Here is a 115343-nt window from a genome sequence, read left to right as displayed (position 1 = left end):
TGATACGATACCGATAACAGCAGTAATGAAAAGCGCCCATATAGTAAGTGGAAGCCTTGTCATAGACATACCTTTTGTCCTTAGGTTGATAACGGTTACCACGTAGTTAAGTGAACCCATTAGCGATGAAGCAATGAAGATAGCCATAGAAACCAACCAAAGCGTCATACCCATACCAGAACCAGGGATGGCCTGTGGAAGGGCAGAAAGCGGTGGATAGATTGTCCAACCGGCTGAAGCAGGGCCAGACTCTACGAATAGTGAAACAACCATGATAACAGCAGAAACAAAGAACAACCAGTACGACACCATGTTCATGAATCCAGATGCCATATCGCGGGCACCAATCTGCAACGGAATAAGCAGGTTACTAAAAGTACCGCTAAGACCGGCTGTTAGTACAAAGAATACCATGATGGTACCGTGGATGGTAACCAAAGCCAGGTAAATATCGTTTCGCATTACGCCATTTGGAGCAAATTTGTCTCCAAGAAGAACTTTAAATATTGTAAAAGACTCTTCAGGCCATGCTATCTGCATACGGAATAGTAGGGACATTATGATACCGATGATACCCATAAACACACCTGTAATAAGGTATTGTTTAGCGATCATCTTGTGGTCAAGGCTAAAGATGTACTTTGTTATAAAAGTCTCCTTGTGGTGATGACCGTGATCATGTCCGTGCTCGTCGTGAGCGTGGTTATCGTGTCCTGCTGCTGACATATTTCTTTATTTTGATATGTTTTGAAACAAAATTAATAATTATTTACCGTGGGCTACTTTGGCAGTATCAGCTTTAGGGGCTGCACTGTCGGTTTTTATTGTAGCAGAATCTGCAGGGGCAGCTGCGGCTTCAGTAGCGGCAGGGGCTGCAGCACCTTCTTTTTCTTTCTTAACAGCATGGCCGATAGTTTCTTTTTCGCCAAGCCATTTTTTGAAATCAGCTTCCTCTTCTACAACAATTTTCATTTGCATGTTAAAGTGAGAAGCACCACAGATTTTATTACAAAGTAACAGGTAATCGAATGTGTAAGGCTCAAGACCCGGTTTACCTTCCGAGGCAAGTTGCTGGCTCTTTTTAGTACGTATCTCGTTAATGTGATCTACCTTTTTCATGATCAGCGGATCCTGACGCATTTCTTCGGTAGTGATAGTTGGTACAAAACCAAACTGTGTAACCATACCCGGAACTACGTTCATCTGCGCCCTGAAGTGAGGCATATAAGCAGAGTGAAGTACGTCTTGAGAACGGAACTTGAAGATGATTTGCTTACCTTTCGGAAGGTGAAGCTCGCTTGCCTGGATATCGTCCTGTGCATTGGCGTCGCTCATGTCTACACCCATACTGTTTACACCGGCTATATACCTTACGTTAGCTTTACCAAGCTTGCCGTCTTTACCGGCATAACGCACTTCCCAGTTAAACTGCTTGGCATATACTTCTACGTAAACAGCATCTTCTTTAGCCTCTTCGTCTATAAACATAATGTTTGTCCAGGCATAAAGTCCATAAAGGATAAGGCCTGCAAGAACGATTACCGGGATAATAGTCCAGATAAACTCAAGCTTATCGTTATCGGCAAAGTAAAAAGCCACCTGGCCTTTTTTGCCTTTGTATTTAAATGCAAAGTAGTGAAGCAGGAACTGTGTAATAACCTGTACAACAAAGATAAGCCACATAGAAATGTTCATCAGGTTGTCGTACTGCGGCCCGTGCTCAGATGCCGGAGTACCCAGCACCACATGGCCCCATTTCCACATTGAAAAAATAGTAAACAGATAGATAAACCCTACAAAGGCAAACATCAGGTAACCGTGTATTTTGTTATCTGTGTCGGTAGCCACAGCAGAATCCTCATCCGGCCTGCCTGCACCCACCTGAGTAAGATGGAATATCTTGGTAAGTTGCCAGATGGCAACACCCAATAAAACTACTACAATTAGAATCAATAAACTTGTCATCTGTTTATTTCTTTAAATATTAATAATGGAAATGCTTACTCTCTTCAATAAGCGGGTTACGCTTAGCCAGTAGCGGCACTTTAGTAAGGGCAGTAAATACTACAAGGATAAACAATCCAAGGAAGAACAATACTGAACCTACTTCACCGGCACCGATAAACCACTGATCTCCCACCGTAGCAGGCATAATCATGTTGAAGAAGTCGATATAGTGACCGCAAAGGATTACAATACCGGCCATAACAATTATCCATGAAAGGCGCTTGAAGTCGGTATTAACAAGGATAAGTACCGGGAAGATAAAGTTCATAACCAGCATACCGAAGAACGGCAGGGTATAGTTGTCTATCCTCATTTTAAAGTACACAACCTCTTCAGGTATATCGGCATACCACATTAGCATGAACTGAGAGAACCAAAGGTACGTCCAGAATACACTGATACCGAACATGAATTTGGCAAGGTCATGGATGTGGCTTGTGTTTACATACTCAAGGTAACCTTTAGATTTAAGATAAAGTGTTATAAGGGCAATAGTAGTAATACCGCTTACAAAGAAGCTGGCGAATACATACCAACCGAATAGTGTGCTGTACCAGTGTGGGTCTACAGACATGATCCAGTCCCAAGAAGAGATAGATTCACTTACGATAAAGAACCCAAGGAAAGCGGCAGCAGCCTTAAATGATTTTTTGTACGGGATGTTATCAGTAGCTTCATCCTGGGCAAGCGATTGCTTGCGAGAGTACTGACGGTAGAAAATCCAGCCACCAAGGAAAATTGCAGCCCTGATAAGGAAGAACGGCCCATTTAGGTAACCGGCCTTACCTTGCATAATGTGGTCGTGTTTAACAACTTCTTCGTCCATCCATATAAACAGGTGGTGAATGTCTGCAACACCAAGTGCAAGGAATGCAAGAAGGATAACAGCGCCAGGGATAAGGTAAGAAGTAATACCTTCCATAACCCTGAACAGTACAGGCGACCAACCGGCCTGTGCGGCATTTTGTATTGCGTAGAAAGCAAGTACACCTACAGAAATAAGCAGGAAGAACAGTAATCCTATATATACTGCAGCCCAAGGCTTATTTTGAAGTTGATGAAAAACGTGCTCAACGTGCTCTTTATGCTCAGCGTGTGCATCGGCATGGGCTTCGTGGCCTTCATGCTCGGCAACAGCGTGTGCTTCATGGGCGTCGTGTGCAGGAGCCTCAGCAGTAACGGCTTCGGCAGTATCATGAACAGACGGTGCAGCAACAGCAGCGGCAGTAGTATCTGCCGATACAGAATCGTGCTCTGCAACAGCCGAATCATGGGCAGCTTCGGCAACAGCCGGTGCAGCTTCCTCATGGTGTGCAGGTGCAGTAGCAGCCTCTTCATGGTGCTCAGCCCCGTGGCCACCGTGAGCATGCTCAGCAGCGATGATTTTCTCAACCTCCTCTACTGATTTTGGTGCAGTAAAAAAACTGTAACCTATACCAAGGGCGCCTAACACCATCAGTACAAAGGCCAACGTTTTTAATTTACTAGAAAATGTATACATATTTTATGCTTTCAGTGTTCTACAAATTATTATTCACTCTTAAGTTTCATAACGTAACGTGCTATTTGCCAACGCTCAGTTTGGTTCAGCTGGTTAGCGTGGCTACCCATCATGTTACGTCCGTATGTTACTACGTGGAAAATACTTCCCTCGGTAATTTCCCTGGTTTTATAATCAGGCACACCCGAAAACTTTTCCCTTTTGGCAAGGTTACCTTTACCATCGCCCTTATCACCGTGGCATATAGCACAATAAACGGTGAAAAGTTCTTTGGCTTTAGCCTCGTCATAATCAGCAGCAGCCAAAGGCGATACGTTTGTTTTCGATGCGTTATAACCTTCCTCAGTGTTAGGCAATTCGTAAGGAGTGAATCCCCTTGGTATAGAACCTGTGGCAGGAAGCTGTCCTTCTTTGCCGTTGTTAAAAGCTTTAGATTCTGAATACGTTTCATAACCTACAGACTCGTACATGTTTGGCATGTACTGGTAGTTAGGTTCTGTTTTATTAAAGCATGAGGTAAGCGCGACAGAGGCAGAAACCACAAATGCTATTTTATATAATGCTTTCATACTTCTTTTCTTAGTGCTTATCAATTACTTTAATTTCAACAGCGCCTGTACCTTCAAAGAAAGAAACCAGCGAAGCCTCATCACCGTGAACCGGCACTTCCATAAGGAAATGGTCGTCTGTAGTGCGCACATCAGGGTTTTCAGCCTCTTTAAAAGGCCAAAGCTTACTCCTCATGTAAAACGTGATTACCATTAAGTGGGCCGCAAAGAATACGGTCATCTCAAACATTACCGGCACAAAAGCAGGCATGTTCTGGTAGTAGGTAAAGCTTGGCTTACCACCGATGTCCTGAGGCCAGTCTACAATCATTATATAGTACATCATAGATGTAGCTACAGATAATCCCACTAAACCATATAAGAATGCGCATATAGCCAACCTTGTTGGTGCAAGGCCAAGTGCTTTGTCAAGTCCGTGCACAGGGAATGGCGTAAAAACTTCTTCAATGTGATGATGTGCAGCGCGGGTTTTCTTTACCGCGTCCATTAGGATATCATCGTCATTGTACAATACGTGTAATACTTTATTGCTCATGATTCTTAGTGATGATTATGTTCTGAATGTGAATGATCGTCGTGTGCGTGTTGTTCTGCGTGCAGCCTCTTGTACTTATCGCTTGAGGTTTTCATGATAGATTTAACCTCTGCCTGTGCAATTACAGGGAAACTCCTTGAGTAAAGAAGGAACAGTACGAAGAAGAAACCGATAGTACCAATGTAGAAACCAGCATCTACAAACGTAGGGCTGAACATGGTCCATGATGACGGAAGGTAATCCCTGTGAAGTGAGGTAACGATAATTACGAAACGCTCAAACCACATACCTATGTTTACTATAATAGAGATAACAAACGAAGCGAAGATACCTGTACGAACTTTTTTGAACCACATTACCTGCGGAGATATTACGTTACAGAACATCATCAGCCAGTATGACCACCAGTAAGGACCTGTAGCCCTGTTAAGGAATGCATACTGCTCATATTCCACACCCGAATACCAGGCAATGAAAAGCTCAGTGATATAAGCACAACCTACGATAGAACCTGTAATCATTACAATGATGTTCATTAGCTCTATGTGCTGTATGGTAATGTAAGCCTCAAGGTTAGACACTTTCCTCATGATGATAAGGAGTGTGTTTACCATCGCAAATCCTGAGAAGATAGCACCCGCAACGAAGTACGGAGGAAGGATGGTGGTGTGCCAGCCCGGGATAACCGAGGTAGCAAAGTCAAATGATACAATGGTGTGTACCGAAAGTACAAGAGGGGTAGCAAGGCCTGCAAGTACAAGCGAAACCTCCTCAAAACGCTGCCAGTCTTTGGCACGTCCGCTCCATCCGAAGCTTAGTATAGAATATACTTGTTTAGTAAACGGCGTTACAGCCCTGTCACGAAGCATCGCAAAGTCAGGCAGAAGGCCTGTCCACCAGAAAACAAGTGACACAGAAAGGTACGTTGAAATCGCGAATACGTCCCAAAGTAGCGGTGAGTTAAAGTTAACCCAAAGCGAACCGAACTGGTTTGGTATTGGCATTACAAAGTAAGCTAACCAAGGACGTCCCATGTGGAATACAGGGAACATAGCCGCCTGTACTACCGAGAATATGGTCATCGCTTCGGCCGACCTGTTGATGGCCATCCTCCACTTTTGACGGAACAAAAGAAGTACCGCCGAGATAAGCGTTCCGGCGTGACCGATACCTACCCACCATACAAAGTTGGTAATATCCCATGCCCAGCCTACTGTTTTATTTGATCCCCATGTACCGATACCGTTACCTACTGTATAGGCAACACACGCTACGCCCCAAAGGAAGGCTGCAAGTGAAATGGAGAAAACAATCCACCATTGCTTATTTGCCCTGCCCTCTACCGGCTTAGCAACTTCCACAGTTACATCGTGATAATTTTTGTCACCTATGATTAAGGGTTTTCTAATGGGTGCTTCGTAATGAGACGACATAATATATTTTTATGTTTGTTTCTATTAATATGCTTTTAACTACTATGTATTCCTTACTTTAACGTGATAGAATACATTTGGCTTAGTACCGATGTGGTCAAGGAGATAGTAAGCCCTTTCGCTTTCTTTAAGCCTTACCACAGGGTCTTCAGTGTTGTTAACATCACCAAATACCATAGCACCGCTTGAACAAGCTGAAGAACATGCACACGCATCGTTAAATTCATCCTTACCTACTACCCTGCCATCGCGCTTAGCCTGAAGGATAACCGCCTGTGTAGCCTGTATACAGAATGAACATTTCTCCATAACACCACGGCTACGCACTACAACATCAGGGTTAAGTACCATACGGCCAAGGTCGTCATTCATGTTGTAATCAAAGTCACTGTTCTTGTTATAAAGGAACCAGTTGAAACGGCGCACTTTGTACGGACAGTTGTTAGCACAGTAACGGGTACCCACACAACGGTTGTAAGCCATGTGGTTTTGTCCCTGGCGGCCGTGAGATGTAGCAGCTACCGGACACACAGTCTCACAAGGAGCATGGTTACAGTGCTGGCACATTACCGGCTGGAATACTACCTGAGGGTTATCTGCAGGGTCTTCCATAGAGTTAAAGGTTTCTATTGAGTTCATTAGGCCGTGAGCAGCCTCTTTCTTCTCAACATCACCTGCAAAAGTATCCTGAGATGAGTAGTACCTGTCTATACGCAGCCAGTGCATATCACGGCTCCTGCGGATTTCAGATTTACCTACTACCGGTACGTTATTTTCGGCATGACAAGCGATAACACAAGCACCACATCCTGTACATGCATTAAGGTCTATTGAAAGGTTAAAGTGGTGGCCTGTAGTCCTGTCAAACGACTCCCATAGATCAATCGAAGCAGCAGGAACCTCTTTATGGTCATAAGATACCTGTGGTTGTTCGTTCCAAACCTCGGCACCTTTATCATTAAATTCAGCAAGGGTAGTTTCCTTAACAATATCTCCCCTACCCATAAGTGTGCGCTGAAGCTGTACGCAGGCAAACTCATGTTCACCATTAGACTTAGCAAGCGTAGCACCTTGTACTGAGTTAAGGTTGTTATATACTGCATAAGCATTAACACCCACAGCCATTTCCTCTTTAAGGCCGGCTTTGCGACCGTAACCAAGAGCAAGGCCGAAAGTACCTTTTGCCTGGCCCGGCTGTATAAGCACCGGAACCTCAATTTTCTTATCACCTACTGTAAGAGTGGCTACGCTACCGTTAAGGCCGCCGTTTGCCACGTTCCAGTTTTCAAGTTTAAGAGCCTCAGCATCTGCTTTAGAAACAGTAAGGTAGTTATCCCATGAAGCCCTTGAAATCGGGTCAGGGAATTCCTGTAGCCATGGGTTGTTTGCCATTTGGCCGTCACCCATACCTGTTTTAGTATAAAGAACCAGTTCAAAAGTACCGGCAGGCTTAGCAGCAGCAAGTGTGCTTGCGGCACCGGCAAAGTTAGCAGCACCCGGAGCTACCGTACCCACTACAGGAGTTTCGGCAACACCATCATGCACCAGCTGGTTCCATGTTTTACCTGCCGCATAAGTTGGAGCAACAGCTTTGATATAATCGTAGTAAGAAGCAGGGTTACCTGTCCAGGCAAGAAGCGCATCCTGGAACTGGCGTGTATTAAACAGCGGACGGATAGTCGGCTGCGTAATAGCGTAACTGCCTTTAGATATCACAACGTCTCCCCAAGCCTCAAGGTAGTGAGGTGCAGGAGCAGCAACCGTAGTTACAGCAGCAGTCTCATCTTCCCTAAGCGTGAAAGAAACTGAAAGTTTAGTCTTTTTAAGACCCTCTGCAAAGTCAGCACCGTTAGGCAGTGAGTACACAGGGTTTACATTATTAAGGATAAGCACGTCAACCGCACCCGCCTTAAGGTCATTTACAAGTTGCGCAACTGCCTTGGCATCACCTTTACGGATGTAGCGCGGAGCAGCCGGATTGAATGCAAGTGACTGAAGTGCGTTGTTAATAGCAATTACAAGAAGCTGTGCATTAACATCGTCAAGGCCGGTAAGCACCACACCTTTAGCACCCGCAGCTTTAAGCTGTTGGGCAGCTTTTGCTACTGCATCAGCTTCAGCTTTATCAAGGCTTACAGAAACACCGCCACCAACAATGGCGTTATAAAGAGCCACAAGGGCATATTTTTGCTTGGTTACAGTAAGCGGCACACGCTTGTCAGCGTTAGCACCACTAAGGCTCATGTTAGCCTCAAACTGTATGTGTTTAGACATTTTGCCGTTTTTCGGGATACGGTTCAGCGTGTAGCCACCTTCGTATCCTCCACCCTGCCAGTCGCCAAGGAAATCAGCACCTACAGATACAATTACATCTGCTTTGGCAAGGTCATATTCAGCAAGCGCCCTTTCGCCATAAACCGCCTGGAAAGCGTCAAGGGCTTCAGAAGAAGAAACAGCATCGTATACAACATGCTTAAATCCGGCATACTTAGCACCGAATTCAGCAATCAGTTTGTCAGTTGAAGGACTGGCAGTAGTACCGCTAAGCACCACAACCTTACCACTGTTAGCCGCAGCCTGAGAAAGGGCAGCTTTAACTTTGGTGTCCACTTCAGCCCAAGAAGCAGGTTTGCCCGCTATTTGCGGCTGTTTAAGCCTTAGGCTGTCATATAATGAAAGCACAGAAGCATACACCCTGGCATTAGGGCTTATCCTTGAACCTGCAAGAGTATTTTTAACCACCCCGATAGGACGACCTTCGCGGGTTTTTATAAGCACGTTAGCAAAATCAAAACCGTCAGCTATAGTAGTAGCGTAGTAATCTGCAACACCCGGAATGATTTCCTCCGGCTGCACTACGTAAGGTATTGATTTAACAACCGGACCCTCACAGGCAGCAAGCGTAGCAGCTGCGGTAGTGAAGCCCACATATTTCAAAAAGTCACGACGGCTTGTAGATGAATTTGACAAAGTCTCCTTGTCGCCAAGAAACTCATCCGTAGGAATTTCTTCAACAAACTCGTTGTTTCTTAGCGCCTCAACAATAGAGCTATCGTTCAGCTCCTCAACACTTTGCCAGTATTTTTTGTTTGATGCCATGTTGTATATAGATATTTGCTTCTTAGTAAAATTGATTAATAGTGACATTTACCACACTCAGTACCGCCCATGTTGGCAGCAGTAAGCTTCTGAACGCCGTATTTCTTAGCAAGTTCATCGTGGATTTTTTCATAGTATTCATTACCGGCTACCTTAACCTCTGTTTCGCGGTGGCAGTTAACACACCAGCCCATGGTTAGCGGAGAATGCTGTTTCATCACTTCAAATGTTTCAACAGGACCGTGACACTTCTGACACTCAACCCCGGCAACAGAAACGTGCTGAGAGTGGTTGAAGTACACAAAGTCAGGAAGGTTATGAATCCTCACCCATTTCACCGGCTTTTGTTTACCAGTGTATTTCTGGGCAGATTTATCCCAACCTACAGCGTCGTATATTTTTTGGATTTCAGCAGTGTAGAATTCTTTAGAACGGTCGTAGATAGAATCTTTATCACCTGTGAATTCTGAAATGTTTTTGTGACAGTTCATACACACGTTAAGCGATGGTATACCCGAAGTCTTACTTACCCTTGCAGAAGAGTGACAGTACTTACAGTCGATACCGTTATCACCGGCGTGTATTTTGTGCGAGAAGTGGATAGGCTGCACCGGCTGGTAACCCTGATCTACACCTACCTGCATCAACCAGCCGTAAAGCATGTAAGACGATGCAAGCACAAGAAGGATTACAGTAACCAATACAAGGAACTGGTTTTTAACATAAGCCTGCCATACTGATATTGAAGGCTCTTTTTCAACCACTACACCATTGGCAGCAGCCACTTTCTTAAGCGTTTTGTTTACCAGCACAAGCATGATGATAAGCACTGCAAGCACAAGGATAAGCGCACCCAGGATAATCACCTGAGAAGCACCACCTTCAGAACCACCGTTACCGCCAGGAGTAACGCCCGGCGCAGGAGCAGGCTTTTCCATCGGCTGAGAGGTAAACGCCATTATGTTATCAATGTCTGCCTCGCTAAGTTGCGGAAACGCAGTCATCACTTTTTTATCATTGTCAGCGAAAAGCTTAACCGCCTCAGCATCACCTGATTTGATTAGATCGCTACTGTTGTGAACCCATTTATAGATCCACGCCCTGTCGTGCTTATCAGCTACACCCCTTAAGGCCGGACCCGTAGAGGCAGCATCAAGCTTGTGACAGGCAGCACAATTCGCGTTAAACAGCTCTTTACCTTTTGCAGGGTCACCCGCACCTGCAGCAGGTGCCGCAGCCGCTTCAGCCGGGGCAGCAGCAGGAGCCGCAGCCGCATCTTGGGCAAATGTAGAAAGGGAAAAAGTTAGCGACAGCGCCAGGAAGAACATTAAAATTCTTGAAATCGGAGAATGGTTACCCACTTTTTTCATATTAGTAATGATTATCGACAAGTTTGGTACGATTTTTACAATGTATAATTGTTATAAACTATACTTTTTTCAAAAACTTCCACAAAAATACGACTTATGTCATATTCTCAAACCCTAAACAAGCCTTATTGGGCAATTTATAATAGTTCTAAATAACCTTTAAGAAAGCCTTTAGAAATAATAATTGTACATTTGTTGCAAAGATAGTTCATTATGAGATTTTTAACATTTAAATATGTTTTCCCCGCGTTGGTTTTATCGGCTTTTTGCCACACAAAAGTTAACGCACAAAACAGCGTATCTGTACAGCAGGATAGCCGCTTTGAGGAGCTACTGGCCGAAAAACGCAAAATCAATGCTTCAATTACGGTAAATGACCGTTATAAGATACAGATTTTCTACGGCACCAACGATAAAGCACGCAAAGCCCTGCAGGATTTTAAACGTGATTTTAAAAACACTGACGGCACTATAATTTTTGAAAGCCCTACCTACAAGGTATGGGTAGGAAGCTATAAATCTAAAATTGAAGCCGAAAAAACCTTGGTTGACATCCGTAAAAAGTACCCCACAGCACTGATAATAAAACCCAACAAATAATACATTTTCCGGTTTTTACAGAGAAAACAAAAAAGGCTGCCCGAGGGCAGCCTTTACTGTATTATAACCGTAATTGATTACTGGAAATCAGCAGGTGTAACACCTTCGTTTATCTTAGCTTCACCTACAGTAAGCTCAAGATCCATACCTATGTTCATTACAACTTTAAACGGTACTTTTACACCTTTTACATCCTTGTAATCAGAATAGTAAGTAGTTTGAACCACTTTCTGACCACCTTCATTTGACTCGTGCATTTCAGCTACTTTGTAGCCTGTTTTCACGTCGTAAAGGTAGCTGGCATCACCTTTCTTAATCACATAAGCATCGGCACCATTAACCTGCTCTACAGAAGTTAGTTTAATTTCTTTATCAGTAAGGAAACCAAGCTCTTCAAACGGCACAGCACTGGCCTGCATTTCTTTAAGCTCATCGCCTGTGATTTGCTCTTTCTGGCCCTGTTGCATTTTGTAAGCAGCCTTGTCGTTTACAACCTGCTTAAACAGGCTCATACCCATAGCTTTCATTTCCACAAACTGCTTGTGGTCTGCCACCTTAGAAGTAAGTTCCAATGTAGTACCTTGTATGCTACCTGTAGCCTTAGTATAAACAGTTTTAACAGCCTTAACAGCCTTTTCACCACCTACAGCCTTAATGTAGCCATCAAGCACTGTTTTAGCAGTTACACCGGCAGGAACAGGCCTGCTTAGCACCGGCTTTTCAGCTTTTTTACCCCACTTATCAAAGTACTGTATAGCAATACCGCGTTTTTCAAGACCCGGAAGCACATCAGCAGCTTTACCCACAATAACGATACGCGACCTGTCGGCAGAGAAATATTTCTTTGCAGCGTTACGGATATCTTCAGCTGTAACAGCGTTTACGTTCTCTATATATTTCTGGTAGAAATCTGCAGGAAGGCCCTGAGTTTGTGTAAGTAGCGCATAACGTGCTACTGTAGCCGGTTTCTCAACCTGCATTACAAAGTTACCTATATATTTGGCTTTAGCCACTTTAAGCTCTTCATCAGTAACAAGGTCAGTCCTTATTTTTTTGATTTCATTCATCAACTCTACAACAGCACTATCCGTAACTACGTTACGCACTGAAGTAGAAGCATCAAAGTTACTCACGTATTTGTTACCACCTACTGATGAGTACGCACCATACGTCCAGCCATGGGCCTCACGAAGGTTAAGGAACAGCCTGCCTTCGCCACCACCACCAAGGATTTGGTTAGCAAGTAGTGTAGCAAAGTACTCCTTGTCAGTCATTTTAAGATTAGTAACGTTTGCCACAGCAATTTCGCTCTGTACTGCATTCGGCATATCTACAAAGTTGATTTGCGTGAACTGTACATCTGTAGGGTCGCTGTAGCTTACATTTGGAGCCTTATCACCTACCCATGAACCAAACAGTTTTGTTACTTGTTTTTTAACGTCTTTAAACTTCACGTCACCTACTACAACAAGGTAAGCGTTACCCGGCACAAAGTAAGTAGCATAGTTTTGCTTAACATCTTCAAGCGTTACGTTGTTTAGGGTAGCCTCAGTTACGTACTCACCACTTGGGTGTGTAATACCATAAATAAGCGCACCCTGCACACGGCCGGCAACAGCCTGTACGTTTTTCTCTTCGCTCTTAAGGCCTTCTATAGCCTTAGCTTTTTGCTTATCAAACTCTTCCTGGGTAAACAGCGGGTTTAGTGCGCCGTCTGCCATAAGCTCCAGGATACGGTTGTTATACTTAGAAAGACCGCTCGCAGAAGCACCGCTATCCCAGAAGTTGATGCTTGCGCCCAGGTAGTCTATTTCTTCGTTAAACTTGTCTTTGCTGATGGTTTTAGTACCTTCACCTATTACTGCACTTAGCATGTCGCTAACACCTTTTTTATCGCCTTCGGCGTAAGGAGCGTTATCAAGCGTAAGTGAATATGAAACCCTTGGCAGCTTGTGGTTTTCCACGACAAGCACCTTAAGGCCGTTTTTAAGTTCGAATGTTTGCGGCTTACCTACATTAGTTGTAGGCGACGGACCTGGTTTAGGCATAGGCACCTGTTGTGCCTGAAGCGCCGAAACCGAAAAAACCAGTCCGGCTAACAGGTATATAACTTTTTTCATGATGTCTTATATATAATATAGGTATGCTTAGTTTTGGGCTTTATCTTTAGCAGGAACGTAGTTAAGGATAAGGCGCTGGTTAGGGTTAAGGTATTTCTTAGCCACTTCCCTTATTTCCTCGCGTGTAATTTTGCGGTAGATGTCTATCTCAGTATTAATAAGGTTAACATCGCCGTACAGCAGGTAGTAAGTAGCAAGGTTATTAGCCACACCTTCAGCACTTGTATTGCTGTTTACATACTGGTTTTCAAACTCGTTTTGAAGCTTTTGGTATTCTTTTTCAGAAATAAGCTCAGTTTGAACCCTTTTTATTTCAGCATCAACATCAGCAATGATTTCCTCGCTGGTGTGAGGCGCCTGCGGTATACCATATATAATGTATGAACCGTAGTCTTCCTGGCTGTAGTTAAACGCAGCTACCTGAAGGGCTTTTTTGTCCTGGTCTACAATTTTCTTGTACATCCTTGAACTTTTACCGCCGCTAAGTACAGACGAAAGCATATCAAGTGCACGGGCTTCGCGGGTTGTCATATCCGGTGTACGGTATGCAGCCACTACCATTGGCAACTGGATGTTCGGGTCTTCAAACGTAGCGTTTATGGTTTGCGTGATAGGAGCCTCCTGCGCTTTAGTACGTGTAATAGGAGTACCTTTTGGTATGTGGGCAAAGTATTTGTTTATCCACTCTTTTACCTGGCCTTTGTCAAAGTCACCGGCTACCACAAGCACCGCATTGTTCGGGATGTAGAATTTTTTAAAGAAATCCTGGAACTCAGTAAGCTTTGCAGCATCAAGGTGATCCATAGAGCCAATAGTTGTCCAGCGGTACGGGTGCACTTTAAACAGGTTCTGTTTTACCTGCGGAATAAGCTGTCCGTAAGGGCTGTTATCATAACGAAGGCGTTTTTCTTCTTTCACTACTTCGTTTTGTGTATCAACACCAATCTGGTTGATAACCGGGTGCCACATACGCTCTGATTCCATCCAAAGGCCAAGCTCGGTGTTGTTTGAAGGGAATACTTCGTAGTAGTACGTACGGTCTTCTGTAGTGTTAGCATTGTTGTTACCGCCGTTAGCAGTTACAATCTTAAACCACTCCCCCCTTTTAATGTTCTCTGTACCTTCAAAAAGAAGGTGCTCAAAAAAGTGGGCAAAACCGGTCCTTTCCGGGTTCTCGTCTTTTGCTCCCACGTGGTACATTACCGAAGTAACCACCACCGGCGCACTCTTGTCCTGCTGCAGGATTACATGCAGCCCGTTGTCCAGGTTATACTCTTCAAACTCCACTTTCTGTGCATAGGCAGAAGCGCCAAGCAACAAAAGTGAACCCAAAGCCATTACGGATTTTTTCATAAAAAACGTTGATTATTAATTCAGGTTTATAGGTATGCAAGTTCGGCAAAATGTTACATAAAACTAATTTTTTTTATCCTTTTACGTTAAGCAACAGAAGAATTACGATAAAACCGTATTTTTTTCAGCCTGTGGTTGACTGATAAATAATAAGTTGTATATTTGCACCCTTGAAAATTATTATTTAAACCATATTGTTATGTATGCAATCGTAGAGATAGCAGGGCAGCAGTTTAAAGTTAGCAAAGACCAGAAGGTATTTGTTCACCGTCTTGAAGGCAATGAAGGCGACGCGGTTAAATTCGCGAAAGTACTTCTTGTTGCAGATGGCAGCAACATTACCATTGGCGCCCCGGCTATAGAAGGTGCTTCAGTAGAAGCCAAAGTGCTTCAGCACGTTAAAGGAGACAAAGTTATTGTTTTCAAAAAGAAAAGAAGGAAAGGTTACAAAGTAAAGAATGGCCACCGCCAGTCTCTTACACAGATAGAAATCACTTCTATCGTTAAGTAATCTTAAATTCAGAAAAAACAAAATTGCTGAAAGTACAGCATTAATTACTAACAATTTTAAACCCAAAACATCATGGCTCACAAGAAAGGTGTAGGTAGTTCTAAGAACGGTAGGGAATCAGAATCGAAACGTCTTGGCGTTAAGATTTTTGGCGGCCAGGCTGCCATTGCCGGTAATATCATTATCAGGCAGAGAGGTTCTAAGCACAACCCTGGTGAAAACGTATACATGGGCAAAGACCACACGCTTCACGCGAAAGTGGACGGTGTTGTTAAATTCCAAAAGAAGAAAGACAACAAATCTTATGTATCGATACTTCCATTTGAAGCTTAAGACACAGTTTAGCTGTACCGGTTAGGTATAGCCCCTATATAAAAAAGGCGGTAAGAATTTCTTACCGCCTTTTTTATATGCCTAAAATTTATATTTTAGGCACCGAAACTAATCACTACAATAATAATATGGGGAATTTTTTAGACTCATTAAAACGACAAGTTGGAAGAGATACAGGGAAAGCAATCTCAAACCTTGTTTATGGTGATAAACACTCAACGCCATATCGAAACACGAATACTCAAAACAAAAAAAAGTTCGAATGAATTAAATCAAAAGAAAATAGACTTCATACAAGAGGATTTAGAACAAAAAGATTTGTATTTATTGGACAAAGCCGTAATCAATGCAATCGACCAAATTATCTTGATTGATATTCCAGACAAGGAAAAAGAGATTATCAAAATTCTTCAACAATTAGAAATTCAACTAAAAGTAAATAGATGGAACTCTATAACGAAAGGTGAGGTTGCAAAAATCAGAAATAAGCTCCCTGATGCAGTTTTAATCAAATATGAACAATGCGTTTCTGAATTAAAATATCCGAACTGCAACAAGGATAGAATAAAACACACAACCAAAACCCTAAACAAATACAAAAGACTTCGAATTATATACAAATATCAGCTATTCCTATTAGCATCGCTTTTTATATTTCTATTCTTAATTATAGGATTGAATGCAGGGTAAACAGATTACTCCACTCATAGACAAGCACAAGCAAAACCACCCCTTTCGGAGAGAGGGCCGGGGTGAGGTCAAATAAAAAAGCCCGATACTTTCGTATCGGGCTTTGCTCTTGGAGCGGAAGACGAGGCTCGAACTCGCGACAACCAGCTTGGAAGGCTGGAGCTCTACCAACTGAGCTACTTCCGCATTTGTGAGTGCAAATATATGCAATATTTTCGCGCATGTGCAAGTGTTTGTGTAAAAAAATTACACAAAACAAAACCATCCAATTTAACCAATTTATTTTGAAACTGTTACCAAACATATTTGTCAAAAAATAAATTTCCCGAGGTAAAATATCATGCTGTTTTTCCTGTAATCACCCGTATTCAGGCGGTTTAGGCGATATCGAATTATGAGATGCTCAAAAACAAGTCTCTCATTTAAGAATTTAACAAAAAATAAACACTGATTTTTAAGAGTTTACAATTCCCTTTCGCTACCTTTATTAAGAAATTAGTGTGGCACCGCCACGGAAACCCGGCCAACGATAAGCCTGCTCGCGGAGCACCCTGAAACCTAAAACCGGGACCTGAGGCATAGCCATAGTATTTCGATGTATAACCAATCATTTCGAAACTATGAAAAAAGCTGCCTGTATATCAGGTATAGTGTTGCTGCTGGCAACTCTTACCTCATGCCACAACATGGGGAGGAAAGACATGCTCCCGCCCGATAAACCCGAAAATACCGCCTACCTTAAAAATACCCCACTACCCCTACCGGAAAATATTTTTAAATCTGCAGGCGAAGAAGTGCGTACGTTTTATGCTTCTCACGATAATACCACCATTTGGGTGAATGCCAAAGACCGCCTTGCCCTGCAAACCGAAATTGCCAACCTTGCAGCAGACGGCCTTAATCCGCAGGATTACCACCTGGATTACCTGAAAGATTTCGAGAAACTACAATCCATATCGGAAGACGAGGCCAAGCGTTATGATATAATGCTTACCGAAGCCTTTATAAGAGCATCGACCCACTTGTTTAAAGGCAAACTGCGCCCTGCCGATGTGTACGGCAACTGGGCATTGCCCGACAAGCCTTTTGATGCGGTAAAATTGCTTACCGAAGCGATAGAAAACAACGACATTAAAGACGCCATAAGCCGTTGCCGTCCACGCCACGCCATATATCACAGCCTACGCAGCAGCCTTGCCAGCCTTAACAAGCTTCCCGACGATAAAGACCTGCCAAAAGTAGAATGGAGCCACACCATAAAAAAGAACGATTCATCGGCAATGGTGGGTATTGTTAAACAACGGCTGCACTACTGGGGCGACCTTGAAGCCGACACCATTACCAACACTTACGATAAAGCTACTGCCAAAGCCGTAAGGCGTTTCCAAAAAAGACACGGGCTATCAGTAACCGGCACGGTAAATGAACGCACCGCAACCGCGCTGAACATAAGCCGAGACAAGCGCCGCGAACAGGTTACTGCCAACCTGGAGCGCTGGAGGTGGTTTGCGTATGATTTTGGCAATAAGGCATTACTCATTAACATCCCCGATTATAAAATGGCGGTGGTAGAAAACGGCAAGGACACCGTACAAACCTACAATGTAGTGGTAGGTAAACCCGAGCGTAAAACCCCGGTACTGCAATCGGCTATAAATGCTGTGGTGCTAAACCCTACCTGGACAGTGCCGCCAACTATTATTAAAGAAGACCTTACCCCGGCTGCCACCAAAAACAGGGGGTACTTCGCCAGCCATAACATGACCATTTATAAGGATACCAACGTTATTTCACCGGAAGACTGGAACCCTGCCAAATACAACAACTACCGTTACGTACAGGCACCGGGCTATGATAATTCGCTTGGGTTGGTTAAGTTTAACTTTAATAGTAAGTATAGTGTATACCTGCACGACACCAACCACCGCGACCTTTTTGCGTACCACTACCGCGCACTGAGCAGCGGCTGCGTACGTGTGGAAGACCCACTGAAGCTGGCCGAGTACGTTTTGGGCAACCAGAATAAAAAATGGACACGTGAAGAAATAGACCAGGTTACCGCAGAAGGCGAAACCAAAAATGTATACATAAAAAAATCCATCCAGGTACACCAGTTATACTGGACGGCCTGGATGGATAAAGACGGGCTGCAGTTTCGTGATGATATATACAGCCTCGATAAAACGCTATATAAAAAACTAAGACAAGATCTTTGATACTTTATTGTAGCTCGGGTGATAGATAAACAGGCATGATTTGCCTTTGATAAGGTTTATCACCTGCGTCGTGATTTCCTGCGGTATGGCAGGGCATCCCTGGCTGCGGCCTAACCTGTGGTGCGCCCTGATAAAGGCATCGCTCACATAATCGGCAGCGTGCATTACCACTCCCCTGCCGCGGGCATTGTTGTTAAGGCCGTTTTCAAGGCCGTCAAGCTTAAGCGACTGGCCGTGCTTGCCGTTGTAAATTTCGCCGGTAACATAAAAACCAAGGCTGCTTTTGTATGAGCTATCAGAATTGCTAAAGTCAGTAGCAAACTCATCGCCACTGTTACGGCCGTGAGCCACAAGGCTGTTATACAGCACCGTGCAGGTAGCCATATCTATAATCCAAAGCCTTTTGGTGTTAGATGACTGGGTGAAATCGATAACCGTAAGCAGGTCTTTTTTAATTTTGCCTTTACCTTTAAGTAGGTTGTACCCTGCTACTGCTTTCTGGAAACAGTCGTAGGCAGGCATAGACTCAGAATGTGCGTTGATAGTGTTATACAACAATTCCGTTTCGGTTAGGCTGGTTACCTCGGGTGTAACCGGTGTTTCTGTTTTTGGCGCAGGGGCATTAAAAGAACTTAATAAAAACAGTACAGACGTAAAAAAATTGTAAACCATTAGAACTCTCCTCTCATTTTATTTAACCTCGCCGCTAAATACGTTAAGAAAAATTTAAAATCCAAACGCAACGATGTTAAAATCAATAATTTAACATTTTCATTTGGCAGGGATACCTATCCTGTGCCGTTCCATCTTCATCGGACTAACCTAACGCAAGGATGGTGCCACTTATTGTTAAGGGGTTAACATTTTTTTATGACAAGTATTAAAGTTTAATCTTCCGTAAACAGATTTTAGTTTAAAAACAGTAACTTTAGCGCGCATTATTCTGCATATAATGCACAACATTCCTAAAGACACATAATTAACTGAAGATGAATAAAAAAGTTATCTTAATGATACTGGATGGCTGGGGATTATCGCCAGATCCGAAGGTATCGGCACCGGACAATGCCAATATTCCGTTTATAAACAGTTTGCCACAAAAATATCCGCATGCCACCCTTCGTACCGACGGGCTTAATGTAGGCCTTCCTGAAGGACAGATGGGCAACAGCGAGGTGGGCCACATGAACCTGGGTGCAGGCCGCATTGTGTACCAAGACCTTGTAAGGATAAACCTGGCTGTAGAAGATAAAAGCATAGAAAAGGAACCTGCACTTGCCGAAGCCTTTGCTTATGCCAAAGAAAACAACAAGAAAGTACACCTGCTGGGCCTTGTTTCAGACGGTGGCGTACACTCGCACATAAACCATATTAAAGGGCTAGCCTCTGCCGCTAAAGATGCCGGAGTAGACAACGTGTTTATCCATGCCTTTACCGACGGACGCGATGTAGACCCTAAATCGGGCGCCGCGTTTATAGCCGACCTTGAAGACTATATTAAGGACACGCCGGTAAAACTGGCCAGCCTTGTAGGCCGCTACTACGCTATGGACCGCGATAAGCGTTGGGAACGCGTAAAACTTGCCTATGACCTTCTGGTTAACGGCCTGGGCATACCGAGTACTAACGCAGTGGAAAGCATCAAGAAAAGTTATGCTGAAGGTGTAACCGACGAGTTTATCCTGCCGATAGTAATGACCGAAGACGGGCAGACCCCTCTTGCTACCATAGCCCCGGATGATGTGGTTATTTTCTTTAACTTCCGTACCGACAGGGGCCGCCAGCTTACTGAGGCGCTAAGCCAGTTTGACATACACGAGCAAAACATGCACAAACTGCCGCTGTACTTTGTTACCATGACAAACTACGACGACAGCTTTAAAGGCATACACGTTATATATGACAAGGACAACCTTACCGAAACGCTGGGCGAAGTGGTGAGCAAGGCCGGTAAAAAACAAATCCGTATAGCTGAAACTGAAAAATACCCACACGTTACGTTCTTCTTCTCAGGAGGTCGTGAGGAGCCTTTTGAAGGTGAAACCCGTATACTGCGCAATTCGCCTAAAGTAGCCACGTACGACCTTCAGCCTGAAATGAGCGCTTACGAACTTAAGGATGCGCTGGTTCCTGAACTGCAAAAAGGTGAGGTGGATTTTGTGTGCCTTAACTTTGCCAATGGTGACATGGTAGGCCACACCGGTGTATTTGAAGCTGCAATAAAAGCCTGCGAAGCGGTAGACGAATGTGCCAAAGGCGTTATTGAGGCTGCCCTGGCTAACGGCTACACTACCCTTGTAATAGCTGACCACGGTAACTGCGAAACCATGATAAACCCTGACGGTAGCCCTAACACAGCACATACAACCAACCCGGTTCCGTTTGTTGTGGTAGATAATGATATTAAGGAAGTACACGACGGTGTACTGGGCGACATAGCCCCTACCATCCTTAAGCTGATGAGCATAGCGCAACCTGCTGCTATGACAAGGCATCCGTTGGTTTAAAAAGCTACTGAGTTGCTAAGCTTCTTAGCCGCTGAGTCAAAATACAGCCGCTGCACGAAAGTGTGGCGGTTTTTTTATGGCATAAATGTATGAGTGAAGCTGCCCCCTCCCCTTCAGGAGTTCCGATAGCTATCGGGAGAGGCAGGGCTTAAAACAAGGTAAACCCGCCAGGTTTCACCCATAATCCGGCGGGTCAACTATAAAACTGAATAAATTCTAATGCAATTCTAATGGTATTCTAATTTAAAAACGGCTTCGGTGGAATAATCTTTGTTTATCTATGCAAAAGTAAATTGAACGTTCATGATAAAACATGATAAGCATCATGCAACGTTTTTTAACAGGAGTTTTTGTTTGCAAAAATTGATAGTAATACTATTGAGTTTGCGAAAATTTATTTCAAGATGGGATTTATACTTTCAAACCTAAAGCTACAGATAAACAACAGTATCTACATTAAAGATCCTGAAACATCAGACCTTGGTAAAAAGATACTGAAGGAAAGCATCGTACTTATACACGAAATAGGTTTTGAGGCATTTACCTTTAAAAAACTTGGCGAACGTATAGAAAGTAATGAAAGCTCTGTATACCGGTATTTTGAAAGTAAGCACATGCTGCTGGTATATTTATCATCATGGTACTGGAGCTGGATAGAGTACCGCCTGGTGTTTGGCGTAGCAAACCTCGGCATACCAAAAGAGCGATTACAAAGGGCAATAATTATTGTTACCGAGGAAACCGCCGACGATGAAAGCACCGAGCATATTAACGAAGCTTTGCTGAAAAAGATAATCATAAACAATTTCAACAAAACCTTCCTTACTAAGGAAGTGGATGAAGAAAACAGGAAGGGCTTTTATGAGATATACAAACGCGTTATACACCGGCTGGCCGACATTATTAAAGAAAACGCACCGGAATACAAGTACGCAGAAAGCCTGGCCAGCACAATAATACAGGGCGCGCTGCACCAGCATTTCCTGAAAGACCATTTTGAAACGCTTACCAATTGCAACAACAGGGTAAGCCCCACAGAATTTTACCTGAACCTTACTAATAACATAATAAAACAAAAGATATGACCCCATTAAAAAGATACTACAACCTGCTGAAACTGGATAAGAAGGATGTGTACCAGATTATCTTTTATGCCGCTTTTGCCGGCCTTATAAGCCTGTCGCTGCCACTGGGCATACAGGCTATTATAAACTTTATACAGGGTGGGCAGATAAGCATATCGTGGATAGTGCTGGTAATACTGGTTACGGTAGGCGTGGCCTTTGTAGGCATACTATCGCTTATGCAGCTGCGTATTACAGAGAACCTGCAACAGAAAATATTCGTGCGCTCGTCCTTTGAGTTTGCCTACCGCATGCCGAAAATAAGCTTTAAGGGCATGCACAACCACTACGCGCCGGAGTTGGCAAACCGCTTTTTTGATACCCTTACCATACAAAAGGGTACATCAAAGTTGCTATTGGATTTCTCAACAGCATTGCTTCAAATCATACTGGGTATCATACTGCTGTCATTATACCACACAGTGTTCATCATTTTCGGTATACTCTTGCTTGGATTGCTTTACGCTATATTAAAGTTTTCGTATGATGAAGGTGTAGACACCAGTATGAAGGAGTCTAAATACAAGTACAAGCAGGCATATTGGCTTCAGGAAATAGCCCGTAACCGCAACAGCTTTAAGCGTAAAGATGGTATGGACTATGCCCTTGACAAAAACGACCACCTGGTAGGCGACTATGTAGGCTTCAGGGAAAAACACTTTGGGGTTATAAAAAGGCAGTTCACCCAGCTTATTGTTTTTAAAGTGCTTATTACCGCCGGTTTGCTATCTGTAGGTGGTTTCCTGGTACTGACCCAACAGATGAACATCGGGCAGTTTGTGGCCGCAGAAATCATTATACTATTGGTATTAAATTCAATAGAAAAAACCATAACCGGCCTTGAAACATTATACGATGTACTTACGGCAGTGGAAAAAATAGGCCAGGTAAGCGACCTTGAAGTAGACCAGCCTACAACATCGCAACCAATAGACAGTACAAACGGGCTGACACTGGATACCGACGAAGTTACCTTCCGCTACCCTGACGGCGAAAAAGACGCCTTGAAAAAAGTAAGCGTAAAAATCAAACCGCGCGAAAAGGTATTTGTAAGTGGCAGGAACGGCTCGGGTAAAACCACGCTGCTGCGCATCCTTAGTGGGTACATGCACCCTACGTCGGGTATTTTCCATGTAAACGACAGTAATTACAACAAAATAGATACCGACCAGTACCGTTCGCTTACAGGCATAGTGCTTCAGGGTGAAACGCCTTTCCACGGCACACTGCTGGAAAACCTGAAGTTTAACGACCCGTCCATCACCGATACCGATATAAAATGGGCTGTAGAAAAAATGGGGCTGACACGCTTTATAAAAGATTTACCAAAAGGCCTTGACACAGAAATAAACCCCGACGGCAGGCAACTTACCGCTTCGGTATGCCGCAAGATAATGTTGGCACGCGCCATAGCCGGCAAACCGAAAGTGCTGTTCCTGGAAGACCCTACCGAAAGCATGGACAGCCAGAGCGCCCACGATGTTATCGACTTTTTATTTGACCCTGCACACGACTGGACTGTAATAGTTTCGTCTGTTAACGACTACTGGAAGCAACGCTGCGACAGATTTATTGAAATGGAAAAAGGAGCTATTGTAACCGACACAAAACTATAAGCCATGCTGAACATAACCGAAAAAAGCGCCATACCGTTTGACGGCTCACGTTTTAAAACCGTAACCGAGCTGAACAACAGGCCCCACTATAAAACACTTAAAAGGATTATTATCGCCTTTTGTATTACACTGGTAGTAATCGTATTCCTGCCGTGGACGCAGAACATTAAAGGCGCGGGTAACGTTACCACCCTGAAGCCCGACCAGCGCCCGCAAACCATACACAGTGTTATAGGCGGACGTATAGAAAAATGGTACGTAAAAGAGGGTGACTTTGTAAACAAAGGCGACACCATACTATTTATATCGGAGATTAAAGAGGATTACTTGGACCCTAACCTTGTAAAAAATACCGGCGACCAGGTAAATGCCAAACGTATGGCACTGGAATCGTACGGCGGCAAGGTAGAGGCACTGGAGACCCAGATAGGCTCGCTGCAACAAGAACAGAAACTAAAGCGTGAGCAGGCCGAAAACAAGCTAAGGCAGGCATTGCTTAAGGTAAAAAGCGACAGTATGGATCTTGAGGCTGTGCGTACCCAACTCCGCATTGCACAGACGCAGTTTAACCGTGCCGTAAACCTGAACAAGGAAGGCCTGAAACCCCTTACCGATGTAGAGGAAAAACGCCTGAAGCTACAGGAATCTGAAGCAAAGATTATTACGCAGGAAAACAAATTGCTTAGCGCAAAGAACGACTACATAAACGCAAGGGTGGAAATCAACAGGCTTTCTGCTGAGTATGCCGAGAAAATATCTAAGGCAAACAGCGATAAGTACACCGCACTTAGCAGCCAGTACGATACCGAAGCACAGGTAAACAAGCTGCAAAACCAGTACGTAAACTACAGCATACGGAACGGTCTTTACTACATAAAAGCCCCGCAAAGCGGCTACGTGAACAAAGCTATACAGGCGGGCCTCGGCGAGACCATTAAAGAGGGCACGCCTATAGTAAGCATTATGCCTGCGGGATACGAGATTGCCGTAGAAACTTACGTAGACCCGGTAGACCTGCCACTAATACACCGTGGCGAAAAAATCAGGGTATGGTTTGACGGATGGCCTACCATAGTGTTCAGCGGGTGGCCAGGCATCAGCTACGGTACCTTTGGCGGGCGCGTGGTGGCTATAGAAAACTTTATCAGCCCTAACGGCAAATACCGCATACTGGTAGCGCCGGATAAAGAGGAGCAAGAGTGGCCAAAGGAACTGAGCATAGGCGCAGGCGCACAAACCGTGGCCCTGCTGAATACCGTACCGGTATGGTACGAGGTATGGCGGACGCTAAACGGCTTCCCGCCGAATTACTACCAGCCGAAAGATGCTTCGGGAGGAAAGGATAAAGCAAAAGATAAAAAGTAAGCTACAACGTATGCAAAGATTAAAGAATATAACTACCCTTTTGGCACTGCTGCTGTTCGGCGTACTGGCGCACGCACAGAAGCTGGATAAGGACGTCCTTACCTTTGACGAGTACCTGGGGTATGTAAAAAAATACCACCCGGTGCTGAAGCGTGCCAACCTGGAGCTGAGCAAGGCGCAGGCAGCACTGCTACAGGCACGCGGGGGCTTCGACCCGAAGATTGAGGTAGACTATGACACCAAGCGCTTTAAGGATTACGAATACTACTCCCTGCTAAGCAGCAGCTTTAAGATACCTACCTGGTACGGCATTGAGATAAAAGCTGCTTTTGACAACAGTGAAGGAGTATACCTGAACCCCCAGAATACATTGCCAAATGCAGGGCTAACCTCACTGGGCGTTACGGTGCCTATCGGGCAGGGGCTTTTTATTAACCAGCGTATGGCCGATGTGCGTTCGGCTAAATTACAGCAACGCCTTAGTGTAGCAGAAAGGAAACTACAGGCCGTTGCTGTGTTATACGATGCTTCGGCAGCATATTTCAACTGGCTGAAAGCCTATAAGGAAGCAAAGATGTATAATGATTACCTTGGCTATTCGCAAACCCGTTATAAGGGTATACTGAAACTGATAGAACAGGGCGATAAGCCTGCCATAGACAGTGTAGAATCGGGTATTACCATAAAAAGCCGCCGCCTGAGCCTGGTAGATGCTAACCTGAAGTTGACCAAAGCCCGTTTGGAGCTTTCCAACTACCTGTGGATAGAGGATGTTCCGGTAGAAGTATCGGAAACTTTGGCACCACAGGATAACCTTACGGGTACTATAGATGAGTCGCTTAACGCGACCGCCTTTACACAAACGGACAGCATTTTGGCAAACCATCCGAAGATACAGGCTATGGAAACGAAAATTTCGATGCTGGATGTGGAACGTAAACTGAAGGCAAATATGCTGTTGCCCAAACTGAATGTGGGTTACCATTATATTTCGGAACCGTCGTATGTAGACCAGTTCCGTTTTGAAGACTATAAGTTTGCAGTAAACTTCTACTTCCCTATTTTCCTGCGTAAGGAACGTGGCGCGCTGAAGCTTGCCAAGATTAAAATACAGGATGCATCGCTGCAACTGAGCCAGGAGCGCCTGCAACTGAAAAACAAAATCGATTCGCAACAGGCCGAGATTACCGCCGTAGCCGAACAGCGCGAGGTAATAAGCGGGCTGGTAAACGACTACAGCACCATGCTGAAATCGGAAGAGCGCTTGTTTTCGTTTGGCGAAAGTTCATTCTTCCTTATAAACACGCGCGAAAACAACCTTATCAGTGCACGCCTGCAGCAAATTGCGTTGGAAAACCGTTATTTCTTCAGCAAGGCCGACTTGTTTAAAATACTGGCTAATCCTGATTAAAGTAGTAGAAATTAGTTACTTTTGCAGCCTGATTTATACGAAACATGATTATACCTAAAACCCGCGAGGAAATAGAGATAATGCGCGAAAGCGCGCTGCTGGTAAGTAAAACCCTGGGCATGCTGGCTACAGAAATAAAACCCGGCGTTACTACCCTGCAACTGGACACCCTGGCCGAAGAATTTATACGCGACCACGGTGCACTGCCGGGCTTTAAGGGCCTTTACGGTTGCCCCAGTACCCTGCTAACCAGCGTAAATGAGCAGGTTGTACACGGCCTGCCTACTAACCGCCCTATTGAAGAAGGCGATATAGTATCGGTAGACTGTGGCACATTTATGAACGGTTACTACGGCGACCATGCCTATACTTTTGAAATAGGCGAAATAGACCCTGAAACCAAAAAACTCCTTGATATTACCAAACAAAGCTTGTATGTTGGCATTCGTGAATTTAAGATTGGCAACCGCGTAGAAGACGTGGGCAGCGCCATACAGAAATTCACCGAAGCTCAGGGTTATGGCGTAGTACGCGAACTGGTAGGCCACGGCCTGGGCAAAAAAATGCACGAGGAACCTAACATGCCGAACTACGGTAAACGCGGACGCGGTAAGCTGTTCGTGGAAGGTATGGTAGTGGCCATTGAGCCGATGATTAACCTTGGCACTAAAAACGTACGCACCCTTAAAGACGGCTGGACGATTGTTACCCGCGACGGTAAGCCAAGTGCACACTTTGAACACGATGTTGCTCTTGTAGATGGTAAGCCTGAGTTGCTGAGCACCTTTAAATATGTGTACAAGGCACTGGGTATTGAAAGTGATGAGGAAGAGGAATTCAGGAAAGTGCCACTGGTAGTGTAATGAAATATTTAAGACTATCTTTTTTGACTTAAAAAGTAACACAGAGATGCACAGAGTGAGCTCAGAGATACTCAAAGATTTCCTGAGTTGACCCTCGGTTAGAGACAACAGAGCTGTACGGAATGTAGCGATAGAGCAACTACCTACTAATTAGACGGTCACAAAAAATTGAGAAAACATTATGGAAATAAATCAGTTGACCCATAAAATAATCGGTGCTGCTATTGAAGTCCATCGTAATCTCGGGCCGGGTCTGTTAGAATCTGCGTACAGAGATTGTCTTGCCTATGAGCTTTCTCTTTTAAATCTAAAGATCGAAAAAGAAAAGTTGCTACCAGTTCATTACAAAGGAATCGTACTAAGTCAGGGTTATCGACTGGATTTGTTAGTTGAAGGTAAAGTAGTAGTTGAATTGAAATCTGTCGAAGAACTTACTGATGTACATCAAGCACAACTATTAACCTATCTTAAACTTGGTAATTACCCATTGGGGCTATTAATAAATTTTCACACTAAGATATTGAAGAACGGTATTAAGCGTGTTATCCACCACCCTTCAGAGAACTCCCATCCGCAGGATGGTAATCTATATCTTTAAAAACTCTGTGTATCTCTGAGCTCACTCTGTGCATCTCTGTGTTACTATACAAACAAATGAAAAAGATTTTTAAACTCATACTAAATACCATACCGAGGCCACTGCTTATACGCCTTAGCTATGTAGCGCGCCCCATGCTGGCATTTGCCCTTAAGGGAAGCACCTATACCGATCCTATAGACGGGCGTAGTTTCCGCAACTTTTTACCATATGGGTACGGGCACCAGCGGAACAATGTACTATCTCCCAGCACACTGTCGCTGGAGCGTCACAGGCTGCTTTGGCTGTACCTGAAAAACGAAACCGACTTTTTCACCTCACCGCACAAAGTACTGCACTTTGCGCCGGAGCAGGCTTTTTACAAGCTATTCCGTGGGATGAAGAACCTGGATTACACCACTACCGACCTCTACTCTCCCCTGGCGGATGTGAAGGCCGATATTTGTAACCTGCCCTTCCAGGACAATGCGTATGACATTATACTGTGCAACCACGTTTTGGAACACATCCCCGATGATACCAAGGCGATGCAGGAACTATACCGCGTACTGAAACCGGGCGGTATGGCAATACTGCAAATCCCGCAAGACCTGAAACGTGACGTAACTTTTGAAGACAACAGCATCACCGACCCAAAGGAACGCGCACGCATCTTCGGGCAGTACGACCACGTAAGGGTGTATGGCCGTGATTATTTCGATAAGTTGCGCAGTATAGGTTTCCGTGTGGCAGAAGAAGATTATACCAAAAAACTAGACCCACAGGATGTGGAGCGTTATTGCCTTGCGAAAGGTGAAATCATCCCGGTGTGTTTTAAGGATTGATATTCTAATAAATACTATAGTACATCCCGCTACGGCGGGATTTTTTTTTGCCGACCCTGAAGGGGTCGCGCGTATTAGCCCCGAGATGAAACCCCAGGGAATCATAAATGGTTTTAATTTCGTTTGCCAAGGGCGTTGCCCCTGGATAATCCACGCGACCCCTTCAGGGTCGGCATCTAAAACGGGTATACACATTCTTCAAACAACAAATCTATAAGCATAGCAAAGCCGCCTGAAAACATTCTCAGGCGGCTTCTTTAATAAATAGTGCTATGTATTATTTGGCTTCTTCGGGCATCAGTATGGCTACGATTTTATCTTTGCCTATATACTTTTTAGCCACAGTCTGTATATCTTTTGCTGTAATAGCATTTACTTTTTCTTCCCTTTTCAGCAGGCCTTCAGCGTTTTCGCCCTGGGTATATGCATTACTGAAACCATTCAGCCAGAAGTCGTTTTCCTTAAGGTTCTTTTTGTATTCCAAAAGTTCGGCTTCCTTGTATTTGGCAAGGTCTTTTGCGTCAGGACCGTTATCTACAATTTTTTGCAGTTCACGCAGTGCGCTTTGTGTAAGCTTCTCGGCATTTTCAGGCCCGCACGGGAATGAAATGTTGAAGCTGTACTGCCCGTAAGGTACTTTGCCTATGTAGCCGTAAGCGCCTATACCGTACACACCGCTTTCGCTTTCCCTAAGCTGCTCTACCAGTTTTATGGTAAGGATTTCGCCCAGGGCTTCCATAGCCAGTGCTTCTTTGGCGTCATACGTCGTTTCACCGTAGTAGTTGATGCGTACCGAACTCTTCGGCTCTGTACCTTTGTTGAATACCTTTTTAGTATCACCCTTAGCAGTACGGAAACCGGTATCTATTACTTTCTCCCTCTTGTCAGATGAAGGCAGTGAAGCAAGGTACTTGCTTGCAAGCGCTTCAAATTTCGGTTCGTCTATATTCCCTACAAAGAAGAATTCAAAATCAGCAGCGTTGTTAAAACGCTCTTTCATTTTTTCGTAGGCAAATTTATAATCGGTATCGGCCCATGACTTTTGGTCAGGCACTACGCCAAGGAAACGTGGGTTGTCTTTGTTCATAAACGCAGAAACCTCCTGCATAAAGTAGTAGCTCGGTTCGCGCATCATGTTATCAAAGTATGCCGACTGTTTTTGCTTATACGTTTCAAAAGCCTCGTTGTCGTAGTTGATATCGGTAAAGTAACCGTATATCATCTGGAACATATATTCCAGGTCTTTAGGGGTAGCGCTGCCGCTCATGCCCTCACCATAGCTGTATATGTACGGATATACCGAAGCTATTTTACCCGACATGAATTTGGTGATGTCGTTTTTCTTCAATCCGCCAAACCCCGTCTCGTCTATAGCGCCGTTTGCCCAGCGTATTTTGCGGTAATCACTGGCTGTATACAGATTGGTACCGCCAAAGCTGGCAGCTTCCATCATTATTTCGTCATTCTTAAAGTCGGTTTTCTTGTAGGTAACCTTGGCGCCGTTACTCAGCGTAAGGGTTACGGTACCCAGCTTTTCGTTCTTTTCCCTTTTGGCAATGCTTCCTGCTTTTGGTTCACTTTTCAGCAGGGCTTTTGCCACTTCGGTATCTACATAGGCTGTAACATCGTTACCTGCCGAGTTGATTATTTGCAGCACTTCGGCTTCGGTAGGTTTTTTCAGGCCGTCTTTTTCGGGGCCGGTCATTACTATAACGCGATTGTCATCATGCAGGAAGCCGTTGATAAGCACGTTAACTTCCTCAAGTTTGATTTCAGGCAACAACTTCTTTTGCATTTCATATGTCCATGCTATAGATGGAGAAGCATTTTTACGCAGGAAGTTGCTCTGGAAATCCCACACGAAGTTAGACGATTCGGTCTTCTCCCTGTCGTTATAAGACGATTCGGCATACGAAAGCAGTTCCTGTTTCGCCCTTTCGAATTCACCCTGGCCAAAACCAAATTTCTTTACCCTGTTATTTTCATTTACCAGGGCACGTAGCGCATCAAGCTGCTTAGTATCCTGGGTCATGGCAAACGACTGGTAACCTTCTTTGTCGCGTGTCCATCCGCCGCCGTGGTAGCTGTAACCGTAGATAAACGGAGGGTTGGCATTGTTGCTTTGCTCCTGTAGCCTGTTGTTTATCATGGTGCTGTACAGGCCTTCCACAAGGTCTTTGCGGTAGTCGGCTACGGTAACGGTAGGCTTAGCAGTTACCTTGTCTTTGTAGAAAATGTTTACATCGGAGTTAGAAGCTTCTTTGTCGCTTTCTATACATACAAAGGTTTCGGCATGGTTTGGCAGTTCGTAGGTAACGCGTGGGCGCTCTTTTTTAGGGTTTTTGTAGCTTTCAAAATGTTCTTTGATTTTCTTTTCCATTTTGTCTACATCAATATCGCCCACAACAATCACCGCCATCAGGTCAGGCCTGTACCAGTCTTTATAAAAACGGGTAAGGGTTTCGTATTTAAACTTTTCAAGGATGTCTTTTTTACCTATCGGAAGTCGGTCTGCATAGTGCGATTTGTACAGTACCTTCGGCAGGAAGCGTTTTTCCATACGGTCGCTGGCGCCAAGGCCCAGGCGGTATTCTTCCAGTACCACTCCGCGTTCCTTATCTATTTCTTCGGGGGTAAGCACGGCGTTAAATGCCCAGTCTTCCAGTATCTGGAAACCTTTCTCCAGCTTTTCGGCATCGTCTGAAGGGATGGGTAAAAAGTACACCGTTTCGTCAAAGCTGGTGTAGGCATTAAGGTGCTGGCCAAATTTCACCCCTATGCTTTGCAGGTAGTCTACCAGCTTGTTTTTAGGGAAACGTTTGGTTCCGTTAAAGTTCATGTGCTCCATAAAGTGGGCAAGTCCCTGCTGGTCGTCGTCTTCCATAAGGGAGCCGGCATTTACCACCAGGCGCAGGTCTACTTTGTTTTCGGGCTTTGCATTCTTTTTAATGTAATACGTAAGGCCATTTTTTAAGGTGCCGGTACGCACACTTGGGTCAAGCGGAATGGGTTGGTTTAAGTCTTGCGCAAAAGATAACACAGGGGCTGCCAGGAGCAGCCAGAATGAAATTTTTTTCATAAGTTGTAAATTGAATTGGTTTGCTGTTAAAACTACAAAAAAAGTTTTAAATACGCGTTAAAGTATTTCCAACGTTAAGCCAATACAATTATTGTTTAAACACCTGTATTGTTTTCATTTTCACATAAAAGATAAAAACAATACAGATGCCCTGTTTTACAACTTAATTAGAAAGGATTGCTTTTTTTGATTGCTCTTTAGTAACAACAATAAAGCCTATATTGTTTGCTTCATCTGTCATTTCTTTCCTAACCTTATATACAAAATTATCTTTTTCAAAGCTATTGATTCTTTTCCGTACTTTTTCTGCATGTGAATCTATAGCTGTAATCTTTCCTGTTTTTGTTTGTGGATCCAGCAGCACTGTAGCTTTACCCGCAAATTCTAAGTTACCTGTTTCCGGGATAAGCTTATTAATATTGGTTGTAAAAGTATCACTACCTATAAAATCGGGGGTTGCATAAATCCATGTACTCATAGGGTAAATCGAGTTCTCGTATTTAAACAAATCCGCAAAATAAATTTTATCGTACATATCTACCTCCATAAGATGTTTTAAATCTTCATCTCGCCTGATTTCCTTTTGTGCAATAAAAGAATTGGTTAATAGCGAGTACGAATTGTTTGCTGCTATGTTTTTATACAACCTACTTATTGAAAACGTACAATAAACCATGTTGTTGTAGCTCGTAATTGTGTGTATTTTACAAAAACTTATATTGTTCTCTCTTGCGGCTTTACTAAATTCGTTAAATGTTAATAATTTTAAATTTTCCGGTTCTGGGTTACGCTCTTGCAAATTATAAATCCTAAGTGAATCTTTTAATGACTTACTAAGGTAAGTAATCTCATAGGCCTCCGCGCCTTTTAATTTCAAATCCCTTTGAAAAAGTAAAGCCACATCCATTTTGGGATTAACCGTTAAAAAGCTATTCAATGGCATAATCCTCGTTTCAATGTCGCTTGGGATTACGATGGAATCTGTAAACTTAGCCACCAATTTAGTGCCATCGTCGTTGTTTAGATTAATATAATTTTGGATGGCAGTAACATCATCAATAAATATCTTGCCTTTTCTTAGATATAATTGGGTTCTCCCATTTACATTAAACATCGAAAAAACACTTTTGTCGAAATAATAATTATAGTCAAGCTTAAACTTCTTCAGGTTTTTTTTTGCATACGCCATGTTGTCTGTAACAACATTAACCTGTAACTTACTATTATTTTTTTCAAGCTCAGGCAATATTGATTGCAAGAAAAAGATGCATTTTTCACAATCGATAGAAGAATAAAGTATGGTAATACTATTTGATAGTTCGTCATGAGTATGGTTTGCTACAACGTACTCGTCAATTTTTTTGTAATCTGCTTTAGCCGCAGGGTTAATCTGGGCTTGGGCAAATCCAAAGAATAACAGGGATAAAAACGGAATTACTTTTATAAGCTTTTTCATAAAAAAATTATGGGGAGATAACTCTCCCCATTACATATTTAGTTAATCTGAAATCAATTCTATAGCCAGGTAATTAGACCCCCTGTCTACCTGCTCTATTGTACCCTCATAAATCCTCGGAACTGAAGGATTTTCGTAGGTTGTCAATTGAGCCTGAAAGCCCTTAACTATAACCGGACCATTAACAACAATTTTATAACACTCTTCATTATACCACTGGTCACAGGTAATAGTAAGTTTAGTTTTATCACCCTCAGTTTCAACTGTAGTGGTGTTTTTACCTTTAACCGTGATTGTGGTGTTTTGCGCAAAAGCCCCCCCCCATACAGGCAAAAGCTCCTAAAAGAAAAAGTTTCTTCATAAACATAATTTTAAATGATTTTAAGTAAAATTAACAGAACTTATAATTGAAAAATCACAATAAAATGTTAAACTGCCGGAGCCCATACTTAAAGTTTTTAGTAATAATATAATCACTATCTTTACGTTGATTATTTAAATAAAATACCAACATGATACAGCCTTTAAGCAAAATTGCGGCTATTATCTTACTTTTCATTTCTATTAGTGCTTTTGCGCAGTCTCCGCAGGAAGTAGCACCACCCTACAACATAAAAACAATTTCGTTCAGGCAAAACAATGAAAATGTATTCCCGTACTTTAGGCTGGGCGACACCTTTACTGTGACCTTTGACGATTTGTTTGGCAACGAGGCCAACTACTATTACACGCTGCAGCATTGTAATTATGACTGGACACCCAGCACCCAGCTTACAACTAACGACTACATACAGGGTTTTGACAACCAGCGTATACAAACCTATAACAACTCGTTTAATACCCTGCAGATATACAGCAGGTACGAACTGAGTTTCCCGAATAAGTTTACGCGGATATTAATCACCGGAAATTATATACTGAGCATACTGAATGATGACCGCGAAGTGGTATTTACCCGCAGGTTTATAGTATACGAAGAGCGTGTAAGCGTACCGGTACAGGTAAAACGCGGCCGCGATATGCAAAACATACAACAGACACAGAACCTGGATTTTGCTGTAAAAAGCGAATCGGTATTGTTCCAAAGCCCGCTTACCAATGTTAAAGTGGCACTGTTCCAGAACGGGCGTTTTGATAATGCCATTTACAACGTAAAACCGCAGTACACCATAGGCAACGACCTTATATACAAGTATAATAAGGAAACCCAGTTTTGGGGCGGCAATGAGTACTGGTATTTCGAAAACAAGAGCATAAGGAACCCTGTGGGCAATGTGCTTAAAGTAACCTCGGGCGAAATTTACAATACCATACTCTACCCTACCGAAGCACGCGGCACCAAGCCGTACACCAACTACCCCGATGTAAACGGTAATTTTGTGATACTGAACAACAACCTTAGTGTTACCGACAGTAACCTGGAAAGCGACTACAGCTGGGTATACTTTAAGCTGAATGCTCCGCTGCTGTTTGACAAAAAATCGGTGTACGTAGGTGGTTTGTTTAATAACTATGCCAAGACTGATGAGTATAAACTGGACTATAACGAAAAGGAAAATGTATACGAAAAAGCCATAATGATAAAACAGGGCTTTACAAACTACATGTACATCTTAACCAATAAAGACGGTTCTATAGACGGTGAAGACGCACCGGACGGCAATTATTACCAGACCGAAAACCAGTACGACATTTTTGTGTACTACCGCCAGAACAATGAACGTTATGACCGCGTTGTAGGCCACGGCACAGCAAATTCGGAAAACATTATCAACTAAAACACAAAGAGTTAAAATTCTGTTGGCAGTAATTTAATAAGCAGCGGTTAGCCTGCGTATATATAAATTGCTATCTTTGCATCAACCATTCAGTATCAGGGCAAAAAGATATGGTAACACAAATAACACGAGGCATAAAGATTTCTGTTTCTACCAGTTTTGAAGGTACTTACTTCAAAAACTACAGGATACAGTTTGCTTTCAGCTACCAGGTTACCATAGAAAACCAAAGCAAAGACTCCGTTCAGCTGAATACCCGTCACTGGGAAATCTACGACTCCCTTAACGACCTTGAAATTGTAGACGGCGAAGGCGTTATCGGCAAAAAGCCCGTATTAAAGCCCGGCGAAAAACACACCTACAGCAGTGGCTGCCTGCTTTCTTCTCCTTTCGGGGCTATGAGGGGTTACTTCAGCATGGTGAACTTTACCACTACACGTACTTTTAAGGTAATAGTACCTACCTTCAGGCTTAGCGCCCCGTTTGCATTAAACTAACACATCGGTAACATTTAATACTTTGTTTGCTTCGGCAAAGGCATTTCCTTTGTACCTTTAAAATCAAAACCGGGTATTTATAATGTCTCACAGCCACTCGCACCATCACCATGGGCACGACCATTCACATCACACCTCTGCCAAAAACATAAAGGCAGCCTTTTTCCTTAACCTGGGATTTACCATCCTGGAGTCTGTGGGTGGCTTTTACGTAAACAGCGTTTCCATACTGTCTGATGCGCTGCACGACCTTGGCGACAGCCTTTCACTCGGTATATCATGGTACCTGCACAACAAGTCTGCACAAAAGGCCGATGCCAAGTTTACCTTTGGCTATAGCCGTTTCAGCCTGCTGGGTGCGCTTATAAACAGCGTGATACTTATCCTTGGTTCCGGTTTTGTGTTGTATGAAGCTGTAAACCGCCTTATACACCCTGAACAGGCCGATGCTACGGGCATGCTGTACTTTGCCGTACTGGGCATAGCGGTAAACGGCTATGCTGCCTACAGGCTTATGGGCGGCACTTCTATGAACGAACGCGTGGTAAGCTGGCACCTTATAGAAGACGTGCTGGGCTGGGTGGCGGTGCTTATAGTATCTATAGTAATGATGTTTACCGATGCCCCATGGCTAGATCCGGTGCTATCGTTGTGTATAACATTGTTTATACTGTACAATGTTATCGGCAGGCTTAAGGAAACCATGATAATACTACTACAGGGTGCGCCTGCCGATATAGATGCCGATGCCATACGCAACGAAATACTGCAACTGCCTTATGTAACCGGCATGCACCATGTAAACATCTGGTCGCTGGAAGGCGAACACCATGTATACACTGCCCATATAAAAACACAGGGCATAACTACTTTTCCCGAAATTGTAGCAGTAAAACGCGGCGTGAAGGACATCCTGAAAAAACACCCCTTTACTTACTATACCATAGAAGTAGAAATTGAAGGCGAAGAGTGCGAACACGCAGCCGGAAAAGAGGAAGTAACCGAATAAAAGAATCCCGCTATGAAATAACTCATAGCGGGATTCTTGTTTGTATCGATAGCTTCAATTGAATTTTACTCAATCTGAAATCTACATTCTAAAATCTAAAATTTTATCCTTGTGCTGTTTCCACATCCTTGTCTATTTTCTTAACAAGGCCTTGCAGTACATTACCCGGGCCAACTTCAGTAAATAAAGCAGCGCCATCGGCTATCATGTTTTGTACGCTTTGCGTCCACTTAACCGGAGCTGTAAGCTGTATAATAAGGTTTTTCTTGATTTCTTCAGCATCGGTAACTGCGGTAGCAGGCACATTTTGGTACACCGGGCACACCGGGTTAGCAAACGTAGTAGCCTCTATGGCGGCAGCAAGCTCCTCGCGGGCAGGCTCCATCATCGGGCTGTGGAACGCACCGCCTACAGGCAGTATCAGGGCGCGCTTGGCACCGGCAGCTTTCAGGGCTTCGCAGGCAGCTTCCACGGCTTTGGTTTCGCCGCTTATTACCAGCTGGCCGGGGCAGTTATAGTTGGCAGCAACCACCACACCGTCTATAGAAGCACATACATCTTCTACAATTTTATCTTCAAGGCCCAGTACAGCAGCCATGGTGCTTGGGGTAATTTCACAAGCTTTTTGCATGGCAAGGGCACGCTGGCTTACCAGTTTCAGGCCGTCTTCAAACGTAAGGGCACCGGCAGCAACCAGCGCACTGAATTCGCCCAGCGAATGTCCGGCAACCATATCAGGTGTAAAGCTGTCGCCAAGGGTTTTTGCCTTAATAACCGAATGTAAAAATACGGCAGGCTGGGTCACACGGGTTTCTTTCAGTTCTTCGGCAGTGCCTTCAAACATTATGTCTGTAATACGGAAACCAAGGATGTCGTTTGCTTTTTCAAAAAGTTCCTTTGCTTCAGCCGAACCTTCGTACAGGTCTTTACCCATACCGGTAAACTGGGCACCCTGGCCCGGAAAAACGTATGCTTTCATTTTGTTTAGTTTCTGTTTTAAAGAGGCTTATGCAGCCCCTGCTTGTTTTTTGTACGGGCAAAAATACGCTTTTTTTACTTTATGGGTATACGGCCGATATTTTGTAACTTCATGCTAAACATAAAACCATGAAAATAGCCACTTATAACGTAAATGGTGTAAACGGACACCTGCCGGTACTGCTACGCTGGCTGGAAGAAACCAAACCCGATGTAGTGTGCCTACAGGAACTGAAAGCACCCGACGAAAAATTCCCGCTGGAAGCCATAAATGCTGCCGGGTACAACGCTATTTGGCACGGGCAAAAAAGTTGGAACGGTGTGGCTATACTGTCCCGTGGTTATGAAATACAGGAAATAGGACGCGGCCTTCCCGGCGACCCTGAAGACGAGCAAAGTCGCTACATAGAGGCGATGGTAAATAACGTTCTTATTGTTTGCCTGTACCTGCCTAATGGCAACCCTGCACCCGGGCCTAAATTCGACTATAAGCTGAAATGGTTCGGCAGGCTGGCGGCGAGGGCACAGCAGTTGCTCGACTTGAAAATCCCTGTGGTTATAGCGGGCGATTATAATGTAATACCAACCGAAAAAGACGCTTACAAACCCGAACGCTGGGTAGAGGATGCGTTGTTCCGCCCGGAAACGCGTGAGGCATTCCATAACCTGATAGCACAGGGATGGACAGATGCGTTGCGAAAGCTATACCCTGATGAGACTATTTATACCTATTGGGATTATTTCCGAAATGCCTACGGGCGCAATGCCGGCCTGCGTATAGACCATTTCCTGCTCAGTAATGAAGCCCTGCCCATGCTAAAGGATGTGGGGGTAGATAAACAGGTGCGCGGCTGGGAAAAAACCAGCGACCACGCCCCGGTTTGGATAGAATTGAAGGAAAAATAAAAGTAGTCATAATTTCGAGTGAAGCTGCTCCCTCTCTTTTGGAGAGGGCTGAGGTGAGGCTAATAAAAAAATCCCGCCGAAGCGGGATTCACCAAAAAAACATAATAACCGGAACTCTCATTTACGAGCAGAGAGTAATAGCACCCGGTCGGCACTATTCCATTTGAGTTGTTAATCGCCCGGAATTCGGGTATTGTTATAAAACAAAGTAGCCGTTTTTGGCGGGCTGTAATTGCTTTAGTATCGTTTCAAGGTCAGCATCGGTACAGTTGGCCTGCACCATTTGCATCAGGTTCTTTTCTATCGTACTGCTAATGGTAATCATCGGCGTGTCTGTAGGGCGGTTTTCAAACGGATCCTGCAGGTGCAATGCCATTTTTTCAATCAGGAAACACGCAGCCCCTATCATGGCTACTACCGGTATTTGCAGGTAGCCAAGGTAATCCTTCAGTCCGAATGGCAACAGTACTACAAACAAGCACAGCGTAAACCTTATGTACAGCGTATATGTAGTAGGGAAAACCGTGTTCTTTATACGTTCGCATTTGCCCATGGCATCACACAGTTTGGTAAGCGTGCTGTCTATTTCTATCTGCTGGTATTTGTTTATATGGCCGTTTTCCAGAGCCCGTTTCAGGTCATTGGCATGCAATAGCAATAAAGCATTCGGCACATGGTCAAATCCCTTTACAAATTCAAATTCATCGGGTGTAAGCAGTGTGCTTATAGGCTTAATGGCATCCTTTTCACGAAGCGATTGTGATAGTGCATAGCACCATGCGGCCTGCCTTTTGGCAAAACGCTCTTTAAAGAGGTTCCCCTCGCTAGCATCAAAACCGGTGTCTTTATAAAAAGACAGCACCTGGCGTATCAATGTGCGCGAATCGTTCACTATAGCACCCCAAACGGTGCGGGCTTCCCACCAGCGGTCGTACGCCTGGTTGCTTTTAAAAGCCAATAGTAAGGAAATAATGGTACCCAGTATGGCCGGTACCGCTATGGGTATGTTTACCGAAGTTAGGTTGGCCAGGTGGTGTATCAGCTCAAAGCTTACCGCATACAATATCACGAGCGCCAGCTCTACCTTAATTTTACCCAACACATAGCTGAGCGGTATGTTTTGCTTTAGCAGCATTATATCCTCCTTTCTTCCTTTTGCCAAATCGGAAAGACGATTGTAGCAAACAATTGTGTGTGTGTGTGTGTGTGATGTATACAGGGCTGTATATCAGGAATACACTACCCTATCTACAAAGCAATTGTTTTAAAATTAGAAAAGATTTAAAACCCGGTTAGAAGTACATTAGAAAATACATTAGAATCTCTAATGTTTAATTTTTGGGATGGTTGAAAACAATGCTCACCTCGGTACCTTTGCCGGGTTCACTTTGCACTTTCATATCGCCATTGTGCATTTTTATAATACGCATGGCCATGGGCAGGCCCAATCCATAACCGGTATATCTTGAAGCCTCTTTACCCCTGAAGAAAGGTTCGTACAAATGTGGAAGGTCTTCCGCAGGGATGCCAATGCCTATATCGCTTACATTTATCCTGATGGCTTTTTCATCTGCCGAAAGGGTTACAAATACATTGTGGTTGTCGCTGTATTTAATACCGTTAATAATAATATTACCCAAGGCCAGTTCCAGCAACGGGCGGTTGCAGGAAAGTGTAAGTTGTAGCTCATCCTCTGGCATACCGTCCATGCGCAGGGTAACGCGGTTACCTGGGTGTGTTTTATCCAAGCTGCTCATTACTTCCATAAGCAACTCATCCATACGAATGGTTTCCATAACCTGCTTGTTACCGTCATAGCCCGTTTGGGTAAGCTTCAGCATACTTTCGGTAAGGTTGCCCAGGCGCGATGCCTGCTTGTGTATGTTTTGTAATACTTCTTCATATTCGGCAGTATCGCGCTCCTTCAGCAGGGCGATTTCACTTTCGGCAATTATAGTAGCAATAGGCGTTTTCAGTTCGTGCGATGCATTGTTTATGAAATTCCCCTGCAACTCAAAACTTGTTTGCAGGCGGTTCAGCATGCTGTTAAAGGTTTGGGTAAGGTCGTATATGGCATCGTTTTCATCGGCATCGGGCATGGGCAGGCGGCTGTGCAGGTTGCTGGCGCTGATGCGTTTTACTTCCTTGGTAATACTTGAAACCGGATTGATTACACGCCGTGCTAAAAACCGCCCGAACAGGTACGCCAGCAGCATAAAGCCTACTCCGCCAAAAAGCAGTATACGCGTTACATACACCGTGGTACGTGTACCCCGTATGTCTCTTGCACCTACAATAACCATGTATTTTATACCCCGCTCGTCAAAAATCTGGGCGTAGTGGTAGTACCCCTGGTACTGGGTGTAGCCGCTGCCGTTTTTCATCACTTCGTCATAAAACTCGTGGGGCAGGTGCAGTGCGGTGTTATAGTCAAACGAGCTGGGGCCGTTTATCTTCAGTACAAAATCGCTTTCCTCTATCAGCTCCTCAAGGCCGTTCTTTTTCAGGTTACGGTAGTATTCGGCTTTTTCAGGATCGTGCTGGTAATGTATAGAGGCTACAATTTTGGCACGGTCTACGAGCCGTTGTACAAAATAATACTCATTATTAAACCTGAAAAGAAAAAACACCATAACGCACAGCAACAGCGTACTGATGCCGCTAAGTGCAATGTAAGTAAGGGTGATTTTCTTTTTAATTTCCATATGTTACGTCTTCAGTACGTAGCCAAGGCCTTTTATAGTATGTATCAGCTTCAGGTCGTAGGGCTTGTCTATCTTATTGCGCAGGTAGTTAATGTACACGTCTACCACATTGGTATTCATGTCAAAATTAATATTCCACACATTGTCCAGTATTTTTTCGCGGCTCAGTATTGTCCCCTGGTTTTTGGCAAGGTAATACAGTAGGCGGAACTCTTTTGCCGTAAGGCTTATGGGCTGGCCTTCGCGCTGCACTGATTTGGTACGGCGGTCTATCTCCAGGTCGGCTATGGTGATGCGTTCGGCAGGTTTTTGCTCCTGCGATGCACGGCGTGCCAATGCATTAATGCGCGCCTCAAGTTCAGTAAACTTAAACGGCTTTGCCATATAATCATCCGCGCCCGAATTAAGCCCCATTACTATATTGTCGCTGCTGTTCAGTGCGGTAAGCATCAGTATGGGCACGTTGTTGCCTTCTGCACGCAGGCGGCGGCAAATTTCTATACCGTTTATATCGGGCAGCATAACGTCGAGCACCACCACATCATACGTATTGGCGGCAAGCATTTGCAGTGCCGTAGCCCCGTCAAGGGCGGCGCTTACATCGTGGTTGCTTTCCGATAGCCCCTTGCGTACTACCGACAGCAACTGGGGTTCGTCTTCTACTAACAGGATTTTCATACCGGGCAAAATACCGAATTATTTTATTAATTGCCTTAAAACTGCCGTAACATTTTTAGAATAGGCACTACTAATATAGCAAAACACCTAAACATGAAAAAATCAGCCATCATTATTGTACCCGTACTGGCCTTCCTTTTTGTATATATCGGCTTGCCGGTAATCGGTTTCGGCTTCCTGAAATTCCCGTTCTTTATCTTGGTATTGTTACTGGTACTGCTGGTAACTACGTCGGGTACCGAGACCTCGGGCAAAAAAGTGATTGTAAAACCATCTAAAATAATGCGCCCTTTGCTGTACGGCATGGGTGTAGTATTCGCTTATATACTTATTTCTGCCTTTATCAGCGCGCCAATGTTCCGCAGCAGCGACTACCGTGCGCTTATTGGTACAATAAAAAACGGTACCGATATGCACCACCACATTACCCCGCTGGATATAGACAACGTACGTGTAGTAGACCAGGACCTTGCCTACCTCCTTGGTGAAAAAATATTGGGCAGCGAACCTGCACTGGGCAGCAAGGCTACACTGGGCAACTTCAGCATACAGAAGGTAAACGGCCAACTGTACTGGGTGGCCCCGCTATTGCACTCGGGCTTTTTTAAGTGGGCCAATAACCGCGAGGGTACTCCCGGCTATGTTATGGTTTCGGCGACCAATGAGCGCGATGTGAAGCTGGTAGAGAAAGTAAACGGAAAGGGCATCAATATAAAATACCAGCCGGGTTCGTTCTTCTTTGAAGACCTGGAGCGTTACCTGTACTTTAATGGGTATGCCTCTACCGGCCTTGCCGACTATACCTTTGAGGTAGACGACGAGGGTAACCCGTTTTGGGTAGTAACCAAATTCAAAAAACAGGTGGGCGTATCGGGTGACGATGCTACCGGTATAGTGGTGGTAGATGCCGCAACCGGTAAAATAACAGAACACCCTGTACACGATATCCCTGCCTGGGTAGACCGTGTACAGCCACAGGAATTTATAGAAGACCAGCTGAACGACTGGGGTGAGTATGTACGCGGCTACTGGAACTTTAGCGGTGAAGGCAAGCTACAGACTACCGAAGATATGACACTGGTATATGGCGAAAACAACAAATCGTACTGGTACACCGGGCTTAGCTCGGTAGGTAAGGAAGAATCTGCTGTTGGCTTTGTGCTCGTTGATACCAAGACCAAGGAAGCTACCTACTATAATCAAAGTGGCGCTACCGAATATGCCGCACAGCAATCGGCTGAGGGTAAGGTTCAGGAAAAAGGCTATAAAGCTTCTATGCCGGTGCCGTACAACATAAACAACATACCTACGTATGTAATGACGCTGAAAGACGATGGCGGCCTGGTAAAGATGTATGCAATGGTTTCTATAGCCGACTATACCATAGTGGGGGTGGGCAACACCATGCAGGAAACCCTTATGGCATACAAAAACGTATACAACATGGCCGATAACCGTATTAACCCTGCTCAGGCTACACCAAAAGTGGCGGTAAAATCGGTAGTGGAGCGTATACACAGCGATATAAAGAATGGCAACAGTTTCTATTACTTTACTCTTCCGGGTGATAAGCGCATCTTCATCGGCTCGTCGCAAATATCGAATGAACTGCCGGTAACCCAGGCGGGTGACAGTATCAGCATATCATTTGACAATGATTCAGAAAAGGTGATTAACGTTTCGGCGTTCCAGAACCTTTCGCTACAGTCGAAAAAATAGGATAAAAACAAATACAATTATAGCAGCGCTGCTACTGTACGTTTTGTGCGTGCAGGGCAGCGTTCTTTTTTTCGTATTGGTTGATGATAATGTCAAAATACTGGGTGTTGTACATCGGCATCATGGTGTAGAAGAATTTTTCGCGGGCTTCATGGCCTTGCGGCAGTTGCACATGGTGCAGGTCTTTTTCCAGTATTTTCCAGATGAGTTCGGTGCAAAACAGCTCATGGTCGTCATCTATTGTGCCTTTATGGTCAAAGGGAATACCTTTGGCAAGGTAAGCATCGGCAAGGAGGCCTATTTTACAGCCCAGTGTAGTATCACAATCTTTTGTGCGGGTAATAATGATCTTATCGGGAGCGGAATATTTCAGGAAAGTATCCAGCGGCTGCATTTGCACGCCGTCTATTTCCGATACATCAGACGATAGCGAGTGGATAACCTGCCAGCGGTTATTTCGCTTAACAAGTATACCGGCATGGGTAACGTCTATGGGCCCCGTATTAAGGTCAGATGCAACATAGTCGCTAAAAAAGCCGAAACCCCGCCTCAGGATAAAATCGCCTTCCTGAAGCTTTTGCATATCGGCAGCAGTAAGCCGGGTGGCATTGCGGTAACGTTGTACGGCATGCACTTCAGACAGGTGATCGGCATAAAAAAAGCCCCGGTACAGGGCTACTAATAATAAAATAACCACTGCCGTAAGCGTGAATATTTTTTTCAGGCGGGCAGTGGTTTTTATTTTCATGATGAAATCACAAATTATTCTGCAGGGGCAGCAACAGTATCCATAGGGACAGCTGTAGTGTCTTCAGCAGTAGCAGGGGCAGCAGGAGCGCCGGCACCCGGAGCGCCTTCTTTGTTTTTGTCTTCTTTGTTGATGGTTACTTTCCAGTCGTCACCTACTTTTTTAAGTGTAAGCGTTTTCTCGTCAGTACTTTCTGCATCTTTACCGCTAAGTTTGTACTTTACGGTAGCAGTAGTTTCTTTTTCGTCAATCTCAGAAGATACGATTTCTACTTTAATGTCTTTCTTTTTGGCTTCTTCTTTTTTCTCAGGTGTCATCATGCCGCCTACCATGCCAAGCATAGAGCCTGTTTGCTCATCGGCATATTTTTTAGCCTCGTCAAATTCACCTTTGTTTATAGCCTCAAGGAATTTTTTTGCTACTCCTTCAGGACCGTTTTCGTTACCACATGAAACAAGAAGGCCAAGTGATAAAAATGCAAATACTGCAATAATTTTTTTCATACTAATCGTGGTTGTTAAATTTTTGTAAAGATAATTTTTTGATTTCACAAAACAACCCTTTAAAACAATATTTTATCTGTAGGGATATCTTTACCGTTTACCCACGTGTACGGGTGGTTTGGCCATCGGGATGTTGTTGGCGCCGCTGCTTTCCTTGCCGCCTGTCACCTTCCAGCCATCGGTTTTTTTAATAAGCTTAATGGTTTTTACCCCGCTTTCCTTGCCATTGATTTTAAGGTCTACTTTTACCGTGGCTACAGAGTCTTTTACTTCAGACGAAAGTACCGTAACATCTACGTCCTGGGCAGAAAGTTCTTTCTTTTTAACTTCGGGGATAAACTGGTCTATCATGTCCAGCATTTTAGATGTGGCATCATCTGCATACTCCTGTGCTTCCTTGTATTCACCCTTGTTTGTAGCTTCCACAAATTCTTCGGCTACATCTTCAGGGCCATCGGCACACGAAACCAGCAAAAACATCAATGCACATACAGGGATACAATTTGAAATTTTCATTAATAAATGGAGTTGATTCAGGTTATACAAAATTAACGGATTCTCCTGATTTAAATTGTAAATAACCCAAAATAAATTATAATAAGAAATCCCGCACAGCACGGGATTCCATTATTATGCTATGCGTGCCTTTTATGCTTCTGTAACAGTAACAAGCGCTGCAGCTGCCTTAGCTTTCTCCACAATTTCCTCCACAGGGGTTTGTAGTGTATCGCTTACCAGTGCCACACCCATACGGCGGTACGGTCTTGTAGTAGGCTTGCCAAACAGCCTGAAATCGGTTTTGGGCAATGCGGCAATCTGCTCAATTCCCGTAAATACCGGCGTACCTGTACCCGATGCAAGTATAACGGCACTGGCGCCTGCTTTTTCAAGGGTTATTTCGGCAATAGGCAGGCTCAGTATGGCGCGCAGGTGCAGTTCAAACTCGCTGAAGTTTTGCGTGCCTGCAAGCGTTACCATACCTGTATCGTGTGGGCGTGGCGACAATTCGCTGAAATACACACCTTCATCCGCAAGGAAAAACTCCACCCCAAAGATGCCTGCACCGCCAAGGGCTTCGGTAACCTTACGGGCCATGTCCTGTGCTTCGGCTATGTCTTTATCGCTTACGTGGGCGGGCTGCCAGCTTTCCTGGTAGTCGCCACGCTCCTGCCTGTGGCCTATAGGCGCGCAGAAAAGGGTTGGCCCCACATTTTGTGTTACGGTCAGCAATGTAATTTCACTGTTGAAGTTTACAAATGCCTCAACAATAACCTCCACCACATCGCCACGGCTGCCTTCTACGGCATATTTCCATGCTTTTTCTACATCGGCTTCGGTTTTTATAGTGCTTTGGCCCTTGCCACTGCTGGACATTAACGGCTTTACCACACATGGCATACCCACTTCCGCTACCGCTATTTGCAGTTCCTCTGCCGATGTAGCGTAACGGTAATTTGCTGTGCGCAGGCCAAGGTCTTTTGCAGCAAGGTCGCGTATGGCTTTACGGTTCATGGTGAAGTTGGCAGCTTTGGCACTCGGCACTACGGTAATGCCTTGTTTTTCGTAATCGTAAAAACGCTCGGTACGTATGGCCTCAATTTCAGGGACTATAAAGTCCGGCTGGTGCTTGGCTACCACAGCATCAAGCGCGGCGCCATCAAGCATATTGATTACTTCAAATCCGTGTGCTACCTGCATGGCAGGGGCGTTTTCGTAACTGTCTACAGCTATAACGGTTTGCCCAAGGCGCTGTGCGGCAATTACAAATTCTTTGCCCAGCTCACCCGAACCTAAAAGGAGTATTTTCTTTTGCATACAGAAGCCCCCTACCCCCAAAGGGGGAACTGCCGGAGGTAAGCAGTGTTATGTTGTTTATTGTATTGTACAAAGGTAAATAAATTAGGGCGAATAGATATGCCTTGTTTTGTAGTCGACCCTGAAGGGGTCGCGTGTATTAGCCAAGGGCAACGCCCTTGGTAAACGAAATTAAAACCATTCATGATTCCCCGGCATTTCATCCCGGGGGTAATACGCGCGACCCCTTCAGGGTCGGCATAAAAAAATCCCGCCATTGGCGGGATTCTAATATATAAAGTAAAATGAATTACTCGGTTACGGCAGCTTTAATCCTGCGTAGTGCCTCTACAAGCGTATCGTCGTCTGTAGCATACGAGAAACGGATACAGCTTGGGTTACCAAATGCATCACCGGTTACGGTAGCCACGTTAGCATGCTCCAACAGGAACATTGAGAAATCGTCTGCATTTTTAATTTCCATACCTTTTAGTGTTTTGCCAAAGTAAGCAGACACATCAGGGAATACATAAAACGCACCTTCAGGAACGTTGATTTTAAACCCGGGGATTTCCTTAACAAGGCCTACCACAAGGTCGCGCCTGCGGTGGAATGCACTCACCATGTCTTTAAGCACACTTGGGTCAGCCTGAAGCGCAGTGATGGTAGCACGCTGTGCAATACTGTTAGCACCGCTGGTTACCTGGCCCTGCATTTTAGTACACGCCTTAGCTATAAACTCAGGAGCGCCTATGTAGCCTATCCTCCAGCCTGTCATGGCAAATGCCTTAGCCACACCGTTTACGGTAATGGTACGGTCAAACATACCAGGTATGGTTCCTATGCTGCAGAAGTTGCCGCTAAAGTTAATGTGCTCATATATTTCGTCGCTTACAATGTAAATCTGCGGGTATTTTTCCAATACTTTGGCTATAGCCGTAAGCTCCTCACGATTGTAAACAGAACCACTCGGGTTACACGGCGAACTGAACATAATCAGTTTTGTCTTTGGCGTAATGGCGGCTTCCAGTTGCTCAGGGGTGATTTTAAAATCACTCTCTACCGATGTAGGAACCTCAACAGGGGTAGCCTCAGCCATTTTCACCATTTCGGCATAGCTTACCCAGTACGGTGCAGGCAGTATGGCCTCATCACCCGGGTTAAGCATCACCTGGCATACGTTGTACAGCGACTGCTTGGCACCTGTAGAAACCACAATGTTGCCCGGCTTATAGTCCAGGTTATTATCGCGTTTAAATTTCAGGATGATGGCATCCTTCAGCTCGGCATAACCGTCTACCGGGGGGTAGGTGCTGTAGTTATCTTTAATGGCCTGTATGGCGGCCTCTTTAATAAATTCAGGGGTATTAAAATCGGGTTCGCCAAGGCTAAGGCTTATAATATCTATACCCTGTGCTTTTAGTTCCCTTGCTTTTGCGGCCATGGCCAGCGTTTGCGATGTAGATAAGTTGTTAATCCTGTCTGAAAGCGGATTTGCTTTTGTCGTCGTTGTTTCCATTATATCGGTTTTATTCTCCTGTAAATGTGCGCGTCAAAGGTAAATATTAAACCGCTATGTAAAGGCATTGTTAAGCAGTAATTTCATCACGGAAATGTGTACTTTTGTCAAAAATTTGAACTGATGGAGGAAATTTTACAGTATTTCCCTAACCTTACCGAAACCCAAAAGGCGCAATTCGCTGCGCTTGAAGGGCTGTATAAGGACTGGAATGCCAAGATAAACGTGATTAGCCGCAAAGACATAGACGAACTCTACACCCGCCACGTACTGCACTCGCTGGGCATAGCCAAGGTTATGGAATTTGTACCCGGCGCCAATGTGCTCGATGTGGGTACCGGCGGTGGATTCCCCGGCATTCCTCTGGCAATATTGTTTCCTGAAACCAATTTTTACCTGGTGGATGTCATTGCAAAAAAAATAAAGGTGGTACAGGAAGTGGCCGCAGGACTTGGCCTGAAGAACGTCCGTGCCGAACAGAAACGTGCCGAAACCATTAACGAGGAGTTTGACTTTATCGTGAGCCGCGCCGTAACCAACATGCCCGACTTTGTAAAATGGGTACGCGGCAATGTGAAGAAAGACCAGCAACATACATTGCCAAACGGCATCTTATACCTTAAAGGCGGCGACCTTACCGAGGAACTGAGTGTTTTCCAGAAGGTGACCGTTTACAACCTGCCCGATTATTTTGAAGGTGAGTTTTTTGAGACTAAAAAGGTGGTGCATTTGGCTATGAAACATAAATAAGGTTATTTGGTTATACGGTAATGTGGTTATTCGATTTTTGTGGATTTGTTAATTCGAAAAATTATAAAACACATTTTTTAGAGATGTCTCCACTTCGCTGCGCTTCGGTCGACATGGAACACATAACCGTATAACCAAATCACCGAATAACCTATTTAATCCGTTCCAAAACGCCTTTCCGCTTTACAATGTTCTTGTAATCCCATTGTATGTCGCGGCTTTTTTGCAGCCAGCGTTGCAGGTCGGCAATGTCCACCTCTTCTACGGAGGTGTAGCGCTTTTCGGCAGCCTTAAACTTACCTTCTACCTGAAGCCCCGGTTCTTCAAAAGTCTGCCCACTCCAGAACAGCAGCCGCACCGAGCCTTTCAGTTTACTATACCCCGCCACGGGATTGCCGTCTAAAAACCACACGGGGTGTGCATGCCAAATCTTGCTCTCAGCCTCAGGGAGTGCGTCGTTTATCGTTTCAAAAAGCACATTGCAAATTGCCTTATCTCCTGCCGCCTGGGCATTATTATATTCCTGTATTGTTTCCATATTGCTTGTTTGTGGATATGAAGATACTGATTTCTGTTAAGAAAAATTAAAAATGAACCGTCTACAGTTACTTCACATAAACAAAACTTCATTTCGTCGACACAAACATATCCACTCATCTAAAATTCAGACACATGCCATTTCACCGTTGTACATTTGTATCAGAATCAGGGAACAAGCCTGACATAAATAAGAAGTAAAGTTTTTTTCATAATTGGTTTTTGATTGGTTTTTAAAAACGTCCCGCAACTCCAAAAGCGGGACGTTTTTTTGTTTGGTTAAGACGCATGCAATACGCTCTACAGAAGATGTTAAGGAAATCCTAAAACAAAAAGCTGGCAGTTACTTCACATAAATAAAAACTCATTTCATCGACACAACTACACCCACTCATCTAAAATTCAGCCACATGCTGTTTTACCGTTGTACATTTGTATCAGAATCAGGGAACAAACCTGACACAGATTTCAAGAAGTAAAGTTTTTTTTCATAATTGGTTTTTGATTGGTTTTTAAAAACGTCCCGCAACTCCAAAAGCGGGACGTTTTTTTGTTTAGTAGAGACGCATTGCATACGTCTCACTCTTTTAAAAATATATAAATAGACGCATGCAATGCGTCTCTACAGTCGGAAAACAACACAGCCGCTTCCGGGAGACCCAAAAGCGGCTGTGTTTATAATATTTACAAAAACTATCCCAAAAACGGATACCTGTAGTCTGTAGGTGGCACAAACGTTTCTTTAATGGTACGCGGCGATACCCAACGGTAAAGGTTCAGTACTGAGCCTGCCTTATCGTTAGTACCCGATGAGCGCGCACCGCCAAACGGCTGCTGGCCTACAACGGCACCAGTAGGCTTATCGTTTATGTAGAAGTTACCCGCAGCATTTTCAAGAGCTTTTGTAGCCTCTTCGGCAGCGTAGCGATCCTGGCTGAAGATGGCACCGGTAAGTGCATACGGGCTGGTTTCGTCTACCAGTTTTAGGGTTTCAGCCCACTTGGCATCTTCATACACATATATGGTAAGTACCGGCCCGAATAGCTCGGTAGTAAGGGTTTCGTATTTAGGGTTTGTGGTAACAATAACCGTAGGCTCTATAAACCAGCCTACTGATTTATCATAACCGCCACCGGCTACAATCTCGGCATCAGGAGATGCTTTTGCAGCGTCGATGTATTTGGCAAGCTTATCAAACGAACCTTCGTGGATAACAGCTGATACGAAATTGCCCATATCTTCAGGCGAACCCATTTTAAATGAGTTGATGTCCTTAACCAAAAGTTCTTTTACCTCTGGCCAAAGCGATGCAGGGATGTAGGCACGCGATGCTGCTGAACATTTTTGACCCTGGTATTCAAATGCACCACGGCTTAAAGCAGTAGCTACCTCAGCAGGCAGGGACGATGGGTGTGCCACCACAAAGTCTTTACCGCCGGTTTCGCCAACTATGCGCGGATAGGTTTTGTATTTGCTTATGTTTTGGCCTATCTGGCCCCAAATACCGTTAAATATTGCTGTAGAACCTGTAAAGTGTACGCCTGCAAAATCAGGGCTGCTGATCAGGGTTTCGCTTATCATTACCGGGTCTCCATGAACCATGTTGATTACACCGGCAGGCAGGCCTGCAAGTTTAAACACTTCCATGATTACCTGTGCGCTGTATACCTGGCTGGCGCTTGGCTTCCACACCACCACGTTACCCATAAGGGCAGGTGCGGCAGGCAGGTTACCCGATATGGCTGTAAAGTTAAACGGCGTTATGGCGTATACAAAACCTTCAAGCGGACGGTACTCCAGGCGGTTCCATATCCCTTCAGACGATATAGGCTGCTCAGCATAAATCTGCTGCATGAACTCTACATTAAAGCGTAGGAAGTCAATAAACTCACACGCCGAATCTATCTCGGCCTGGTGTACAGTCTTGGCCTGGGCTATCATGGTTGCTGCGTTTATTTTGGCGCGGTAAGGGCCTGCAAGCAGTTCGGCAGCTTTAAGGAAAATAGCGGCACGGTGCTCCCAGCCCAGGCTTGCCCATTTTTTGCGGGCTTCCAGTGCGGCAGCTATGGCCTGCTCTATGTGTTGTTTTTCGGCTTCGTGGTACGTGCCTACTACTTTTTTATGGTCAAACGGAGGGTTTATGGTTTTAGTTTTCCCTGTACGGATTTCCTCTGCGCCTATGTAGTTTGGCACATCTACGGTAGTACTGTACATCTGGGCAAAAGCAGCTTGTACCTGCTCTCTTTCTTTAGTGCCGGGGGCGTAACTCTTTACGGGTTCGTTTACGGCCTTTGGCACGTTATAAATTCCTTTAGGCATGTTGTTTATTGTTTAAAGTCTCACGTTGTTTTTCGGCAAAATAAATTTTGCAGCACAAAGTTACGAATAACCATCCGAACGGCAAGTCAACATCTATTGATTACCCCTACCCGATTTTTACCACTAAGGGCACAACGATTTTCACGGGGCTCACAAAGTTTGAGTACCTAAACCCATACACTTTACAGAAGTACACAAGGGCTTTTCCTGCGGAAAAGCAGAACCCACACAAAAAAGCCGAAGGGGCTGTTACCGCACTACGACCGGCAACAACCCCTTTGCAAAAATATATTAACCTAACTAACTTAATTAAAATCGAACCTTACGCCCAGTGAAAAGTTATTGTACCCTTCAAAGCTGTGTGTAAATACCTCCTGAAGGTCGTACTTGGCGTAGATACTCACGGCATCATAACCCACATAAGCGCTAAGGCCGTACACAAAGTCGTTTACATTATAGTCGCCTTTGGTTTTGTTTTTCACCCTGTTACCAGCATCATCATTGTATTTAATGATTTGTTTTTCCTTTACGTTAAAACCGGCATAGCCACCTATACCTACCCTGAAACTTTCGTGTGAAGGAAAGTACACTTTATCGTCTTTCACCTGCTTTTTGGTAAAGTCAAATTCCAAGTGCGCAGGCACTACCAGGTTTACATAGCGCAGGCGGGCTACGTCTACATTACGACCAAAGTCTACCAGCATGGTTTGGTTGCCGTCTACTGCAAATACCCTGTTATTATCAGGACGCAGGTTGTTGTACTGCAGCGAAAGGCCATATTTTGCATGCAGCAGGTTGTGGTCTTTCATCAGGCGGGTATTCCAGGTAACGCCTACCTCGTAGAAATCTGACCTCCACTTAAAGCCATCGGCAGCGGTACCGTCTTTTACCAGGCGGTTTACACCCAGTGCATACACAAACTGAGACGTGGTACGCTTATAGCCGCTGTAATGGCGTACAGAATCATGCTCAGCCCTATTATACTTATCGTTATAATAGAACCCAAAACGCTTAGCCTTAAAAGTTTCGTTTATTTTACCGTCAACTTTATCTTTTACCAGCCCAGCCAGTTTTTCTTCCTCCATGCCCACACGGTTTTCTATGTTGCGTGCCCTTTTTTCGGCGTACTCTTTTTTACGGGTTTCCGCGTCCTGTGCGGTAATCTCATTTTTTTCCAGCAGCAGGTTTATTGCATCTACCTCCACTTTAAGGGAATCTTTTTCTTCCTTGGTGATTTTCTCAATGTTTTCAGAGATTTCCGCAGCCCTTTGTGCGAAAGTCTGCCCGTGCATTTTGGTTGCTAAAAAGCATAGCAATGCCATTACATAAAAAGTGATTGCTTTCATGTTCGTTAAAATTTAAAATTTTTGATGATTTGATGATTGAACTATTGCAGGTTGCGCGTTGCCACTGCGCTTCTTACGGTATTATATTTTTTCTGTACAGAATTAATTACTTTACTACGGAAACTCTCATCCAGCTCACCCTCCACACTGTTCAGCAGCGCGTTAGAGCTTACTTTCAGTTTCGGCTGGCTTTGAGAAGCCACGGCCATACCTGGCTGTGCTTTACCTTCCACACTGGCCAGTAGCGCATTGGCATCTACCTTAAGTTTGTTTGATGCCGAGGCAGTTTGCTCATGCGATTGCACCGGTATTTGCGGGGTATTTTGGGCTATTTCCTGTTTTACCGGGGTTACCTCTGCTGGAGGTTCAGGCGTAACACCATCACAGCCTATTACATGTTGTTTTGTTTCTCCTTTTGCAACAGCATACACCGGTTTAGCAGGTGTAGCGGTTACATTTTCTACAGCAGGCGTATCATTTACAATGGTAGGTTTCACAAATTTCGTAGTAACCACCTGAGGCGTGTTGCCTGTATTAACACCACTGCCGTTATCCTGCCTGTTAAGGAAGAACATTCCCAGGCCGATGAGTACCACCACACTGGCCGCCATGTACAACCAGCCACGGTTGTTCTTTTTCACAGGGATTACTTTTTCTTCCTGCTGCTCGGCTACGGTAAGCATGGCATCGAGCCTGTCCCATGCCATAGGCGAAGGGTTTATGGTACGCCCTTCCAGCTTTTGCTTTATATCCTGTTCCAGTTTATTCGGTTCCATTTTCGTAATTCTTTTGTTTGTTAATCTGCTCCTGCAGCATCTTCCTTGCATGGCTCAGCTGGCTTTTGCTTGTCCCCTCACTAATCCCCAGCATCTGCGCTATCTCCTGGTGCTTGTAGCCTTCTATGCAATACAGGTTAAAAACCATTTTATATCCTTCGGGCAGTGCGTCTATCAGGCTTTGTATATCGTCTACCGAAAGGTTGCTCTCTATATTGTTGTGCGTGTCTTCAGCATAATACTCATCTTCCAAAAAGCCCACCTTCTTTTGTACCCTGAGGTAGCTTATGCACTCATTTACCATTATCCGCCGTATCCATCCTTCAAAACTGCCTTTGTGTTCAAAGTTCTTCAGGCTTGTAAACACCTTCATAAAAGCAGTAATCATTACATCTTCGGCCAGGTGCAGGTCTTTTATATATTGCCTGCATATCCCCAGCATCTTGGGTGCGTGTTTAGAGTAGATGCTGTGCTGGGCGTGCCGGTTGTTTTCGGCGGCCTGCCGTATCAGCTCTTTCTCATCCCTATGTAATGCTATTACTTTCAAAACTCTTATTGGTTACGGTTTCTATTTACAAAGACGAGGCAACTTAAAAAATGGTTGCATGGACATGAAAAAAAATTCACTTTTTTAAAGATAAAAATAAAAAACGCTGCTAAAACGCAGCGTTACAAACATTTATAATGAAAAATTATTTTAACCAACTCAGGTCGGCACCAGTATCTATCTCTTCAGGTTCCATACCGTGGCGGAACAGCCTTGCCTGTAAATCGCCCTTAAGCAGCACAGTAGTACCGTTTACTTCCAGCCAGCTGCCTTCGCGCAGGCCCAGTACCGGCTGCGTATTAAACATATGGAATTCCTTGATGCGGGTTTCGCGGGTTTCGCCCATATGAGTACTTCCCGGCTGCGGGTCCAGATAATGCGGGTTAATGTTAAACGGTATGGCCCCAAGGGTCTTAAAGCTCGGCGGGTATATTATTGGCATATCGTTAGTTGTTTGCATGGTAAGCCCGCAAATATTACTGCCTGCACTGCTGCCCAGGTAGGGTACGCCACGGTTTACCGCATTAACAAGCGCAGGCATAACACCCGTCTTATACAACTGGCTCACCAGCAGAAAGGTATTGCCACCTCCGGTAAACACGCCCTCAGCGTCGGTTAACGCGGCTGCCGGGTCATCAAACTCGTGGATTCCCCTAACGGTAATGTTTAACTTTGCAAAGAAAGCCGCCGCACGCGCGGTATAATCGTCATGGGTTATACCTCCGGGGCGTGCATACGGTATAAAGATAAGCGAAGTACAACCTGTAAAATGCTGTTGAAGCGTGGGCAACAGGTATTCTAAGTAGCCGCCGCCGTGCAATGTAGATGTACTCGCAATAATTAGTTTTTTCATTCGTTTAATTACTTGTAGTGCCGGGTAAAGTTACAAAGTTTTTACAACCCGCTGCTGCATACCATCACAATGCTATATGAACCACATTTTAAAAAGCCTGATACTGTTACTGTTTGTTACCGCACCCCTTACCGCGCAGGAACGCTGTGCCGTAAACGGAAAGGTAGTCTCTAACTTCGACGACCTGGAAGGCATCTACGTAATAAACCGCACTACCGAAACCACGGTGCTTACCAAGCGCGGCGGTTACTTTACCATAAATGCAGCCGTTAATGATACTCTGGTTTTTTCGGCAGTACAGTTCACTGCAAAAAACGTGGCGGTTAAGGAAGCCGACTTAGGCCCAGACCTGCTGTTAGTGCCGTTACAGCCGCTGCAACACGAACTGAGCGAGGTAATCATTACCGATTACAGCTACATCAATGCGGTGTCATTAGGCTTTGTAAGCGAAAACCAAAAACAGTACACTCCTGCCGAGCGCAAACTGGCTACCGCCAGCAGTTTCAGGATGAACCCGTTAGGGCTGGACCCGATTATGAACGCCTTCAGCGGACGTACCGCCATGCTGCAAAAGGCCGCCGAAACGGAGAAAAAGGAAACCTTTATCGAAAAAATATACTACCTTTATAGTGAAGACGACATTGTAGCCAAACTGAAAATCCCTCTGGAATACGTATCGGGATTTGTATTCTACGCCGTGGAAAACAAATACCTTACCCAGGCCATAGACCGTAAAGACATTAATATGGCAAAGTTTATGATGACCGGTTTGGCAGAAAAATACCTGTCACTACTCAATAATGATAAATAAGTGCCTTAGCATACTATTCTTTTTCATCCTTAGCTTTACTGCCACAGCGCAGCAACGCAATCCCCTGCTTGGACGTGTTATGTCTTCGGGTAATGCGGTATATGGCGTATACGTTATCAACCAGTCTACCGGTGCCGAGGTAAAAACCGATGCCAACGGTAATTTTTCCATACCTGCAAAACCGGGCGATAAGCTGGCGGTATACGGCAACTTTACCGAAACAAGGGAATTTGCCATAAGCGACCGTTCTTTTACCGAAAAGCCTTATATGTTAGAGGTGGTAACCAAAGGCACGGAACTGGAGGAAGTGGTAATAGATAACAAAGTAACATCTGAACAACTGGGAATAGCGCCCAAAGGCCAGAAGCAAATGACCGTTGCCGAGCGCAGGCTGCACACCGCGCGAAGCGGCATGGGACTGGACCAGCTGATAAACCTACTGAGCGGGCGTATGAAGATGCTGAAAAAAGCATTGCAAACCGAACGCAAGGAACAGCTGCTGGACGCCATAGACGGCATGGTGAGTGATGATGAGCTTGCAAAAATGGGCGTACCGCGCGAACAGGCACGGGGCTTTTTATTCTACGCGATTGAAGACCCACAGGTGGCCGATGCCATTAAGTCGGACAACCCAAGCCTGCTGAAGCTACTGCTTATGGAACTTTCTGAAAAATACAACAAACTGCAAAACCAACATGAATAAGCTACTGTACCTTTTACTTTTTATATCGGCAACCGTATTTGCACAGCGGCAGTCGTTTCGCGGTAAAGTGGTAAGCGACCACATTCCGCTGAGGGATATTTTTGTCATTGATAAAAGTACCGGGTTTGAAACCAAAACCGATGCCGACGGGCTTTTTAAACTGGATATAAGGCCGGGAGAAAAGTTAGCCGTGTACAGCGACCGTACCGAAGTACGGGAGTTTACCGTTTCTAAAGAATGGTTTGACCAGCAGCCTTTTGAGCTCGACGTGAAACTGAAAGGCACCGAACTTAAGGAAGTGGTTGTAGATGATAAGGTAAACAACAAATCGTTGGGGCTGGATGCCGGGCCCGACCTTACCCCTGCCGAACGCCGCAAAAAAGCAAACCAGCTTGTGGGCATGAACCAGGGCGTTAACGTTAACGTAGACGGTATCATTAACCGCGTTACGGGAAAAAGTAAAGCCATAAAAAAGAGCGTAAATACCGAAGATAAAATTACCGCAGTGCAAAACCTGCGCAACATGTATACTGACGACGAATTCTATGAGGAATTTGCCGTACCGACTGAAAATGTGGAAGGTTTTATTTACTACGCCGCCGAAGACTATGACTGCATGCTTTGGCTTAAAGCCAATAACCGTGCAAAAGCCAAACCTTACCTGCAACCCCTTGCCGTAGAGTACCTAAACCGGCTTGCTGATGAAAAGTAAACTCAGTATTGTAGTACTGTTTTTATGTTCGCTTGCCATGGTTGCCCAGCAACAGCGCAGGGAACTGCACGGGCGTGTAACATCTGGCGATGCCGTACTGCCGGGGCTTTTCGTAATAAACAACATTACGGGTGCTGAAACCAAAACCGACAGCCAGGGAAACTTCACGCTGCTTGTAAAACCCGGAGACCGAATAGCCGTATACGGCAAAAGCATACAGGTGCGGGAATTTGCCATTAGCGAGGCATCACTTAAAGACAACCCGTACATCCTTTCGGTAGAAATAAGCACTGCCGAACTGGAGGAACTCAAAATAAGCTACATCAACGCAGAATCGCTGGGTATAGTCCCAAAAGGGCAAAAACAATATACCGTAGCCGAACGCAGGCTGAAAACCGCAAGCGAGTTTAAGCCCAATTTTATGTTTTTGTTGATGGGTGGTATATCTTTTCCGTTAGACCCTATTATTAATGCCATAAGCGGGCGTACTAAAATGATGAAAAAGAACCTGGCCACAGAGCGCAGGGAATTTAGCATAGAAGGGATAAACAGCATTTACACCCCAGCACAGATAACCGAAAAATTACACATACCGGCTGAACTGGTAAACGGGTTTATTTTTTATGCCGTAGAAGACCCCGAATGTGCCGAAGCCATAAAGGTAAAGAATAACGAATTGGTTAAATTGCGCCTCATGGTATTGGCAGAACAGTACCTGAAGCTGCAAAAGGAAAATCCAACAACCGAACAACAAACAACACAAACCTCCAGGCCATGAAATTAAGAACCTTACTCACCTTATTACTGCTGTTGCCCCTCGTTGGCTTCAGCCAAAACAGGAAACCCCGCGAAATACTGCGTGGGCACATCATAGCCGATTCACTCAGTGTAGCCGATATTACAGTACAAAACAGCACTTCACACATCAGCGCCGTTACTGATATGGACGGCTTTTTCACCATCTATGCCCGTGCAGGCGATACCCTTTTTGTAAACAGTATTACGTTCAGGTCGCAATTTTTAGTGCTTAAAGACAGTCACCTGAAAGAAAACCCGCTTACACTGAAAATGGACCTCAACGTCACCACGCTTGACGAGGTAGTGATAACCCCGCTTACCGGTGACCTGGGCTACGACACCCGAAAAACTAAAGTGGTAGCACTAAACCCGCACGTAACTCCGGAGCAACTGAAGTATACCTTCCCTATAAGCAAACGCCCGGTAAACGGTGCCTTGCCTATTATCGAAAGCGAACTGAAAGGGCTCGACTTTATAGCTATGGGCAAGATGATTTTTAAACCCAAAAAGAAAAAACAGGACAAAGGCGTTGTAGACGGCGTACCCAATACCAAAACCTTTACCGAGGTGGTAAGCGGGCGTTTTACACACTACTTCTTTACCGAAACGCTAAAAATACCACACGATGAAATAGGTGCGTTCCTTACCTTCTGCGACAAAGGCAAGGAAACCCGCCCGCTGCTGGACCCGAAAAAGGAATTTGAGCTGACCGATTATCTGGTGGGTAAGGCAAACGAATACCTGAAACGCAACAAGGGGTAGTTTTGGCAGAAAGCTTATCTTTGCTTAAACACAAGCTAAAACCCAAACCTGTATGGACATTTACCATATAACCGAACCTACTGCGCCAAAGGTGCCTATCATCATCAGTTCGCCGCATTCGGGCATTAATTTCCCGCCGGAAATTGCCGAAAGGCTGCAACCCGATATGGTTGCCCGCCCCGATGATGCCGACTGGTTTATTGATACGCTGTACGATTTTGCCCCTGCTATGGGCATTACCCTTATAAAAGCCAATTACTGCCGCTGGGTCATTGACCTGAACCGCGACCCCGAAAGCAAGCCGCTATATAGCGATGGCCGCGTGATTACAGGATTGGTGCCGTTTACTGATTTTAACGGCAATCCGCTATACACGGGCGCTACTCCCGATGAAACTGAAATCGCCGAACGCGTACACAAATATTACCTGCCCTACCACGAAAAGCTGGAAGAGCTTTTGGCGCAGACCAAGCAGCAGTTTGGCACTGCTTTGTTGTTTGATGCGCATTCTATTCGCCGTGTAGTACCGGGCATACAAAAGGACGCTTTCCCGCAACTGATACTGGGTGATAACGACGAGACCTCAGCATCAGCAGAAATTATAAAAACCGCATGGGATATACTAAAAAACAGTGGGTACGAAGCCACGCACAACACCCCTTTTAAAGGTGGGCACATAACGCGCTACTTTGGTAAACCCGATAACAACATCCATGCATTACAGCTCGAAATGGCAAAGACCAACTACATGGATACCACCGAAACAGACTACAGCCCCGAAAATGCAGAGCAGACTCGTACCGTACTGAAACAACTATTTACCAAACTGATAAAAACCGTAACCCCATAATGGCAACGGCTACTACCTATACCTTTAAAGGCCTGCTTACTGAAAACGGCTGGCTTGCCAATGCCGCAGTGCAGCTTGATGCTGCGGGCAACATCCTTTCAATCACACAAACCGATTTACCACAAGGCGAATACATAAACGGTTATGCGCTGCCGGGTTTCCAGAATGCGCATTCGCATGCGTTTCAATACGCTATGGCCGGGCTTGCAGAACTGCATACCGATACCGGTGCGCAGGATGATTTCTGGAGTTGGCGCAATGCTATGTACGGGTTGGCTCTAACCCTTTCACCCGAGCAGATGGAAGCCGTAGCCGCCATGCTGTACAGCGAAATGGCACGCCACGGGTATACCGCCGTAGCCGAGTTCCATTACCTGCACCACGATAAGGACGGCAGCTCCTACCCTAACCCAGCCGAAATGGGTACGCGTCTTATGGCCGCTGCCAAAAAAGCAGGCATCCGTATAACGCTGGTGCCTATGTTTTACCAGCAGGGTGGTTTCGGGCAGGCACCGGTAGAGAAACAAAAGCGGTTTATTTCGCCAACCATAGAAGACTACTACAAACTTTTAGACAGCACTATTGAGGCTGCTAAGGATTTCGATAATGCCAATGTAGGCATAGGCATACATTCGCTGCGTGCCGTAAAACCTGAGGATGTAATTGCGCTGTGCAATGCCCTTGACGGTTCGCGCCCGTTTCATATACACGTTTCGGAGCAGTTGAAAGAAATTGAAGACTGTGTTGCCTACCACGGCAAACGCCCGGTACAATGGCTGCTGGACAATTGTCCGGTTAACGAAAACTACCACTTGGTCCATGCTACGCACCTAGACGAAAGCGAAGTAAGCGACATTGCCAAAAGCGGTGCCAGTGTGGTGCTGTGCCCGAGCACTGAGGGCAACTTGGGTGACGGGTTGTTCAGCTTTGACAGCTATAAAAAACAAAACGGCAACTGGAGCATCGGTACCGACAGCCATGTTGGGCTAAACCCTTTAGAAGAACTCCGCATACTGGATTACGGCCAGCGCCTGATTTCGCATAAGCGCACTACCTACGTTATCCCTGAAAATGGCGACAGCGGTTTTAATGCGATTAAAATGGCGTGGCAAAGCGGCCGCAAGGCTATGGGCGCTACCGATGAGCAGTTCTTTGCGGTGGGACAGCCGTTTGATGCCGTAGTTATGAAGGCTACATCGCCATTGATTGCCACTGCTGCCGAACGTAACCTGTGTAACACCTTTGTGTACAGCGCCGATGTTACCGACATGGAGGGAACAATTGTTTCCGGGCAATGGGTAAGCCGTAATGGCAGCCTGCAAAACCGCGATGCTATTGTAGCGGATTTTATGCGGGTTATGGAGGAATTGGGTACGCGGCTGTAGAGACGTTGCATTGCAACGTCTGGAAATGAAATATTCAAATCTGAGACGTAGCACTGCTACGTCTCTACGGGAAAATCCCTATTTTTGCCACAATAATATTTTCATCATGCTTGGACTGAAACTCTTAACCGACCCGCGCTGGGCAAACATAGCCGAAAGCAACCTTGAAGAAATCCTTACCGACCATGCCTGGTGCGAACAGAAGGCCGCCAGCAATGCCATATTCCTGATTACCAACAATTCTGAGCATTTGGACTTGGTACAGAAAATGGCCGAGATAGCCATGGAGGAAATGGAGCACTTTAAAATGGTGGTGGAAATCATAGAAAAGCGTGGCTATACCCTGGGCCGTGAACGCCGTGACGACTACGTGGGCCAGCTGATGAAATTTGCCCGTAAAGACGGCAGCCGCAACACCTCGTTCATCGACCGCTTGTTGTTTGCCGCCATGATTGAAGCCCGCAGTTGCGAGCGTTTCAGGGTGTTGTCTAAGAATATCAAAGATGCCGAACTGGCTAAGTTTTACCACGACCTTATGGTAAGCGAGGCCACGCACTATACCACGTTTTTAAATTTTGCCCGCAAGTACGCCGAAGATGTAGACGTAGAAAAACGCTGGGCGGAATGGCTGGAATATGAAGGCCAGATCATCCAGAGTTATGGGAAGAGTGAGGCGATACATGGGTAGAGACGCATTGCATGCGTCTGAAGTTTTGGACACGGGCAAAATGCCCGCAACAGTGGGGATATAATTAGTACTATTGATAGATGAAGAATAAATTAATCAGGCCTTAAATTCTCATTATAGTCTTTGTTCTCAGCAATAAGAAATATGTAATGTGTTTTTGAAAGTTTATTTTCATCGGAAGGAGTTACCACAGTAATCTCAATAGTAGTTGTCGTACCCTGATATACTTTTATAATTTTCCCCTCATCAATTTTCGTCAGTGTGAGCTTACAACCTAAACTTTTGATTTTCTTTACATACGTATTATATAAATTTAAATCGAACATATCTAAGTCTACTCTTACTTTATTTTCTGAATAATAGTAATGGATAAAAGCTTCTGCTTTTTCAGAGTAATCACTTTTATTATAAGCAAATACAACAATACCTAACTTATCATCTTCGGGAATTTCACTCTTTATAAATTGCCATCCTTTTTGGGACAAAAGCTCTTCAGCTTCAGCAAAACTTTTTTTTCGTAGAGATATCAATTCATCAACAGTTAGCGATTGTCCAAATGAATGGAAACTAATGAAAAGATAAAAAAATAATATATAAGACTTCATAATCAGGCAAACTTTATATTAATAGTATAAGATATAAAACTATATTTATTTACTTAAAAGTCTCTTTCTCATTTCCCTTATCACCTCTTCATTCGTAGAAAACTGACCATTCTTAATCTGCGCCCTGCTGATTTCTATAGATTTTTGTTGCTCGTCGGTTAGTTGGTATAATTCATCCATATTGTGGTGGTTTTCTCCCAAAATTAAGATTATTATTCCATCTTTCCCACAAAACCATTATGTTTGTGGATGGTTATGATAAAGTTAATCCGCATATCGTGTTTAGTGTTGTTGCTTGGGGTGCTCACCTCGGCAACCGTACATAAATACTATGTGGCGGTATTTCAGGTGGAGCATGCCCCGGCCAAAAAACAGCTGCAAATAACCGGACGCATTTTTATAGACGACCTGGAAAAAGCGCTGAGCACCAAATACGGTAAAAAGTTTGGGCTTGCTTCCGGCAAGGAACTCGCCGAAAGCACCGAAACCATAAAGAAATACTTGGCCGATAAAATAAGCGTGAAGGTAAACGGCAAGCCCGCCGTCCTTACGTACTTCGATAGGGAATACGAAGACGATATGCTGGTGGTATACTATACCGTACCTGCCCCAAAGAAAATATCGGCACTGGAGGTACGCAACACAGTGCTGTTTGAGATGTTCCGCGAGCAGCAGAACATGATAAACGCCCACATAAACAACCAGCGCAAAAGCCTGCTGTTAAACTACGATACGCCCCAGGGCACACTAAACTACTACTAAACAATGAAAAGAATTATCTGCACCCTTTCGGTTCTTGCCAGCCTGTACGCCACCGCACAGGACAAGCCCGCCACACCCCGCGAACCGGGCCATGGGGACAACAATAAGTTCAGCCAGATGTACGACCTTTTGGCTACGCCCAATATGTTCCGTACGGCTTCGGGCGCACCCGGCCCTGCCTACTACCAGCAGCAGGCCGATTATAAAATGGATGTGGAGCTTGACGATAAGAATACCAAACTCTACGGAACCGAAACCATAACCTACACCAATAACTCACCCGATGCGCTGGAATACCTTTGGGTGCAGCTGGACCAGAACGAACACGCAGCCGATTCGCCATCAGAACTGGTAGACAGCCAGAAGATGAGCGAAGCCTATAAACCAGAGGGCTTTTCGCGCCAGTACCTGCAACAGCCTTTCGATGGTGGCTTTAAGTTGGAATACGTTAAGGATGCTGCCGGCAAACCGATGAAATATACCGTGAACCAAACCATGATGCGCATTGACCTGCCTACGCCGCTGAAACACGGCGAAAAGGTGTCGTTCAGCATTAAGTGGTGGTACAACATTAACAACTACCAGGTTATAGGCGGGCGCAGCGGCTACGAACATTTTGATAAAGACGGTAACAACCTGTACGTGATTGCCCAGTTTTACCCGCGTATGGCAGTATACAACGACGTGGAGGGCTGGCAGAACATGCAGTTTTGGGGCGCAGGCGAATTTGCATTGCCGTTCGGTAACTTCGAAGTGAATATTACCACCCCGGCAGACCACATCCTTGACGGTACAGGCGAACTGCGAAACCGTGCCGAGGTACTTACCGCAGAACAGGCAAAGCGTTGGGATTTGGCAACAAAGACTTTCGATAAGCCCGTGGTTGTAGTTACCCAGGATGAGGCTACGGCTTCAGAAAAAGGCTTTAGCACCAAAAAAAAAACCTGGAAGTTTAAGGCGACAAACGTGCGTGATTTCGCATTCAGTTCCAGCCGTAAGTTTATATACGATGCCATGGCGGTACAGCTTGGCGGCAAAACGGTTATGGCCATTTCCCTATATCCTAAGGAGGCTAACCCGCTGTGGGGCGACAAGAGTACCCGCATAGTGGCACATACCCTTAAAACCTACAGCAAGTATACGTTTGACTACCCTTACCCTAAGGCGATTTCGGTTTCTGCGGAAGACCAGGGCATGGAGTACCCTATGATTTGCTGGAACTACGGCCGCCCTGACGAAAAAGGCGTGGTGAGCGACCGCATTAAATGGGGCATGGCAGGCGTTATTATTCACGAGGTGGGGCATAACTTCTTCCCGATGATTGTAAATTCAGACGAGCGCCAGTGGACGTGGATGGACGAAGGGCTAAACAGCTTTGTGGAGTTCCTTACCGAACAGGAATACGACCCGGCATTCCCTACACGCCGTGGCCCGGCGGCTAATATAGTGCCGTACATGAGTGGCGACCAGAAGTTTTTGGAACCGATAATGAGCAACTCCGAAACCATTCACCAGTTTGGCAATAACGCTTACGGCAAACCTGCTACGGGGCTTAATATACTGCGCGAGGTGGTGATGGGGCACGAGCTGTTTGACCACGCATTTAAAACATACGCCAACCGCTGGAAGTTTAAACACCCAACCCCGGAGGATTTCTTCCGTACGATGGAAGATGCCTCTGCGGTAGACCTGGACTGGTTCTGGAGAGGATGGTTCTATACTACCGATTATGTAGACATCGGCATTATGGATGTAAAGCAATACTTTGTTACCGACGAAAAGCCGAAGGATAGCAAGGAGGCCAACATCCGCAAAGGGCGTTTCGGGCAGGAACAGGGGCCGTTTGTATATATGGTTACTGATGGCAAAGGCCAGGCATTCGACAAAAAAGACGTGAAGCTGCTGAATGATTTTGTAAACGAAAAGCTTACCGCAGAAGACAAGGCCAGCCTGAAACAGCCGAAGTATTTCTACGAACTTACTTTTGACAAGCCGGGCGGCATGCTGATGCCCATCATAGTACAACTGAACTACGAGGACGGAACCAGCGAAACGCAGACGTTCCCGGTGCAGATTTGGAGGAAGAACAACCAGAGCGCCATAAGGGTTATTGCTACTGATAAGAAAGTAGTTAAATTCCAGCTGGATCCGCAACTGAAAACAGCCGACATAGATGTCACCAACAACATGTGGCCAGGCGAAGCCGTAAAAAGCAAATTTGACGACGGTTCTAAAAAATAGATTTTTGAAGATTTTCACCTGCAACCCTGATATATTTACCGATATATCAGGGTTGCCTGTTTATTTTTAGGGAGTTGGCAGCAGATTTTTCTATATTTTTGGCTAAAACTTTCACCAAATGAAAAAACTTTTACTTTCAGCTATTGTTTTGGCAAGCATTGGCGCTTCTGCACAAACAGTAAACAATTTTTACACTAACGATGCTGCGAGCGCAGAACAATCTGCTTACATCATCGCATCGGGCACTGTAGACCAAAGCACTACAGGCGAAAACGTAACTTGGGATTTCTCAGCACTTACCGATGGCGGTTCGGCTACTACACAGGTACTTACCGCAACTACAGCACAAAGCACGCTTTATCCCGGTACGCAGCTAGCTGTAGAATCTACCGGCGAATACAACGGCGCAGGCACAACGGCTACGGTAAACATTTTCACGACAGGTGCAGGTGTTATCACGGGTTTTGACATGGACGGTATTTCGCTAAACTACAATACTAACAACGCCACACTGGGCACCTTCCCGCTACAGTACGGCTACAACAGCACAGACCAGATTGCAGGTACTTATGAAGGCTTTGGGTACACCGGTACATTTACTGGCACCTGCACTACCAGTGTAGATGCTTACGGCACCATAACTACCAGCCTTGGTTCTGTTAGCGGCACAGTTACCCGCCTTAAAATAGTACAGGACATCAACTTGTTTTACCTGGGTTTCCCTGCGGGTACTGCAGACCAAACGTTTTACATTTATTACGCTGAAAGCACTTCTGTCCCAATGGTGCGCAGCATGGCTACAACAGCCGATATACCTGCACTAAACTTTAACTACGATGTAAACTCTATAGAAATTTACACCGAAACTGCAGGCCTGCCTACAGTAACCAAAAACACCGTAAGCATAGCCCCTAACCCGGCAAACAACCTGCTTCATTTTACAAACGGCTTTAATGCTGCCAAAGTAACGGTTACCGATGCAGCAGGGCGCACCGTGCTTAGCGGCGCAGGAAACGACCTGGACATCAGCAGCCTGAACAGCGGCGTATACTTTGCCAACGTAACTGCCGAAGCAGGCAGCCAAACGGTGAAGTTCATCAAGAAATAATATTGCACAAAATTTAAAACAAGCCCGTACTGTGTTAAAGTACGGGCTTGTTTGTTTTTAGGCCTTAAAAAATCATTAATAAGCAGAACCATACGCACTAACCGCACGTATTTATAGTTAACTTTGTAAGCAAAATTTTTAGATTATGTTCGGAATAGGAGGCGGAGAGCTGTTTTTTATATTGATTGTAGTACTGATGCTCTTCGGTAGCGACAAGATTCCCGAAATAGCACGTACACTGGGCAAGGGTATGCGCCAGCTTAAAGATGCTACTAACGACATTAAATACGAAATACAAAAAAGCGCCGAGGTAGAAGACATTAAAAAAACTTTTACCGACCTGGGCGATAACCATAGTGTTACCAAACAGATACAGGGCGAAATAGACAAGGTTAAGGAGGATATTGAAGATTTTTCGGGGCCAATAAAACGTTCACGATAGTATGCTGGAAAAACTTGTACAGCTGGACAGAAAAGTATTCCTGTGGCTAAATGGAATGGGGTCTGAAGCATGGGATTCTACATGGGAAAAAATCACGCAATTTTACTGGTGGATACCCCTATTTGCCGTAGTACTGTACATAGCTTATAAAAAATTGGGCACCAAACATTTCCTATTGGTATTAGGCATGGTAGCCCTTACCATACTGCTTACCGACCAAACTACAAACCTGATAAAATACCTGGTAGCACGTCCTCGCCCTTGCAACGAACCCGATTTAAAAGGTTTGGTACACTTGGCACAAGGAAAAGGCAGGAAGTCATTCAGCTTTGTATCAGGGCATGCAGCCAACTCTATGGCAGTATCATTTGTAGTATATAACATATTAAAAAGCCGCATAAAGTATATCGGGTTATTCTTCATTTGGCCGGTAATATTTGGCTACAGCCGTATATACCTTGGGCTGCACTATCCCGGAGACATCCTTTGCGGATACCTGTACGGATTATGCACCGGCTGGGTTATATTACAGCTTTACAAATACATCAGAAAAAAATACAGCCCTGCTTTCGAGTAGGGTTTTTATTTTACCCTGCTTACGGTAAGCCCGTCACGAATGGGCAGTAGTACCGTTTCCACACGCGGGTCTACCTTGATCATTTTGTTGTATTCTACCAGTATGCGGGTACTCTTGTCATTCGCCTTTACTTCCTGTAGTACCTTGCCACTCCACAACACATTGTCCGATAGTATAAGTCCACCCCTATTCATAAGCGGCACTATCATTTCCCAGTAATTCGGGTAATTCTCCTTATCGGCATCAATAAACACCAGGTCGAACTTCTTTCCCAGCAAAGGTATGATTTCCAGTGCATTTCCTAAATGCTGGAAAATCTGGTTTCCCCAAGGGCTTTTATCAAAAAACGTACGTTGCAGGTCGTACAGCTCCTCATTAACATCTATAGTATCAAGCGTACCGCCTTCGGCCAAACCCTCGGCAAGGCTCAGTGCGGCATAGCCTGTAAATGTACCTATTTCTAATATCGCTTTGGGCTGCACCAGCTTGCTCAGCATGCTCAGCACCCTCCCCTGAAAATGTCCGCTAAGCATACGCGGCTGCGTGGTACGGCGGTGGGTTTCCCTGTCCAGTTCTTTCAGCAGGGCGGGTTCATCGGCGCTGTGGCGCGTGGCGTAGTCGTCAAATTCTTCAAAAAGGGTATGCATAGTGTTAAGGCATGTTTGTACAGGGCAAAGATAGCCATTCTGAGCGAAAACGATACCTACAGCGCACCTTCTTAAAAAAAGCGATATTCCTCCATAATGTCACCAAATTTCCACATTTAAAACAATCATTTTCCTAAATAATTAAATAACATTGCACGCTTTCACTGAAACACGTACTAAAATGAAAATAATACTATCACTACTTATTACACTTACCACCTGCCTCGGTTTTAGCCAGGTGACCAATAAAGGCACACCGCTAAGCTGGCATACTGCTAACCTGGCCGAACCGGCCAAAATAGCACTGCCTTCTGTAAACCTAAAAGCCCTGGCCGAACAGGATGCAAAAAACGATGTCCGGAAAGATGTCCCGTACCGCTTTGCCCATGAATTTACCACAAACTACACCATGGAAAACAGCGGTACATGGAACATCCTTTCTAATGGCGACAGGCTATGGCGTATACGGTTCAGTTCGCCGGGGGCTAAGGGTATGCACTTCTGGTTCAGGAATTTCTTTATCCCCGAGGGGGCTACACTGTACGTATACAACAACGACCATACCGACCTGCTGGGCGCTTATGACGAACGTCAAAACCACAGCGGGCCTTACTTCGGTACCTGGCCGGTAACCGGCGACGACATTTTGCTGGAATACTACGAGCCGAAGGCACAGGCAGGTAAAGGCAAGCTTACCATATGCAAGGCAGGCCATGCCTACAGGGCGGTACGCGGGGTTTTAAAATCGACCCAGGAAGTACTGTCGGGCGATTGTAATTATGATGTAAACTGCTTTATGCCCGGTGTAGAAAACCGCAAGGATATTACCAAACATTCGGTAGTACGCATACTGGCCAGCAACGACAGCATAGCTTTTGTGGCCAGTGGCGCCATGGTAAACAACACGGCCAACGACGGTACACCCTATATGCTTTCGGCCAACCATGCCTGGGTAGAGGGCTGCATGTACACGTTTCGTTTTAACTGGATAAACCCCGAACCGCTATGCCCTTCAATACCTGACGGTGACCAAAGCATAAACGAAATTCAAACCATAAGCGGCGCTACCATGAAAGCCCACCGCGCCCAGTCTGACTTCTTGTTAATGCAGTTAAACACAAGCATACCTGCTGAATGGGGTGTTATCCTTTCGGGCTGGGACCGTAGTGATGCAGTACCCGATTTTACCTACGGTGTGCACCACCCTGCCGGGGACATTATGAAGGTGTGTGTGGATTATGACCCACCCTACAAAAATGTGCTTAACCGCGTTTGGGATGTGCTTTCCTGGGATACCGGCGTTACCGAAGGCGGCTCGTCAGGCTCTCCCCTGCTTACCCCCGAAGGCCGCATTATAGGGCAACTGTGGTATGGGTCTTCTGCATGCGACGGATTGTTATCTAATTTTGGAGATGATTCTTATGGACGTTTTGCCGTATCGTGGAGCAGCGGCTCCACCCCCGGCGCACGCCTTAAAGAGTGGCTGGATCCGTTGGGAACTGCCCCGCTTACCCTTGACTCTTATCCCCCACAGACTATTTATTCTAATGACATAAAACTGACACTTACCGACTTAGGCCATGACGGTTGCAGCGAAACCATTAACCCACAGGTACGCCTTATAAACTATGGCAGTACTACGCTTACGTCGGCCACGATTAATTATTCGGTTAATGCCGGAGAAACGCTAACCCTAAACTGGGAAGGCTCACTAACAGAAAATCAGGCAGAAATGATAGAAATCCCTGCCCTGACCGGAACCCTCGGAGAAAACACGTTCAGCATATGGGTAAACAGCACTAACGGCACAAACGACGAAAATCCTGCAAACGATTCGATAACGGCAAGCTTTAACGTATATCCTACTATTATTGCTAATGAGGTTACCCTAACGCTTACTACTGACGGCTATGGCTCAGAGATAAGCTGGGAACTCACCAACCAGTATGGCGCCGTTATATACGCCATGCCCGAAAACAGCTTTGAGAACAACCTTACCTACACGCAAACCCTGCCACTGCCCGATAACGGCTGCTATACCTTTACCATTCGCGATGGTTATGGCGACGGTATTTGTTGCGGACAGGGACAGGGCCACTACAGCCTTGTAAGCGATACCGGCGAAACCATAGCCGAAGGTGGTGAATATGAACACTTTGAAACCACAAGGTTCAGGATAGAGCACGCGCTGGGTGCCAATGCCCCGGCTGCCCAAAACATTACGGTGTACCCTAACCCATCGGCTGGGATTTATAATGTTAAGGGCATCAATGAAGGTTCAGGATATGCAGTGTATAACCTTGTGGGCCAGCTTGTAAAGCAAGGTGTTTTTACTACCGATGCAGCAACGTTAGATATATCGGGGGCGGCAAGCGGGATATACATCCTGAGAGTAAAAAGCGACAGTAGCGAAAGCAGCTATAAGCTGGTGAAGGAGTAGGTTATATGGTAATTCGGTTATGCGGTGATTCGATAGTAAACGCGCTATACAGCACACATAACCGAATCACCACATAACCGAATTACCCAGATTACCGCATAACCAAAAAAACACCTACCTTTGCAACATGCAAACGGAGAAAAGGGACATAAGGGCACTGAGCAAAGAGCAGTTAAGGGATTTTTTTGTAGCCAATGGCGATAAGGCATTTCGCGGCAACCAGGTATACGAATGGCTGTGGAATAAGCGTGCACACAGCTTTGACGACATGACTAATGTAGCCAAAGGCACCCGCCAGATGCTGGAGGATAACTTTGTTATCAACCACATACATGTAGACCAGATGCAGCAAAGCCAGGACGGCACCATAAAGAATGCCGTGCGCCTGCACGACGGCCTGGTGGTGGAAAGCGTACTGATACCTACCGAAACCCGTACCACCGCCTGCGTAAGCAGCCAGGTGGGCTGCAGCCTTGACTGTAACTTCTGCGCCACGGCACGCCTGAAGCGCATGCGTAACCTTAACCCCGATGAAATTTACGACCAGGTAGCCGCCATAGACAGCGAAAGCCGCCTGTACCACAACCATCCGCTGAGCAATATAGTGTTTATGGGCATGGGCGAACCGCTTATGAACTACAACAACGTAATGAAAGCGATTGAGAAGATCACTTCACCGGAAGGGCTGGGTATGAGCGCCAAACGCATTACGGTATCTACATCGGGTTTGCCGAAGATGATAAAGAAAATGGCCGACGACGGCGTGAAGTTTAAGCTGGCGGTATCGTTACACTCAGCTATTGAAGAAGTCCGAAACAGGATTATGCCCTTCAGCACGAATTTCCCGTTGACGGATTTACGCGAATCATTAGAATACTGGTACAACAAAACCAAAAGCCGCGTTACGTATGAATACGTGGTTTGGGGCGGCATCAACGACCGTAAGGTGGATGTTGACGCGCTTGTAAAGTTCTGTAAATATGTACCCTGCAAAGTAAACCTGATAGAATACAACCCTATAGACGACGGTGAATTTCAGCAGGCGTCGCCAGAAGCAGTTGATGCTTACATAAAAGCACTGGAGCGAAACGACATAGTGGTAAAAGTACGCCGTAGCCGTGGTAAGGATATTGATGCAGCATGCGGCCAGCTGGCTAACAAAAATGAAGCCGCTTCTAATAGTTAAAAACATACTTGATAAAATACAATAAAAAAACAGGCTGCTTTCGCAGCCTGTTTTATATATATTATACCGGTAATTAGTAGCTTATACTAAGGTCTGTAAAAATACTTTCAGCCGGGATAGAGAAACCAAGGCCTTCTACACCCACACCAAATACTTTAGCATTTACAACACCTATAAACTGGCCTTCTTTGCTAACAAGTGCACCACCGCTGTTACCACCGTTTACGCTGGCATCGGTTTGTATAAGGTTGTTTTTTTCAAACGTACGGAAACCTGAAATAATACCTTTACTAAGTGACTGGCCTAATTCTACCGATTTAGGTGTACCAATAGCAAAAATATCATCGCCTATTTTGTAGTTTTTAGCCGCAGGCAGGGTAAAAGCATGTTTGCTTGTAGCTTCAATTTTTATAAGCGCAAGGTCTGAACCTTCACTCTTACGGATAATCTTAGCCGGATACTCTTTACCATCTTTAGTAATAACGGTAATTTTATCTGAAGCAGCCACAACGTGGAAGTTAGTAACAATATAACCGTCTGTAGTTACAAAACATCCGCTACCGTGTCCTTCTTTCACCTTAATGGTTACTGTAGCCTCCATAGCATCTTCAATATTAGATATAGCAAGCGGCTTGGTTATCTTAAGTGTTTCCTGCTTGGCTTCCTTAACATCTTTCTGCTCTATAAGCTTCCTTACTTCTTTGGTTGCCATAAATTTATAGAACGACTCGCTTATCGCATCATCAATACATGATTTCAGCACTTCATCGCTATTAAAATCAGGCGAAAACTCACCCGACTGTGCCTTAAAGGTCTGCTTGTATTTAGACTGGTTATACAGGTCAAATATTTCCCATTCTATATCAAGTTTTGAAACAAAAGAGTTCATAACGGACTTTGCTTCTATTTCCCATATATTATCAAACTCCATTTTCGTAATTTTTGCCGAAATGTACATTGAATTTGTATGGCTCCTGAAAATGGTATTGGTAGTATCCAGATAATTGTTCTTTTTAAGCACTTCCGTTACCTCATCACTGAAAACAGAGTTATCAAACTTCATGTCATCAGTCTTTATATCATGCTTCTTGTATTTATCTTTCTTTTTCTTAAAGTTTTTACGCTTTATAGAGTTTAGCTTGATATCAGATTTTTTAATATCAAAAGCCGTATTTTTAAGGTACACATACTTTTCATTGTCGTCCCTTTTTTGGAGCGCAAGCATATCTTTACCTACCGAAACTTCTTTCGGATAGTTATATGCTTTTTCGCCGTAGTCCATAAATATTGGATACCAAAGCACCCCGAAAGGAACTATTGACAGAGCATAAAGCCCTGATTTACGGTCCTGGTAGTGCACTGAATAATCCGGCTTGTAACCTTCACGCTCTACTTTGATTTGCTTAACTCCACGGTCACGTTTCATTTTCGCAACAACAACCTTCCCAGTTCCCTGCAGTTCATTGTTCACATAAACCTTTGAATCGGCCGAAGTTGTTTTTACAGTAACCTTTTGGTACTTACCGTTAAGGATACTTGCACAACTGGTTGTCATTAGCATTATTACAGACAACGCAATTACCCCATAGAAAGATTTTCTCATACTAAGATTGGTTAATTATTTGTTAATGTGGTAAATTTATAACTTATTAACTTTTTACAAAAAAAAAGCGCTGTTTTTTTACTTAATTATTACACTAAAATTTTCGTGCTTTTATAACTTTAAAAACTTTATAACTAAAGTGGCTTTTGCTATCTTTGGCATTGAATGAAAATCACCGAGCAAATAAAGCAGCCCATAGCAGCCGAAATGGAACTTTTTGAAACAAAGTTCTACGAGGCAATGTCCAGTAAAGTGGCGCTTTTAAACCGCATTACCTTTTACATTGTAAAACGCAAGGGCAAGCAGATGCGCCCCATGTTTGTGTTCCTCACCGCCAAAATGATTAGCGGAGGCACCATAAATGAGCGTTCGTACCGCGGGGCTTCGGTCATAGAACTTATCCATACCGCCACCCTGGTGCACGACGACGTGGTAGACGACTCTAACCGCCGCCGTGGGTTCTTTTCCCTTAATGCGCTTTGGAAAAACAAAATCGCAGTCCTTGTAGGTGATTTCCTTCTTTCTAAAGGTTTACTATTGAGTATTGATCATGGCGACTTCGACTTGCTTCGTATTATTTCGGTTGCCGTACGCGAAATGAGCGAGGGCGAACTCCTGCAGATAGAAAAGGCCCGCAGGCTGGACATTACCGAAGATGTGTATTACGAAATCATCCGCCAAAAGACTGCCACGCTTATTGCAGCCTGCTGTTCGCTGGGTGCTGCATCGGTAAACCCCGACAGTGAGGACGTGGAGAAAATGCGCCGCTTTGGCGAACTCATCGGTATGGCATTCCAGATAAAGGACGACCTTTTTGACTATACCGAAGATTCTATAGGCAAGCCTACCGGAATCGACATCAAGGAGCAGAAAATGACCCTGCCGCTTATCTATACGCTGAATAATTGTACCAAGCAGGAAAAGAAGTGGCTTATCAATTCGGTTAAAAACCACAATAAGGATAAGAAGCGCGTAAAGGAGGTTATTGCATTTGTGCAAAACAAAGGCGGCCTTACCTACGCCGAAAAACGTATGGGCGAATACCAGCAGGAAGCCCTGGAAATACTGGCCACCTACCCTGCATCACCGTATAAGGACGCCCTGAGCCTTATGGTGAATTATGTGATAGAGCGGAAGATATAAAGCAAACGTTACTTTTGCCTCAGGTATTTCATCCAGTACTTAACGAGAAAAAAAACATTACCCACTACTATTAAATCAGCAAGCAGGAAACTTTTATCCCATACAAAACGGGTAAATAGTTCGGTCTGTGCAGCTGCTATACAAAAAAGCCCTACGGCAGACACTACTGTAAATAGAACAATCCCTTTACCTGTATGATAAAAAGCTTTTGAAGAGTATGGCTTTCCCGCTTGCGGCATAACATAATGTTTAAAAACACAAAGTAAATAAAAAACCCGGAGTGTAAAACACTCCGGGTTTTTTGTATCTGTAAACTGCAACTGAAAACTGTAAACTATGGACTATTTCCCCCTTACCTTCAGCTCCCATTTCCAGGCTGAGGCAAGTGCTTCATCAAGCGATAGTTCGGCTTTCCAGCCCAGTACATTGTTTGCTTTTGTAGTATCGGCATACGCCTCAGTAACGTCACCTTCGCGGCGCGGTACTATCTTGTAGTTCAGCTTTTGGCCGGTAGCGCTTTCAAAGGCTTTAATCACCTCCAGCACCGAGTTGCCTTTACCAGTACCCAGGTTAAACACCTCTACTTTTTCGGCGTTCTTAGCATCGATAAGACGTTGCAGTGCCACCACGTGGGCTTTAGCAAGGTCTACCACATGTATGTAGTCGCGTACGCAGGTACCGTCCGGCGTAGGGTAATCGTCACCAAAAACCGAAAGCTGTTCGCGCAGTCCAATAGCGGTCTGCGTTATGAACGGCACCAGGTTTTGCGGCACGCCCAGCGGCAGCTCACCTATATTAGCCGATTCGTGTGCACCTACCGGGTTAAAGTAGCGCAGCAATATGGCATTTGTACCGCTTACTTTGGCAGCGTCGCGGATTATTTCCTCACCTATCTGCTTGGTATTACCGTAAGGACTCATAGCAGGCTGTACCGGCGTATCTTCGCTTATCGGCATTTTTTCGGCCTGTCCGTATACGGTACAAGACGAACTGAAGATAAAGTTGGTGCTGTCCTTTTTCTGTAGCTCCTGAAGGATGTACACCAGGGCGCCCAGGTTGTTCTCGTAGTACAGTAATGGGTTTTGTACGCTTTCGCCCACCGCCTTGCTGGCCGCAAAATGGATAACGCCGCTTACATCGCTGTATTTGGCAAAAAAGCCCTGTACAGCCGCTTTGTCGCGCAGGTCTATCTGCTCAAATTCCGGTTTCCTACCGGTAATGGCTTCAATACCATCCAGCACGGCTACAGATGAGTTTGAAAGGTCGTCTATAACCACCACATCAAAACCCACGTTTTGTAATTCTACCACGGTATGCGAACCGATAAAGCCAAGGCCTCCTGTTACGAGTATCTTCATAATGTTGTTATTGGTTATTTTTTAGTTGATGGTTATTGGTTGTTGGTTGTTGGCCTTACAGAAATCCAACAACCAGCAACTAAAAACTAACAACCTGCTTATTTCAAAAATTCCAGTATTGCACCGGTAATAAACGCTATCTGGTCGTCTTCCAGTTCGCTATGCATCGGCAGGGCAAGTACTTCATTTACCAACTGGTTCGTTACCGGAAAATCGGCTTCGTTGTAGCGGGTATCGGCATACGCCTTCTGGCTGTGCAGCGGTATCGGGTAATAAATGGCACACGGTATGCCTTTATCCAGCAGGTGCTGCATCAGGGCATTGCGGTCGGCATCCAGTATCCTTATCACATATTGGTGAAACACATGGCTGTCTTCTGCACCTTCAATGATTGGGGTAACAATTTTAGCGTTGTTTGCCAGTGCAGCGCTGTACTTGGCAGCAGCTTCGCGACGGGCTTTGTTGTAACCATCCAAAAGTGGCAACTTGGCATTAAGCACTGCGGCCTGAATACTGTCCAGGCGGCTGTTTACGCCCACCACATCATGGTGGTAGCGCACGTACATGCCGTGGTTTACAATACCGCGAAGGGTATGCGCCAGGGCATCGTCATTGGTAAATATAGCGCCGCCGTCGCCGTAGCAGCCCAGGTTCTTGCTCGGGAAGAATGAGGTAGAAGCTACGTGGCCTATGCCGCCTACTTTCTTTTTAGAACCGTCGGCAAAGGTATAATCGGCGCCTATCGCCTGTGCGTTGTCTTCTATAACATACAGGTTGTGCTCTTTGGCTATTTCCAGTATGGCTTCCATATTAGCCACCTGCCCGAAAAGGTGCACCGGCACTATGGCCTTGGTTTTAGGGGTAATGGCTTTTTTAATGGCCTCAATAGAAATGTTGAATGTATCGGGTTCCACATCCACAAGCACCGGGGTAAGTTGCAGCAGGGCAATAACCTCTACGGTAGCGGCAAAGGTAAAATCGGCAGTAATAACCTCATCGCCGGGTTGCAGGCCAAGGCCCATCATGGCTATCTGTAGCGCATCGGTGCCGTTTGCACACGGTATTACGTGTTTTACGCCAAGATAGTCTTCCATGCTTTTCTGGAAAGCGTGTACCTGAGGTCCGTTAATGTAAGCTGTGGTATCTAACACTTCCTGTATAGAAGCATTTACGGTATCTTTTATATGGTCGTACTGTGATTTCAGGTCAACCATCTGTATTTTTTTCATAATAACTATGCCCTGAAGAACGGGCCGCCTTATTAAGTTAATAATCGGCACAAAAGTAATTAACTTTAATGAGTTATTGTGTACGCGAAAGGGAGATTTTGAAGTACATTTTATAGACAATACTATGGGCTAAAAAAGCAAAATGGCCTTACGCCCGGCATGAACCGTTTGTAAAGCCTTCCGCCTGTTTTAATGGTTGGTTCATTTTGCCCCCTCCCGGTAAAATGTCTACCTAATTAAGAACTACCAATGTGTTATTCTTGTATTACTTTCTGCCAAAAATACAGCCCGTTTAATTTAAAACCTAAATGAGAGAAATGCCGGGATGCTAATTAAAAATCATTTTGCCCGGGAGGTGAGACATAATTTTAATATTGCTTAACTGAGGTCAAAATTGCTGCATATCAGTATGCAAAACAAATTAATGTCGCGAACTGCACAACATGTAACGCAGATTGCGCAAAATGCCTTAACAAACCATAACAAGGTTTACCTTACAAGTCCCGAAAGGTAGATACCGCAAAAAAATAAACCGTATTTTTGCAAAAAAAACATGCGTTTACTGTACAGCTTTTTCACCCGGGTTACCTATTTGCTCCTGCATGTTGTGGCATTGTTCAGCCCTAAGATGAAACTTTTTGTACAGGGACGCAAAACGGTTTTCGGTACACTGCGCGAAAAGATACAGCCACACGATAAAGTGGTATGGTTCCACTCGGCCTCCCTGGGTGAATACGAGCAGGCGCTTCCCATTATGGAACAGGTGCGCATACGGTTCCCGCAGCACAAAATACTGCTTACGTTTTTTTCACCTTCAGGATATGAAATCCGCAAGAATACCGCCGCCGCCGATGTGGTAGTATACCTGCCCATGGACACCATAAGCAATGCCCGCAGGTTTATACAGCTGGCGCATCCGGATATGGCGTTCTTTATTAAGTATGAGTTTTGGCCCAATTTCTTGTTCGAACTGCAAAAAAAAGGCACACCCACTTACCTTATATCTGGGCTTTTCAGGCCGAACCAAGCATTCTTTAAATGGTACGGCGGTTTTTACAGGAAAGCATTCAAAACATTCAACCACTTTTTTGTACAATACGAAAGCTCTAAACAACTGCTAGAATCCATAGGTTTTACCAATGCATCGGTAAGCGGCGATACCCGTTACGACCGCGTGAGCCGTATATTGGAACAGGACAACACAGTACCTTTTATAGAGGAGTTTAAAAACAATAAGCTCACTTATGTTTTCGGGAGCTCATGGCCTGCCGACGAAGAGAAGTTCTTTGACTTTATTAATGCATCTATAGGGATAAAATTCATTATAGCACCACACACCTTTGGCGAAAGCCACATGGACAACATTAAGCAAAGTATAACCAAACCGCTGGTTTTCTTTACCGAAAAGGAAGGCAAAAACCTTGCGGAATATGACGTGCTTGTGGTAAACACCATAGGCCTGCTGGGTAAAATATACAGCTATGCCGATGCCGCTTACGTAGGCGGGGGCTTTGGCACGGCAGGATTGCACAACATACTGGAGCCTGCCGCCTTTGGCATACCGATAATCATCGGGCCGATACACAGTAGATTTCCCGAGGCAATAAGCTTAACCAAAGAAGGTGGCTGCCTGGTAATAAACAATAAAGAAGAAGCCGGTGCCGTACTGCAAAAACTGGCGGATGATGGCAATTTCCGTAAGGAAACAGGTGACAGGGCGGGCAACTTCGTAAAGAATAACCGCGGGGCCATAAACCATATAATGAGTTACATTACACAACATCATGGAGGTACGCTTTAAACCCTTTGACACACCCGATGCCCCTACCGTAGTGGGCATGATGGAGCAGTTCTACGCCATAGACGGCTATCCTATAGATGCCGCCGTGAGCAAAGACCTTTTCTTTGAGTTTACCGAAAATGAAAGCCTGGGTAAAGGCTGGCTAATATTGGCCGACAGCCAACCTGTAGGCTATGTAATACTCACCTTTGTATTCAGTTTTGAATATGCAGGGCGCATAGCGTTTGTAGACGAATTGTTTATTGATGAAAAAATGCGCGGTAAAGGCCTGGCAAAACAGGCACTCGATTTTATAAAGAAGGAAACTGAAGCGCTATCCATAAAAGTCCTGTACCTGGAAATAGAACCGCATAACGAAACCGCCCGTAACCTGTACCTTTCTAAAGGGTTTACAGCGCACAAACGCGGGCTAATGCGGTATAAGCCATAATATCATATTGCTATAAAAATAAAGAAATAATAGCCCGCTTCGACAGGCTCAGCGTGACTATCATTTCTTCGATTTTACGCAAAATTTATTCTCAACATACAGTTGACTTCGACAAGCTCAGTCTGACTGTATGTTGAGAATAAATTACGTTATTAATGGTTTAATCTAAAATCAATCCGCAATAAAATACGCATCAGCACCTTCGGCCAGCACCAGGTAAATGCGTTCCCAGCGTTCACCCTCTATAAGCTGCCATGTATGGCCTTCGCCTTCTGTATCTTCGGCAAGCAGTAATATACCGGGTTCTATAACAAAAGTATCGCCATTGCTTACGGTAAAGCGCAACTTGCCGCTCATGGTTACCACATACTGCCTGCGGGGCGCGGGGTGCGCCACCTTTTGGTATTCTTCAATGTAAGTTTGGGCAAAAAAGCCCGTAGATTCTATAAACACCGTATTGGCCATGCTGCCGTACTGAAAGGTACATTTGCCATCGGGCGTGTTCATAAGCCTTATGGCTTTTATAAGTACTGTATCGCTCACTTTTGGTTTTGCTTATCGTATCAGTGAAAAATGCCCCCTTATTTCCGGTGCATTATTGCTTGTTTTTACCACATACCAGTAATCGGCAGCCGGCATGGGCACACCGTTAAAGGTACCATCCCAAGACGGGTTGCTACGGTTCAGAACGGTAATCAATTTACCATAACGGTCAAAGATATCCACCCTGGCCTGTGCTAATCCCGGCATGCCCGCTAAGGTAAAGATATCGTTTATATAATCGCCGTTAGGGCTGAAATATTTTGGTATCAGGTCTACGTATACAATATAAGGATACTCTCCGCACCCGTTTATGGATTGTGCCATAACCAGGTGGCTGCCCTGTGAAATGTTATAAAACGTATTTGATGCCTGGTAATTACCTCCGTCTACTGAGTAGTGGTAGTTACCCGGCTGGCCGTCCTGCATTACTACTACTATTTTATCGTTTTCCACCCACACATCTTCAATGACCGGAGCGGTAAGTTCGTGTACGTTATAGATTAATTGCACACCACACCCATAGCTGTTATATACCTCAGCCGTATAGGTACCTTCTTCATCTACTTCTATAGACGGGCTTGTTTCCCCGGTAGACCACAGGTACGACACAACATCTGTGTTAGCAAAATCCAATGTTACCGATGTACCTTCACAAAAGTACCTCACAAAACCGCTGGAATCCTGTACATGCAAAGTGGGTACTACAATAACATCTACTGCAACCCTTCCCGCCGAAACACAGCCATTGTTATTGGCTTCGGCATAATAAGTAGTATCGGTAGTAAGCACCGGCACCGTATAAGTAACACCTGAGGCCAAAGGTACTGTAGCCGTAGGGCTGTCATACCAATATACTATACCACCGGTGGTTGTAACCTCAATCATTACATTACTGCCTTCACATTGGTTTACGGTAGCATTTACCGCAGTTACAGTAGGTATTTCGGTTACGTTAGCCTGCACCGCCACACGCTGCGCCGTTGCACAGGTATCATCATATGCCGAAGCATAATATGTAGCAGGGCCTGATATAACAGGAGTGGTATAGCTATTGCCTGTAGCTATGGAGCTTCCTCCTGTAGCATCGGTATACCAGTACACCGTGCCACCATCGCTTTGTGCCTGTAGCGTAACGCTACCGCTGCCGCATAAAGCAGGCGAATCAGTATGCGAGGTTATTTTGTATATGCTTATAGCAGTACTGGCAGCAATGTTCAGCACCGGGTCGCCGGGCATACCGCCGTACTCTACTATATATCCTTTCGGCTGGTAGCTGCCCGAAACATCACCGTTATTGGCCAAGTCGTTCCAGGCACCCGGTATACCTACCTCGGGGGCAGTGATATGGGCATAGTCTTCATTATTCTGATTATTCGGCTCGTTATTGTTCCAAAAGGCAAAGTTTGGCGTAGTGCCATTTACCACACCGTTCCAAAATACAGTCCCCGCCTCAGGGCCGGTAACCCATTTCCAAACCCCTTCGGTTTCTGCATCAGAACCGCCTATCCACCCGGTACCTGCAGCCTGTTCGCCGCACAACTGGGCCTCGTCCTGTGCCAAAAGCGTGGCAAGATAGCCTTGCAAACCGTAATAAGTAGTAGCCTCGGCAGCGGCTTTGGCAGCCGTCCAACTGATGTTAAGGTTGGGTACATAACGGTAATAATGCCCGGTAGACGGAAGGTAGTTGGCCTCACCTATACTGATGGAAAAGGTACGGGTACCCGATGCATTGGCATTGGTCGAATTAAAAACCACATTTTGCACCGCCTGTTCCAGTGTGGCAAAGGGCAACTGCTGGTTGCTTGCTCCTTTAATGGTAAGCTTACCGGCGGCGCTATCCCACGTGGTGGTAACATCTGTAACCGGTGTGCTCAGCGTAAGGCTGTCATACCCGCTGTTATAGCCCGAAGATATTTGTATGTATACTGCAAGTGCAGTGGTATCGCCCGGATCGGGGTCGCTAATACTAAAGGAAGTAACCACCGGAATGGGAGTACCGGGGCAATACACCTGGTTACCCCCTGCGGTAACCACCGGCGGCTGGTCGGCCTGGGCATGCGCAATGGGGCCTGCCAAGCCAAAAATTATACAAACCAGCAAATATAACGTTGGAGAAATCTTCATTCCGTAAAAATATAAAATAATTTTTACGGCATTATTAATTTTTAGGGTAATGTATCTTGCTGAATATGTCCCAAACCACGATACCTGCACTTACCGAAATGTTGAGGGAATGTTTAGTGCCCAGTTGTGGTATTTCTATAACGCCGTCGCACAGGTTTACCGCTTCCTGAGAAACGCCTTTCACCTCATTACCAAACACTAAGGCATATCTTTCACCCTCCACCGGGGCAAAATCCTGTAACATTACGGCGCTTTCCACCTGCTCTGCCGCAAACACCTTTACGCCCTGTTGTTGTAGTTTTGTAACAACAACGGTTACGTCTTTTTCATACTCCCAGGCTACGGTATCGGTAGCACCCAGTGCCGTTTTGTGTATTTCCTTATTGGGAGGGGTGGCGGTAATGCCGCACAGGTATATTTTTTCAAGCAAAAAAGCATCAGCCGTACGGAATACCGAACCTATATTATGCAGGCTGCGGATGTCATCGAGCACTATAATAATTGGGGTTTTATCCGCCCCTTTAAACTCTTCGGTATTCTTGCGGTCCAGCTCGCTGTTTGCCAGTTTCCTCATGCGTATTTTTTTTGGTAAAGATACAGCACGTGTTTATATTTTAACCAACGTCTTACGACCATCCTTAAAATTTTACCACAAGGGACACGAAGTTTTTTCACGAGGTACACAAGGCTATATAAATAAACGCTTGTTTCAAGCAACAAAGAACACAAGGCTGGTTCGCATAACCTTGTGTTCTTAATCCCGATTTATCGGGATTGAATCTTTATCCGCAAAAAAATATGGGATTATCCTTGTGTACCTCGTGAAAAAACTTCGTGTTCCTTGTGGTAAAAAAAACACCCCCTCAAACATGCCATTCTTCTGTCTGCAAAAAAAAGAAAGCCGCGCTTTTCAGCACGGCCATTCCCAGTTATATGTAGTTGCAGTTTAGGAACACTACTCGGTTTTTTTACCCTTTGGCTTTTTGCCCTCAGGTTTTTCTTTGCCGCCTTTGCTCTGTTCGGCCTTGTGCGACTCCTGCCATTTCTTGTATTGGTCAGCCGTAAGGATTTCTTTCATTTTCTTATCCATATCACCAGGGCCACCCTGCGGTTTGTCGCCGCCTTTTTCTTTCGGCTGCTGTGGTTTTTCACCTTCAGGCTTTTTCTTTTCACCGTCTTTCGGCGGCTCCGGTCGGTTTTTCTCTTCTTCTTCAAAAAGCGCCTTCACCTTTGCCTGTTGGGCTTTATCCAGATTAAGCTCCTTGGTCAGGTCTTTTGTCCTTTGGTCAGCCGTAGGTCTTTCTGTTTTTTTAGTATCTGCGTCTTTCTTCCTTTCAGGCTTTTGCTGGGCAAAACCTGCAACCGAAACCATAAGGGCTGCGGCAATTATAAATCTTTTCATTTACGAAAACTTTTGGTTTTGTGTTACTGTTGTAAATGTACATGGCTAACTAATGGCTCAAAAAGCTTTGAGGTAAACCCGATAAAAGTGCAGGTAAACAGACATAAAAAAAGCCACGCTGTAAGCGTGGCTTTTTAGTGTAAATCAGGTACTGACTTACAGTTTCTTGTTTTCCTGTAAACTAGGGGCGCCTTCTGCTTTTGCAGGCTCTTTTACAAGCGGCGTACTTTTCTGCTTCCATTTTTCATACTGTTCAGGCGTAAGCACCTTTTTCATTTCAGCATCAAATTCAGCACGCTCGGCTTTCATCTTTTCTATCTTTTCTTTTCTTTCTTCAGGTGTTTCCAGCCTGCGCTCTTTCTGTGATGGCTGAGTATTAGCAAGGCGCTTTTTATCACTTTCCTCAAAAATCACTTTTACCTTTGCCTCCTGCTCCGGTGTTAATCCCAGTTTAGCAGTAAGGTCTTTTGCCTTTTTCTCAGGGGTAGCCCTTTGTACTTTTTTGAGTGGCATATCTTTTTTAGCAGTCTCATCTTTGGCAGCTTCAAGCTTTTCCTGGGCAAAACCCGAAAGTGAAACAAGTGCAATAAGCAGTAGTGCAATCTTTTTCATAAATATGTCTTTAAAATAATTTCGTGATGCAATATAAAACTTAAACAAATGCGGGGCACAACTATTTTTGGCCCCAATCCTTAAATTTCGCTAAAGGGAAATCCGGACAGTAAAAGCTATCCTATCCTTTTTTACCCTTTTCTGCACCGGCCTTAAGCCCTGCCGCAAGTGGATGCCGGCGTATGTACTGCCATTTTTCAAACTGTTCTGCCGTAAGCACACCTTTCAGTTTGGCGTCAAATTCGGCGTTTTCTTTTTTCACCTCCTGTGCGTTTGCCTGCCTTTCTTCAGGTGTTGCCTGTACATTGGTATCTGTTTGCGGGTATTTTGTAAAATGTTCTTCATACAGCGCTTTTATCACTTCCTTTTGTTTAAACGTAAGGATTATCATATCACCCATTTGGGCAGTATATTTCTCTGCCAAAGGTTTTGCCGGCTGGTTAGTAGTGGCTTGGGTCTTTTCCTGGGCAAAGCCGCTTAAGGCAACAAGGCCAAGGAGTAGTAGTGCGATTTTTCTCATGGTTAAATGGTATTGATTTGTTATTGCAATGTACTATAAACGCGGCTGTTTGGCAAATATTTTGGCACTACAGGAATTACGCAACTGCCTGAAATTTATAACCAAGCTGTGCATTACCCTTATCAACAACCGATTTGTGAAAACTCGTGAAATCTGCTGCTGCCCCTATTGCCAAATTTTGACTAATTTCGCCCAATACTCATTTAAACAGCAAATACATTGGCAGCGTCTAAAGAAAAAACCGCAAAAGAAACCCCGTTAATGAAGCAATACAACAGCATTAAGGCCAAATACCCTGATGCCTGCCTGCTGTTTCGCGTGGGCGATTTTTACGAAACCTTTGGCCACGATGCTATACGTGCTGCGGGTATCCTTGGCATTACCCTTACCAAGCGCGGCAACGGCAGCGAAAGCGAAACCGCCCTTGCAGGCTTTCCGCACCACTCTCTGAATACGTATTTGCCAAAGCTGGTAAAGGCCGGGCTACGTGTGGCGATATGCGACCAGCTGGAAGACCCAAAAATGACCAAGACCATAGTGAAACGCGGCGTTACCGAACTGGTGACCCCAGGCGTGGCACTAAACGACGAGGTACTGCACAGCAAGCAGAACAACTTCCTTGCTTCGGTGTACTTTGGCAGGAAAACTATTGGGGTATCGTTCCTGGATGTGTCTACCGGCGAATTTTTATGCGCGCAGGGCAATGAAGAGTACATCGACAAACTGCTGCAAAACTTCAGCCCGAGCGAGGTACTTACTGCCAAAAATGAGAAGAACACCTTTAAGGAAGCCTTTGGCGAAAACCACCATACCTTTTACCTGGAAGACTGGGTATACAAGGAAGACTACGCCTTTGACAGCCTTACCGCCCATTTCGGCACCAACTCGCTAAAGGGTTTTGGCATAGAAGAACTGCCCGAGGGCGTCATAGCCAGTGGCGCGGTGCTGTATTACCTGGGCGAAACCCAGCACAACAGGGTACAGCACATAACCAACATACAACGTATAGCCGAAGATGCTTACGTATGGATGGACCGCTTTACCATGCGCAACCTGGAGCTGCACCACAGCACCAACCAGAACGCAGTAACCCTGCTGGATGTGATAGACCGCACCCTGAGCCCTATGGGCAGCCGCCTTTTAAAGCGCTGGCTTGCCCTGCCGCTTAAGGATGCCAATAAGGTACGTGCCCGCCATGAAGTAGTGGCCTATCTGAAAAACAACCGCGAGGTACTGGCACAATTTCAAACACAGATAAAACAAATTAGCGACCTTGAGCGTCTTATCTCTAAAGTCGCCACCGGCAAAATTTCGCCACGCGAGGTGATTTACCTGAAGGAATCGCTTGACGCGATTGTACCGGTAAAACAATTGGCACTGGAAAGCGATAACGACGCCCTGAAGGCCATTGGCGACAGCCTGCACGCCTGCGAGCTGCTGCGCGAAAAGATAAAAACCACCCTGAACCCCGATGCACCCGTAGCCATAAACAAGGGCAATGCCATAGCCACCGGAATCCACCCGGAACTGGACGAGTTACGCAGCATTGCCTTTAGCGGAAAGGAATTTTTGGAAGGCATAGAACGTAGGGAAAGCGAAAAAACCGGCATCAGTTCGCTGAAGATTTCGTTTAACAACGTGTTCGGGTATTATATAGAGGTAAGGAACACGCATAAAGATAAAGTGCCAACGGACTGGATCCGCAAGCAGACCCTCGTGAATGCCGAGCGTTATATTACCGAAGAACTGAAAGAATACGAAACCAAGATACTGGGTGCCGAAGAAAAGATACACGCGCTGGAAAGCCAACTTTTTGAGCAACTCATAGTATGGATAGGCACCTACATAAAGCCGGTGCAGCTTAATGCCGGGCTTATAGCGCAGGTAGACTGCCTTAGCGGTTTTGCCCAGCTGGCCATAGACAACAACTACGTGCAGCCCGAAATAGACGACAGCCACGAGCTGGAAATTAAAGAAGGCCGCCACCCGGTTATCGAAAAACAGTTGCCCGTAGGTACGCCGTACATTACTAACGATGTGTACCTGGACCGCGCCGCACAGCAGGTAATCATGATAACGGGGCCGAATATGTCGGGTAAATCGGCTATACTACGCCAAACAGCACTGATTGTCCTGCTTGCACAAATGGGCAGTTTTGTACCTGCCGACAGCGCGCGTATGGGTATTGTAGACAAGATCTTTACCCGCGTAGGCGCCAGCGACAACATCAGTATGGGCGAATCGACCTTTATGGTGGAGATGAACGAAACTGCCAGCATCCTGAACAACCTGAGCGACCGCAGCCTTATCCTCCTTGACGAAATAGGCCGTGGTACCAGCACGTATGACGGTATCAGCATAGCATGGGCGATAGCCGAGTTTATCCACGAACACCCGGCCAAGCCTAAGACGCTATACGCTACGCACTACCACGAGCTGAACGAGATGCAGGACATCTTTGAGCGTATACAAAACTTTAACGTAAGCGTAAAGGAGCTGAAAGACAACGTGCTGTTTATCCGTAAGCTGGTAAAGGGCGGCAGTGCGCACAGTTTCGGTATACACGTAGCCAAAATGGCGGGTATGCCGCAAACGGTAATACAGAAGGCACAGAAGCTCCTTAAAAAGCTGGAGAAAGACCACAGCAGCGAAGCACTGGCAACCGGAAAAGCCGCCGCTAAAGACGAACTACAGCTAAGCTTCTTTAACCTGGACGACCCGCTTTTGGAAGAAATAAAAGAGGAAATAATGAACCTGGACATCAACACCCTTACCCCGGTAGAGGCATTGATGAAACTGAACGAACTGAAGAGGATGATCAGCAAGTAGGGTTATGCGGTGATACGGTTATTTGGTTATTCGATGGGTGTGGATGTGTTGATACGTGGATTTTCCGTTTCCTTTTTTCACGTACTGTCATTACTTCGTCAATTCGGGCCATGCCCTCGGGTGCGAATGCAGCGCAGCGGAGTGCGGCAATCTCACAAGGAAGCTAATATAGTAACCTGCAACGATGAGATTGCTTCGTTCCTCGGAATGACACCACAAAAAACTTTCTTTTTAAGAAAAACGTTATCAGAACGTTACCGCGGCTTACGGGCAGTAGCGGAAAATTTCCCTAAAAAACACTTGCAGGTATAAAAAACCATTGTATATTTGCAGCCGTAATAATGACACCGCTTGCGGGACATTGACATACTGCGAAAATAGCTCAGTTGGTAGAGCGCCACCTTGCCAAGGTGGAGGTCGCGGGTTCGAATCCCGTTTTTCGCTCTAATAGTTTACTACCTATTATGCTTGAGTGGTGGAATTGGTAGACACGCTGGACTTAAAATCCAGTGGGCAGTAATGCCCGTGCGGGTTCAAGTCCCGCCTTGAGTACAAAATATCAGGGCTGTAATAGCCTTTTTACTGCGAAAATAGCTCAGTTGGTAGAGCGCCACCTTGCCAAGGTGGAGGTCGCGGGTTCGAATCCCGTTTTTCGCTCTGAAATTCAAAACCTTTGCATTGCAGAGGTTTTTTTTATTCTAAAACTTCACCTCATATTTTGGAGCCAGGCCAGCGAAGGGTAAAAATTTACCAACCCACCTTTATTACTCTCAAATATAAAATCGCCCAGGCTCTTACTAGTGTATTTACTGAAATCACCTATAACAACAAGCCGCATGCGGTAATTAGAAAACTTCTGGAGTACTTCCCCCGCTATTTTTGTTTTAAGGTCGAAAAAATCGGGAGTGATGTTTTCCTCATACAGAACCAAACCTTCATATCCGTCATAGTAAAGGCTACCCATTAATCCGGTAGCGTCTTCTACCCCGGAAACAACAATTGTTTCAGAACGTATTTCGGCAAACTTCAGGCCCGATATGGTTTGGGGTATAATTTGCATTGTTTTATAAAAATCACTTATTAATTTCAGGATATTTTTTTAAACCCGACAGTACATTCAGGTTATAGGTTATGGTAGTAGTATCTGTCTTCGCCATCGCAGCCTCTTCTTCAAGCGTAACCCCGTTTTTAAGGTAACCATTTTTATCAATCAGGCTTTTATTCGTAGCATGCTTTACGCTTTTATGCACGGATAACTTCAGGTCGGCACCCAGCCGATAATCATAAAGCCTTTCATATACAGCATATGACAGTTCAGCATCGCACTCGCTGTACACCTCTATAATATACTTCGCTGTATTACCTTCTAAAACACAGATATATTTCTTTATACAGGTACCGTCCTCGCACTGGAATTCGATTAAACTCCTACCTTTATCTTTTTGATGGGCTTTTATCAGCGTATATTTTCCATTCGGGTTAAAATTAGGACTCTTCTTTATTTCCCTGACGAATCCATCAAAATCAAACCCAACAGCCTTTTGCTCAAAAGCATATCTGTGTGAAATTTTATGTCTACTGCAAAAAACGAACAGGCCGGGTATGGTGAAAAGTAAAACCAGGAAGTTTTTCATAATATACAGGAATTAAACGGCACTAATTATTTTGAAGACTTTAATCCAAATTTAATCAAATTCAGACACTTACCTTAATATAATTCCAACCGCAGGAAATTATTTCTCCAAGCACCCACAAGAAAGACTAGGATTAGCACAAAAACAAAAAAGCCTTCCGGTTAAGGAAGGCTTTTCATTCACCCTATAAGCAGGCTTATTTCATCCAACTACTCAACGCACCCTGTTAAGTAGTTTCTTTATCTATCCATTTACCAACCTCAGGAGCTGCATAATTACCCATTAATTGCAACAGCTCATCAATTTCGCTGCTAACAATAAGCATATCCCTGTTTGCCTGCTTCAGGAAGCCTTTAGCAACCATCGCGTCTATAAAAGTTATCAGGTCGTTGTAAAAACCATTAATATTTAAAATTGCAACAGGTTTTTTATGCAACCCCAATTGTGCCCAGGTAAGCATTTCAAAAAACTCTTCCATAGTCCCAAATCCGCCGGGAAGCGCAATAACACCATCACACAAATCATTCATTTTGATTTTCCTCTCGTGCATTGATTCCACCAAAACCAATTCAGACAATCCGGTATGTGCAATTTCTTTTTGTTGCAGAAAATGAGGCAACACACCTATTACTTCCCCGCCGGCACTAAGCGCGCCATCTGCAACCGCCCCCATGAGGCCTACATTGGCACCCCCATACACAAGCCCGATAGCATTTTCGGCTAATGCCCGGCCTAACAGATAGGCTTGTTCTTCAAAAACTTCATCTGTCCCAAAGCTGGAACCACAAAAAACAGAAAACCGTTTCATAATCATCATTTTTTCAATTTATAAATTTACTTCAACAATTCTTATTGCTCTTTAGCCGTGAAGGGCACAAAAATAAAAAAGCCCTCCAAATAAATGGAAAGCTTTTCATTGGTCTAACTACTAAACCTATCACGCCAAAGGCGTGACATAAACAACACAACTATCGTTCAGCCTCCTTAAAAAAGGCGGCTATATTTCGGCGCAAAAAGCCCCGCTTAAAGCAGGGCTTTTTTAAAAAAACTGGCGGTCTGGACGGGACTCGAACCCGCGACCCCGTGCGTGACAGGCACGTATTCTAACCAACTGAACTACCAAACCAGCGTTCTTAATGATTAGACAACTTGTCGTTGTTTGTTTCATTATTACGAGTGCAAATATACGGCTGTTTTTGATATCTGCAAGTGTTTTGAAAATAATTTTTCGATAATTTTTTCAGCATTTATCCAAACTTTTGTTTCTCAACAAGGTAGGTGGTTAAGATTTTTTCAAATTTCTCATCTACCGACACCGGAACGTACTTAATACGGTACTGCATGCAGGTTTCCGCCACCTGCTTAAAGTAGGCTTCTACCCTTTTTTCGTATTCGTCGCGCACATTTTCTGCAAAAAGGTTCACCTCCTCGCCCGTTTCTATGTCAATAAACTTGCGCGGTGTGTTGTCAAAATCAAAGCTGAACTCTGTTTTTTTATCAATTACATGAAACAGCACCACCTTATGTTTATCGTGCTTCAGGTGTTGCAGCGCATTAAACAGCGCCTCGGTTTCCCCCGGCTGAAACATATCGGTAAATAAAATAATCATGCTGCGGCGGTGCATCTTCTGCGCTATCTGGTGCAAAAAGGTGGTAGTATCGGTAGGCTTGGCAGCCGATGGTGCCGCAAGTAGCCCTTCCAGCTTATCCAGCAGCATGCGGTGGTGCCTGCCACTACCCTTTTCGGGCGCATAGTATTCGTAGGCGTCGCTGTATACGCTAAGCCCTACAGCATCACGTTGGCGCTTCAATAAGTCCATAAGCACTGCCGAAGCAAGTACCGAAAATCCTATCTTATTTTCGTAAAACAGCTGCCCGTCCTTCAGTTTCGGGTAGTGCATACTGCTCGAATTATCTATAATCAGGTGGCAGCGCAGGTTGGTTTCCTCCTCATAGCGCTTGCTGTACAACCTGTCGGTGCGCGCATACAGCTTCCAGTCGATATTTTTGGTGCTCTCGCCGGCGTTGTACACCTTGTGCTCGGCAAATTCCGACGAAAAACCGTGGAACGGGCTCTTGTGCATGCCCGAAATAAACCCTTCCACAATCTGGTTAGCCAAAAGCTCCAGGTGCGAAAAGGCGGATATTTTCTCTAATTGTGCATCTAACTTCATATCTTCAAATATAGCGATTATTTGCCACTGCAAAAGTTTCGGCTTATGCCAAATTAAAAACTCCCACAGCGGTGCTACGGGAGTTATAACGGTATTTATTCAGTATTAATATAAAGTCTTCAGGCTGGCGGCATCAAAAGCTTTAAGGCTGCTAAAATGCCCCGCCTGTACCTTTTGCACCCACTCAGGGTCGTGCAGCAGCGAGCGACCCACAGCCACCAGGTCGAAATCGCCGCGTTCATAACGGCGCACCAGTTCGTCTATATTCGTAGCATCTGAGCCCTGCCCCTGGAATGCTCCCATAAAATCGCCCGAAAGCCCCACAGAACCTACAGTGATGGTTGGTTGCCCGGTTACTTTTTTAATCCACCCGGCAAAGTTAAGGTCGCTCCCCTCAAACTCCGGCTCCCAATACCTGCGTTGCGACGCATGGAAAATATCCACACCTGCTTCTGCCAACGGCAGCACCCAGTTTTCAAGTTCCTCAGGCGTATGGGCAAGTTTCACGGTATAGTCCTGCTGCTTCCATTGCGACAGGCGGATGATAATTACAAAATCAGGTCCTACCGCCTCACGGATGGCTTTTACAACCGCAACACCAAAACGGCCGCGCTCTTTAATGGTGCTTCCACCAAAGTCATCGGTACGGGTATTGGTGCCCTGCCAAAAGAACTGGTCGATAAGGTAACCGTGTGCCCCATGTATTTCCAGTGCATCAAAACCGGCATCCTTAGCATTCCTGGCTGCTTTCGCAAATGCTTTAATCGTGGCGTCTATATCTTCGGCAGTCATGGTCTCCGGGCTTTCAAACGGACCCGGTGGCTGCCAACCGTACGGCGTATTGCCCACATGCCAAATCTGCGGGGCAATCTTCCCTCCTGCTGCGTGTACCGATTCAGCTACATGCTTCCATTGTGCCAAAGCCGCATCACCATGGAAATCCGGGATGTCCTTAAGGTTTTTGGAAGCAGGACGGTCTATCACCGTACCCTCGGTAAGGATAAGGCCTACGCCTGCTGCCGCACGGCGGGTATAATAATCGGCCATGTTTTGGTTCGGTATACCGTCTGTAGCAAAAGCGCGAGTCATGGGCGCCATTACAAAACGGTTTTTTAGGTGCAGCCCTTTATAGGTAAACGGGCTGAAAAGCGTTTCTAAACTCATAGTTTATAATTAATGTTTTGGGTTGTAATTTTTATTTCACGGAAATGCACAGAATCTCTGTGCTACTTCTACCATAAAAACAACTTTTTCTCATTGCAAAGCAAAGGTAAACCTAAATAGTTTACTTTTGTAACTAATAATAATTTAAAGTGGTAACCAAATTGTAACCATTGAAATTACAATAATTATGAGCAAGGCCTTTAAATACAGCGACTGCCCCATGCACCGTTCCATGAGCATACTGGGCAGTAAATGGAAACCCATAATCATCTATGCACTTCGCGAACGTACCGCACGTTTCGGGCAGCTGCATGCGTCCATTGGCAGCATCTCTAAAAAGGTGCTGACCGACACCCTGAAGGAGCTGGAAGCCGACGAAGTACTGTTCCGTGAGGAATTTAAGGAACTGCCGCCAAGAGTGGAATACAGCCTTACCGAAAAGGGCTGCGCGCTAATACCTATAATGATTGACCTGGTAAAGTGGGACAATACCTATTATAACCATGAAAAGGAAAACCACCCCGAAATGGAAGCGACGGTTTAATATTGGATTTTTCTCGCAAAGCCGCAGAGCCGCAAAGTTTAGTGTCCTTCCATTTCGACTGGAGCGTAGCGGAATGGAGAAATCTCTAAAGAGAAAAATTTTTAAGTACATCTTTCCAATTCCACAAATCGCGAGATTTCTCGACTCCACTGCGTTTCGCTCAAAATGGAAAACTCATAAAATACAAAATCCCGCCATGGCGGGATTTTGTATGCAGGGCGTTACGTCCTTTAATTAAGAAAGTAGCGCGTCGATAGCTTTTGTATACGTATCTTTTGGTGCAACACCCACCTGGCGGCCTACTACTTCTCCATTTTGGAAAATAAGCACGGTAGGGATGTTACGGATACCGTATTTTGCAGCAAATTCCTGGTTAGCGTCTACGTCTACTTTACCAACAACTGCTTTACCGGCATACTCTTCGCCTATTTGCTCGATGATAGGGCCTACCATACGGCATGGGCCACACCATGCTGCCCAAAAGTCTACAAGTACCGGTTGTTCTGATTTCAATACTACTTCTTCAAAAGTAGCATCTGTTATTGCTTGTGCCATAATTCTCTTTTCGTTGCGTTAATTATATAATACAGGTACAAAGTTAATAAATATCATTCTAAAAGATACGTTAAACAAATAGCTTTTGGTTATAGACTGATAATCAAAAGCTATGCCCTTAATTCAGCTTAAAACTGACCTCTAACCTGTCCAGTTCCTGTAACAGTTCATTGCTTATCCTCACCTTCAGCTTGCGGCTCGGCATACTCAGCTTGGTCACAACCTGTACGGTTTCGGTTTCTTCCTCAGCGGCAGGCACTTCCATGTCTTCCTCAAATCCGGCATCGCCCGCATCACCGGTATCTTCAAACTCATCCGAAGTCTCGCGCATGGTTACTGCCACCGGTGCTGCCTGAATCGTACGTTTTACTTTATCCAGTTCCATTACTTCAAAAGTTACCTGGTGGTCGCCCTTGTTCCCTGTAAACAACTGGAACAATTCCTGCACCAACTGTTCCTGCAGATCGAGGATATTAAATTGTATGATGAGCTTTTTGGCAAAGGCGGTCAGTACGTCCTGCAATTGCTGTATCACCATGTATTGCAGCCTTGGCTCACCCTTTTTACCTTCAGCGTTCGTCCAGCCCTCACGTACCATTACCCGTATAAAGACAAAGTTACTGTTCAGCAGGAAGTGGCGGAACTTCAGGTATTCCTCACCGTATATTTTAAATTCGTAACTCTCGTCGTACCCTTCCAGATTAAAGAGTGCCCAACCCTTACCGTTCTTGGCCACCTTATGCTGCACATTACTCACAATACCGCCAAAGCTCAGGTTTTTGTTCACGTGCGGCTCCAGCGATTTAAGGAATTCGAGGCGGGCATTACAGAAATACTTCATCTCGAACTTATAGTCGTCCAGCGGGTGGCCCGATATGTAAATACCTACCACATCCTTTTCACGGGCAAGTTTTTCCATGGTACTCCACTCCTCGCACGGCGGTACCACAGGCTCCGGTATCTGTACCTCGCTGGCTTCACCAAAAAGGCTCACCTGGCTGCTGTTGGCACTGTCCTGCATCTTGGCACCGTAGCGCATGGCTTTTTCCAGGAACGAAATATTATCGGTCGCATCCATGTGGAAATACTGCGCACGGTGGGTATCGGTAAAGCAATCAAACCCACCCGAAAGCGCAAGGTTTTCAAAGGCTTTTTTATTGGCCGAACGCAAATCGATACGCTTTGCCAAATCAAATATCGACCTGTAAATGCCGTCTTTACGGTTGTCTACGATGGTTTGCACGGCTCCGCCGCCCACACCTTTTACAGCCCCCATGCCGAAACGTACCGCACCACTGTCGTTTACGGTAAACTTATAGTACGATTCGTTTACATCAGGCCCAAGAACGGTTAAGCCCATACGCTTACATTCTTCCATAAAGAAGGTAACCTGCTTAATATCATTCATGTTGTTACTCAGTACCGCCGCCATGTATTCGGCTGGGTAATGCGCCTTAAGGTAGGCCGTCTGGTAGGCTACCCACGCATAGCAGGTAGAGTGGCTCTTGTTAAACGCGTAACTCGCAAAAGCTTCCCAGTCTTTCCAAATCTTTTCAAGGACGGTAGCGTCATGGCCTTTTTCTGCAGCTTGGGCTACGAACTTAGGTTTCATTTTATCCAGTACGTCCTTCTGCTTTTTACCCATCGCTTTACGCAGTACGTCGGCCTCACCCTTGGTAAAGCCTGCCAGCTTTTGCGACAGTAGCATCACCTGCTCCTGGTATACGGTAATGCCATAGGTTTCCTTTAGGTATTCCTCACAGGCATCAAGGTCGTATTTTATTTCTTCCTCGCCATTCTTACGGCGTACGAAACTTGGGATGTATTCCAACGGCCCCGGACGGTACAAGGCGTTCATGGCAATAAGGTCAGCAAACACAGTAGGCTTCAGGTCCTTCATGTACTTTTGCATACCGGGCGATTCGTACTGGAACACCCCTACAGTTTCACCACGCTGGAAGAGTTCGTACGTCTTCACATCATCAATCGGGAACGCCTCAGGGTCCAGGTCGATGTTATGCTTATATTTCACCAGCTTTACGGTGTCCTTAATCAGGGTAAGGGTCTTCAGGCCCAGGAAGTCCATCTTCAGCAACCCGGCACTTTCCACCACCGAGTTATCAAACTGGGTAACGTACAAATCCGAGTCCTTCGCTACCGAAACGGGTACGAAATTGGTAATATCGTCGGGCGTAATGATTACCCCACAGGCGTGTATACCGGTGTTCCGCATAGAGCCCTCCAGCACTTTTGCCTGTTGGATGGTTTCACTGGTAAGGTCGCCACCGTTAGCCATGGCAATGAGTTCCTGCACACGGTCGAACTCATCCGAACGCAGCGCACCACGCAGGGCATTCTGGTCCATGGTGAATATCTTGGCCAGCTTCATGTTCGGTATCAGCTTGGCTACCTTATCGGCTTCGAAGAGTGGCAAATCGAGCACACGAGCGGTATCACGGATAGACGATTTTGCCGCCATGGTACCGTAGGTAATGATCTGCGCTACCTGGCTGGCACCGTATTTATTAATAACGTAGTCCATAACGCGGCTACGGCCTTCGTCGTCAAAGTCGATATCAATATCGGGCATGGACACCCTGTCCGGGTTCAGGAAACGTTCAAAAAGCAGGTCATACTTAATCGGGTCGATGTTTGTAATCCACAAACAATAGGCCACCGCACTACCCGCTGCCGATCCCCTGCCCGGCCCTACCGATACGCCCATATTCCGGGCTTCGGCAATGAAGTCCTGTACAATAAGAAAGTACCCTGGATATCCCGAGTTTTCTATGGTCTTTAACTCAAAATCCAGGCGCTCGCGTACGTCATCGGTAATTTCGCCGTAGCGTATTTCGGCACCACGGTAGGTAAGGAACCGCAGGTATTTGTTCTCCCCGCGTTTACCGCCGTCCTGTTCGTCTTCGGCAACCTGGTATTCTTCAGGGATTTCGAATTTAGGAAGCAGTACATCACGGTACAGCGAGTACGATTCCACCTTTTCTACAATTTCCTGTATGTTAAAAATGGCTTCGGGAAGGTCTTTAAAGATCTCCTTCATTTCGTCGCCACTCTTAAAATAGTATTCGGTATTGGGCAACCCAAAACGGAAACCGCGCCCTCGTCCCTTAGGGGTAGCCAGTTTTTCACCGTCTTTTACACACAGCAAGATGTCGTGCGCGTGGCTGTTTTCCTTATCTGCGTAGTAGGTGTTATTGGTGGCAACCAGCTTCACGTTGTGCTTGCGTGCCAACTTTATAAGCGATGCATTTACACGGTCTTCATCTTCCTGGCCGTGGCGCATCAGCTCCATATAGAAATCATCGCCAAAGAGGTCTTTCCACCAGATTAACGCTTCTTCTGCCTGGTTTTCACCAATGTTCAGCACCTTGTTCGGTATTTCCCCGTACAGGTTCCCCGACAACACCATGATGTCTTCCTTGTACTGCTCCACTACCTTTTTATCAATACGCGGCACGTAATAGAAACCGGCAGTATACGCTATGGAAGCCATCTTGGCCAGGTTATGGTAGCCGTTTTTGTTCTTTGCCAAAAGCACCACCTGGTAACCGTTGTCCTTACGGCTCTTGTCTTTATGGTCTTCGCAAATAAAGAACTCACAACCTACAATGGGCTTCATCAGCACTTCGGTAGGTTCCTCGCCTGCTTCTATGGCGGCTTTGTTTTTGGCTTCTGCCGCTTTGTTATGATTCATAACATTGCTCACAAAGTGGAATGCCCCCATCATGTTACCATGGTCGGTCATGGCCACGGCAGGCATCTTGTGTTTGGCAGCAGCCTTAACAAGATCAGGAACACTTATGGTAGACTGAAGTACCGAAAACTGTGTGTGGTTATGCAAATGCACGTACTGTACATTGCTAATATCCACCATCTCAGCCGGGGCTGCGGTTTCCGTACCCTTAGCCGACTGTAATTTTTCAAGGCGCTGGCGAACTTCTTCACTCGCCTTCTTAAGGTTGATGTGCTTCAGCCCGATAAGCTGTATCGGCTCAGGATGTTTGGCGCGGAATTCTTTAAAATAGCCCGGATGCACATCAAGCTCCTCGGCAGTAAAAATATCACGCTTCAGGAGCTCCAGGAAACAGCGGGTGGTAGCCTCCACGTCGGCAGTAGCGTTGTGGGCTTCGGCAAACGGCTGGTCAAATAAATATTGATGAAGCTCGGTTAGCGTAGGCAGCTTGTAGCGCCCGCCACGCCCGCCCGGCAGTTTTAGTAAATCAGCAGTGATTTCGGTACAGGTATCCAGCACCTTCATGCTGCCCATGCGGGTTTCCACGCCGTAGCGGTAAAACTCCGAGCCCATGATGTTCACGTCGAAACCAACATTCTGGCCTACGATAAACGAAGCCTTAGACAGTGCTTCGTTAAACTTACCCAGCACATCGGTAAGCGGTATACCCTGCTCCAGGGCAAGGTCGGTACTGATGCCGTGAATACGTTCAGCATCATAGGGTATGTTGAACCCGTCGGGGCGGATAAGGTAGTCCTGGTGTTCTATGATCTGGCCCATATCATCGTGCAGCTGCCACGCAATTTGTATACAGCGCGGCCAGTTGTCGGTATCGGTAATGGGAGCATCCCAGCGTTTTGGTAATCCGGTTGTTTCCGTGTCGAAAATCAGGTACATAGCAACTATTGGATTTTTAGGTCGTTAACGAAGTGGGGAAGTAAAAACCGCCCTTCTACAAAAATAGGTTTTTTGGCGGATTTGTGGATGCGTGTATTTGTTAATTTGTCCGGGCATACGTAGAGACGTTGCAGTGCAACGTCTCTACGGCGATGGCACGGATTACAGATCATAAGTGTTCGAAACATTTCAATAGCCCCGTTAGGGGCGGCATATTTATAGAAAACAAAGGTTTGAGACGTGGAGGAGTTCCGTAGGAACGGCATATAGCCGTATATATATATGGCGCTCCTCTGGAGCTCTGCTCACTCCTACGCATATTATTCCTATAAACATGTCACCCCTCTGGGGTTCTATAACCGATAAGATTCATGTTTCGAACACTTATGATTGCAAATCCGCGCTATCGAAGTAAATGCACAAATCCACATCCTTCGAATAACCGAATTGACAAATCACCGTATAACCCAAATAAACAAATCCACCTATCCATAAATTATCCACATTTTTTTTACCTTTAGCACCATCGTTAACCAACGGAACAAACAAATGAAAAAACTATACATTGCCCTGGCCTTTGCTTTGGCCGCACAAACCTCGTTTGCACAAAATGCCGAAACTGAAAAAGCCGATAAGCTGTTCAGCCGTTTTGAGTATGTAGATGCTGCAAAGGAGTACCTGAAAATTGCCCAGAAGAAAAAAGACCCTTATGTGTACAAGCAGCTGGCCGACAGCTATTTTAACGTATTCAACACCAAGGAAGCGGTAAAATGGTATGCCAAGGCTGTAGAAAGTAAGCAGGATGCCGAAACGTATTTCCGCTATGCGCAGATGCTTAAGGCGGAAGGAAAATACGAGGAGTCTAACGAGCAGATGAAGAAATTTGCCAAACTGGCACCAAACGACCAGCGCGCGGCAGCCTTTAACCAGGATCCTAACTACCTGCCGAAGCTGCGCAGCCAGGTAAAACTTTTCGATGAAAAAATACTGGACATAAACGATGACAAGTATTCCGATTTTGGTGGTGTGCTATTTGACGATAATACGTTTTACTTTACCAGCTCACGCAACATACTGCGTAAAAAATACGGCCGTAATGAGGAGCCGTACCTGGATATGTACAGTGCCACCTTTAGCAACGGCACCTTCAGCAAGCCTGAAGCCATAAGCGAAATAAACACCCAGTGGCACGACGGCCCCGCAACCGTATCAAGCGACGGCAAGGTAATGTACTTTTCCAGCGAAAGCTTTAAAAACGGTACATTCGAAAAGAGTGAAGGTGGTGTACGCACCGGCCTTATCCACCTGTTCCGCGCTGAGAAGAAAGAAGGCAAATGGACCAATATAAAACCGGTTCCATTTAACGGAAAAGACTGGAGCACGGGTAACGCCAGCCTTAGCAAAGACGGTAAGTGGCTGTACTTTGCCAGTAACCGTAAAGGTTCTATGGGCGGCAGCACCGACATTTGGAAAGTAGAGATAAAAGGCCCTAACAGCTACGGTGAGCCTGTAAACCTTGGCCCTAAAGTAAACACCGAAGGCAGGGAAAACTTCCCGTCTATAACCGATGATGGGAAACTATACTTTGCATCAGACAGCCGCAAGGGCTTTGGCGGGCTTGATATTTTTGTAATCGACCTGGAACATAATGGCGAGGCATTAAACGTAGGCCAACCGGTAAACACCCAGTTCGACGACTTTTCATTTAACTTTAACACTACGCATAACATCGGGTTCTTTGCCAGTAACCGCGCGGGCAAGGACAACCTGTACCAGGCCATACCGGTTTGTGGTGTAGAAGCTGTGGTAGTAGTAACTGACGAAGCTACCGGCAAGCCGATACCTGCTGCCAAAGTAGCCATACTGGACGATAAGAACAACGTGATAGAAACACGCACCACCGCTACAGACGGCGTTATTACCTACAGTGTAGACTGTAACAAGCCGTTTGTACTGCAAACAGAAGCGCTTGGTTATGAGAATGCAACATTTAAGCTGCCGGCTAACAAAGGCGGCCGCACTGAGATTGCAGCGCCGCTTAAACCGCTGAGCAGGCTTATTGTAGACAACAAGATAATGCTGAACAACATTTATTTTGAGTTCAACAAGAGTTTTATTACACAGGATGCTGCATTTGAGCTGAACAAGCTGGTTCAGATACTGCAAACAAATCCTAACATGGTAATAATGGTGAAAGCACACACCGACTCTCGCGGTAGTGATGAGTACAACCTGAAACTATCAGACGAAAGGGCGAGGGCTACGGTGCAGTATGTGATTTCGCAGGGCATAGCTGCCGAACGCATCAGTGGTAAAGGCTATGGTGAAACCGAACCGCTTATTAAGTGTGGTGATAACTGTACTGACGAGGAGCATACCAAAAACCGCCGTACAGAGTTTATTATTGTGAAGAACTAAATAAACCTCCTAAAAATATTTAACCACATGGGCGCCTTTAAGCGAGGTGCCTATGTGGTTTTATTTTTTATAATTCCGGGAAATTATTAAAAGTCCTGCAGGTGGGCTACAGTACGGGTAAAAATGGTAATACCGCAAACGGTTACCACCTTTATGGTCCTTAGCATGTCGCAGTTGTTGTTAAAAATGTGCAGGGTTTTTACTTTTACTATTTTCATAACCGTGGGATTTTATGGGGTAAGCAGCCCCGCTTTTATCATCTGTTTTTAACTATAACTAATATCGTTACCCAAAGATAGACAGCAATATTAGTTACCTGCTATATATTAGCTAATTACATATTTAGCATAGGCAGGCAGCAATTATTTGTCGACGAACGGTAGCACGGGCATAATTTTTATTTTAGATAACTTTAATATTTAGGATATTTACAATTTGCTAACGCTTTATTAATTTTGTAGAGGAATTCATCAGAATTGATATGCCACTACACCTTACAGAAATAGAACGTGTAAAAACTATTTCAAAAAAAGATTTTTACAATAATTATGTAAAAAAACAGAAACCACTGGTAATAGAGCAACTTACGCAAGACTGGCCTGCCTACGAAAAGTGGAAACTGCAATATATAAAAGACCTTGCCGGCGATAAAACAGTGCCATTGTACGACGACAGGCCGGTATCTCACAAGGATGGCTTTAACGAAGCCCACGCCACCATGAAAATGAGTGAGTACATAGACTTACTGAACAGCAAGCCTACCAATTACCGTATTTTCCTGTACAACCTTATGAAAGAGGTCCCTGTGCTTAAAAACGACTTCCGGTGGCCTGACATAGGCCTGAGGCTGGTAAAGCAGCTGCCCATGCTTTTCTTTGGCGGCGAAAACAGTAAGGTATTCATTCATTACGACATCGACTTCAGCAACATACTGCACTTCCATTTCCATGGGGTAAAACGTTGTGTTTTGTTTGAGCCAAACCAAACGCCTTACCTGTATAAGGTGCCGCATGCACTCATATCAAGGGAAGATATTGACTTTGACAACCCCGATTTTGAGAAATGGCCCGCACTGAAACAGGCACACGGGCTGGTTTGCGAACTGAAGCATGGTGAAATGCTGTACATGCCCGAAGGCTACTGGCATTACATGAAATATGTTACCCCGGGGTTCAGCATGAGCCTGAGGGCATTCCCGCGCAGGCCGCTTAATCTTATGAAGGCCGCCTACAATGTTACAGTAATGCGTTATTTTGATAACCTTATGCGCCGCATAAAAGGCCAGGCCTGGATAGACTACAAAAACCGCGAGGCAGTACTGCGCACCCACAAAAGGCTGCACCTGCCCATAGAAAACGTATAAAAGTGAAACTATTACCGCTTATAACAGAAATCCCGCATCGCGGGATTTTTTTATCTTTACCGCCATGGACACAGGCCACACATCTTACACGGTAGAGGAAGCCACCCGAAAACTGGAATATTATTGCAGCTACCAGGACCGCTGCCATGACGAGGTATTGCAAAAGCTGAAAAGCCTGCGCATGATTCCCCAGGCTATAGACCATATTATGGCACACCTTATAGAACACAGCTTTTTAAATGAAGAACGTTTTGCATGCAGTTTTGCCCGTGGTAAATGGCGTATAAAAAACTGGGGGCGCAGGCGCATAGTACAGGAACTGAAGCTGCGCCACATTTCTAAATACAATATAGACAAGGCACTGAAGGAGATTAATGAAGAGGAGTATACCGATGGTTTTAATGCCTTTGCCGAAACCCAGTGGGACAAGATAAAAGAAGCTTCACTGCAAAAAAAGAAGAAAAAACTTGCAGACCTTCTAATGCGCAAAGGCTACGAAAATCAGTTAATATTTGATAAAATCGAACAATTAGCCCACAAATATTAAAGTTTATTTATTTATTTTTTAAATCATAAAATTTTGTTAAATTAGCTTGCGCGAATTTAACCATTAAAACCTGGGCAAATTCTGGGGAACTATGAAGCAGATTCTACTGATTATTGCAGTGCTGGCTACACATTTAGCCGCTGCGCAAAATACACAATCTGATATTGCAAAAGCCGAAAAAGATGCCCGCAGGCTGGTATTTAAACAGCCCGACAGTGCACTGGCTATTGTAAAAAAGGTGCTGGCCAAACCGGTACTGCACGACACCGTATACGGAAGCATGTATAACATTTACGGCATATACTTCGGTATGCGCGGTAATAACGACTCGCTTATCTATTACCAGAAAAAATCCATAAGCTACCTGGAAGATTACCCAGAAAAAAGGGCTACCAGCCTTATACCCCTGGGTGTGGGCTACCGCAATAAAACTGATTTTGACAACGCGCTGAGCTGCTTTAACCAGGCGCTGGAAATAAACCGTAGGTTTAAAAACAACGTGGGCATAGCGGTAGACTACGGTGAGATAGGAAGCGTGTACAATACCAAAGGCGAGTACGACAAATCGGTAAAGTACCTGGTGATGGCCATAGACATCCTAAAGAAGGAAAAAAACCGCGAAAAACTGCCTGCGCTACAGCAAAAGCTGGCCAACACTTACTTAGCGCAACGTAATTTTTCATTTGCCATAGACCTGTACAATGAGTGCCTTCCTGCCTTTAAGGAAATGGGGCAGATGAAAAACTATTACCTTACCTTGGGTAACCTTGCAGAAGCCTACATTCACCAGGAGCGTTTTGCAGATGCCATAACCACCCTGAATGAATCGATAAAAGGGACCGAAAGCTTTGGCGATAAAAGCATACTGGGCATTGCGTATGCTAAGCTGGGTAATGCCGAAGAATATTTAAAACACCATGATAAGGCCATGGCGGCTTACCAGAAAGCTATTGACCTGCTTATAGCATCGGGCTCTAACCGGGTGGTGCGTATAGCCGGTGAGTACATAGACCTGCTTAACAAGCATAAAGAGTACAAAAAGGCCATGGAGGTAATAAGCCGCGTGGAACCCCTGAAACTGTTTGAAGAAAGCAATGCAGATGATCGCATTGTCTACAAAAAAGCGGTCGCCGACACATACAGCGGCACTGACAATACCGACAAAGCTGTAGAAGCCTACCAGGAAACCATAGACATAAAAGACTCGCTGGCTACTGCATCGCACCAGGAAAGCCTGCACGAAATGCAGGCGAAATTCCAGACTGAGGCACAGCGCGAAAAGAACACCACGCTTGAGGAGAGTAACAAATCGCTTCGCAGCGGGCTGTGGCTGTACCTTACCATAGGCGGTTCACTTATTGTAGTTATTCTGCTGGCACTGCGTGGTTACAGGCTGCAAAACGGCATGCAACAGCAAAAGCTGAAAAACCTGGAGGGCGAAAAGGAAATGATAGCCCACCAGCACCTGCATGAACAGGAGCTGACCAATGCGCAAAAGGATATTATAGATGAAAAACAGCGTGAACTAACCAGTACGGCGCTGCGTATGGCCAACTTCCAGGACAGCCTGAACCAGATTATAGACAAGTGCAACAGCGGTGAAATAAGCCGTGTAAGCGACCTTAAAAAAGAGCTCCAACTGCTGTCTAAACAGGAAGATTACTGGAAACAGTTTGAAACGCGCTTTAACCACCTGCACCCTGAGTTTGGTACGTCGCTGCAAAACCGTTTTGGGAAGCTTACCAAAAATGATATTGAATTCTGTTCGTTGCTGAAACTGAACCTGAGCAACAAGGAAATAGCATCATTACTGCAAATTTCGCACGAAAGTGTCATCACCAAAAAATACCGCATCAAGAAAAAAATGGAAATCCATGACGATGCTGATTTTGAAAAGATGCTTACGGAGATGTAAACATGTAGAAATGTTTCATTTGAAAACTACCTGAACGGTGAGTTCCTCCGCATTACATCAAACAAGTCTGCCTTGCCCTGCAGCTTGGCCTGGATGAGCGGTATACCTATAGGAAATGCCCATACTTTAATACCGTACAAAAAAGCATCGCCCGTGCTTACTTCGTGCCCGGCAATACTGCTGGCTACAATTTTACCTGCAAAAAGCGCCAGGTAACCGTATGACACAAAAACAGCCAAACCGTAAAAAGCAGCAATTACCTCCAGGGTTGCTACAACATCGTTATCCAGATACAGCCCACGCTGCACGGCATCGATATTAATAGCACCAATGAATGCGATGGCGCAGTACGAAAAGTACAGCCAAAATGCCACCTTAAACCATACGGTATTGGTTTCAAAAGGTACTTTAAGGCGGTTTTGCGCACAAATGGCCCATACCCACAAAAAGTAAACACCCACCACCAGCGTAAGCGCTACACCGATAATCGGAAAAATAAGCTCATACTTTGCCAGCAGTAAAATCAACGATACCAGCCCGTGCGCTATCATTGCCAAAAAAGGCATCAATATAAGGAACAGCCCCAGGTTTACGGGTTTTGCAGTAAATATGCGGTCTATAAGTTTACTCATAATCAGTAGGTTTGCCGCAAATATACCATTAAAACCGTTAGTTGAGTAATTGCTTACGATATTCCGCAGGTGTAAAACCCGTTTCCTTTTTAAACAGGCGGGTAAAATACGGCGGGTTTTCAAAACCAAGCGCATAGGCCGTTTCGGCTATGGTTTTATCAGGTTCCTGAAGCAGGTTTTTTGCCTCTCCCACCAAAAAGACATGGATGAGTTCCAGCGCGGTTTTGCCGGTTTCCTGTCGCAGCAGGTCGCTCAGGTAGCGCGTAGAGGTATTCAGCGCATCGGCCATGGCTTTTACTGTAGGCAGGCCGTCTTTACTCAGTACACCCCTTTCCAGGTAATGTGCCAGCAGTTTGTTAAACCGCGATACCGTAACACCCGATAGTTCGGTACGGTTAAGGAACTGCCGTTTGTAAAAACGCTGCGAGTACTTCAGTATAGAGTCAATATGCGTAAGGATGATTTCGCGGCTGTATTCATCCTGGTTGCCGTTGTTTTCGTCCTCAATTTTAAAATACAGCTCCCAGATGGTTTCCTCCTCACGCGGCGAAAGGTGCAGCGCTTCATTGGTTTCGTAGTCGAAAAAGCTGTATTTCTTAATTTCCTCATGCAGGCCGTGCCCGTTAAGGTAATCCTGGTGGATGTAGATGATAAAGCCTTTCTCTTCCAGCTCCAGGTCTTTTATCTCTACAATCTGGTTTGGCTTCATAAACATCAGCGAACCGTTTTCATGGTCGTATTTGGTACGCCCGTAGCTAATTACCCCGGCCCTCATCTTCTTAAACATAATAGTATAAAAGTCCGACGTAAATGCGCCTTCACCTATCTTACACCCTACCAGCCTTTCGCATAAAATAAGCCCCAGCATGGGATTTTCAGGCGGCGGGCAGCCTGTATCGCGGCTCAGTTCTATAATGCTTTTATAATGTTTCATGGTTATATACTATTTAAGGGCTCTTCCCATTCCGAATATAGTGTAACGAAATTGAGGAATCTCCAAAGAGATGTCTCCACTGCGTTGCACTCCGGTCGACATGGAAAAAAGCCCTATAAAGTTATGAAAAAATAAACACCGTTTATTAGTTTACACCGTGGGCAGCAACAGCCACTTCATCCCATGCTTCCCATTCGGCTATGCGGTCGGCATACACCTGTTTGGCCCATGGTAGTGTATGTTTGCCAAGGAATAGGCGTAGCGGAGGGTTTTCGGCATCTACCAGTTTCAGTACAGCTTCAGATGTAGCGGCAGGGTCGCCAAAGAAACCTTCCTGGCTGCTGGCCTCACCAAACGATTGGCGAAGCCCGTCGTACACGGCAATCGGTTCGCTTTGTGCAGCGCTGGAACCTGCCCAGTCGGTAGCAAAGCCGTTTGGTTCTATAAGCGACACGTTGATTCCAAATTGTTTTACTTCCTGCGATAATGACTCGCTGATGCCTTCCACAGCCCACTTAGAGGCGTTGTATACACCCAGCAGCGGCAATGTAGTAATACCAAGGATGCTGCTCACCTGTATAATGTGGCCGTGGCCCTGCTCCCTCATTATAGGCAATACCGCCTGGGTAACCCACAGCAGCCCGAATACGTTGGTTTCTATCTGCTGGCGGGCAGCTTCTTCGGTGGTTTCTTCAATGGTGCCAAACAGGCCGTAACCGGCATTGTTTATCAGCACGTCTATAGTGCCGAAGTGTTCTTTGGCTTTGGCAACGGCGGCAAAGTTATCGGCGCGGTTGTTTACGTCAAGTTTAAGGGGAAGGATGTTGTCACCATAGGTGGCTACAAGGTCAGACAGGGTTTCGGTATTGCGTGCAGTGGCTATTACTTTATCGCCACGTTTTAAAAAAGCCTCAGCCCATAGTTTACCAAACCCGCGTGAAGCACCTGTAATAAATATTGTCTTTGACATGATTAATGTGTTTTAAGATTACATGACAAAGGTATGGCGGGCATATGGCGGCGGACTTATACAAAAACACGGAATGGTTATACAAAAGTGCGAGGGATGGAAGCTGGAAGTCCGATGTACGATGCCGGGAGATTCCTGATTTGATTTAGGAATTTTAAATACATTTACATATGGAGATAAGAAAACACCTTAACGAATTTACCACCGCTGTATTATTAATCGAAATTGTGCTGTTCTATGCCCTCATGAGTTTTATAGGCGAAATAGCATTTACACCCTTTGTAACCTTTTTAGTGATAATTCATATTACACTAATTATCCTGCACTTAAAAACACGCCAAAAACCTTATGTAATTTATATCATTTTATTGGTAGCACCTATGATATTGATGCTGCTGGGGTTTATTCTAATTAGTATGATAGGCAAAATGTGTTAAAAATTCCTGTAAAAAACTGTACATTACATCCTCAGGGCGGTTTTTGTTAGCTTGAAACAGTATTTCCGTTGTGGTATATGCGCTACACGTAGAGACGCATGCAATGCGTCTCTACAGGAAACACCACCGGCACACAAAGGTACTTTAGTTACCATAAAAGCACGGCTCATACATCTATAAACCGCACCGCAATATTTACTCTATCTTAGTAAATACCATATATTCTCCGCTGGAAAATGTCATGTTATGTATGGTTAAGGTGTTATCCTTTACGTAGCAGGAATAGCTAACACCATCTATAATTATACCCTTGGTACCTACCCTAACACCGTACACACCTGTTTCCTTAATGTAAGGGTATTCATCTTCAATGGTGTTGTTAATTTCAAGTTGCGTATTGGCTTCGTTAAATGTCCATACGATGTCGCCCCCACCAACAGCAGGTATCTCTGCCATTATAGAAGCTCTGTATTCTACCATGTCCCAGCTGCCGGTAACAACGGGAGGGGTATCTTCATCTTTGGAACACGACATAACAAAACCTGAAATAAGCAAAAGGGTAAGGAAGTTCTTCATAATGGTGGTTATAAGTTTTGGTTAACGGTTGGCCCGCTGATTTTCTTTGCAGCAGGTAAAAATAATAAAAAAGTTATACATCAGTACCACAAAAAACTATCCTTAATAAGGTCGGTTCTCCCTATTCTGAAACAGTCCTCTTTTACTTCTATGAACGGACGATACCCGTAGAGACGCATTGCATGCGTCTCCCATAACCGAATAGACGCATGCAATGCGTCTCTACAGAAAACAAAAAAACCGCCCTTATATAAGGGCGGTTCTTGTTATTCTGAAACAGCGTTTCCTTTGCTGTCATAAAAGTGGTATTCTAAATACGTGTAAGCGTCACGTGGTATTACTTTTATCCATTTCTTGTGCTCCATAAACCACTTTGCACGAATGGAAGGGAAACCTTTGGTAAGGTATGCGGCCACAAATGGGTGGGCATTAAGCACCAGCTTTTTGTGGTTCCGTATAAGTCTTTCAAGGTCGGCCGTTATTTTGTCTATCACCAGTATAGGGGCTTCTATTTCGCCGCTGCCCATAGGGTTTTCCTCCCTGGTTTTAATTTTTACTTCAGGCCGCACCCGTTGCCGTGTAATCTGGATCAGGCCAAATTTACTCGGTGGCAGGATCTTATGTTTTGCTTTATCGTCGCTCATTTCCTGTTTCAGGAAATCAAACAGTTTTTTGCGGTTATCAGGATTGTTCATATCTATGAAATCCACCACAATAATACCTCCCATATCCCTAAGGCGCAGCTGCCTTGCTATTTCGGCGGCGGCTATAAGGTTTACTTCAAGGGCGGTATCTTCCTGGCTCAGTGCCTTGTTAGAGCGGTTACCACTGTTTACGTCTATAACGTGTAGGGCTTCGGTATGCTCTATAATAAGGTAGGCACCTTTGCTCATGGAAACCGTTTTGCCAAAAGAGGTTTTTATCTGCCTTTCTATATTGTATTTTTCAAACAATGGCAAATCCCTGTTTTGGTACAGCTTTACGATATTCGCTTTTTGCGGGGCTATCTCCTGCAGATAGTCCTTCGTGGCGTAAAAAAGGTCTTCATCGTCCGCGTAGATACCGGTAAAGGTATCGTTAAATACATCTCGGAGTATAGACGACACTTTGTTTACTTCGCCCAGCACTTTGCTCGGGTGGTGTGCACCCTGCAGCCTTTTGCACATGGCGGTCCATTTTTCCATCAGGTTGTGCAGGTCCTTGTCCAGCTCTGCTACCTTTTTGTCTTCGGCTACAGTACGTACTATAACGCCGAATCCCTTTGGCCTAATGCTCTGTACGAGGCGCTTAAGCCTGTCTTTTTCCTCTTTAGACTCTATTTTCTGTGAAATGGAAATACGGTCGCTAAAAGGCACCAGCACCACATAGCGGCCGGCCAGCGAAAGCTCAGAGCTTATGCGGGGGCCTTTGGTACTTATAGGCTCTTTTACCACCTGTACAAGAACACTCTGGTTAGCACTAAGCACATCGGCTATGGCACCGTTCTTGTCTATTTCCGGTTCAAAAGGAAAATTTTTAAGGGTGTAATCTTTTTGTTTACCTGCGCTTACAAGTTTTATGAATTTCAGCAAAGAAGGGAGGTTTGGCCCCAGGTCGTGGTAGTGCAGAAATGCATCTTTTTCGAACCCTACGTTTACAAACGCGGCATTAAGCCCCGGAACGGGCTTGCGTATCTTCGCAATAAAGATATCGCCCACGTTAAACTGGCTCTTGTCTTCCTGTTCTTTGTGTAATTCTATTAGTTTTCCATCTTTTAATAAGGCAAAATCTACGGCTTCAGAACCGGAACGGATAATCAGTTCTTTGTTCACGCTGTACATTTTTATCCATAAAAGTTGTTGGTTGTCGGTTATTGGTTGTTGGAAGCTCCTAACAACTATCAACTAACAACTATCAACCAATACAGATGGATTAAACAATTAGTTTTACAGGCAATTGTTGTACCCGGCGTTTTTAGACTTTCAGATAATAGATGATAGATGCCAGACACTTTGCAGAGTCTATTATCTATTATCTGTCATCTCATAATCTTAAAAACTTTTTTCAATGAACTTTCTTTCAGACCTAAAGATAATAGATAATAGACGAAAAGACAACTTAGCATCATGCTTTTTTTGGCAGGGCCAAATAAGGTCTCTTATCTTTTATCTATCATCTTACAGTCTAAAAAAGAAAAAAGTAGTTTACACTACTTTTTCTTTTTGTGACGGTTAGCTCTCGCCCTTTTCTTACGTTTGTGCGTAGCTACCTTATGTCTTTTTCTTTTCTTACCACTTGGCATATTGTCAAAGGTGTTTGTGGTTAATAAATTAGTTTGCTTTTACTTCAGTGTTCGTTTTCACACCATCTACAAATATTTTGGCAGGTTTAAATGCCGGGATGTTGTGAGCAGGTATCTTTATAGTAGTATTTTTGGAAATGTTCCTTCCTGTCTTTTCAGCGCGTGTTTTGATGATGAAGCTACCAAAACCCCTAAGGTAAACGTTATCCCCAGTTTCCAGCGAGCTCTTTACTTCTTCCATAAAAGACTCTACTGTTGCCTGAACATCACCTTTCTCAAGTCCAAGTTTTTCCGAAATTTTCGCTACGATGTCTGCTTTCGTCATTTTTCTAAGAATTTATATTGTATGTATTTTTTTGAGTGTGCAAATATAACAATTAAAAAAACAATTATTCAAGGTAATCTATTAAAATTTAATAACATAAACTTTTAATTTTGCAAACCATCACATAACAATGACGTTTTCTAAGTTATTAATAGACTGGTATTTGCAAAACAGGCGCAGCCTGCCATGGCGCAAAACACCCCATCCGTACCCTGTGTGGTTATCGGAAATTATGCTACAGCAAACCCGTGTAGCACAGGGACTTCCGTATTTCCTGAAATTCACAGAAGCCTTCCCTACGGTAACAGATTTGGCCAATGCACCCGAAGAAAAGGTGCTGCATTTATGGCAGGGCCTGGGCTACTACAGCCGCGCCCGGAACCTGCATGCCACAGCAAAAATTGTAGCCCACGAACTGGGCGGAACCTTCCCAAACAGCTATGCAGGGCTGTTAAAACTGAAAGGCGTGGGCGAATATACCGCCGCCGCCATAGCCTCTATATGCTATGGTGAGGCCGTACCCGTGGTAGACGGAAACGTGTACCGCGTGCTCAGCCGCTACTTCGGCATTACTACCGATATATCGTCTTCAGGGGCTAAAAAGGAGTTTGCCGCCGTAGCCGCCGCGCACATGCCTGCCGGGCAGGCCAGCGAGTTCAACCAGGCCATGATGGAATTTGGCGCGCTGCAATGCGTACCGAAAAACCCCGACTGCGCCACTTGCACCCTTAATAAGGAGTGCATTGCGTACGCCACCGGCCGCGTGGGTGAACTCCCCGTAAAGCTGAAAAAGCAGAAAGTAACCGACCGCTACTTTAATTATATTATAGTAAAGGACGCTGCCAATCGCCTGATTGTACACCGCCGCGGCGAAAAAGGCATCTGGCACGGGCTGTACGAATTCCCGCTGCTGGAAACGGAAACCCTTACCGGTGAAACCGAAACTATTGGACTGATAAGCGGGTTCGACAAACTTGGCTTTGCGCCAAAAAACATCACCTTATTAAATACTGATCCTGTAATACACAAGCTGTCGCACCAAAAGCTGCACATACGCTTCTGGGAGGTAAGCACGCCCGAAAACCTACCGGGAAGCATTGACCCTGAACAGCTTAAAAACATACCGCTGCCTATAGTACTGCACAATTTTGCAGTAAGGCATTGGTATTGAAGCTTTATTTTAGTATATTTGGTTTAACCGGAAAATAAATCGACATCAAATGAACGGCACCTTAAATAAAGTAATGCTCATAGGCCACCTGGGCGACGACGTAAAGCTGCACTATTTTGAGGGCGGCAACTGCATAGGGCGTTTCCCGCTGGCCACTAATGAGGTGTACATTAACAAGCAGACCAATGAACGCATAACCAGTACCGAATGGCATAACCTGGTGGTGCGCAACAAGGCTGCCGAAATTTGTGAAAAGTACCTGAGCAAAGGCGATAAGATATACGTGGAAGGCCGTATAAAATCGCGGCAGTGGCAGGGTGAGGACGGCATAACCAAGTACACCACCGAAATTCAGGTGACCGAGTTTACGTTCCTTACTACCAAAAAAGAGTACGACCCTGCCAAGGCGGGCCAGCAGCCACACGTAGCCGAAGCACGGCCTGCATATGATATGCCCTCCATGCCCGAAAACGACAATTTGCCTTTTTAATGTTTAATCAATATCCCATATTTTGGACGACCCCGGCCCCACGAGCATATTAAGTATAGACTACAGCCTTGTTACAGGCTTTACCGGCATAGTTTTGCTGCTGTTTTGCTCTGCGATTATCAGCGGCACAGAGGTAGCACTGTTCTCTCTTTCTCCTGACGACCTTGATACTATAAAGCACCGCACACCCCGCCAGGGTTCGCTCATAGCCACATTACTGGAAAAGCCTAAAAAGCTACTGGCTACCATTGTTATCACCAATACATTTATCAACCTTTCGGTAATCCTGTACTTTTTCAGGATGGACTGCCTTTCGGGTATACCCCTGCCCAGTTTGCGTTTCGCGTTAGAGGTAGCTATTATCACCTTATTAATATTACTCTTTGGCGAAGTATTACCCAAAGTATACGCCGCACGAAACAGCCGCACCGTGGCCACCCGCATAGCCTATCCCCTGTTTGTATTAGACAAAGCACTTACACCTATTAGCATACCCATGCGCAGCATTACGCTTTGGCTCAATAAAAAGATAAGCCCGCCACAGTCTGAAATAGATGTAGACCGCCTGTCGCAAGCGCTGGAACTTACCGATTACGGAGACAACAACAAGGAGAAACAAAAGATATTGGAAGGCATCGTAAGCTTTGGCAGCACCGATGTAAAACAAGTAATGACCCCACGCATAGATCTTTTTGCGCTGGACATCAACAGCCCATACAGCGAGGTATTGCCTAAAATTACTGAGGCAGGATTTTCGCGTATACCGGTATACAAAGAAGATATAGATACTATAAAAGGAGTATTGTACGTTAAAGACCTGCTGCCCTACATCAACCAGGAAGGGTTTGAATGGCAAAACATAATCCGCGAGCCGTATTACATACCCGAAAGCAAGATGCTGGACGACCTGCTGAAAGAGTTCCAAAACATGAAAAACCACCTGGCTGTGGTGGTAGACGAGTACGGCGGCACTTCGGGTATTATAACCCTGGAGGATATCCTGGAGGAAATTGTGGGCGATATAAGCGACGAGTTTGACGACGAAGATATAGTGTACAGCCGCATAGACGACCGCAGCTTTTTGTTTGACGGCAAGGTGGGGCTGAAGGATTTTTACCGTATTACCGGGCTTGATGAGGAAGCTTTTGAAGACACCGAAAGCGAAGCCGATACCCTTGGCGGTTTTTTAGTGGAGCTAAACGGCAATTTTCCGGAAAAGGGGCAGGAAATTAATTTTAATGGCAATATCTTTACCGTCGAATCTGTAGATAACAGGCGGATAAAACAAATTAAGGTTACGCTGCATGAAACGCACACATAAGTTTTTAGCTTCAACATTACTAGTCCTTAGCGGGCTGCTGCTTACCGGCTGCGGGGAAGACCCAAAACCGAAACCCGAAGCTTTTTTAAGGCTGGACTACCAGCTGGGTACCCTGAAACACTATGAGTCGGGCTGCCCGTTTGTGTTTGACTACAACTCTTTTGCCACGGTAAAAGAACAGGGCAACTGTAACCTTACCCTGGAATATCCTAAAATGAAGGCTACGGTATACCTTACCTATAAGCCCGTAAACAACAACCTGCCGCTACTGCTTCGGGATGCTGAAAAACTTACGTACGACCACGTTATTAAAGCGGACAATATAAACGCGCAGCCGTTTGTAAACGAACGTGGCAAGGTGTATGGCATGTTCTCCCAGGTGGGTGGCGATGCGGCTACCAATGCCCAGTTTTACGTTACCGACAGCACACGCCATTTCCTGACTGCCTCACTATACTTCTATGCCAAACCGAATTTCGATTCGGTTATGCCGGCTGCAGCCTACATTAAAGAAGACATGAGAAACCTTATGGAAACCCTACACTGGAGGCAATAAGGAATTTTCAATTACGAATTACGAATTTTGGCACATGGATGGCGTATTTTTTACGTCGTTACATGTCGACGACAGGAGACATCTCACAATCTGTCAATCCATAGTATTTACAAACAACACTTACAAGGTCTCAAAGACCTTGCAGGAGCGTGACAAACCCACAACCTCTATCACGTCATTCCATATCGACGACAGGAGACATCTCACAATCTGTCATCCATAATATTTACAAACAACACCTACAAGGTCTCAAAGACCTTGCAGGAGCGTGATAAACCTACAACCTTCTTCACACAGCCTAAGCTGCAAGGTTTCCAAAACCTTGTAGGTTTAAAATTGTAAACCCATTCACCCCATAAAACAACAAAAGCAGCCCTAAGGCTGCTTTATGTAAATATTGTAATAGCTTACTACTAAAGGCTACCGCCTTTTTCGCTGTGGCAAGATGCTTTTTTATCGGCACCGGCAGAGCAGCATCCCGCTTTCTTTTCTGTAGCAGCAGGCTTGGCTTCAGTTGAAGCCTCGGCATGTGTAGCTGAACAGCAAGAAGGTGTAGCTTTTTTGTCGTCTTTTTTAGCAGCAGTAGTTTTAGTACTTTCAGTTTTGGCAGCAGCTTTTTTAGCTTTCTTCTTTTTGCCTTTGTCAAAAGAAGCATCATAGTACGCCTTATCTCCCGATGATTTTACATCAGATACTTTATAAGCACCATCAGCAATCTTCTCTACTGTTTCTACAAACTTTTCAGGGGTTTGCTTAGCCGGGTCAAAAGAAATGGTAGCCGTTTTGCTACCGAAGTCTACCTTAGCTTCTTCAACGCCTTCCATACCGCCAAGTTTGCTTTCTATGGTTTTGGCACAGCCTTCAGGGCAGGTCATACCATCTATTTTAAACGTAGTGGTTTCAAGGTTAGCAGCTATGGCTTTGTTTTCAGTTTTGGCAGCCTCATCGTTAGTGGCAGTAGCCTCAGTTTTGACAGTATCCTTACAGCTTGCAAAAACAAGCGCAGCAACCGCTGCTATAGAAAGTTTCTTTGCAAAATTCATACGGTTTATTTTTTTAATTATTGTAAATCGAAACGGTTAGGCCACAAATGTAACTAAAAACGTAATTGGCAACACACGATATACGCCATTTTTTTGTGTTAATATCCTAAAGGAAAGCCCATACTGTGCAAAACAATATGGGCTTTTATAAAAATAGGTGCTTTTTATCTTAGAACGGAAGGTCGTCGTGCT

Annotated in this window: 102 protein-coding genes and 5 tRNA genes (2 of these 107 cut by a window edge); 50 read left to right on the top strand and 57 right to left on the bottom strand. The window is 45.1% G+C overall.

Going from position 1 to position 115343, the window contains the following annotated elements:
• The 8 genes in view from ACZIX4_RS11735 to ACZIX4_RS11700 are tightly spaced (at most 42 nt apart) and all read right to left on the bottom strand, a layout consistent with a single transcriptional unit that may run on beyond the window.
• Positions 1 to 726 carry the 5' portion of a cytochrome c oxidase subunit I gene (locus tag ACZIX4_RS11735; RefSeq protein ID WP_463335828.1) on the bottom strand. 1083 nt of this gene lie to the left of the window's left edge, so the window shows 726 of its 1809 coding nt (coding positions 1–726); it begins with the start codon at positions 724 to 726; its stop codon lies beyond the left edge, outside the window.
• Between the two features lie 39 nt (positions 727 to 765).
• Positions 766 to 1965: a cytochrome c oxidase subunit II gene (locus ACZIX4_RS11730; protein WP_463335827.1), complete on the bottom strand. Its 1200-nt coding sequence runs from the start codon at positions 1963 to 1965 to the stop codon at positions 766 to 768.
• Positions 1966 to 1984: 19 nt separating this feature from the next.
• Positions 1985 to 3508 (bottom strand): quinol:cytochrome C oxidoreductase, encoded by a 1524-nt coding sequence (locus tag ACZIX4_RS11725; protein ID WP_463335826.1) that lies wholly within the window; start codon positions 3506 to 3508, stop codon positions 1985 to 1987.
• 29 nt (positions 3509 to 3537) lie between these two features.
• Positions 3538 to 4077 carry a c-type cytochrome gene (locus tag ACZIX4_RS11720; RefSeq protein ID WP_463335825.1) on the bottom strand — a complete coding sequence of 180 codons (540 nt, stop codon included), beginning with the start codon at positions 4075 to 4077 and terminating at the stop codon, positions 3538 to 3540.
• Between the two features lie 10 nt (positions 4078 to 4087).
• Positions 4088 to 4612, bottom strand: a complete 525-nt coding sequence (locus ACZIX4_RS11715) for a DUF3341 domain-containing protein (protein ID WP_463335824.1) — start codon at positions 4610 to 4612, stop codon at positions 4088 to 4090.
• 5 nt (positions 4613 to 4617) lie between these two features.
• Entirely contained in the window at positions 4618 to 6045 is a 1428-nt protein-coding gene (gene nrfD, locus ACZIX4_RS11710; RefSeq protein ID WP_463335823.1) for an NrfD/PsrC family molybdoenzyme membrane anchor subunit, read from the bottom strand.
• A gap of 42 nt (positions 6046 to 6087) precedes the next feature.
• The gene (locus ACZIX4_RS11705; RefSeq protein ID WP_463335822.1) at positions 6088 to 9144 is read right to left on the bottom strand and encodes a TAT-variant-translocated molybdopterin oxidoreductase; all 3057 of its coding nucleotides are present in this window, start codon (positions 9142 to 9144) and stop codon (positions 6088 to 6090) included.
• A gap of 35 nt (positions 9145 to 9179) precedes the next feature.
• A complete protein-coding gene (locus ACZIX4_RS11700; protein ID WP_463335821.1) occupies positions 9180 to 10514 on the bottom strand; it encodes a c-type cytochrome in 1335 nt (444 codons plus the stop codon).
• 213 nt (positions 10515 to 10727) lie between these two features.
• On the opposite strand from ACZIX4_RS11700, the gene ACZIX4_RS11695 reads away from it, so the two are divergent.
• Positions 10728 to 11114 carry an SPOR domain-containing protein gene (locus ACZIX4_RS11695; protein ID WP_463335820.1) on the top strand — a complete coding sequence of 129 codons (387 nt, stop codon included), beginning with the start codon at positions 10728 to 10730 and terminating at the stop codon, positions 11112 to 11114.
• 77 nt (positions 11115 to 11191) lie between these two features.
• On the opposite strand, the gene ACZIX4_RS11690 is transcribed toward ACZIX4_RS11695, so the two are convergent.
• Both ACZIX4_RS11690 and ACZIX4_RS11685 read right to left on the bottom strand, forming a co-directional pair.
• Positions 11192 to 13234, bottom strand: a complete 2043-nt coding sequence (locus tag ACZIX4_RS11690) for an insulinase family protein (protein ID WP_463335819.1) — start codon at positions 13232 to 13234, stop codon at positions 11192 to 11194.
• Between the two features lie 27 nt (positions 13235 to 13261).
• Positions 13262 to 14587: a M16 family metallopeptidase gene (locus ACZIX4_RS11685; RefSeq protein WP_463335818.1), complete on the bottom strand. Its 1326-nt coding sequence runs from the start codon at positions 14585 to 14587 to the stop codon at positions 13262 to 13264.
• Positions 14588 to 14786: 199 nt separating this feature from the next.
• Here ACZIX4_RS11685 and rplU point away from each other — a divergent pair, with 199 nt between their 5' ends.
• The 3 genes from rplU (at position 14787) to ACZIX4_RS11670 (ending at position 16121) form a co-directional block, all read left to right on the top strand.
• Entirely contained in the window at positions 14787 to 15098 is a 312-nt protein-coding gene (rplU, locus tag ACZIX4_RS11680) for a 50S ribosomal protein L21 (RefSeq protein WP_463335817.1), read from the top strand.
• Positions 15099 to 15170: 72 nt separating this feature from the next.
• A complete protein-coding gene (rpmA, locus tag ACZIX4_RS11675; RefSeq protein ID WP_463335816.1) occupies positions 15171 to 15431 on the top strand; it encodes a 50S ribosomal protein L27 in 261 nt (86 codons plus the stop codon).
• Between the two features lie 162 nt (positions 15432 to 15593).
• Positions 15594 to 16121 carry a hypothetical protein gene (locus ACZIX4_RS11670; protein ID WP_463335815.1) on the top strand — a complete coding sequence of 176 codons (528 nt, stop codon included), beginning with the start codon at positions 15594 to 15596 and terminating at the stop codon, positions 16119 to 16121.
• Positions 16122 to 16231: 110 nt separating this feature from the next.
• Here the strand turns inward: ACZIX4_RS11670 and ACZIX4_RS11665 are convergent.
• A tRNA-Gly gene (locus ACZIX4_RS11665) sits at positions 16232 to 16307 on the bottom strand.
• Between the two features lie 434 nt (positions 16308 to 16741).
• Between ACZIX4_RS11665 and ACZIX4_RS11660 the strand changes: the two genes are divergently transcribed.
• Positions 16742 to 18337, top strand: a complete 1596-nt coding sequence (locus tag ACZIX4_RS11660; protein ID WP_463335814.1) for a L,D-transpeptidase family protein — start codon at positions 16742 to 16744, stop codon at positions 18335 to 18337.
• On the opposite strand, the gene ACZIX4_RS11655 is transcribed toward ACZIX4_RS11660, so the two are convergent.
• A complete protein-coding gene (locus ACZIX4_RS11655) occupies positions 18320 to 19009 on the bottom strand; it encodes a murein L,D-transpeptidase catalytic domain family protein (protein ID WP_463335813.1) in 690 nt (229 codons plus the stop codon). The two genes, ACZIX4_RS11660 and ACZIX4_RS11655, sit on opposite strands and share 18 nt — an antisense overlap.
• Positions 19010 to 19326: 317 nt before the next feature.
• On the opposite strand from ACZIX4_RS11655, the gene gpmI reads away from it, so the two are divergent.
• The 8 genes from gpmI (at position 19327) to ACZIX4_RS11615 (ending at position 28645) form a co-directional block, all read left to right on the top strand.
• Complete coding sequence (gene gpmI, locus ACZIX4_RS11650) at positions 19327 to 20844, top strand: 2,3-bisphosphoglycerate-independent phosphoglycerate mutase (RefSeq protein WP_463335812.1); 1518 nt, start codon at positions 19327 to 19329, stop codon at positions 20842 to 20844.
• A gap of 404 nt (positions 20845 to 21248) precedes the next feature.
• A complete protein-coding gene (locus ACZIX4_RS11645) occupies positions 21249 to 21929 on the top strand; it encodes a TetR/AcrR family transcriptional regulator (protein WP_463335811.1) in 681 nt (226 codons plus the stop codon).
• The gene (locus ACZIX4_RS11640; protein WP_463335810.1) at positions 21926 to 23584 is read left to right on the top strand and encodes a peptidase domain-containing ABC transporter; all 1659 of its coding nucleotides are present in this window, start codon (positions 21926 to 21928) and stop codon (positions 23582 to 23584) included. The genes ACZIX4_RS11645 and ACZIX4_RS11640 overlap by 4 nt, the downstream gene beginning before the upstream one ends.
• Positions 23585 to 23587: 3 nt before the next feature.
• Complete coding sequence (locus tag ACZIX4_RS11635; RefSeq protein WP_463335809.1) at positions 23588 to 24949, top strand: HlyD family secretion protein; 1362 nt, start codon at positions 23588 to 23590, stop codon at positions 24947 to 24949.
• Positions 24950 to 24959: 10 nt separating this feature from the next.
• Positions 24960 to 26360, top strand: a complete 1401-nt coding sequence (locus ACZIX4_RS11630; RefSeq protein WP_463335808.1) for a TolC family protein — start codon at positions 24960 to 24962, stop codon at positions 26358 to 26360.
• A gap of 44 nt (positions 26361 to 26404) precedes the next feature.
• Positions 26405 to 27223 (top strand): type I methionyl aminopeptidase, encoded by an 819-nt coding sequence (map, locus tag ACZIX4_RS11625; RefSeq protein ID WP_463335807.1) that lies wholly within the window; start codon positions 26405 to 26407, stop codon positions 27221 to 27223.
• A 181-nt stretch (positions 27224 to 27404) separates the two neighbouring features.
• The gene (locus ACZIX4_RS11620) at positions 27405 to 27821 is read left to right on the top strand and encodes a GxxExxY protein (RefSeq protein ID WP_463335806.1); all 417 of its coding nucleotides are present in this window, start codon (positions 27405 to 27407) and stop codon (positions 27819 to 27821) included.
• A gap of 56 nt (positions 27822 to 27877) precedes the next feature.
• The gene (locus ACZIX4_RS11615; protein ID WP_463335805.1) at positions 27878 to 28645 is read left to right on the top strand and encodes a class I SAM-dependent methyltransferase; all 768 of its coding nucleotides are present in this window, start codon (positions 27878 to 27880) and stop codon (positions 28643 to 28645) included.
• A 277-nt stretch (positions 28646 to 28922) separates the two neighbouring features.
• Here the strand turns inward: ACZIX4_RS11615 and ACZIX4_RS11610 are convergent, their stop codons facing one another.
• Entirely contained in the window at positions 28923 to 31724 is a 2802-nt protein-coding gene (locus tag ACZIX4_RS11610) for a M16 family metallopeptidase (protein ID WP_463335804.1), read from the bottom strand.
• A gap of 163 nt (positions 31725 to 31887) precedes the next feature.
• The gene (locus ACZIX4_RS11605; RefSeq protein ID WP_463335803.1) at positions 31888 to 33180 is read right to left on the bottom strand and encodes a hypothetical protein; all 1293 of its coding nucleotides are present in this window, start codon (positions 33178 to 33180) and stop codon (positions 31888 to 31890) included.
• Positions 33181 to 33692: 512 nt separating this feature from the next.
• Here ACZIX4_RS11605 and ACZIX4_RS11600 point away from each other — a divergent pair.
• The 3 genes from ACZIX4_RS11600 to ACZIX4_RS11590 all read left to right on the top strand — a co-directional run bounded on the left by ACZIX4_RS11600 (position 33693) and on the right by ACZIX4_RS11590 (position 36464).
• A complete protein-coding gene (locus tag ACZIX4_RS11600) occupies positions 33693 to 34958 on the top strand; it encodes a type IX secretion system plug protein (RefSeq protein WP_463335802.1) in 1266 nt (421 codons plus the stop codon).
• Positions 34959 to 35068: 110 nt separating this feature from the next.
• Complete coding sequence (gene apaG / locus ACZIX4_RS11595; protein ID WP_411405050.1) at positions 35069 to 35455, top strand: Co2+/Mg2+ efflux protein ApaG; 387 nt, start codon at positions 35069 to 35071, stop codon at positions 35453 to 35455.
• A gap of 82 nt (positions 35456 to 35537) precedes the next feature.
• Positions 35538 to 36464: a cation diffusion facilitator family transporter gene (locus ACZIX4_RS11590; RefSeq protein ID WP_463335801.1), complete on the top strand. Its 927-nt coding sequence runs from the start codon at positions 35538 to 35540 to the stop codon at positions 36462 to 36464.
• A 103-nt stretch (positions 36465 to 36567) separates the two neighbouring features.
• On the opposite strand, the gene fabD is transcribed toward ACZIX4_RS11590, so the two are convergent.
• The gene (gene fabD / locus ACZIX4_RS11585) at positions 36568 to 37443 is read right to left on the bottom strand and encodes an ACP S-malonyltransferase (RefSeq protein ID WP_463335800.1); all 876 of its coding nucleotides are present in this window, start codon (positions 37441 to 37443) and stop codon (positions 36568 to 36570) included.
• A 128-nt stretch (positions 37444 to 37571) separates the two neighbouring features.
• On the opposite strand from fabD, the gene xth reads away from it, so the two are divergent.
• Entirely contained in the window at positions 37572 to 38348 is a 777-nt protein-coding gene (xth, locus tag ACZIX4_RS11580) for an exodeoxyribonuclease III (protein WP_463335799.1), read from the top strand.
• Positions 38349 to 38544: 196 nt separating this feature from the next.
• Here xth and ACZIX4_RS11575 read toward each other — a convergent pair whose 3' ends face one another.
• The 3 genes from ACZIX4_RS11575 to ACZIX4_RS11565 form a co-directional block, all read right to left on the bottom strand.
• Entirely contained in the window at positions 38545 to 39510 is a 966-nt protein-coding gene (locus ACZIX4_RS11575) for a bestrophin family protein (protein ID WP_463335798.1), read from the bottom strand.
• 169 nt (positions 39511 to 39679) lie between these two features.
• The gene (locus tag ACZIX4_RS11570) at positions 39680 to 41053 is read right to left on the bottom strand and encodes a sensor histidine kinase (protein ID WP_463335797.1); all 1374 of its coding nucleotides are present in this window, start codon (positions 41051 to 41053) and stop codon (positions 39680 to 39682) included.
• Positions 41054 to 41056: 3 nt separating this feature from the next.
• Positions 41057 to 41731 (bottom strand): response regulator transcription factor, encoded by a 675-nt coding sequence (locus ACZIX4_RS11565; RefSeq protein WP_463335796.1) that lies wholly within the window; start codon positions 41729 to 41731, stop codon positions 41057 to 41059.
• A gap of 93 nt (positions 41732 to 41824) precedes the next feature.
• Here ACZIX4_RS11565 and ACZIX4_RS11560 point away from each other — a divergent pair, with 93 nt between their 5' ends.
• Positions 41825 to 43450: a hypothetical protein gene (locus ACZIX4_RS11560; RefSeq protein WP_463335795.1), complete on the top strand. Its 1626-nt coding sequence runs from the start codon at positions 41825 to 41827 to the stop codon at positions 43448 to 43450.
• 31 nt (positions 43451 to 43481) lie between these two features.
• Here ACZIX4_RS11560 and ACZIX4_RS11555 read toward each other — a convergent pair whose 3' ends face one another.
• The 5 genes from ACZIX4_RS11555 to ACZIX4_RS11535 form a co-directional block, all read right to left on the bottom strand.
• Positions 43482 to 44198 carry a YiiX/YebB-like N1pC/P60 family cysteine hydrolase gene (locus ACZIX4_RS11555; RefSeq protein ID WP_463335794.1) on the bottom strand — a complete coding sequence of 239 codons (717 nt, stop codon included), beginning with the start codon at positions 44196 to 44198 and terminating at the stop codon, positions 43482 to 43484.
• 14 nt (positions 44199 to 44212) lie between these two features.
• Positions 44213 to 44701, bottom strand: a complete 489-nt coding sequence (locus ACZIX4_RS11550) for a DUF4878 domain-containing protein (RefSeq protein ID WP_463335793.1) — start codon at positions 44699 to 44701, stop codon at positions 44213 to 44215.
• Positions 44702 to 44791: 90 nt separating this feature from the next.
• Positions 44792 to 45217, bottom strand: coding sequence for a DUF4878 domain-containing protein (locus ACZIX4_RS11545; RefSeq protein WP_463335792.1), 426 nt, complete (start codon positions 45215 to 45217; stop codon positions 44792 to 44794).
• A 132-nt stretch (positions 45218 to 45349) separates the two neighbouring features.
• Positions 45350 to 46516, bottom strand: a complete 1167-nt coding sequence (purT, locus tag ACZIX4_RS11540; protein ID WP_463335791.1) for a formate-dependent phosphoribosylglycinamide formyltransferase — start codon at positions 46514 to 46516, stop codon at positions 45350 to 45352.
• Between the two features lie 289 nt (positions 46517 to 46805).
• Entirely contained in the window at positions 46806 to 48014 is a 1209-nt protein-coding gene (locus ACZIX4_RS11535) for a pyridoxal phosphate-dependent aminotransferase (protein WP_463335790.1), read from the bottom strand.
• A gap of 123 nt (positions 48015 to 48137) precedes the next feature.
• On the opposite strand from ACZIX4_RS11535, the gene rsmG reads away from it, so the two are divergent.
• On the top strand, positions 48138 to 48764 hold the full coding sequence (rsmG, locus tag ACZIX4_RS11530; RefSeq protein WP_463335789.1) for a 16S rRNA (guanine(527)-N(7))-methyltransferase RsmG: 627 nt from the start codon (positions 48138 to 48140) through the stop codon (positions 48762 to 48764).
• A 151-nt stretch (positions 48765 to 48915) separates the two neighbouring features.
• Here the strand turns inward: rsmG and ACZIX4_RS11525 are convergent, their stop codons facing one another.
• The 6 genes from ACZIX4_RS11525 to pepE form a co-directional block, all read right to left on the bottom strand.
• Positions 48916 to 49302, bottom strand: a complete 387-nt coding sequence (locus ACZIX4_RS11525) for a DUF1801 domain-containing protein (RefSeq protein WP_463335788.1) — start codon at positions 49300 to 49302, stop codon at positions 48916 to 48918.
• A gap of 692 nt (positions 49303 to 49994) precedes the next feature.
• A complete protein-coding gene (pruA, locus tag ACZIX4_RS11520) occupies positions 49995 to 51620 on the bottom strand; it encodes an L-glutamate gamma-semialdehyde dehydrogenase (protein ID WP_463335787.1) in 1626 nt (541 codons plus the stop codon).
• A gap of 305 nt (positions 51621 to 51925) precedes the next feature.
• Positions 51926 to 52966: a hypothetical protein gene (locus tag ACZIX4_RS11515; protein ID WP_463335786.1), complete on the bottom strand. Its 1041-nt coding sequence runs from the start codon at positions 52964 to 52966 to the stop codon at positions 51926 to 51928.
• A 41-nt stretch (positions 52967 to 53007) separates the two neighbouring features.
• Positions 53008 to 53742 (bottom strand): hypothetical protein, encoded by a 735-nt coding sequence (locus tag ACZIX4_RS11510; protein WP_463335785.1) that lies wholly within the window; start codon positions 53740 to 53742, stop codon positions 53008 to 53010.
• Positions 53729 to 54289 (bottom strand): RNA polymerase sigma factor, encoded by a 561-nt coding sequence (locus ACZIX4_RS11505; protein WP_463335784.1) that lies wholly within the window; start codon positions 54287 to 54289, stop codon positions 53729 to 53731. Before ACZIX4_RS11505 ends, ACZIX4_RS11510 begins: the two co-directional genes overlap by 14 nt.
• 145 nt (positions 54290 to 54434) lie before the next feature.
• Positions 54435 to 55142 (bottom strand): dipeptidase PepE, encoded by a 708-nt coding sequence (gene pepE / locus ACZIX4_RS11500; protein ID WP_463335783.1) that lies wholly within the window; start codon positions 55140 to 55142, stop codon positions 54435 to 54437.
• A gap of 76 nt (positions 55143 to 55218) precedes the next feature.
• Between pepE and ACZIX4_RS11495 the strand changes: the two genes are divergently transcribed.
• From ACZIX4_RS11495 to ACZIX4_RS11460, 8 genes are all read left to right on the top strand, one after another.
• Entirely contained in the window at positions 55219 to 55953 is a 735-nt protein-coding gene (locus ACZIX4_RS11495) for a hypothetical protein (RefSeq protein ID WP_463335782.1), read from the top strand.
• Positions 55943 to 56656, top strand: coding sequence for a peptidase associated/transthyretin-like domain-containing protein (locus tag ACZIX4_RS11490; RefSeq protein WP_463335781.1), 714 nt, complete (start codon positions 55943 to 55945; stop codon positions 56654 to 56656). Before ACZIX4_RS11495 ends, ACZIX4_RS11490 begins: the two co-directional genes overlap by 11 nt.
• Positions 56649 to 57368, top strand: a complete 720-nt coding sequence (locus tag ACZIX4_RS11485; protein ID WP_463335780.1) for a hypothetical protein — start codon at positions 56649 to 56651, stop codon at positions 57366 to 57368. Before ACZIX4_RS11490 ends, ACZIX4_RS11485 begins: the two co-directional genes overlap by 8 nt.
• Positions 57358 to 58146: a hypothetical protein gene (locus tag ACZIX4_RS11480; RefSeq protein ID WP_463335779.1), complete on the top strand. Its 789-nt coding sequence runs from the start codon at positions 57358 to 57360 to the stop codon at positions 58144 to 58146. Before ACZIX4_RS11485 ends, ACZIX4_RS11480 begins: the two co-directional genes overlap by 11 nt.
• On the top strand, positions 58143 to 58928 hold the full coding sequence (locus ACZIX4_RS11475; RefSeq protein ID WP_463335778.1) for a hypothetical protein: 786 nt from the start codon (positions 58143 to 58145) through the stop codon (positions 58926 to 58928). Before ACZIX4_RS11480 ends, ACZIX4_RS11475 begins: the two co-directional genes overlap by 4 nt.
• A 52-nt stretch (positions 58929 to 58980) precedes the next feature.
• The gene (locus tag ACZIX4_RS11470) at positions 58981 to 59778 is read left to right on the top strand and encodes an N-formylglutamate amidohydrolase (protein WP_463335777.1); all 798 of its coding nucleotides are present in this window, start codon (positions 58981 to 58983) and stop codon (positions 59776 to 59778) included.
• A complete protein-coding gene (gene hutF, locus ACZIX4_RS11465; RefSeq protein WP_463335776.1) occupies positions 59778 to 61163 on the top strand; it encodes a formimidoylglutamate deiminase in 1386 nt (461 codons plus the stop codon). Before ACZIX4_RS11470 ends, hutF begins: the two co-directional genes overlap by 1 nt.
• 106 nt (positions 61164 to 61269) lie before the next feature.
• Positions 61270 to 61851 carry a MiaE family protein gene (locus ACZIX4_RS11460; RefSeq protein WP_463335775.1) on the top strand — a complete coding sequence of 194 codons (582 nt, stop codon included), beginning with the start codon at positions 61270 to 61272 and terminating at the stop codon, positions 61849 to 61851.
• A 92-nt stretch (positions 61852 to 61943) separates the two neighbouring features.
• Here ACZIX4_RS11460 and ACZIX4_RS11455 read toward each other — a convergent pair whose 3' ends face one another.
• Positions 61944 to 62456 (bottom strand): hypothetical protein, encoded by a 513-nt coding sequence (locus ACZIX4_RS11455; RefSeq protein ID WP_463335774.1) that lies wholly within the window; start codon positions 62454 to 62456, stop codon positions 61944 to 61946.
• A 255-nt stretch (positions 62457 to 62711) separates the two neighbouring features.
• On the opposite strand from ACZIX4_RS11455, the gene ACZIX4_RS11450 reads away from it, so the two are divergent.
• The 5 genes from ACZIX4_RS11450 to ACZIX4_RS11430 all read left to right on the top strand — a co-directional run bounded on the left by ACZIX4_RS11450 (position 62712) and on the right by ACZIX4_RS11430 (position 67586).
• A complete protein-coding gene (locus ACZIX4_RS11450) occupies positions 62712 to 63218 on the top strand; it encodes a DUF6702 family protein (protein WP_463335773.1) in 507 nt (168 codons plus the stop codon).
• Positions 63219 to 63221: 3 nt separating this feature from the next.
• Complete coding sequence (locus ACZIX4_RS11445; protein WP_463335772.1) at positions 63222 to 65459, top strand: M1 family metallopeptidase; 2238 nt, start codon at positions 63222 to 63224, stop codon at positions 65457 to 65459.
• A gap of 118 nt (positions 65460 to 65577) precedes the next feature.
• Positions 65578 to 66567 (top strand): T9SS type A sorting domain-containing protein, encoded by a 990-nt coding sequence (locus ACZIX4_RS11440; protein ID WP_463335771.1) that lies wholly within the window; start codon positions 65578 to 65580, stop codon positions 66565 to 66567.
• Positions 66568 to 66712: 145 nt separating this feature from the next.
• A complete protein-coding gene (locus tag ACZIX4_RS11435) occupies positions 66713 to 67009 on the top strand; it encodes a Sec-independent protein translocase subunit TatA/TatB (RefSeq protein WP_463335770.1) in 297 nt (98 codons plus the stop codon).
• Position 67010: 1 nt separating this feature from the next.
• Positions 67011 to 67586 carry a phosphatase PAP2 family protein gene (locus ACZIX4_RS11430; RefSeq protein WP_463335769.1) on the top strand — a complete coding sequence of 192 codons (576 nt, stop codon included), beginning with the start codon at positions 67011 to 67013 and terminating at the stop codon, positions 67584 to 67586.
• 5 nt (positions 67587 to 67591) lie between these two features.
• Here the strand turns inward: ACZIX4_RS11430 and ACZIX4_RS11425 are convergent, their stop codons facing one another.
• A complete protein-coding gene (locus ACZIX4_RS11425; RefSeq protein ID WP_463335768.1) occupies positions 67592 to 68233 on the bottom strand; it encodes an O-methyltransferase in 642 nt (213 codons plus the stop codon).
• Between the two features lie 181 nt (positions 68234 to 68414).
• Between ACZIX4_RS11425 and ACZIX4_RS11420 the strand changes: the two genes are divergently transcribed.
• Together ACZIX4_RS11420 and rlmN are read left to right on the top strand one after the other, a co-directional pair.
• A complete protein-coding gene (locus ACZIX4_RS11420; protein ID WP_463335767.1) occupies positions 68415 to 70673 on the top strand; it encodes a T9SS type A sorting domain-containing protein in 2259 nt (752 codons plus the stop codon).
• Between the two features lie 127 nt (positions 70674 to 70800).
• Positions 70801 to 71859 carry a dual-specificity RNA methyltransferase RlmN gene (gene rlmN / locus ACZIX4_RS11415; protein WP_463335766.1) on the top strand — a complete coding sequence of 353 codons (1059 nt, stop codon included), beginning with the start codon at positions 70801 to 70803 and terminating at the stop codon, positions 71857 to 71859.
• A gap of 73 nt (positions 71860 to 71932) precedes the next feature.
• Here rlmN and ACZIX4_RS11410 read toward each other — a convergent pair whose 3' ends face one another.
• Complete coding sequence (locus ACZIX4_RS11410) at positions 71933 to 73462, bottom strand: S1C family serine protease (RefSeq protein WP_463335765.1); 1530 nt, start codon at positions 73460 to 73462, stop codon at positions 71933 to 71935.
• Between the two features lie 165 nt (positions 73463 to 73627).
• Between ACZIX4_RS11410 and ACZIX4_RS11405 the strand changes: the two genes are divergently transcribed.
• Positions 73628 to 74605, top strand: coding sequence for a polyprenyl synthetase family protein (locus ACZIX4_RS11405; protein ID WP_463335764.1), 978 nt, complete (start codon positions 73628 to 73630; stop codon positions 74603 to 74605).
• Between the two features lie 341 nt (positions 74606 to 74946).
• On the opposite strand, the gene galE is transcribed toward ACZIX4_RS11405, so the two are convergent.
• Both galE and ACZIX4_RS11395 read right to left on the bottom strand, forming a co-directional pair.
• Positions 74947 to 75963 carry a UDP-glucose 4-epimerase GalE gene (gene galE, locus ACZIX4_RS11400; RefSeq protein ID WP_463335763.1) on the bottom strand — a complete coding sequence of 339 codons (1017 nt, stop codon included), beginning with the start codon at positions 75961 to 75963 and terminating at the stop codon, positions 74947 to 74949.
• Between the two features lie 98 nt (positions 75964 to 76061).
• Entirely contained in the window at positions 76062 to 77192 is a 1131-nt protein-coding gene (locus ACZIX4_RS11395; protein ID WP_463335762.1) for a DegT/DnrJ/EryC1/StrS family aminotransferase, read from the bottom strand.
• 553 nt (positions 77193 to 77745) lie between these two features.
• On the opposite strand from ACZIX4_RS11395, the gene ACZIX4_RS11390 reads away from it, so the two are divergent.
• Complete coding sequence (locus tag ACZIX4_RS11390; RefSeq protein ID WP_463335761.1) at positions 77746 to 78993, top strand: 3-deoxy-D-manno-octulosonic acid transferase; 1248 nt, start codon at positions 77746 to 77748, stop codon at positions 78991 to 78993.
• A complete protein-coding gene (locus ACZIX4_RS11385; RefSeq protein WP_463335760.1) occupies positions 78977 to 79423 on the top strand; it encodes a GNAT family N-acetyltransferase in 447 nt (148 codons plus the stop codon). The genes ACZIX4_RS11390 and ACZIX4_RS11385 overlap by 17 nt, the downstream gene beginning before the upstream one ends.
• 171 nt (positions 79424 to 79594) lie before the next feature.
• On the opposite strand, the gene ACZIX4_RS11380 is transcribed toward ACZIX4_RS11385, so the two are convergent.
• The 6 genes from ACZIX4_RS11380 to ACZIX4_RS11355 form a co-directional block, all read right to left on the bottom strand.
• On the bottom strand, positions 79595 to 79966 hold the full coding sequence (locus tag ACZIX4_RS11380; RefSeq protein ID WP_463335759.1) for a cupin domain-containing protein: 372 nt from the start codon (positions 79964 to 79966) through the stop codon (positions 79595 to 79597).
• 12 nt (positions 79967 to 79978) lie between these two features.
• Positions 79979 to 82042 carry an Ig-like domain-containing protein gene (locus tag ACZIX4_RS11375; RefSeq protein WP_463335758.1) on the bottom strand — a complete coding sequence of 688 codons (2064 nt, stop codon included), beginning with the start codon at positions 82040 to 82042 and terminating at the stop codon, positions 79979 to 79981.
• An 82-nt stretch (positions 82043 to 82124) separates the two neighbouring features.
• Complete coding sequence (locus ACZIX4_RS11370) at positions 82125 to 82664, bottom strand: RNA methyltransferase (RefSeq protein ID WP_463335757.1); 540 nt, start codon at positions 82662 to 82664, stop codon at positions 82125 to 82127.
• 381 nt (positions 82665 to 83045) lie between these two features.
• A complete protein-coding gene (locus ACZIX4_RS11365) occupies positions 83046 to 83492 on the bottom strand; it encodes a hypothetical protein (protein ID WP_463335756.1) in 447 nt (148 codons plus the stop codon).
• A 156-nt stretch (positions 83493 to 83648) separates the two neighbouring features.
• A complete protein-coding gene (locus ACZIX4_RS11360) occupies positions 83649 to 84104 on the bottom strand; it encodes a hypothetical protein (protein WP_463335755.1) in 456 nt (151 codons plus the stop codon).
• Positions 84105 to 84225: 121 nt separating this feature from the next.
• Positions 84226 to 84624 (bottom strand): hypothetical protein, encoded by a 399-nt coding sequence (locus ACZIX4_RS11355; RefSeq protein ID WP_463335754.1) that lies wholly within the window; start codon positions 84622 to 84624, stop codon positions 84226 to 84228.
• Between the two features lie 261 nt (positions 84625 to 84885).
• Here ACZIX4_RS11355 and mutS point away from each other — a divergent pair, with 261 nt between their 5' ends.
• From mutS to ACZIX4_RS11335, 4 genes are all read left to right on the top strand, one after another.
• Positions 84886 to 87453 carry a DNA mismatch repair protein MutS gene (gene mutS / locus ACZIX4_RS11350; protein ID WP_463335753.1) on the top strand — a complete coding sequence of 856 codons (2568 nt, stop codon included), beginning with the start codon at positions 84886 to 84888 and terminating at the stop codon, positions 87451 to 87453.
• Between the two features lie 371 nt (positions 87454 to 87824).
• Positions 87825 to 87897: transfer RNA gene (locus ACZIX4_RS11345), tRNA-Gly, on the top strand.
• 22 nt (positions 87898 to 87919) lie between these two features.
• Positions 87920 to 88005: transfer RNA gene (locus ACZIX4_RS11340), tRNA-Leu, on the top strand.
• Between the two features lie 32 nt (positions 88006 to 88037).
• A tRNA-Gly gene (locus tag ACZIX4_RS11335) sits at positions 88038 to 88110 on the top strand.
• A 49-nt stretch (positions 88111 to 88159) separates the two neighbouring features.
• Here ACZIX4_RS11335 and ACZIX4_RS11330 read toward each other — a convergent pair.
• From ACZIX4_RS11330 to ACZIX4_RS11305, 6 genes are all read right to left on the bottom strand, one after another.
• Complete coding sequence (locus ACZIX4_RS11330; protein ID WP_463335752.1) at positions 88160 to 88513, bottom strand: DUF4180 domain-containing protein; 354 nt, start codon at positions 88511 to 88513, stop codon at positions 88160 to 88162.
• 13 nt (positions 88514 to 88526) lie between these two features.
• On the bottom strand, positions 88527 to 89087 hold the full coding sequence (locus ACZIX4_RS11325; RefSeq protein ID WP_463335751.1) for a hypothetical protein: 561 nt from the start codon (positions 89085 to 89087) through the stop codon (positions 88527 to 88529).
• A gap of 226 nt (positions 89088 to 89313) precedes the next feature.
• Positions 89314 to 89895 (bottom strand): LOG family protein, encoded by a 582-nt coding sequence (locus ACZIX4_RS11320; RefSeq protein ID WP_463335750.1) that lies wholly within the window; start codon positions 89893 to 89895, stop codon positions 89314 to 89316.
• Positions 89896 to 90136: 241 nt separating this feature from the next.
• Positions 90137 to 90213: transfer RNA gene (locus ACZIX4_RS11315), tRNA-Asp, on the bottom strand.
• A 121-nt stretch (positions 90214 to 90334) separates the two neighbouring features.
• A complete protein-coding gene (locus tag ACZIX4_RS11310) occupies positions 90335 to 91261 on the bottom strand; it encodes a DUF58 domain-containing protein (RefSeq protein WP_463335749.1) in 927 nt (308 codons plus the stop codon).
• Between the two features lie 105 nt (positions 91262 to 91366).
• Positions 91367 to 92425 (bottom strand): NADH:flavin oxidoreductase, encoded by a 1059-nt coding sequence (locus ACZIX4_RS11305; protein ID WP_463335748.1) that lies wholly within the window; start codon positions 92423 to 92425, stop codon positions 91367 to 91369.
• Between the two features lie 187 nt (positions 92426 to 92612).
• On the opposite strand from ACZIX4_RS11305, the gene ACZIX4_RS11300 reads away from it, so the two are divergent.
• Positions 92613 to 92969: a winged helix-turn-helix transcriptional regulator gene (locus ACZIX4_RS11300; RefSeq protein ID WP_463335747.1), complete on the top strand. Its 357-nt coding sequence runs from the start codon at positions 92613 to 92615 to the stop codon at positions 92967 to 92969.
• A gap of 234 nt (positions 92970 to 93203) precedes the next feature.
• On the opposite strand, the gene trxA is transcribed toward ACZIX4_RS11300, so the two are convergent.
• Together trxA and dnaE are read right to left on the bottom strand one after the other, a co-directional pair.
• Entirely contained in the window at positions 93204 to 93524 is a 321-nt protein-coding gene (trxA, locus tag ACZIX4_RS11295) for a thioredoxin (protein ID WP_411404946.1), read from the bottom strand.
• Positions 93525 to 93642: 118 nt separating this feature from the next.
• Positions 93643 to 98172 carry a DNA polymerase III subunit alpha gene (gene dnaE, locus ACZIX4_RS11290; protein ID WP_463335746.1) on the bottom strand — a complete coding sequence of 1510 codons (4530 nt, stop codon included), beginning with the start codon at positions 98170 to 98172 and terminating at the stop codon, positions 93643 to 93645.
• A gap of 549 nt (positions 98173 to 98721) precedes the next feature.
• Here dnaE and ACZIX4_RS11285 point away from each other — a divergent pair.
• Positions 98722 to 100590, top strand: coding sequence for an OmpA family protein (locus tag ACZIX4_RS11285; RefSeq protein ID WP_463335745.1), 1869 nt, complete (start codon positions 98722 to 98724; stop codon positions 100588 to 100590).
• Between the two features lie 86 nt (positions 100591 to 100676).
• Here ACZIX4_RS11285 and ACZIX4_RS11280 read toward each other — a convergent pair whose 3' ends face one another.
• Positions 100677 to 100808: a hypothetical protein gene (locus tag ACZIX4_RS11280; protein ID WP_463335744.1), complete on the bottom strand. Its 132-nt coding sequence runs from the start codon at positions 100806 to 100808 to the stop codon at positions 100677 to 100679.
• Between the two features lie 263 nt (positions 100809 to 101071).
• On the opposite strand from ACZIX4_RS11280, the gene ACZIX4_RS11275 reads away from it, so the two are divergent.
• The 3 genes from ACZIX4_RS11275 (at position 101072) to ACZIX4_RS11265 (ending at position 104415) form a co-directional block, all read left to right on the top strand.
• Positions 101072 to 101953, top strand: coding sequence for a cupin-like domain-containing protein (locus ACZIX4_RS11275; RefSeq protein WP_463335743.1), 882 nt, complete (start codon positions 101072 to 101074; stop codon positions 101951 to 101953).
• A 64-nt stretch (positions 101954 to 102017) separates the two neighbouring features.
• Positions 102018 to 102500 (top strand): regulatory protein RecX, encoded by a 483-nt coding sequence (locus ACZIX4_RS11270; RefSeq protein ID WP_463335742.1) that lies wholly within the window; start codon positions 102018 to 102020, stop codon positions 102498 to 102500.
• Positions 102501 to 102591: 91 nt separating this feature from the next.
• The gene (locus ACZIX4_RS11265) at positions 102592 to 104415 is read left to right on the top strand and encodes a tetratricopeptide repeat protein (RefSeq protein WP_463335741.1); all 1824 of its coding nucleotides are present in this window, start codon (positions 102592 to 102594) and stop codon (positions 104413 to 104415) included.
• Positions 104416 to 104441: 26 nt separating this feature from the next.
• Here the strand turns inward: ACZIX4_RS11265 and ACZIX4_RS11260 are convergent, their stop codons facing one another.
• The 6 genes from ACZIX4_RS11260 to ACZIX4_RS11235 all read right to left on the bottom strand — a co-directional run bounded on the left by ACZIX4_RS11260 (position 104442) and on the right by ACZIX4_RS11235 (position 110570).
• Positions 104442 to 105047 carry a hypothetical protein gene (locus tag ACZIX4_RS11260; RefSeq protein ID WP_463335740.1) on the bottom strand — a complete coding sequence of 202 codons (606 nt, stop codon included), beginning with the start codon at positions 105045 to 105047 and terminating at the stop codon, positions 104442 to 104444.
• A gap of 37 nt (positions 105048 to 105084) precedes the next feature.
• Positions 105085 to 105981, bottom strand: a complete 897-nt coding sequence (locus ACZIX4_RS11255; RefSeq protein ID WP_463335739.1) for a helix-turn-helix domain-containing protein — start codon at positions 105979 to 105981, stop codon at positions 105085 to 105087.
• Between the two features lie 145 nt (positions 105982 to 106126).
• Positions 106127 to 106951, bottom strand: a complete 825-nt coding sequence (locus tag ACZIX4_RS11250) for an SDR family oxidoreductase (protein WP_463335738.1) — start codon at positions 106949 to 106951, stop codon at positions 106127 to 106129.
• 632 nt (positions 106952 to 107583) lie between these two features.
• A complete protein-coding gene (locus ACZIX4_RS11245; protein ID WP_463335737.1) occupies positions 107584 to 107964 on the bottom strand; it encodes a hypothetical protein in 381 nt (126 codons plus the stop codon).
• Between the two features lie 266 nt (positions 107965 to 108230).
• A complete protein-coding gene (locus tag ACZIX4_RS11240) occupies positions 108231 to 109775 on the bottom strand; it encodes an Rne/Rng family ribonuclease (protein WP_463335736.1) in 1545 nt (514 codons plus the stop codon).
• Positions 109776 to 110273: 498 nt separating this feature from the next.
• The gene (locus tag ACZIX4_RS11235) at positions 110274 to 110570 is read right to left on the bottom strand and encodes an HU family DNA-binding protein (protein WP_463335735.1); all 297 of its coding nucleotides are present in this window, start codon (positions 110568 to 110570) and stop codon (positions 110274 to 110276) included.
• A gap of 130 nt (positions 110571 to 110700) precedes the next feature.
• On the opposite strand from ACZIX4_RS11235, the gene mutY reads away from it, so the two are divergent.
• From mutY to gldD, 4 genes are read left to right on the top strand one after another with little or no spacing between them, the layout of a single operon-like run.
• The gene (mutY, locus tag ACZIX4_RS11230) at positions 110701 to 111741 is read left to right on the top strand and encodes an A/G-specific adenine glycosylase (protein WP_463335734.1); all 1041 of its coding nucleotides are present in this window, start codon (positions 110701 to 110703) and stop codon (positions 111739 to 111741) included.
• 49 nt (positions 111742 to 111790) lie between these two features.
• Positions 111791 to 112231 carry a single-stranded DNA-binding protein gene (locus ACZIX4_RS11225; RefSeq protein ID WP_463335733.1) on the top strand — a complete coding sequence of 147 codons (441 nt, stop codon included), beginning with the start codon at positions 111791 to 111793 and terminating at the stop codon, positions 112229 to 112231.
• A 22-nt stretch (positions 112232 to 112253) separates the two neighbouring features.
• Complete coding sequence (gene gldE, locus ACZIX4_RS11220; RefSeq protein WP_463335732.1) at positions 112254 to 113552, top strand: gliding motility-associated protein GldE; 1299 nt, start codon at positions 112254 to 112256, stop codon at positions 113550 to 113552.
• A complete protein-coding gene (gene gldD / locus ACZIX4_RS11215) occupies positions 113536 to 114108 on the top strand; it encodes a gliding motility lipoprotein GldD (protein ID WP_463335731.1) in 573 nt (190 codons plus the stop codon). Before gldE ends, gldD begins: the two co-directional genes overlap by 17 nt.
• Before the next feature lie 413 nt (positions 114109 to 114521).
• Here the strand turns inward: gldD and ACZIX4_RS11210 are convergent, their stop codons facing one another.
• Together ACZIX4_RS11210 and ACZIX4_RS11205 are read right to left on the bottom strand one after the other, a co-directional pair.
• Positions 114522 to 115151, bottom strand: coding sequence for a heavy-metal-associated domain-containing protein (locus ACZIX4_RS11210; RefSeq protein WP_463335730.1), 630 nt, complete (start codon positions 115149 to 115151; stop codon positions 114522 to 114524).
• Positions 115152 to 115320: 169 nt separating this feature from the next.
• Positions 115321 to 115343, bottom strand: partial view of a DUF3127 domain-containing protein gene (locus tag ACZIX4_RS11205; RefSeq protein ID WP_463335729.1) — the 3' end only. It continues 547 nt past the right edge of the window; 23 of the gene's 570 nt are visible here — the last part of the coding sequence; the start codon falls outside the window, past its right edge; it ends in the stop codon at positions 115321 to 115323.

The sequence above is a fragment of the Flavobacterium niveum genome, assembly GCF_055231775.1.
This window is presented reverse-complemented; position numbering and strand designations above follow the sequence as displayed.

Bases quoted from the DNA above. Each gene is read 5' to 3' on its own strand.
- ACZIX4_RS11560 (WP_463335795.1), top strand. From the start codon at position 41,825: ATGAAAAAATCAGCCATCATTATTGTACCCGTACTGGCCTTCCTTTTT.
- ACZIX4_RS11320 (WP_463335750.1), bottom strand. From the start codon at position 89,895: ATGAAACGGTTTTCTGTTTTTTGTGGTTCCAGCTTTGGGACAGATGAA.
- ACZIX4_RS11525 (WP_463335788.1), bottom strand. From the start codon at position 49,302: ATGGAAACAATACAGGAATATAATAATGCCCAGGCGGCAGGAGATAAG.
- ACZIX4_RS11725 (WP_463335826.1), bottom strand. From the start codon at position 3,508: ATGTATACATTTTCTAGTAAATTAAAAACGTTGGCCTTTGTACTGATG.
- ACZIX4_RS11250 (WP_463335738.1), bottom strand. From the start codon at position 106,951: ATGTCAAAGACAATATTTATTACAGGTGCTTCACGCGGGTTTGGTAAA.
- dnaE (WP_463335746.1), bottom strand. From the start codon at position 98,172: ATGTACCTGATTTTCGACACGGAAACAACCGGATTACCAAAACGCTGG.
- ACZIX4_RS11705 (WP_463335822.1), bottom strand. From the start codon at position 9,144: ATGGCATCAAACAAAAAATACTGGCAAAGTGTTGAGGAGCTGAACGAT.
- trxA (WP_411404946.1), bottom strand. From the start codon at position 93,524: ATGGCACAAGCAATAACAGATGCTACTTTTGAAGAAGTAGTATTGAAA.
- ACZIX4_RS11635 (WP_463335809.1), top strand. From the start codon at position 23,588: ATGCTGAACATAACCGAAAAAAGCGCCATACCGTTTGACGGCTCACGT.
- pepE (WP_463335783.1), bottom strand. From the start codon at position 55,142: ATGAAAAAACTAATTATTGCGAGTACATCTACATTGCACGGCGGCGGC.
- map (WP_463335807.1), top strand. From the start codon at position 26,405: ATGATTATACCTAAAACCCGCGAGGAAATAGAGATAATGCGCGAAAGC.
- ACZIX4_RS11430 (WP_463335769.1), top strand. From the start codon at position 67,011: ATGCTGGAAAAACTTGTACAGCTGGACAGAAAAGTATTCCTGTGGCTA.
- ACZIX4_RS11480 (WP_463335779.1), top strand. From the start codon at position 57,358: ATGAAAAGTAAACTCAGTATTGTAGTACTGTTTTTATGTTCGCTTGCC.
- ACZIX4_RS11555 (WP_463335794.1), bottom strand. From the start codon at position 44,198: ATGAAAATAAAAACCACTGCCCGCCTGAAAAAAATATTCACGCTTACG.
- ACZIX4_RS11605 (WP_463335803.1), bottom strand. From the start codon at position 33,180: ATGAAAAAGCTTATAAAAGTAATTCCGTTTTTATCCCTGTTATTCTTT.
- ACZIX4_RS11490 (WP_463335781.1), top strand. From the start codon at position 55,943: ATGATAAATAAGTGCCTTAGCATACTATTCTTTTTCATCCTTAGCTTT.
- ACZIX4_RS11615 (WP_463335805.1), top strand. From the start codon at position 27,878: ATGAAAAAGATTTTTAAACTCATACTAAATACCATACCGAGGCCACTG.
- ACZIX4_RS11310 (WP_463335749.1), bottom strand. From the start codon at position 91,261: ATGAAGTTAGATGCACAATTAGAGAAAATATCCGCCTTTTCGCACCTG.
- ACZIX4_RS11275 (WP_463335743.1), top strand. From the start codon at position 101,072: ATGCCACTACACCTTACAGAAATAGAACGTGTAAAAACTATTTCAAAA.
- gpmI (WP_463335812.1), top strand. From the start codon at position 19,327: ATGAATAAAAAAGTTATCTTAATGATACTGGATGGCTGGGGATTATCG.
- ACZIX4_RS11405 (WP_463335764.1), top strand. From the start codon at position 73,628: ATGAAAATCACCGAGCAAATAAAGCAGCCCATAGCAGCCGAAATGGAA.
- ACZIX4_RS11235 (WP_463335735.1), bottom strand. From the start codon at position 110,570: ATGACGAAAGCAGACATCGTAGCGAAAATTTCGGAAAAACTTGGACTT.
- fabD (WP_463335800.1), bottom strand. From the start codon at position 37,443: ATGAAAGCATACGTTTTTCCGGGCCAGGGTGCCCAGTTTACCGGTATG.
- ACZIX4_RS11425 (WP_463335768.1), bottom strand. From the start codon at position 68,233: ATGCATACCCTTTTTGAAGAATTTGACGACTACGCCACGCGCCACAGC.
- ACZIX4_RS11470 (WP_463335777.1), top strand. From the start codon at position 58,981: ATGGACATTTACCATATAACCGAACCTACTGCGCCAAAGGTGCCTATC.
- ACZIX4_RS11545 (WP_463335792.1), bottom strand. From the start codon at position 45,217: ATGAAAATTTCAAATTGTATCCCTGTATGTGCATTGATGTTTTTGCTG.
- ACZIX4_RS11450 (WP_463335773.1), top strand. From the start codon at position 62,712: ATGATAAAGTTAATCCGCATATCGTGTTTAGTGTTGTTGCTTGGGGTG.
- pruA (WP_463335787.1), bottom strand. From the start codon at position 51,620: ATGCCTAAAGGAATTTATAACGTGCCAAAGGCCGTAAACGAACCCGTA.
- ACZIX4_RS11305 (WP_463335748.1), bottom strand. From the start codon at position 92,425: ATGAGTTTAGAAACGCTTTTCAGCCCGTTTACCTATAAAGGGCTGCAC.
- mutY (WP_463335734.1), top strand. From the start codon at position 110,701: ATGACGTTTTCTAAGTTATTAATAGACTGGTATTTGCAAAACAGGCGC.
- nrfD (WP_463335823.1), bottom strand. From the start codon at position 6,045: ATGTCGTCTCATTACGAAGCACCCATTAGAAAACCCTTAATCATAGGT.
- ACZIX4_RS11260 (WP_463335740.1), bottom strand. From the start codon at position 105,047: ATGAGTAAACTTATAGACCGCATATTTACTGCAAAACCCGTAAACCTG.
- ACZIX4_RS11445 (WP_463335772.1), top strand. From the start codon at position 63,222: ATGAAAAGAATTATCTGCACCCTTTCGGTTCTTGCCAGCCTGTACGCC.
- ACZIX4_RS11390 (WP_463335761.1), top strand. From the start codon at position 77,746: ATGCGTTTACTGTACAGCTTTTTCACCCGGGTTACCTATTTGCTCCTG.
- ACZIX4_RS11355 (WP_463335754.1), bottom strand. From the start codon at position 84,624: ATGAGAAAAATCGCACTACTACTCCTTGGCCTTGTTGCCTTAAGCGGC.
- ACZIX4_RS11460 (WP_463335775.1), top strand. From the start codon at position 61,270: ATGCTTGGACTGAAACTCTTAACCGACCCGCGCTGGGCAAACATAGCC.
- ACZIX4_RS11730 (WP_463335827.1), bottom strand. From the start codon at position 1,965: ATGACAAGTTTATTGATTCTAATTGTAGTAGTTTTATTGGGTGTTGCC.
- rpmA (WP_463335816.1), top strand. From the start codon at position 15,171: ATGGCTCACAAGAAAGGTGTAGGTAGTTCTAAGAACGGTAGGGAATCA.
- ACZIX4_RS11550 (WP_463335793.1), bottom strand. From the start codon at position 44,701: ATGAAAAAAATTATTGCAGTATTTGCATTTTTATCACTTGGCCTTCTT.
- ACZIX4_RS11325 (WP_463335751.1), bottom strand. From the start codon at position 89,087: ATGAAAAACTTCCTGGTTTTACTTTTCACCATACCCGGCCTGTTCGTT.
- ACZIX4_RS11330 (WP_463335752.1), bottom strand. From the start codon at position 88,513: ATGCAAATTATACCCCAAACCATATCGGGCCTGAAGTTTGCCGAAATA.
- ACZIX4_RS11600 (WP_463335802.1), top strand. From the start codon at position 33,693: ATGATACAGCCTTTAAGCAAAATTGCGGCTATTATCTTACTTTTCATT.
- ACZIX4_RS11410 (WP_463335765.1), bottom strand. From the start codon at position 73,462: ATGAGAAAATCTTTCTATGGGGTAATTGCGTTGTCTGTAATAATGCTA.
- ACZIX4_RS11455 (WP_463335774.1), bottom strand. From the start codon at position 62,456: ATGAAGTCTTATATATTATTTTTTTATCTTTTCATTAGTTTCCATTCA.
- ACZIX4_RS11420 (WP_463335767.1), top strand. From the start codon at position 68,415: ATGAAAATAATACTATCACTACTTATTACACTTACCACCTGCCTCGGT.
- ACZIX4_RS11620 (WP_463335806.1), top strand. From the start codon at position 27,405: ATGGAAATAAATCAGTTGACCCATAAAATAATCGGTGCTGCTATTGAA.
- ACZIX4_RS11510 (WP_463335785.1), bottom strand. From the start codon at position 53,742: ATGGAACCGAATAAACTGGAACAGGATATAAAGCAAAAGCTGGAAGGG.
- ACZIX4_RS11255 (WP_463335739.1), bottom strand. From the start codon at position 105,981: ATGAAACATTATAAAAGCATTATAGAACTGAGCCGCGATACAGGCTGC.
- apaG (WP_411405050.1), top strand. From the start codon at position 35,069: ATGGTAACACAAATAACACGAGGCATAAAGATTTCTGTTTCTACCAGT.
- ACZIX4_RS11365 (WP_463335756.1), bottom strand. From the start codon at position 83,492: ATGAAAAGATTTATAATTGCCGCAGCCCTTATGGTTTCGGTTGCAGGT.
- ACZIX4_RS11370 (WP_463335757.1), bottom strand. From the start codon at position 82,664: ATGAGGAAACTGGCAAACAGCGAGCTGGACCGCAAGAATACCGAAGAG.
- ACZIX4_RS11395 (WP_463335762.1), bottom strand. From the start codon at position 77,192: ATGAAAAAAATACAGATGGTTGACCTGAAATCACAGTACGACCATATA.
- rlmN (WP_463335766.1), top strand. From the start codon at position 70,801: ATGCAAACGGAGAAAAGGGACATAAGGGCACTGAGCAAAGAGCAGTTA.
- ACZIX4_RS11485 (WP_463335780.1), top strand. From the start codon at position 56,649: ATGAATAAGCTACTGTACCTTTTACTTTTTATATCGGCAACCGTATTT.
- ACZIX4_RS11685 (WP_463335818.1), bottom strand. From the start codon at position 14,587: ATGAAAAAATCCGTAATGGCTTTGGGTTCACTTTTGTTGCTTGGCGCT.
- ACZIX4_RS11700 (WP_463335821.1), bottom strand. From the start codon at position 10,514: ATGAAAAAAGTGGGTAACCATTCTCCGATTTCAAGAATTTTAATGTTC.
- ACZIX4_RS11285 (WP_463335745.1), top strand. From the start codon at position 98,722: ATGAAAAAACTATACATTGCCCTGGCCTTTGCTTTGGCCGCACAAACC.
- ACZIX4_RS11300 (WP_463335747.1), top strand. From the start codon at position 92,613: ATGAGCAAGGCCTTTAAATACAGCGACTGCCCCATGCACCGTTCCATG.
- ACZIX4_RS11655 (WP_463335813.1), bottom strand. From the start codon at position 19,009: ATGGTTTACAATTTTTTTACGTCTGTACTGTTTTTATTAAGTTCTTTT.
- ACZIX4_RS11610 (WP_463335804.1), bottom strand. From the start codon at position 31,724: ATGAAAAAAATTTCATTCTGGCTGCTCCTGGCAGCCCCTGTGTTATCT.
- rplU (WP_463335817.1), top strand. From the start codon at position 14,787: ATGTATGCAATCGTAGAGATAGCAGGGCAGCAGTTTAAAGTTAGCAAA.
- ACZIX4_RS11695 (WP_463335820.1), top strand. From the start codon at position 10,728: ATGAGATTTTTAACATTTAAATATGTTTTCCCCGCGTTGGTTTTATCG.
- ACZIX4_RS11535 (WP_463335790.1), bottom strand. From the start codon at position 48,014: ATGGAAACAACGACGACAAAAGCAAATCCGCTTTCAGACAGGATTAAC.
- ACZIX4_RS11660 (WP_463335814.1), top strand. From the start codon at position 16,742: ATGAAAAAAGCTGCCTGTATATCAGGTATAGTGTTGCTGCTGGCAACT.
- ACZIX4_RS11265 (WP_463335741.1), top strand. From the start codon at position 102,592: ATGAAGCAGATTCTACTGATTATTGCAGTGCTGGCTACACATTTAGCC.
- ACZIX4_RS11590 (WP_463335801.1), top strand. From the start codon at position 35,538: ATGTCTCACAGCCACTCGCACCATCACCATGGGCACGACCATTCACAT.
- ACZIX4_RS11570 (WP_463335797.1), bottom strand. From the start codon at position 41,053: ATGGAAATTAAAAAGAAAATCACCCTTACTTACATTGCACTTAGCGGC.
- ACZIX4_RS11645 (WP_463335811.1), top strand. From the start codon at position 21,249: ATGGGATTTATACTTTCAAACCTAAAGCTACAGATAAACAACAGTATC.
- xth (WP_463335799.1), top strand. From the start codon at position 37,572: ATGAAAATAGCCACTTATAACGTAAATGGTGTAAACGGACACCTGCCG.
- gldD (WP_463335731.1), top strand. From the start codon at position 113,536: ATGAAACGCACACATAAGTTTTTAGCTTCAACATTACTAGTCCTTAGC.
- ACZIX4_RS11385 (WP_463335760.1), top strand. From the start codon at position 78,977: ATGGAGGTACGCTTTAAACCCTTTGACACACCCGATGCCCCTACCGTA.
- ACZIX4_RS11210 (WP_463335730.1), bottom strand. From the start codon at position 115,151: ATGAATTTTGCAAAGAAACTTTCTATAGCAGCGGTTGCTGCGCTTGTT.
- ACZIX4_RS11225 (WP_463335733.1), top strand. From the start codon at position 111,791: ATGAACGGCACCTTAAATAAAGTAATGCTCATAGGCCACCTGGGCGAC.
- ACZIX4_RS11715 (WP_463335824.1), bottom strand. From the start codon at position 4,612: ATGAGCAATAAAGTATTACACGTATTGTACAATGACGATGATATCCTA.
- ACZIX4_RS11495 (WP_463335782.1), top strand. From the start codon at position 55,219: ATGAACCACATTTTAAAAAGCCTGATACTGTTACTGTTTGTTACCGCA.
- ACZIX4_RS11515 (WP_463335786.1), bottom strand. From the start codon at position 52,966: ATGAAAGCAATCACTTTTTATGTAATGGCATTGCTATGCTTTTTAGCA.
- mutS (WP_463335753.1), top strand. From the start codon at position 84,886: ATGAAGCAATACAACAGCATTAAGGCCAAATACCCTGATGCCTGCCTG.
- ACZIX4_RS11565 (WP_463335796.1), bottom strand. From the start codon at position 41,731: ATGAAAATCCTGTTAGTAGAAGACGAACCCCAGTTGCTGTCGGTAGTA.
- ACZIX4_RS11720 (WP_463335825.1), bottom strand. From the start codon at position 4,077: ATGAAAGCATTATATAAAATAGCATTTGTGGTTTCTGCCTCTGTCGCG.
- ACZIX4_RS11245 (WP_463335737.1), bottom strand. From the start codon at position 107,964: ATGAAGAACTTCCTTACCCTTTTGCTTATTTCAGGTTTTGTTATGTCG.
- ACZIX4_RS11475 (WP_463335778.1), top strand. From the start codon at position 58,143: ATGAAATTAAGAACCTTACTCACCTTATTACTGCTGTTGCCCCTCGTT.
- ACZIX4_RS11270 (WP_463335742.1), top strand. From the start codon at position 102,018: ATGGACACAGGCCACACATCTTACACGGTAGAGGAAGCCACCCGAAAA.
- galE (WP_463335763.1), bottom strand. From the start codon at position 75,963: ATGAAGATACTCGTAACAGGAGGCCTTGGCTTTATCGGTTCGCATACC.
- ACZIX4_RS11435 (WP_463335770.1), top strand. From the start codon at position 66,713: ATGTTCGGAATAGGAGGCGGAGAGCTGTTTTTTATATTGATTGTAGTA.
- hutF (WP_463335776.1), top strand. From the start codon at position 59,778: ATGGCAACGGCTACTACCTATACCTTTAAAGGCCTGCTTACTGAAAAC.
- rsmG (WP_463335789.1), top strand. From the start codon at position 48,138: ATGGAGGAAATTTTACAGTATTTCCCTAACCTTACCGAAACCCAAAAG.
- ACZIX4_RS11690 (WP_463335819.1), bottom strand. From the start codon at position 13,234: ATGAAAAAAGTTATATACCTGTTAGCCGGACTGGTTTTTTCGGTTTCG.
- ACZIX4_RS11630 (WP_463335808.1), top strand. From the start codon at position 24,960: ATGCAAAGATTAAAGAATATAACTACCCTTTTGGCACTGCTGCTGTTC.
- purT (WP_463335791.1), bottom strand. From the start codon at position 46,516: ATGCAAAAGAAAATACTCCTTTTAGGTTCGGGTGAGCTGGGCAAAGAA.
- ACZIX4_RS11440 (WP_463335771.1), top strand. From the start codon at position 65,578: ATGAAAAAACTTTTACTTTCAGCTATTGTTTTGGCAAGCATTGGCGCT.
- ACZIX4_RS11640 (WP_463335810.1), top strand. From the start codon at position 21,926: ATGACCCCATTAAAAAGATACTACAACCTGCTGAAACTGGATAAGAAG.
- ACZIX4_RS11280 (WP_463335744.1), bottom strand. From the start codon at position 100,808: ATGAAAATAGTAAAAGTAAAAACCCTGCACATTTTTAACAACAACTGC.
- ACZIX4_RS11360 (WP_463335755.1), bottom strand. From the start codon at position 84,104: ATGAAAAAGATTGCACTACTGCTTATTGCACTTGTTTCACTTTCGGGT.